Genomic DNA, 112,204 nt, shown 5'->3' on the forward strand with positions numbered 1-112,204 from the left:
GAAGACCATGATGGACTTTGAGGATTTCGGTGGCAGCGCCCTCTCTACGAAACCGTTGTCCAAGGCCGAAAAGGCCGCGGCAGTGCTCTTGGCTATGGGCAAGGGCGTCGCTGGCAAGCTTCTCAAGTATTTCACGCAGGCCGAGCTGCAGAATATCATCGCCTGTGCCCAGAGCCTGCGCGCCATCCCCCCGGACGAACTCCTCGAGCTCGTCAACGAGTTTGAGGACCTGTTCACCGAGGGCACGGGCCTCATGGACAATGCCGCAGCGATCGAGGGCATCCTCGAAGCGGGCCTGACGCCGGAGGAAGTCGACGGACTGCTCGGCCGCCGGGCCGCGTTCGACGACTACCAGGCCAATATCTGGGACCGCCTGCAGGATGCCGATCCGGCATTCGTGGGCAAATTCCTGTCGCGCGAACACCCTCAGACGGTCGCCTACATTCTTTCACAGATGCCGTCGATCTTCGGCGCCAAGGTCCTTCTCCAGCTTCCCGACAGCCGCCGCGCCGATATCATGAACCGCGCCGTCAACATGAAGGAGGTCAGCCCCAAGGCTGCGCAGATCATCGAGAACCGGGTGATGGAACTGATCGCGGCAATCGAAGCCGAACGCAACTCGAGCGGCTCGAACAAGGTTGCCGAGCTGATGAACGAGCTCGACAAGAGCCAGGTCGATACCCTGCTCTCGTCGCTCGAAACGATCAGCAAAGACTCCGTCAACAAGGTTCGCCCGAAGATCTTCCTCTTCGAAGACCTGCTCTACATGCCGCAACGCAGCCGCGTCATGCTGCTCAACGACGTCGCAGGGGACATTCTCACAATGGCGCTGCGCGGTGCGACCAACGAGATCAAGGAATGTGTTCTCGCGGCGATCAGCCCGCGCCAACGCCGCATGATCGAAAGCGATCTCGCGGTCCAGAACATGAACCTCAATCCGCGCGAAGTGGCGATCGCCCGCCGCGCGATCGCCCAGGAGGCGATCCGGCTCGCCAATTCGGGCCAGATCATGCTCAAGGAAGAAAAGAAGGAAAGCGACAAGCCGGCCGAAGCCGCCTGAACTGCCTATTGAGGCGCCACGAAGGAAGCGGAGCGGGAGACATCTCGCTCCGTTTTCGTTTCAGCCCGTCTTTCGCCGTTATTTTCTCGCCACCCACAGTCTTTTTGTTGACTCGATTAGCGGCTAGCAGGCGATGCGGTAACATCGCGGGCGGCGGCGGCCGATTCGTTTGAGCCACGTCCTCGCAACCGGAAGACCGATTGGTTCAAAGCCGTGTCCGACGACGATAAAGACAGTAAAACAGAAAACCCGACCGCCAAACGAATGTCGGAAGCGGCAGACAAGGGTAACGTCCCGGTCTCCCGAGAGGTGCCGCTTTTCGCCTCCATGCTGGCATTCTATGTCTTTCTCGTCTTCTTCCTGCCCTCGAACATCGCAAAAATGGCCGAGACGCTGAAGGACCTTTTCGAACAGCCGGACCAGTGGCGGCTCGAAAATTCGACGGACGTCGTCTCGCTGAGCGTCCATCTCGGCTGGGCGATCGCGGCGTTCCTCGTTCCGGTGATGCTGCTCTTCATCATTTTCGGGCTTGGCTCGTCGTTCGCGCAGAACATGCCGTCGCTGGTCCTCGAGCGTGTGCGGCCGCAGATTTCCCGCGTTTCACCCGCCAAAGGTTTCGGGCGGATTTACAGTGTTCCGGGTTTTGTCGAATTCGGAAAGTCGATCTTCAAGATCCTGATCGTGGCGGTGATCATGTATTTCGCCTTGCGCGGCGAATATCTTTCTTCCCTGGACGCGATGTTCTCCGATCCGCAGGTCATCCTCGTAAAACTGGACACAATCATCCGCCGAATGGTGGTCGTTGTCGTCCTGTCGGCGGGGATACTTGCCGTGGTCGACGTCCTGTGGACGCGCTATCACTGGTACAACGAACTCAAGATGACCAAGCAGGAGGTCAAGGACGAATACAAGCAGGCGCAGGGCGACCCGATCGTCAAGCAGCGCCAGAAATCGGTCGCCCGCGACCGTGCCCGCCGGCGGATGATCAACAACGTGCCCCGCGCCACGCTCGTGATCGCCAACCCGACTCACTTTGCAGTAGCGCTGCGTTACGTGCGCGAGGAGAACGACGCACCGGTCGTCGTCGCCAAGGGCCAGGACCTGATTGCCCTCAAGATTCGCGAAATCGCCGAGCAAAACGACATCCCCATTTTCGAAGATCCGCCCCTGGCGCGCTCCATGTTTGCGCAAGTCTCGGCGGATAGTGTCATTCCGCCAGTCTTCTACAAGGCTGTGGCAGAACTCGTGCACCGGGTCTACGCTTCCCGGTCGCTCAAAAAACGGACACGCTGAGCGTCATGAAGAAATGCACCTACTCCACCGAACGGGAAGAAATCGTTGCACAAGCAATCAGCCCGGTGGCTTCGGAACTTCGCCTGCTCGATGCCGGTGATCTCATCTCACTTCTACGTCTAGAGTGCCACAGCAGCCTTGCCGATCTCGTGTCTTCAGCAGCCGAGCTCTATTTTCATCCGGGGACCGTCAGTTTCGGCGCCGGCGGCGACTACAAGCTCGAATGGAACGGCAAGCCGGAAGTCGTCCTCGACCTCGAAATCAAACCGCGCGGCGTTTCGGTCTATGCGCGCCTGACGCTTGCCGACCAGCTGGCAGCCCTCGAGATCGACCACATTGCATTCCAGGCTCCCTTCGAGGATCCTCACGACAACACCGCCTTCCTGGCAAAAAGCCTCCAGGAAGCCAAGTTTGTGAAGACCAGCAACTCGCAGATGTGAGCCCGCCCGGCCCCAAGGCGAAAAGACGGTCTTCTTTCTCTGAACGGATCAGTGGATGTAACCGAGCCTAATCGCCTTGGCGATCGCCTGGATGCGGTTGACCGAATCTAGCTTGATGGTCGCCGAGCCGAGATAGGCGTTGACGGTGTGGACAGAGAGCCCGAGCTTTTCGGCAATCTCCTCGCTGATGCGGCCGTCGCCGGCCAGTTGAAGGCAGGCAATCTCGCGTTCGCTCAGCGATTCCGCCGGGACGCTGCGGCGTTCGTCAAGCGCCAGCAGGTCCATGACCACCTGGCAGCTCCTGACATGCTGGTCGATGATGACATCGCTCACCAAATCCATCGATGTCCCGAAGAAGGCGACGTAGCCGTTGCCGAGGGCGCCGAGGCGCACGGGAAAGGCGATCCCCGAAAAGGGAACGACGCCGGAATCCAGGCGATGCGTCAATGGCGAAAATTCCCCCGCATCGGCAAAGCTTGTATTCTCCGATCCGTTCCAGATCAGCGGCAGAAGCGACGTTTCGATATGGTCCAGCAGCGCCTCGCCATAAACACCGATGAGCTGGTTGCTGCTCTCGAGCGCGCCGGCTCCCCAGTTTTCGAGCTCGCATACCAGCTTGCGCTTGTTGGGCAGCCCGGCGCCGGCAATCCGGAAAACCGCAAAATTCCGCGCCTTCAGGTTCTTCTGCATGGCGACAAGTTTCGGAAAGATGTCCGACCTGCTCGATGCGCGCTGGAGGCGCAGATACTGGATGCTTCCAGGTCCGTCTGCCGTGCCGCTGCGCGAATAACCCATTGAAATTATTTTCCTAAACTAAGTTGTTGCGAACCGCGTAGGCAATTGCCTCGGAGCGAGTCTTGGTTGCCGTCTTGCGCATCACGCTGGTAATGTAGTTGTTGATCGTATTGCGGGATATGCCGAGGATTACGGCGATCTCGTCACTGGTTTTGCCCTCCGCAATCCAGAAGAGACATTCCAGCTCGCGTTCCGTCAGTTCGAAATCACGCTCCGTCCTGGCGTCGGTATTCTCTCCAAAGCTGGCGCCGTAGGCTGCGAACAGGCCCACCTCCCTCAATCGTTCCTGCGACAGGATGATGCCGTCCAGGAAAAGCAGCATCAGCGAAAACCGCGTCCTCCCGACGCAAAAGGTCAGCGCGCAGTACTGCCGGCTGATGTCATCCGGCGGCACGATGTCGTCAGGCAACAAGGCAAAGCTGGGAGTCAGCAGCGAGAGGCATTTTTCCAGTTCGGTGGAACGCGCGTAACCGCTTGCGAGCTCCGAGCCCAAGCGCCGTACGAGATCAAAGGGCCAGTTGGAGGTAACGATGAAATCGAGGCCCTGTTCCTGGATGAGGTCGTAGCGGGCCAGCAGAAAATGAGAAGCACCGACGTAATCCGCGAGCAGGCGCATGACCGCCTGAATGTTGTTGGAGCCCGCCAAAACCGAAAGACGGCGAACCAATTGCTCACGCGAGAGTCCTCTGGAGCCGGCAGACTCCGCATAGGAGCGCCCCTCCGTCATCATTTCTACCCCCGACAACTCCATTCGGTACCTGCTCCCCGCCACGTGGTGCATTCATCATGAATGCCCGCATCGCGGCATGTTGCGATTTCCATACAACCCCTCCAGCGCCGAAACGATCCCGGATTAAGCAAATACATCAAGAATATTGGCGGTAGCCGCTTTCCCTCGTCGTAGACACCGGGAGTTTCAGCAGTTCCACCTCTTTGGGACCTCTGGAAGTGATTGTACGAATCAAGGCCATTGTAGGAGACGCTTTACGAATTACCATCGCCTCGACACCGGATTTCCCCAGTTGCGCCATATTCATGTTGATTCGCCATATAGATAAATGAGCCAAGTGTGCGGCGGGGCTGAAAAGAAATGGGCCGGACAAGGTCCGGCCCATAGCGATCATATTTTCGTGATATCCTGTCAGGCTGCCTTTTCGAGTGCCCACTTGCGGAGAATCTTGGCGGCGCGCTCTTCGGAGATTTCGACCATACGGGCCAGGCGTTTTTCGGGCCCTTCCTTGACGCGGCGGTTGAAGCCTTCGTCGTCGCCACCGCCCAGCATGTCGTTCGAGCTGTCGAAACCGAAGTCGGAGCCGAAACCGTCCATGAGTGCCGGGCTGCCGGTCGTCGGCGAGAAGTCCGGAAGTTCGAGACCTGCACCGTCCGCTGCTTCGCCGGCGACGCTGGTACCGCTGACGGTGCGGATGAGCGGGCGAAGACCGAGCCAGACCACCAGGAAAGCAACCAGGACGAAGGCGAGCGAGTTGATGATGCCTGCGACATTCCGGCTGAGCATGTCCATCACGCCCGGGCCGCTGGAGGCTTCGCTGAGCAGTTGGTTTTCCAGGAAGTCCATGGCAGTCAACGTGACTATGTCGCCGCGGTTGGCATTGATGCCGGCTGCGGATGCCACGATCTTCTGCATCTCGGCGAGATAGGCATCGACCTTGGCCTGGTCGGCCGGCTCGCCGACCATTTTGGCAATCCGACCCTTGTTGACGACGACTGCGACCGAAACCTTCTCGATCTGGTAGCTGTTGCGCGTCGTGGCAACGGTCTTCTGGTTGATTTCGTAGTTGGTCTGCTCTTCCTTCTTGTCGGACTGATCAGACGATTTCGGACCATTCGCCCCACCTGGAGGCGGAGCGGCCTGCGGCACGTTCTGCTCGACGGTAGTGGCGTTGTCGTCCTGGGTCTGCTGCGATTTCGACGCTTCCTTGGTGGTGCGGACCGAGCGTTCGACGCGGGAGTTCGGATCGAACACCGTCTCGTTGATCTGCTGGCTGTCCGTGTTCAGGGCCGCCGTGACGCTGGAGCGGAAATTGTCCATGCCGAGGAAAGGCGCCAGCGCCTTGTCGATATTGTTTTCGATTTCCTGCTGAACGTTCTGGACGATGCTCAGCGACTTGTTCATTTCGCTGCCGCCGTATTCGTCGCCGGATGCGAGCAACTGACCGGCGGAATCCAGAATGGTCACGTCGTCCACGTCGAGGCCGGGGACTGCGGAGGCGACAAGGTGGCGAATGGACGAGGCAGCCTTGCGCCCCGTCGTCGAACTGGCCCGGATCATCACCGATGCCGTCGGTTTCTGCTCACCCCTACGGAAGTTGCCGACATCCGGCATGACGATATGAACGCGGGCGGCATTGACGCCGTTGATCTGCTGGATCGACCGGCCGATCTCGCCTTCAAGGGCGCGAACGCGGGTGACTTCCTGCATGAAGGAGGTCAGGCCGAGCGAACCAACGTTGTCGAAGAGCTCGTAACCGGCGTTGGTGCTGTTCGGCAGGCCCCGCTCGGCCAGCAGAAGCCGCGCCTTGCTCGTCGAGCCGGCAGGAACCTGAAGGCTCGAACCGTCCGTACCGATCTGGAAGGACATGTTGGCCTCGGCCAGCGCGATGCTTACCTGGTTGAGGTCGGCCGTATCCAGGCCGACATAGAGCGTCTCGTAGGCCGGCTTGTTAACGAAGAGGGCCGCAGCAATGACGATCGCAATTGAAACGACGCCGACAGCGCCTAAAGCAATAAGTCGCGTCTGGCCTAAACCGGCCAGATTTTTAAAGACTTGTGAAAATTGAGCCAACAGATTCATTCTGTTCCCACATCGCCAACTAGGTATTCGAGCCTATGCTCAATCGCACCTTAGGAAGCGAAGCTTGTGCGAGCGTTTCGCGGGCGCATGGTTTTGGCGACTGTGGATGGGATCGTGAGGCTGGCGAGCGCGCGGGCCGTCATGGCCGGAGCATGCATGTCAGGGCTGGCGATCAGAAAAAATCGAAATCGCCGGCTGCCTTACTCAAAGGCTGGGAATGGCCGTGGCGCATGCCGTTGGCGAGCGCCTTCTGCATGTCGGCGAGTTTGACGAGGTTGAGGGCGGTCGAGACATCGACCATCCATTCGTTCGGAATGCCGCCGGTGATCGTATCGATGAATTCCGCAAGGCCGCGCGTCTTCTGGACGGCAAGGTCTATGCCCTGCAAGACTTTCAAGCTGTCCGGCGACTGCAGGATCGTTTCGCCACCGAGCTCCAGAAGCTGCGGCTCGACCCGTTCGATCAGGTATGCGACGTCATGAAGCTCCGAGACCAGACGCATCAGGACTTCTGGAAGAGATTCCTCAAAGGGAGCGATTGGCGTCTTGACGGTGTCGTTCATGGCTTCTTTCGCCCCGAGAAATGACTTCTTTAAAAGAACTCGATTGAGCTCTCGACCGGCTTCGGCGGTGTGCGTACCGGACGCTCCTCCATCGCCACCGTCCGTTGAGTTTCGGCGCCGGTCAGCGGATACTGACGAGCCCGGCCGCTCACGGGCCAGAACTCCAGCTTGCGCCCATGTTCCCCGCCCGTTGAGGAGCCGACCACCGGAATGCCTTCGTCCTTTAGAAATTGCATCGCGAATGCGGCATTCTGTTCGCCGACATTCGAAAAGCTGGCAATCGTCTTGGCGCCGCCGAAAATCTTCGCTTCCAACCGGTCTCGCCGGGCCCCCTGCTTCAAAAGTCCGTTGATCAGCAGCTCCATCAGATGCACGCCATAACGCGTTGCATCACCGCCCGAGGTCATGGAACCGCCGGATCCCGGAAGCAGGAAGTGGTTCATGCCGCCGATACCGGCGACAGGATCGCGAAGACAAGCAGCCACGCATGAGCCCAGAATCGTCGAGAGAACAGCATTCGGGTCGTTCAGGACCTTAAACTCCCCCTGGATGATATGGACACGCCTGACTGCAGCGGCGTCATTCATTTCAATGCTCCAAACACCGCTTCAATAGCGGCCTTCATCTTTTCGATCGTAAACGGCTTGGCGAGAACGTTGTTGGCGCCGAGCTGAGCCGCCTTCTGAACCAGGGCGCGATCACCCTGAGCCGTCAGGATGATGAACGCGGCCTTCTTGGTGTTCGGATTGGCGCGAACGGCCTGAAGGAAACCGATCCCGTCCATTTTCGGCATGTTGAAATCCGAAATGACGAGATGGTGTGGCTGTTCGGCCATGATCTTCATACCCTGCTCGCCGTCGCCGGCAGACGTGATCTGTTTGAAGCCGAGCTGTGTCAGGGCGTCGCTGAGCAGCAGGCGGCTGGTGACCTGATCGTCAACGATCAGAACTTTGATTTTTTCAGCGATAGACATTTATTCGGTACCTTCTTTTCGGGCGGCAGTTAACTTCAACACTTCTTCTCCAATGGCGCTTAGCGGCAGTTGCTGCTCGACGGCTCCCATTTCATGGGCAACCCTCGGCATGCCGTAGACCACACACGTCTTTTCGTTCTGCCCGATCGTGCGTGCGCCCGCGCTACGCATTCTGAGCAAACCTGCAGCTCCGTCGCGGCCCATGCCCGTCAGGATGACCCCGACCGCATTGCGACCTGCCAGATCAGCGACCGAGTCGAAAAGGACGTCCACAGAGGGCCTGTGACCGTTTACCGGCTCCTTTTCGATCAGCCGGCAACATGGCGCCGACGGATTGACCACCTGCAAGTGCCGTTCGCCACCGGGCGCGAGGTAGATCTTGCCGATCTCCAGCCGCGCGCCGTCGGTGGCTTCCTGCACCACAGGAGCGCAGATACGATTAAGGCGTTCAGCAAAACTTTTGGTAAACGTGGAAGGCATATGTTGAGTAATTACGGTCGGCGGGCAGTTTTGCGGGAACTTTTGCAGCACCGCGATGAGAGCTTCAACGCCTCCGGTTGACGACCCTATGGCCACAACCTTCCTGCCGACGCGGTATTCTGCGGCGGGAGAGGCGGTGATGACCGGCGCCAGTCCATTCCGGCGTGGCCCCGACCGGGCAGCAGCCTTCACCTTTTCAGCAAGATCCATGAAAGGGCGGACGTCGCCGGGAGCCGGTTTGCCGACGCAATCGAAGGCGCCGATCTCGAGAGCGGCCAGCGTCGCATTGGCACCCTGATGGGTCATGGCCGAGACCATGATGACCGGCATCGGACGCAGGCGCATGATCTTTTCGAGGAATTCCAGCCCGTTCATATTGGGCATTTCGATATCGAGGGTAACGACATCGGGGTTGAGCTGCTTGATCGCGACGCGCGCTTCCAACGCGTCACCGGCCTGGCCGACGACATTCACTTCCGGATCGGAGTTCAGGATGGCCGTAATCAGGCCGCGCATGGTCGGGGAATCATCGACGACCAGGACCCGTGCTGGAGCGCTCATGCCTTCCTCCCTGCATTCTTGCCGGCATAACGATAGGTCGTGATGCCGATGTTATCGAACAGGTTTTTCGCATCGCCGGAGACGCGTTCGGAATGGCCGATATAAAGATGTCCGCCTTCAGGCAGGAGCGAGGCAAAGCGGGACCAGATTTTCATCTGCGTCGGCTCATCGAAATAGATGACGACGTTGCGGCAGAAGATGACGTCGAAATTGCCCTTGAAGGGCCATTGCGCCATCAGGTTCAGCTCGTTGAAGGTGATCAGCTTCTTGACGCGCTCATCGATCTGGAACCTGCGGCGTCCGCCGGCATCGACTTCCCGGAACCACTGCTTGCGCATGGCGGGCGCCATGGTTTCTAGCGCGTTCTCGTCGTAGATGCCGGCGCGGGCCGCGGCCAGGATCTTCGGGTCAATATCGGTCGCCAGGATGCGGAAATCGAGATCGGCCGCATTGGGAAGCAGCGACAGTACAGTCAGCGCGATAGAATACGGCTCCTGTCCGTCCGAACAGGCAGCCGACCAGATGCGAACACGACCGCCGCTCTTGGCGCGGTTGATGAGACCCGGCAGAACCTCGTCGCGCAGGTGTTCGAAGTGATGGTTCTCGCGGAAGAAACGGGTGAAGTTGGTTGTCAGATGCGACAGCATCTCGCGGCGGGCGGCGGCACCCTCGGGCGAGGCCACCAGAACGCAATAGTCCTTGAACCCGCGCAGCCCCAAAGCCCGGATATGCTTCGAAAGACGGGAATAAACGAGAGAGGCCTTGGAATCGTTGAGATAGATTCCGGCATCCGAGTAGATCATCGCCGAAATGTCGGTGAGGTCACGACGCGTCAGCGGATATTCTCCGCTTGCGAGGACCTCATCCGGTGACTGTCGGCTTTCAATGGCGCCCAGGGGCTTCATGCAACTTCGCTTTCCGTGTCGGGGAAGAGGGCGTCCAACTCGATCATGCAGATCATCCGCTTATCGATGGCGAGAATCCCCCGGGCGTATAGTCTCTCCAGATCGGAGGAGACTTCCGGTACTGGCTGGATATTCTCGTCGGTAATCGTAAGGATATCGGAAACGGCTTCGACGAGGAGACCAACAACCTTGGTCTTCATCTGCGCCACGATGATCACATGGCGCGCCGTCGGCTCGGCATCCTTCATGCCAAGCCGGGCCGAAAGGTCGATGATCGGCAGAACCGCACCGCGAAGATTGATGACACCCATGACGTAGGCGGGCGCATGCGGCAGCGGTGTCGCCTGGGTCCATCCGCGAATTTCACGGACGGACATGATGTTCACGCAAAATTCCTGATCGCTGATGCGAAAAGCGATCAGCTCCTTGCTTCCCTGGACCAGATTCTTCACGGCATACGACATATGAACTCAACCCGTGGCGGCTAACGACATTTCAGGTTTCATGGACTGCCCTCGCGACGCTGCGACGACCGCATCGACATCGAGGATGAGTGCGACGCGGCCATCACCGAGAATGGTGGCTGCGGCGATGCCGGGGACGTGGGTGTAGTTCGCCTCGAGCGACTTGATGACGACCTGGCGCTGGCCCTGGATTGCATCGACCATCAGAGCACGCTGTCCGCCACCTTCCGATTCCACCAGCAGCGCGACACCTTCGACCGGATTGGCCTGGGTGGCGCGGTAGTTGAGGACCCGACCCACGTCGACCAGCGGGCAGAACGAGTTGCGGATCGAGATCAGCCGCTGGTTGGCGCCGAAGGAGTGGATGGCGGCGGCCTCCGGCTGCAGCGTCTCGACGATCGCGGTGAGCGGCACCACCAGCGTCTGGCCGGCGACCGTGACCACCATACCGTCGAGGACGGCGAGCGTCAGCGGCAGGCTCATCGTGAAGGTCGAGCCGAAGCCCGGCCGCGACGAGATCGAGATACGACCGCCGAGCGCCTGGATCGACCGCTTGACCACGTCCATGCCGACGCCGCGACCGGAAATGTCGGAGATCTTGTCGGCGGTGGAGAAGCCCGCCATGAAGATCAGGTTGTCGATTTCGTCGTCCGACAGGTTGGCGTCGGCGGCGATGATGTCGTTGTCGATCGCCTTCTGGCGGACGCGCTCGCGGTTGATGCCAGCGCCATCGTCGGCAAGCTCGATCAGGATGCGGCCCGAACGGTGCTTCGCGGTCAGCTTGATCGTGCCTTCCGGGTCCTTGCCGGCGGCTTCGCGCTTTTCGGGCGATTCGATGCCGTGGTCGACGGCATTGCGGATCATGTGGGTCAGCGGCTCGGCGATCTTGTCGATGACCGTCTTGTCGACTTCGGTGTTTTCACCTTCGGTGACCAGGCGGATCGACTTGCCGACCATGTCGGCCACTTCGCGAACGATACGCGACATGCGCTGGAAGACCGGCTTCACCGGCTGCGCGCGGATCGCCATGACCGAGTCCTGGATCTCGCGGGTGAGCTGCTGCAGCTCTTCGAGGCCCATGTTGACGGCCGACGTACCGGTCGCGTCGTTCTCGACAACGCTCTGGGAGAGCATCGCCTGGTTGATGACGAGTTCGCCGACGAGGTTGATGAGGCGGTCGACGCGGTCGAGATCGACGCGGATCGTCTGGCCTGCGCCAGCAGCGGCGGCGGCGGCATTGTTCTGGGCGGCGGCAGTGGCGGCGGCCGACTCCTTCTTCTCGGCGACGCGCGCGGCCCTGGAAACGTTGCTCGCGGTCTCGGCAGCGGACAAGGCAGCGGCGACGGTTTCTTCCGAAACGCCGCGTTCGCTGGCCCTTTCCTCTTCTTCCCCGGACGAGGAGTCATCGAGGATCGAAAGATCGAACGGAACCGGGACCATCGGCAGTTCCTCGTTGGAAGATGCCTCTTCGGCAAACTTCACCTCGAGGTCGCAATCCCATTCCGCGAATTCGAACACGGCGCGGATATCGTCTTCGCTCCTGGTGGTCCGGATCGAGATCTTCCAGCTGAAGTAGGACGCTTCCGGGTCCATCTTGTCCAGCGCAGGCAGAGCGTCCGTATCGCAATTGATGCTCATCTCTCCCAGACGGGACAGGTCGCGCAGCAGGAGCGCCGCCTCGTTGCCCTTGGAATAGAGTTCGCGGCGCGGCTTGAAGGTCACCTCGTAGAGCGTACCTTCGATTGCCGGTTCTTCCTCCTCGCCGAAACCGTCGAACGAGAAGGGGATCGGCTGGAAACCGCTGTCGTCGCTCGGCTTGGGAAGCTCGGCTTTCGCCGCAGGAGCCGCGGCGGGAGCAGCTTTTGCGGCCGGTTTCGGGGCGTCGTGACCGGAGGAAGACGGCAGCTCGCCATGGGCAAGCGCCTCGAGTTCCTTGACGAGGCTGCGGCTTCTCGATTCGTCGACGCCGCCGCCATCACGCGATGCAGTGACGAGGTCGGCGAGCACGTCGGCCGATTTCAGCATGACCTTCAGGACGTCCTGCGTCGGCTCCAGCTTGTTGGAGCGCACGCAATCGAGCGTCGTCTCGAAGACGTGGGCAAAGGAAACCAGGTCGTCCAGACCGAAGGCACCAGCGCCCCCCTTGATGGAATGAACGGCACGGAAAACGGCGTTCACCGTTTCGGGGTCGCGATCCCCGTCGTTCAGCTTGAGAAGACCCGACTCCAGTTCAGCGAGCTGCTCTTCGCATTCCTGAAAGAAGATCTCTTTGATTTCGTTCATATCCATCGGGGGAATTCCTGGCTCAGGCGGTTACACGCTCGATCGCATCAATCAGTTTGGCAGGATCGAAAGGCTTGACGATCCAGCCCGTCGCGCCGGCCTGCCGGGCCCGGTTCTTCTTCTCGGCATCGCTTTCCGTCGTCAGGACGAGGATCGGGACGGCGCGAAATTTTTCGTTGCGGCGAACGCCTTCGATGAAACCGAAGCCATCGAGGCGCGGCATGTTGATATCCGTGACGATGACGTCCGGATTGCAGCCCTCGAGGACTTCGAGGCCTTCAACGCCGTCTTCCGCCTGAATTGTCTCAAAACCTGCGTTATTCAGGGTCACCAGAAGCATGTTCCGGATTGTCCGTGAGTCATCCACGGTCAGTACTTTTTTCTTCATTGCTAGATCTCCTTAGCAACCAAATTCTGGTTATCGATGCCGATGAGTTGCATCGTCTTCTGAAATGCATCCGAAGCCTTCTCGACGAGGAGGGACTTCTTGTCTTCTTCCCAAGCCTTGACGCCGGCGAGCAGAACCTGGGCGCACTGGACACCGACCCGCTCGACACCCGACGCATCGATCTTGAGATCGGTGCCGCGCATGGAGACCAGCTTGCCATGCAGGTTCGAGGCCTCGTTGAGGTCCAGCACCGCGGCCAGCTTCAAACTTCCAGGTCCAGCCTTCTTTGCTGCCATCAGCTTATTCCTTGTCGTTTCTGAAAGAGATATTCGCCGTCATCCGCACGCTCGGAGGCCGTCGGCGCGATCGGGACGAGAGTCGGCTGGGGTCTTGGCGCTGCCGGACGGCGCGCATCCGCATAACGGTTCTGTCGCTCGATCCGGAACTCGCGGACCGTCCGGCCGAGTTCCAGGATCACGGTATGGAGTTCGTCGGCACCCTCGCCCGCGCGGGACGCAAGGCTTGCATTCGAGGCGACGTTGTCGCTGACCGAACCGATCTCGACGGTCAACCGATCGAGACCGACGGCCTGCTCGCCGGTGTCGCGGGCAATGCCGGCGATCGCGTCGTTGATATCGGAAACCTGGCGGACGATGCCGCCGATCGCCTCCTGGGTGCGGTGAACCATCTCGACACCCGCATCCACCTGGGACTTGGTGCCGTTGACGAGCGTCTTGATCTCGCGCGCCGCATCGGCGGAGCGCTGGGCAAGCGCGCGCACTTCCTGGGCGACGACCGCAAATCCGCGGCCCGTCTCGCCGGCGCGGGCCGCCTCGATGCCGGCGTTCAGCGCCAGCAGATTGGTCTGAAACGCGATGTCGTCGATGACGCCGATGATCTCGCCGATCTTTTCGGCCGAGGATTCGATGTCCGCCATGGCGTTGATCGCCCGGCCGACGACCTCGCCGCTTGCCTCGACCGAACGGCGGGTCTCGGCGGCGGCTTTTTCGGCAGCGGCCGTCTCGGCAGCGCTTCCCTTGACCCTGGCGGTAACGTCGAGCAGCACGCGTGCCGCCTCCCTGAGGCGAGCCGACTGTTCCTCGGAAGCGGAAGCGAACGAGCGAGCGCCTTCGGCAAGCGACTGGGTGAGCGCACCGGCCTTCTGGCCGTGTCCATCGACGGTCTCGACCGAGGAGCGCATGCCGGCGACCGCCTGGTTGAGAAGATCGGCGAGCTCGCGATAGACATCCGGCACATCGGCCGACAAAGAGGCCGTCAAATCGCGGTCGGCAAGGGCCGCGATGACGTCCGTGAAGGTTTCGATCGCCTGCGCATGATCGGCTTCGCGCTGCTCGGCCAATGCGCGCTGGTGCTTCTGGCGCTGTTCGTTGAAACGGAGCGAGACGGCAATCTCGACATCGACCATCACCAGGCGGGTAATCGCGCCGACGAGGTCGAGCAATTCCTGCTCACGCTTGCGGCCGCCCGGCAGCAGCGATTTCGGAGCGAGATCGACAATCGCGCCGGCGATCAGATGTTCGAGCATCACGGCGTGACCGGCGACATGCCAGCGCGGATCGAGGCCCATGCGGCTCTCGGCGTCGGAGAGAACCTTCACCCGCTCGGCATAGAGCGCGTCGAAGCGGGCATCGGTCAGCACGCCCCAATGGGACGCCTGCAGGTCGTGCAGCCGTTCGATCTGCTGCTCGCTCTCGAAATTGCGGGCGGCTTCCGGAAAGGATTGAAAGCGGTGAAAAAGGTCGCGCAGGCCAGTCTTCAAGTGCCGGTCGAGCTGCGGGCGGCAGCGGCGCAGCAGATCGCGCAGTTCGCCGTCGAGGCCGGCAAATGCCAGTCTCTCGCCCAGGCTGCCTGCCTGGCCACGCCGCGCCTGATCCGATGGCATTTCCTGCACCAAAGCCGTCCCCAAATTAATCAAGCCAATCCCCGGAGAGGATCGGCGGCATGCGAGCTGCTGTCGCCAGCGCCTGAATGAACGGAGATGCTCGCCAAACCGGATCAATATCCGTCGGGCATGGGCAACGCGGTCACCACGGGCTTTGCTGGATTTTCATGAGCGGATACCGGATTGGACCGGTACGGCTTTGCGGCTTCATGCCTGGTGGGGGACCGCAGTCATCCCATTTCGCCGTGGTCTCTAATATGTATGGTTAATTCCTTGCCTGAAGGTTAATGGAAGGTGCAAGGATGCCTGTTTTGCTTCAACCGGGCGCACATTACCCGCTATCGGAGTATTCGCTTCAACATTGCGCGGCGGCTACGGTTTTCTCAATTCGCCGCTTGAAGGTCAGCCAACCCGCCGAAGACCGCCCTCCTCGCCCATATCGACAAGCGCCCTGGAAGATCGTCGCGCATCGACGGCGAGAGTCGCAACAGATAAGCTTTGGTTCAAGGCGCAAGACCGCCCTTGCCGGAGAATTTCCTACTGATATGGAGTGAGCCGGAAAGACCGAAACGCCAGGGCAGATCGACGGCCTGGGAGATGCCGATCCGCCGCCCGGTGACGATCAGGGCTGTTGTTTTCGGCAAAGTGAACTCGAACGGCGGCGCAAACAGCGGCAGGCCGTTGTGTTCGATGGTGATGCCGAGCGCCTGACAGAGGCGGCCCGGACCGGAGCAGAGGAGCAGCGGATCGGCAAGACCGCGCCTTTTCTCCATCGCCTCGATGCCCCTCACCGGATGCAGCGCCCTGATCAGCACGGCGCTGCCGGGCCGGCAGACGAAATTCAGGCACCAGTGAATGCCGTAGGAACGATAGACATACGCATGCCCGGGCGGGCCGAACATCACCGCATTCCTCTGCGTGGGTCCGCGAAAACTGTGGGAGGCCGGCTCGTCCGGTTCATAGGCTTCGGTCTCGACGATCACGCCGCCTGCGCCGCAGACATCGAGCTCGACGCCGATCAGGTCACGCGCCACCTCCACGGAGGTTCTATCGAAAAACTGCTGGTCCATGAGAAATGCCCGCGTCGCTGCCTGCCGGCAGCATCCATAGACGGCGAAGTACCGCTTGTCTTCACCGCCAACGACGCGATATCCTGAAAGACCTGAGGCGTTGCGCAGACGCTGTCGTGCGGGTGCGACAAGCCCTCACTTGCTGTTTGCCAAGTCTTCACTGATTTTGTGGACGCACATTTTTGTGCATTGCCATGAAAACGCTCCGGGTGTCGTATTACGGTTAGAAACATCTTGATTCTCAATAGATTGCCGCATCGTTTTCTATTTTTGCGGCAGTCGAGCAGTAGCGCAACCCTGACTGGAGATGCCTATGCCGAGTGAATCCTTGTTCGATGCCTTCACCAGGAACTACGAAGCCCGGCGCGAGACAGATATGTCTGTCGCCGAGTATCTGGCGCTTTGTAAGAAAGATCCGATGGCCTATGCCAACGCCGCCGAACGGCTGCTGGCGGCGATCGGCGAGCCGCAGATGGTCGACACGGCCAAGGATGCCAGGCTCGGCCGGATTTTCATGAACCGCACCATCCGGACCTATCCGGCTTTTACCGGTTTCTTCGGCATGGAAGAGACGATCGAAAGGATCGTTTCCTTCTTCCGGCACGCGGCGCAGGGTCTCGAGGAGCGAAAGCAGATCCTCTACCTGCTTGGACCGGTCGGCGGCGGCAAGTCTTCGCTTGCCGAGCGGCTGAAGCTGCTGATGGAGGCCAATCCGATCTATGTGCTCAAGGCCGGCGACGAAATCAGCCCGGTCTTCGAAAGCCCGCTTAATCTCTTTGACCCGGTCGCCATGGGGCCGATGCTGCTCGAGCAGTACGGCGTCCCGACCCGGCGCCTCAGCGGGCTGATGAGCCCGTGGTGCCTGAAGCGGCTCGATGAATTCGGAGGCGACATAACCCGCTTCCGGGTGGTGAGGCTGCAGCCCTCGCGGCTACGCCAGATCGGGATCGCCAAGACCGAGCCGGGCGACGAGAACAACCAGGACGTCTCGTCGCTGGTCGGCAAGGTCGATATCCGCAAGCTCGAAAACTATTCCCAGAACGACTCGGATGCCTACAGCTATTCCGGCGGGCTCAACCGGGCCAACCAGGGCGTGCTCGAATTCGTCGAGATGTTCAAGGCGCCGATCAAGATGCTGCATCCGCTTTTGACGGCGACGCAGGAAGGCAATTACATGGGCACCGAGAATATCGGCGCCATTCCCTTCTCCGGCATCATCCTTGCCCATTCGAACGAGGCGGAATGGCAGAGCTTCAAGGCGAACAAGAACAACGAGGCCTTCATCGACCGCATCTGCGTCATCAAGGTTCCCTATTGCCTGCGGGTGACCGAAGAACAGCATATCTATGAGAAGCTGATCGAAGGCTCGGAGCTTGCGGATGCTTCCTGCGCGCCGGCAACGCTTGAGATGCTGGCCCGGTTTTCCGTGCTCTCGCGGCTGCGCAAGCACGAAAACTCGACCTTCTTCTCCAAGATGCGCGCCTATGACGGCGAAAGCCTCAAGGAAACCGATCCGCGCGCCCGCAGTGTCCAGGAATATCGGGATGCGGCCGGCGTCGACGAGGGCATGGACGGAATATCGACACGTTTTGCCTTCAAGGTACTCGCCTCGACCTTCAACCACGACACGACGGATATCGGCGCGGACCCGGTCCACCTGATGTACGTGCTGGAACAGGCCATCCGCCGCGAACAGTTTCAGGAGGAAACCGAGAAACGGTATATCGAGTTCATCAAGGCAGACCTTGCTCCGCGGTATGCGGAATTCATCGGCAACGAGATCCAGAAGGCCTATCTGGAATCCTATTCGGATTACGGCCAGAACCTCTTCGATCGTTACGTCGATTATGCCGATGCCTGGATCGAGGACGTCGATTTCAAGGATCCGGACACCGGGCAGCTTCTCGATCGCGAACTCCTGAACCAGGAACTGACCAAGATCGAAAAGCCGGCGGGTATCGCCAATCCGAAGGACTTCCGCAACGAAATCGTCAAGTTCTGCCTCCGCTCGCGAGCCAATAACGGCGGCAAGAACCCGTCCTGGGCGAGCTATGAGAAGATTCGGGAGGTGATCGAGAAAAGGATGTTCTCCCAGGTAGAGGATCTTCTGCCGGTCATCTCCTTCGGATCGAAGAAGGACGGCGAAACAGAAAAGAAACACAGCGAGTTCGTGTCGCGCATGACGGCGCGCGGCTACACCGAGAGGCAGGTTCGCCGTCTGGTGGAGTGGTACATGCGGGTTAAGCAGGCAGGTTAGCGTCTGTACTCAATTAGGATTTGGAACGCACCATGCAAGAAAACCGTTCAGTTCCTTAAACACACAAAGGTGGATTTGATGTCCATCATTGTGTGTGACGACAGGACGTAGGATTGTGGCATACTGGGTCGTGCGGCGTCCGAAACCTAGTTGAGTACAGACCCTAATGCTCATGCAGGAGCCAACATGCACATCATCGACCGGCGGCTGAACCCGCGCGGTAAAAGTTTGGAAAATCGGCAGCGGTTTCTGCGGCGCGCAAAGGACGCCGTGCAACAAGCAGTCAGGCGATCCCTGCAAAGCCGCAGTATCCGTGATGTACTGGATGGCGGCGAAGTCAGCCTTCCGATCGGCGGCATGGGCGAGCCGAGTTTTCGCCGGGCCGAAGGCGGGATCACGGACCATGTCCTGCCCGGCAACCGGGCCTTCGTCGAAGGCGATATCATTCCCCGCCCCCCGGGCCAGGGTGCCGGCAGGCCCAAGGAGGCCGGCCAGGGCGATGGTGAAGACGGCTTCCGCTTCGTGCTGACGCGCGAGGAGTTCCTCTCGGTCTTTCTGGATGACCTCGAACTGCCTGAGCTCGCCAAGCGGCGGCTCAGCGAAACCGAGGAGATGAGCCCGGTTCGAGCCGGCTACTCCATTTCCGGTTCCCCTTCCAATCTCTCCATCGACCGGACGACGCGGCTCGCCATGATGCGGCGCATCGCTCTCAAGCGTCCCAAGCCTGCCGAAATCGAGGCGCTGCAACGCCAGATCGAGGAAAGCGAGGACGAAGAGACTCGGCTTGCGCTGACGGCGGAGCTCAAGTCGCTGACGGACAGGATCCGGCGCATCCCGTACGTCGATCCGCTCGACGTGCGTTATCGTCGTTTCGACAACGAACCGAAGCCGGTTGCGAAGGCGGTGATGTTCTGCCTGATGGACGTCTCCGGATCGATGTCGGAGCATATGAAGGATCTGGCCAAGCGCTTCTACCTGCTGCTCTATCTGTTTCTTTCGCAGCGTTACGAGAAGGTGGAAATCGTCTTCATCCGGCACACGGAAAAGGCCGAGGAAGTCGATGAGGAGACCTTCTTCTACGGCCAGGCAACCGGCGGTACGCTGGTATCGAGCGCGCTTGCGGCGATGCGCACCATCATCGCCGCACGCTTCGATCCCACGGAATGGAATATCTACGCTGCGCAGGCTTCGGATGGCGACAATTCCTACCGGGACGAAGCTCCGACCGGCCATCTGCTGAAACACGAGATTCTGCCGCTTTGCCAGTATTTCGCTTATATCGAAGTCGATGAGGAGGGCGGCGATTCCTTGGCCTCCAATTCGCCCCTCTGGCGTCTTTATGAGAGCATCCGGTCCAGCGCAGCAACTCTTGCGATGCGCAAGGTCTGCCGCAAGAACGAGATCTTCCCTGTCTTCCACGATCTCTTCCAGAAGCGTTCGACACAGACGAAGGCGGTGCCATGACCCAAGCGGCTATGCAGAAGGATCGATTGCTCTTCGAGGGCGCCGACTGGGATTTCACCACCCTGCAGCGCATCCACGATGCCTGCGAGAAGATCGCGATCGGCGAACTCGGGCTCGATGTCTACCCGAACCAGATCGAGGTGATCACCGCCGAGCAGATGCTGGACGCCTATTCATCGACGGGAATGCCGCTATTTTACCGGCACTGGTCCTTCGGCAAACATTTCGCCCATCATGAGGCCTTCTACCGCCGCGGCATGCGGGATCTCGCCTATGAGATCGTCATCAACTCGTCGCCCTGTATCTCCTATCTGATGGAGGAGAACACCGCGACAATGCAGACCCTGGTGATCGCCCATGCGGCCTTCGGCCATAACCATTTCTTCAAGAACAACTATCTCTTCAAGCTGTGGACCGATGCCGAGGGCATTCTCGACTACCTCGATTTCGCCAAAGGCTATATCGCCCGCTGCGAAGAACGTTACGGCGAAACGGCGGTCGAACGAACCCTCGATGCGGCCCATGCGCTGATGTCGCATGGCGTGCACCGTTATGCGGGCAAGACGCGCCTCGACCTGCGCCAGGAAGAAAAACGGCTGCAGGAACGGCGTGCCCACGAAGAACAGATGTTCAACGACCTCTGGCGCACGGTGCCGACAGGCCGCAAACGGAATGCGGCCGACGTCGATTTCGAAAGACGGCGTGCGGCGCTCGGCCTGCCGCAGGACAACCTGCTCTATTTCCTCGAAAAGTCGTCACCCCGGCTGCAGCCGTGGCAAAGGGAAATCCTGCGCATCGTCCGCCACGTGGCGCAATATTTCCACCCGCAGCGCCAGACCAAGGTGATGAACGAGGGGACCGCGACCTATGTCCACTACCAGATCATGGAAAGGCTGCACGACCGTGGGCAGATCAGTGACGGGAACTATTTCGAATTCCTGAAATCCCACACCAATGTCGTGTTCCAGCCGACCTATGACGACCGGCGCTTCTCCGGCTTCAACCCCTATGCGCTCGGTTTTGCGATGATGCAGGATATCGAGCGGATCGTGACGAAGCCGACCGATGAGGACCGTGAATGGTTCCCGGATATCGCGGGCCGCGGAGACCCGATGCAGGTTCTGCGCGGCATCTGGGCCGACTATCGCGATGAAAGCTTCATCAGCCAGTTCCTGAGCCCGCACCTGATCCGTAAGTGGCGCCTTTTCCAGCTCTACGACGATCCGCAGATAAGCGAAGGGATATTGGTTTCGGCGATCCACGACGAGCGGGGCTACAAACGCGTCCGCCGCCAGCTGGCGCGCGAATACGATATCGGCTGGACCGACCCGAGGATCGACATCGTCGATGTCGATCTCGCCGGCGACCGTCGCCTTCTGCTGCAGCACCGGGCGCCGAACGACTGGGTTCTTGAGGACAGCGAGACGAAGCAGGTCCTCCAGCATCTGGCCGATCTCTGGGGCTACGACGTCATGTTGCAGGAAATCGACGGCGCCGAGAAGGTGGTGAAGGAACATGCCGCTCATCCCCGCGAGATTCTTCATAAGGGTGATCTTTTCTCCTGACGAGGGCGCCGGCGCAGGTCTCCACCGATCGGGCGGCCCTGGGCTCATCAATTTTGATTAAGGAAAGGCCAGAGCTCATGCCGGTGCCCAATCGTGATTGGACATCAAAAGCGGTCTGGATCAAATTGCAGGTGGGCGACGGGCATCTATTTGTTCAAATAGGAGGCTGTAATGGAGCAACGTGCAGTCGATCAGCTCAGGACTATCGCCAGGATAAACCGCACCTATCCCGACTTCCGGATGTCAAGCAGCGAACGGCTCGAACGGTGGGCCGAGATTCTGGAGCTCAACCCCGACCGATCCCTTTCAACATTTCGGGAAACAGAATATCAGCCGGATGAAATAAGGGCCGCCATGCGCGGCGACGGGACCGCAATTGCCGTCGCCTTCGGCGATCCGGTTCTCCGCGCGGCGGGGATGCGAGACGACACCTATGGGGAAGCCAGACGGTTTTTTGAACTGTCCGACCGACAACTCCATAAACTGGTCTGCTTCTGCCACTTCGGAGCCCATGTGAGCGCAAGTACAGTCGCCCAACAGGTGCGTTCCATAGCCACCCGCAGATCCAGTGGCACCCTCGCCTACCTGGCTTCTTTCTTCAGAAGATAGCCGGAACCGGTTTGTGGAACACAATCGGCGTGTCCCTTGCCGGAGCAGTTGCCGATGTCTAGGCGTTGCCGCTTGCAATTGCGGGAACGGGCGATGAGTTGCGCCGCGCTCTGGAGGTCGAGGCGGTCGGGCGCCTCGTTCGTCGGAGCGCGCGTACCTTCGATTTCGGATAGTTCCGATCAAGCGTCTTTACCCGGGGTCACGCGACAGCATATCTCAACGCCGGTGGCGACCTTGCGGGCACTATGGTATCTGGACGACAGGATCTCTATACGGAGTTCCGGATTTTCCGGGGATATGCCGCGTGGCGAATTTTAGTGTGGATTTGTGTATAGTTGCCGGCAGAAGGCCGGGTTTGCTCGAGCAGACATTGGAAAGTTTCTCCAAGCGCAGCTTTGCTCGTTTTACCTTCTCGAATGTCCTCGTGAACATCGATCCGATCTTCGGCACGGAAGAGGATGAAGCTGAGTGCCTGCGCGTGGTCGGCAACTATCTGCCGTCAGCCTCCTTCTTCAGACCGAGCGAGCCGGGTTTTGGCGCCGCGGTCAAACGCCTCTGGGCCAATACGCGTTCCGACTATGTGTTCCACCTCGAGGATGACTGGATCGCGCTGACCGACCTCGGCGAGGAGATTTTTGCCCCGTTTGCAGACCCGGCCGTCATGCAGGTTTCCTTTCACACGGCCGATCAGAATTGGAATATCGCAAAGGACGGCCATCTTCACGAGAGAAACGAGTATGCGCGGTTCCTCGGCATAAAAATCCCGCTTTTCAAGACTTTTCCGAAATTTACCACGTCCCCTTCCATTCTTCGCGGATCGTTTGCCCGGCAGGCTTCAAGCCTGATGGATCCCTCCCGGGATCCGGAGAAACAGTTCTATTCCGGCGTCAACGCAGAGCTTGAACGGTTGGCGGCGCCGCACAGGAACTACATTTTCTCTCCGCAGCAGACACCGGTCATCCGCGACACCGGACGAGAATGGAGAGACAATCGCAAGATTAAAAAAGTCATCGAAAATACGACCTCCTACTGGGTCGAGGAATAGCCGGCCACGAAGAGTGGCCCGCGCCGGCCTGCTGACAAAGCGCACTTGCCGCCGAAAGCACTACCTCCGGTTTCAGCATTCGGTAACGCTCTGAATGTATATTAGGCGTCGATCAATTTGCGCGAGTACACCTGGACGCCTGCGAATGAACCACTGCTCCGCCATCGGACCTGATCTGCAAACATCTCACCGCGAGCTCCTGGAAGACCTGTTCGAGGGCGCGCCAGGACCGACGATCATCAAGGATGCCGAGTCGCGCTTCCTGTTCCTCAACAGCAAGGCATGCGAGATGTTCGATGTGAACCTCGATGACGTGCTTGGCCACACAGACCACGACTTCTTACCTGCGGACGAAGCCGACCGAATCCAAAAGATGGATGCGGGAGTGCTGGCAACCGGCGAGGAACGGCGATTCGAGGAGGAGGTCACCGGGCCGGATGGTTCGACCCGGACGCTTTTCACGCACAAGCGGCGGTCTTTCCTACCAGGGCCCGGCGGAAAGAAACCGGTCGTCGTTGTCGTCATTTCGGACATCACCAAACTTCGGCATGCCGAGCAAGTCCTGCGGGCAAGTGAGGAGCACTATCGCTCCCTCGTTGAACTACATCCCCAAACGCCGTGGTTGGCCGACGCACAGGGGAACGTCATCGAAGTCGGCCCAGGGTGGCAGAACGCGTCCGGACGGGAGGTCGGCGAAGCGCTGGGACGCGGGTGGGAGAAGACCTTGCACCCGGCGGACCTGCCTGAAGTGATTGCTAAATGGGAATCCGCGGTGAAGACTGGTGCGTCGTTCGACATGATCTACAGGATCGGGTCAGCGAAAGGGCGCTATCGGTGGTATCGGAACCGGGCGGCACCCCGGCTCGACGGTAACGGTGGGGTCGTCCGCTGGTATGGCTTGCTGGAGGATGTCCACGACCGCCAGCTTGCCCTCAAGGCCCTCCAGTCCAGCGAGCGCAGACTGCGCCAGCATCGGGACGAGCTCGAAAAGATCGTGCTGGCGAGGACCGCGGAAGTGCAGGAAAAGAACGTCGAGCTGGATCGCCTTCTCCAGCATGAGCGGGGCATCAATGCGCTGCAGCGCCGTTTCGTCGGAATGATCTCGCACGAATTCAGGACGCCTCTGGCCGTGATCGACGGAGCGGCTCAGCGGCTTACGCGCACGAAGGCGGCTGCGACTCCGCAGTTCCTGGAGGGCAAGGCTCTGCAGATCAAGGGCGCAGTTGCCCGCATGGTCGAGCTGATGGAAAGTATCCTCGCTGCCGGGCGGCTGGAGACCGGGACCATTGCGATCAACAAGAAAGCCGGTTCGCTCAGCGCGATTCTTCGCCAATGCATCGCAAGCCGAGCGGAGATCAGCAAGAGCCACACGATCAGCCATGATCTCGAGGCGCTTCCAGCTCTGCAGATGATCGACGAGGGCGCAATAGAGCGGGTCTTTTCCAATCTGTTGTCAAACGCGGTGAAGTATTCGCCCGCCGGCTCCAAAATCCGCGTCAGCGGATGGAAGGACGGTCGGCGGGTTCTGGTCAGCGTCAGCGATTCCGGCATCGGCATGGATGCTGACGACCTGCCGAAGCTGTTCGAGCCCTACTTCCGCGCCCGTAGCGCAACCGGCATCGCGGGAACGGGGATCGGTCTCAATATCGTCAAGGAAATCGTGGAGTTGCATGGCGGCTCGATCTCGGTCCAGAGCCTTCTGGGAAAGGGTACGACCTTCACGGTCGAGCTGCCGTTCGACGAGATCAGACAACAGCATTCGGCTTAGGCCGGCGCTGTCACAAGAAGAACCCTCACGCGGCGATCGATGAAGCGAGCCAGGATACAAGCTCGTCTCGTCCCATGGGTCTGCCCACCAGGTAGCCCTGCAGCTGATCGCAACCGGCAACTCGAAGCGCGTCCGCTTGATCGGCGGACTCGATGCCTTCGGCGGTAACCGGAATCCCGAGGGCCTGAGCCAACGAGATCGTGGCCGTCAGGACGTTCCGGCCGGTACTGCCGTCATTTATGGCTTGAACCAGGGAGCGATCGATCTTCATCCGGTCGAAGCCGAACTCACGAAGCGTGCCGATACTGGCATAACCGGCACCAAAATCATCAAGGGCAAAACGGATGCCTGCCGATTTCAGGGCGGTGATGGAGCGTCGTGCCTGCTCAGGGTTCGACATCAGCACCGCTTCGGTGATCTCCAGTGTCAGTCGCGAAGGATCAAACCCTTCCTCTTTCAGAACAGCGAGCACATCCCCGGCGAAGTTGGGGTTGCACAGCTGGATCGGAGAAACATTGACCGACAAGGAGAGCGGAGACCATGCCCGGGACGCCACGATGGACTTGCGAAGCATCTGGAGGCCCAGGATATCGATCAATCCACATTTTTCCGCCAGAGGTATGAACGCATCCGGGCCGATCGCTCCTTCGGTGCGTCTCCATCTTGCCAGCGCCTCCACGCCTGTGATGTCGCCCGAGGCCGCCGAAGCCAGAGGCTGGAAGACCGGCTGGATCTCGTCATTCTGGAGGGCGCGCCGAAGGTCGCTTTCCAAAGCCGCAATCTTCTCGCGCTGGCGGTCAAGATCCGGATGATAGGTGACCGCGCATCCCCTGCCCATTTCCTTCGCTTCATAAAGGGCCATATCCGCGCGGCGAAGAAGTTCATGCGCATTCCCTGCGTCGTCACGGGAGGCAACGCCAATGCTTGCGCCAATCTCGATCGTGCGGCCTTCGATGAGAAACGGCCTTTTGAGACGTTCAACAACTTGATTGTCAAATTCGGCGAGGTTTGCGGAACCGCGTTGAACCAGAGCGAATTCATCACCACCCAACCGGGCGACACCGAACACGTCGCCATGGATGTCGCGCAAGGCTTCCGCCACCAGCCTGATCAGCTGATCCCCAATCGCATGCCCCCAAGCATCGTTGACTGCCTTGAAACCGTCGAGATCGATAAGGTGCAAAACCAGCACCTGGTTCTTGTCGACCTGCATCAACCGGTCCAGTCTTTCGATCAGGCCGAGCCTGTTCAAGAGACCGCTGAGGCTGTCGTGCGTGGCTTCATGTTGGGCGCGATCCGCCAAGCTCCTCAAGCGACGCATTTCCGACCAGCCTGCAAACAGGACACCAACCAGATAAACCCCAAGGATAGCGACTGCCGCGGCAATAAAGGGGCGCGCCTCCTCAAAAATCGTGTTTCCTGGAGCGGCACTTGGCCAAGCCAGACGCGCGACTTCGATTCCATCGACATCCATGAGTGGAGAATTCAGAAGATCGCCCACCGCGCGGTCGGTTATGTGGAGTTCCGGGAGCTGATGTTCCTTGGCCATCTGGGCCACGACCTCAGACGTCAGAGTCTTGAAGAAGCTGAGGACATAGTAGGTTTGATCATCTACCTGTGCCCCAAACGGCTGGACCGCTTCCGACGCCACCGCAATGATATCGTCGCCGTTTCTGAAAAAATTGACGATCGGGTCGATGCCAGGCCGAGCGGCGGCTTCCGTTTGCCCAGGAAATTTTGTCCCGAGATATTCGGTCGGGTCTATCATATCAGCTTTGAGATAGGCGATGCTCTTGCCGCCTGCTGGCGCCGTCAGCACTATCCCGTCATAGAGCGCGTAGTCCGCGCTGGTCTTGCCCCAATTCTCATAAACCCAACCCTCGCGGTCCCCTTGCGTTATCGCCTTGTAGGCGTCATCCCAAACGGCATTGTCCCGCACGGTTGCGGCAAGTTTTTCCTTGAACGAGGAGACCGCCGCCTCTGCTGCCATGATAGCTCTGTTGTCGTCGAGCGCGTTCGCGGAATTGCGCATGCGGTCAACCACATGAGCACCTATCCCACCCAGGATCATGGCGACGAGAAGGAGCAATGAGGTGGCAATGAAAACGGAGTAGCCTTCACGGCTCTCCTTCGGTCGGCGTGCGAGCATGACAGATCCCAGCTTTTTTTATTGATTTTGCCCAAGGCTGCAGAAGACGTCATGTCCGCATTGCGCTGCACGCATCTGCTAGCATATGCGAATATTAAAAATCACTAAAGCATGTAGTCAACGACTCGTTAATATGTTGGCAGGGACCTCCAAACCCGGAGCAGCGAAATGGTGCAGGGCCGTGCGGAGTGCGTTATTTCGCAGCGTTAAACCGGGCTTTTAGCCCGGAAACAGGACAGGCGATGTTTCCGCCGAGCGGGCCGGCTTTCTAGAGACCTCGCAGGAATTCTTCGGTGGTTGCGAGGTGGAGCTGAACCGAGAAGCGGTCTCCCAGAAGTTCGAGCGACGCGTCATGTGTGTCATCGGCTCCGCTGCAGACGGCATCCCTCAGCACGATCACATGGTATCCAAGATCGATGGCGCCAAGCGCCGTGGAGAGGACGCAAACGTCCGTCTCGCCACCGGTGAGGACCACGGTTCCAATGCCCTCCTTCAAGAGCATTCCATGCAGCCCTCCGCTCACCCAGGGAGAATAAGTCATCTTGTCGAATAAGCGGGCAGGCGGGACAAGCGCTTTCAATGAAGGGATCAGATCGACAAGGCCTGGATCAAGATGCTCGCGCGTCATCATCCGCCACTTTTCATAATAAACTCGCCACATCCCCTCCATCGCTTCGGGCCGAGACGGCGTGACGAACCTCGTAAAGATCGTCTTCTCGGGATGGCGACCGGAGAGCTCCTCGATCGATGGCGATACCTCGCGCATCCAGGGGACGTGCCAAGGAGTGTCTTCCGCGAAGATCCGCTGCATGTCGATGCAAAGATGAATCCAATTGCCAGCCATTTCATGCTCCACGCTCCCCCTGAACGCCTCATCGGGGACGTGGTTCCGGCCGAGACCGACAGGTGGCGGATGCATCCGACATGCGGCCACGCCCGTCGATCGAACACAACGACAGCGTTACGCTTTCACGATTGGTTGGACGCCTTGACGAAATCGATGAAGGCCCGCAGGGGCGCTGGTACGAGCCGCCGGCCGGGATAATAGAGAAATGGACCGGAAAATTGCTGCCACCACGGCTCGAGCACAGGTTCGAGAGAGCCATTGTCAAGATGGGGCCGCAACCAGTCCTCGAACAGCAACATGATGCCGGTGCCGGCAATCGCTGCATCGACAGCAAGATCGGTTGCCGCACCTACCTGTACGATCAGCGGCCCCGTCGGATCGATCCGCACCACCTCGCCTTCCCGTTCGAATTCCCAGAGCATCATGGCGCCGCTTGTAAAACGCCCGCGAATACAGGCGTGGCCAAGCAGGTCGCGCGGGTGATCGGGACGGCCATAGCGATCGAGGTATGCGGGGGATGCCGCGGCCGCGAAACGCTGCAGGCGCGGACCGATCGGGACCGCAATCATGTCCTGCTCCAATCGCTCGTCATAGCGGATCCCGGCATCGCATCCCGCCGCCAGCACGTCGACGAAGCTGTCATCGGCGACGATTTCGAGCCGGATGTCGGGATAGGCCGCGAGAAAGCGCGGGACGACCGCCGGGAGCACCAGCCGCGCGGCGCTGACCGGTACATTGAGACGGAGAACGCCCGCAGGTTTGTCGCGAAACCTGTTAACCACGTCGAGTGCCGCGTCGACCTCGGTGAGCGCAGGGGTCAACCGGGCCAACAGGCCGGCGCCGGCTTCCGTCGGCACCACGCTGCGTGTCGTGCGATTGAGAAGCCTGACCCCGAGTTGCGCCTCGACACGCCGCACCGCCTCGCTCAATCCTGATGCGCTGCTGCCTGTTGTCCGCGCACCCTCCCGGAAGCCGCCGGCGCGCGCCACTGCCACAAAAGCATTCAGATCACTCAGGTCGATCTTCATTGTTCGAAATTCCGCACAGCCTGTGCCGACTGTACCCAATTTTCGTGCGGCCTCTCAAGGTCTATATCCGCGTCAACTTGAAAAGGAGAGATCCCATGTCGAATATCGACCAGGCAGGTACATACGTCCTCGGCGACCGCAACGTGAAACGGCTCGGCTATGGGGCCATGCAGCTTGCGGGCAAGGGTGTCTTCGGCCCGCCGAAGGACCGCGATGCGGCAATCGCGGTACTGCGCGAGGCGGTCGAGGCTGGTGTCAATCACATCGACACCAGCGACTTTTACGGCCCGCACGTGACCAACCAGATCATTCGCGAAGCACTTTATCCGTACCCCGACGATCTGATGATCGTGACCAAGATCGGTGCCATGCGCGGGGCCGACGGTTCATGGAACCCGGCATTCTCCGCCGAGCAGCTGACACAGGCTGTGCACGACAACCTGCGTAACCTTGGCCTCGACGCCATGGACGTCGTCAATCTGCGTGTCATGCTGGATGTCCACGGTCCGGCCGAAGGCTCGATCGAAGAGCACCTGACGGTTCTCGCCGAGCTGCAGCGCAAGGGCCTGGTCCGCCATATCGGGCTCAGCAACGTCACGCCGACACAGGTTGCCGAGGGTCAGGGCATCGCCAAGATCGTCTGCGTCCAGAACCAGTATAATCTCGCTCACCGGCAAGACGATGCCATGATCGACGATCTCGCCCGCGATGGCATCGCCTATGTGCCGTTCTTCCCGCTCGGCGGCTTCAGCCCGCTGCAGTCATCGACCCTGTCGGACGTTTCCCAGCGCCTCGACGCGACGCCGATGCAGGTCGCACTTGCCTGGCTGCTGCGTCGCGCACCGAATATTCTGCTCATCCCGGGAACCTCGTCCGTGGGACACCTGCGTGAAAACCTCGCCGCGGCGGAACTGCGGCTGTCGGACGCCGTGATGGCCGAACTGGAGGATGTCGCCGGCATCCGCCCCGCCTGAGCACTCCGAACATGGTCCCCACCGTGCGTCGAAAAATCGACGCACGGCATTTGCCTTTACGCGCGCTTTCGCTAAAAGTGAAAGAAAAGCGAACGGAGGGTGAGGTGTTCATCACGGACCGCCAGGCGAAGATTGTCGAACTTGCGAAGTCGGCGGGGCGAGTGCTCGTCGACGACCTGGCGGCCAAGTTCTCGGTAACCTCGCAAACGATCCGCAAAGATCTGAATGACCTGTGTGACAAGCAAATTCTCACGCGGATCCATGGCGGTGCCACTCTTCCCCGCAGCAACGAAAATGTCCGATATGACGCACGCCGGCAGATCGCCGCCGCGGAAAAACAGGCGATCGGCGTCGCTGCTGCCAACCTCATTCCGGACAACGCCTCGCTTCTCATCAACATCGGCACTACCACCGAAGCTGTCAGCGAGGCGCTGGTCAATCACCGCGAACTCATGGTGATTACCAATAATATCAACGTCGCCAACAGGTTGCGCCTTCTCGACGAAATCGAGGTGGTCATTGCCGGTGGCGTCGTTCGTCAGTCGGACGGTGGGATTGTCGGTGAAGCCGCGGTCGACTTCATCCGCCAGTTCAAGGTCGACTACGCGATCATCGGCGTTTCGGCGATCGACCCGGATGGGGCTCTTCTCGATTATGATTTTCGCGAAGTGAAAGTTGCCCAGGCGATCATCGCCAATGCCAGACACGTGATCCTGGTTGCCGACTCGACAAAATTCGAGCGCACCGCCCCCGTGCGTATCGGCCAGATCTCCCAGGTTCAGACCTTTATCACCGACCACTGCACGTCTCCTTCGATCCGGGAAATCTGTCTGCAGAACGGCGTTGCGCTCGTGGAAACTTCGAAGACGAATGCTGAAGTTCATTAGCCTCTTAGTTTCGTTTGACATTCGGAATATTTTCGATTTAATCCATTTTAAGTTCACAATGCCTAGGAGCTTGCTGCCGTTCCGGATCAGCGAGGGAAATGATGGGTCAAAAAATCCACGATATCTTCGTGATCGGCGGCGGCATCAACGGCTGCGGCATCGCACGTGATGCAGCCGGACGGGGTTACTCGGTCGCACTCGCGGAGATGGACGATTTTGCCTCGGGCACTTCCTCCGGCGCCACGAAACTCATCCACGGCGGCCTGCGCTATCTTGAGCATTACGAATTCAGGCTCGTGCGGGAATCGCTGATGGAGCGCGAAACCCTCTGGGCCATGGCACCGCACATCATCTGGCCGATGCGTTTCGTCCTGCCCTACCACAAGGGCGGGGTTCGCCCGGCATGGCTGATCCGCCTCGGCCTGTTTCTCTACGATCATCTCGGTGGCCGAAAGCTGCTGCCGCCGACCGCGGTGCTCGACATGCGCACCGACCCGGCCGGAAAGCCCCTGAAGCCGCTTTTTACCAAGGCATTCGAATATTCCGACGGCTGGGTCGACGACGCCCGCATGGTCGTGCTGAACGCTCGGGATGCCGCCGATCGCGGCGCCTTGATCCTGCCGCGCACCCGGGTGGTCGCCGCGCGCCAGGAAGGCGGTCTCTGGACAATCGAGACCGTCGGCACCCGCACCGGCAGGACCGAGACCTATCAGGCCCGCATGCTGGTGAATGCCGCTGGCCCCTGGGTGGATCAGGTGATCCGCGAGGCGCTCGGCAACAATGACGCCCGCCATGTGCGCCTTGTCCAGGGCAGCCATATCGTCGTGAAGAAGAAATTCGAAGGATCCCGCGCCTATTTCTTTCAGAACCGGGACAATCGCATTATTTTCGCGATCCCTTACGAGAACGATTTCACCCTTATCGGCACGACGGACCGGGATTATTCCGGCAATCCAAAGGATGTGAAAATCTCCGACGAGGAGACGACGTATCTCTGCAATGCGGCGAGTGAGTATTTTCGGGAACCGGTGCGACCGGCTGATATCGTCTGGACCTATTCCGCCGTTCGGCCGCTTTTTGACGACGGTGCTTCAAAGGCGCAGGAAGCAACGCGTGACTATGTGCTGAAGGTCGACGTCACTGAGGGCGCGCCTCTGCTCAACGTCTTCGGCGGCAAGCTGACCACCTATCGCCGTCTTTCGGAACATGCGCTGGAGAAAATCGGCGAAGCGATCGGAGCAAAGGGGCATTCCTGGACCGCGAAAAGCCATCTGCCCGGCGGCGATTTTGCCGCCCAGGGTTACGAGGAAGAAGTGGTAAAGCTGAAAGCCCGCTATCCGTTTCTGGAAGCAAGGCATGCGCGGCGCCTGGTGCGCCGGTACGGAACCCGCGCTGCGATGATTCTCGGCAGCGCGGCTAGGATGCAGGACCTTGGTCACCATTTCGGTGGCGACCTCTACGAGGCTGAAGTGAAATATCTTGCCGACCGTGAATGGGCCATGAGCGCGGAGGATGTGCTGTGGCGGAGAACCAAAGACGGCCTACGGCTGACTGAGACGGAAAAACAATATCTGGAGGAGTACATGGCCGCTATACCGGCAAAAATGGCCGGATAAGCGGCATGTGTTCCCAGTGTGAGGAGGCACGGGAACCCGAATGCTGGAAATGCGCAACGTCGCCAAGATGGTGGGGGGTGAATACCATATTCATCCGACCAATCTTGCACTGGATCGCGGCACGCTGAATGTATTGTTGGGCCCGACGCTCTCGGGCAAGACTTCGCTCATGCGATTGATGGCCGGGCTCGACCGTCCCACCAGCGGCTCGGTATACTTCGACGGTGCCGACGTCACCGGCGTCGCGGTGCAAAAACGCAACGTCGCGATGGTCTACCAGCAGTTCATCAATTATCCGGCCCTGACCGTCTACGAAAACATCGCCTCGCCGATGCGGATCGCCGGCAAGGACACCGCAACAATCGACCGGGAAGTCCGCAAGGCTGCGGAATTGCTGCGGTTGACGCCCTATCTCGATCGCACGCCGCTCAACCTTTCCGGGGGGCAGCAGCAGCGTACGGCGCTCGCCCGCGCACTCGTCAAGAATGCGAGCCTGGTGCTGATGGACGAGCCGCTGGCCAATCTCGACTACAAGCTTCGCGAGGAACTGCGCGAGGAACTGCCGAAGATCTTCGCGCAATCCGGTGCCATCTTCGTTTATGCGACGACCGAACCGTCCGAAGCCCTACTGCTCGGCGGCAACACGGCAACGCTCTCGGAAGGACGGATCACGCAATTCGGGCCGACGATCGAGGTCTACCGCCGCCCGGCGGACCTGGTGACGGCCAAGACATTTGCCGACCCGCCGCTCAACTTCATCGATGTGGTCAAGTCCGGTGGATCGTTCCGATATCAGGAAGCAGACAGTCTCGCGGTGCCACCGCATCTGTCCGGGGTGCCGGACGGTCCGGTGACGATCGCCTTTCATCCCCATCACCTGGGGCTCGCGGCACAGACCGGGAACGCAGCAAGGCTCAAGGCCCAGACGCAAATTTCGGAGATCACCGGCTCGGAAAGCTTCGTGCATATGCACTACAATGGCGTGCGCTGGGTCATGCTGGCACCCGGCATCCACGAAATCGATCCGGATACGGAAATCGAGCTCTTCCTCGATACCCGTCATCTGATGGCTTTCGGAACAGACGGCCGCGCCATCGCGGCGGCGGCTTGAGGAGGCGAACATGGCACGCATCACGCTCGATCACATCCGCCACGCCTACGGTCCCAACCCGAAATCCGACGCGGCCTATGCGCTGCGTGAGGTGGACCACGAATGGGCCGATGGCGGCGCCTATGCCCTGCTCGGCCCCTCCGGCTGCGGCAAGACCACCCTCTTGAATATCATTTCCGGCCTGCTGCAGCCGTCCCACGGACGTATCCTCTTCGATGGAAACGACGTCACCAATCTTTCCACGCAGGAACGCAACATTGCCCAGGTTTTCCAGTTCCCGGTCATCTACGACACGATGACGGTTTACGACAACCTGGCATTCCCCCTGCGCAACAGAGGCATCGCCGAACCGGATGTCGATCGTCGCGTCCGCGAGATGCTTGACATCATCGACCTCTCCGACTGGTCGAACCGCAAGGCCCAGCGGCTGACGGCCGACCAGAAGCAGAAGATCTCGCTCGGGCGAGGTCTCGTCCGCAACGACGTCAACGCTATCCTGTTCGATGAACCTCTGACGGTCATCGATCCGCATATGAAATGGGTGCTGCGCTCCCAGCTGAAGCGCTTCCACAAGCAATTCGGCTTCACCATGGTTTATGTGACCCATGACCAGACGGAGGCGCTCACCTTCGCCGACAAGGTGGTCGTCATGTATGACGGGCAGATCGTTCAGATCGGAACGCCGGCCGAACTCTTCGAAAGGCCGAGCCATACATTCGTCGGTTATTTTATCGGCTCTCCCGGCATGAACGTGATGCCCGCCGAGGTCCATGGCAGCACGATCACGCTCGGGAGCGAAACGATCGCCCTCGACCATGCACCAAAGATTGCCGCCGGAGACAGGGTCGAGCTCGGCATTCGCCCGGAATTCATCCGCATCGGCCGCGAAGGCATGCCGGTGACGGTGACGCGTGTCGAGGATATCGGCCGGCGGAAGATCGTTCGCGCCAACCTTGCGGGGCAGTCAATCGCGATCGTCGCTTCCGAGGATATCGAATTCCCGGCGGACCCCCGCGTCACGTTCGATCCCGGCGCGCTGAATATCTATGCCAATTCGTGGCGCGTCGGCAGGGAGGCCTGAACCATGGAAAAGACGTGGAACAACAAGGCCTGGTTTCTGGTGCTTCCCGTGCTCCTGCTCGTCGCCTTCTCGGCGGCCATTCCGTTGATGACCGTGGTGAACTATTCGGTCCAGGATACGTTCGGCAACAACGCGTTCTTCTGGGCCGGCACCGACTGGTTCGACGATATCCTGCATTCCGCCCGTTTCTGGGAAGCCCTGCAGCGCAATCTGCTTTTCTCCTTCATCATCCTTGCGCTCGAGATTCCACTCGGCATCTTCATCGCGCTGAACATGCCGAAGAAGGGCCTGGGCGTGCCTGTCTGCCTGGTGCTGATGGCCCTTCCGCTTCTCATCCCGTGGAATGTCGTCGGCACAATCTGGCAGGTCTTCGGGCGGGTCGATATCGGCCTCCTCGGACACACGCTGGCGGCACTCGGCATCGACTACAACTATGTGCGCGATCCGCTGGATGCCTGGATTACCGTCGTCGTCATGGATGTCTGGCACTGGACGAGCCTCGTCGTGCTCTTGTGCTATGCCGGTCTCGTCTCCATTCCGGATGCCTATTATCAGGCGGCCAAGATCGATGGCGCTTCGCGGTGGTCGGTGTTCCGCTACATCCAGCTGCCGAAGATGAAGCGGGTGCTGCTGATCGCAGTGCTGCTGCGTTTCATGGACAGTTTCATGATCTATACCGAGCCTTTCGTGGTCACGGGCGGGGGGCCTGGAAACTCCACGACCTTCCTGTCGATCGATCTCGTCAAGACGGCCGTCGGCCAGTTCGACCTCGGTCCGGCCGCCGCCATGTCGATCGTCTACTTCCTGATCATCCTGCTGCTGTCATGGATCTTCTACACCGTGATGACCAGCAGCGATGCAGACAATTGAAGGGGGGAGGAAAACCATGGCGAAGACAATCAAATACAAGCCTGCAGGCAATTTCTCCTGGCTGGTCTCGACGATCTACATCATCTTCCTGCTCCTGCCGATCTACTGGCTCGTCAACATGAGCTTCAAGGAAAATTCCGAGATCACCGGTGCGTTCTCGCTCTGGCCGCAGAACCCAACGATCAGGAACTACATGGTGATCTTCACGGACCCTTCCTGGTACAACGGCTACATCAATTCCATCATCTATGTGGTGCTGAACACCTTGATCTCGGTGCTGGCGGCATTGCCTGCTGCCTATGCCTTTTCGCGCTATCGGTTCCTCGGCGACAAACATCTGTTCTTCTGGCTGCTGACCAACCGGATGGCGCCACCCGCCGTCTTCGCCCTGCCCTTCTTCCAGCTCTATTCCGCCTTCGGTCTCATCGACACGCATATCGCGGTCGCCCTCGCCCACTGCCTGTTCAACGTGCCGCTTGCGGTGTGGATCCTGGAGGGCTTCATGTCGGGCGTGCCGAAGGAAATCGACGAGACCGCCTATATCGACGGCTATTCGTTCCCGCGGTTCTTCGTGAAGATCTTCATGCCGCTGATCGCCTCGGGCATCGGGGTCGCGGCCTTCTTCTGCTTCATGTTTTCCTGGGTCGAGCTTCTGCTCGCCCGCACGCTGACAACGACGGCCGCCAAGCCCATTTCCGCCATCATGACGCGCACCGTTTCGGCGTCGGGCATGGACTGGGGCGTCTTGGCAGCCGCAGGTGTACTGACCATCGTGCCTGGCGCGCTCGTGATCTATTTCGTCCGAAACTACATTGCCAAGGGCTTTGCCCTCGGCCGGGTCTGACAAGGAGGAACCACACATGGACTTTTCATGGATGGCCTGGACACTGCCGACGGCCCTGTTCTTTCTGACGATCCTCGCTCTGCTCATCGGCATGAGCATCTGGGAATATTTTGCGCCGGGCGGTTCGCCCAGGGTCGGCATCCTGCGTTTCGAGACGACACGGGGGGACCGGCTCTTCATCTCGCTGCTCGGCGCGGCATTCATTCATCTCGCATGGCTGGGGCTTATCGGCCCCAACCTGTGGTGGGCTCTTGCCCTGGCAGTGGTCTACGCGATCGGCGTCTTCCGCTTCGTCTGAAAGGCAAGCTGAAAAGGTGGCGGGAGGACCGCCACCCGGTACGAAATTGCAATCGCAAAACTCTGGGAGGATAAAATGCGACGGCATCTTATGACAACGACGGCAGCGGTGCTGCTGGCTCTGACCGGCTCCGCCTATGCCGGTATGGATGAGGCAAAGCAATTCCTCGACAAGGAAGTCGGCGAACTCTCGACGCTTTCCCGCGCCGAGCAGGAAAAGGAGATGCAATGGTTCATCGATGCGGCAAAGCCGCTTGCCGGCCTGGATATCAAGGTCGTCTCCGAAACGATCACCACGCATGAATACGAATCGAAGGTGCTGGCTCCGGCCTTCACCGCAATCACCGGCATCAAGGTCAGCCATGACCTGATCGGCGAAGGCGACGTGGTTGAAAAACTGCAGACCCAGATGCAATCCGGCGAGAACATCTATGACGGTTACGTCAACGATTCCGACCTGATTGGCACGCATTGGCGTTACCAGCAGGCACGCTCGCTCACCGACTGGATGGCGGGCGAAGGCAAGGACGTCACCAACCCCGGCCTCGATCTCCAGGACTTCATCGGCCTGAAGTTCACGACCGCACCGGACAAGAAGCTCTACCAGCTGCCGGACCAGCAGTTCGCCAACCTCTACTGGTTCCGCTACGACTGGTTCAACGACGCGAAGAACAAGGCCGACTTCAAGGCCAAGTATGGCTACGAGCTCGGCGTGCCCGTCAACTGGTCGGCCTATGAGGATATTGCCGAATTCTTCACCGGTCGCGACGTGGGCGGCAAGAAGGTCTATGGTCACATGGACTATGGCAAGAAGGATCCTTCGCTCGGCTGGCGCTTCACCGACGCGTGGCTGTCCATGGCCGGCAACGGCGACAAGGGCCTTCCGAACGGCCTGCCGGTCGACGAATGGGGCATCAAGGTCAACGAAAAGTCGCAGCCGGTCGGCTCCTGCGTCGCGCGCGGCGGGGACACCAACGGCCCGGCAGCCGTCTACTCGATCCAGAAATACCTCGACTGGATGAAGGCCTATGCGCCGGCCGCCGCCCAGGGCATGACCTTCTCGGAATCCGGACCCGTGCCGGCCCAGGGCGAGATCGCCCAGCAGATGTTCATGTACACGGCCTTCACCGCCGACATGGTGAAGCCCGGCCTGCCCGTCATGAACCAGGACGGTACGCCGAAATGGCGTTTCGCGCCGTCTCCGCATGGCGTCTATTGGAAGGACGGCATGAAGCTCGGCTATCAGGACGTCGGCTCCTGGACGCTGATGAAATCGACGCCCACCAACCGCGCCAAGGCGGCCTGGCTCTATGCCCAGTTCGTCACCTCGAAGACGGTGGACGTCAAGAAGAGCCATGTCGGCCTGACCTTGATCCGCGAAAGCACCATCCGGCACAAGAGCTTCACGGACCGCGCACCGAAGCTCGGCGGCCTGATCGAGTTCTATCGTTCCCCGGCCCGCGTCCAGTGGTCGCCGACCGGCACGAACGTGCCTGACTATCCGAAGCTGGCGCAGCTCTGGTGGCAGGCGATCGGCGATGCGTCCTCGGGCGCCAAGACCGCCCAGGCGGCGATGGACTCGCTTTGCTCAGAGCAGGAAAAGGTCCTGCAGCGCCTGGAACGCGCCAAAGTCCAGGGCGACATGGGTCCGAAGCTCGCCGAGGAACACGATCTTGCATACTGGAACAAGGACGCGGTCGCCAAGGGCAACCTCGCTCCCCAGCTCAAGGTCGCCAACGAGAAGGAAAAGCCCGTCACCGTCAACTATGACGAGCTCGTAAAGAGCTGGGCTGACGCCAAGAAGTGAAGCCGGCTCGCCGGGCGCTCATCGCGCCCGGCGGCCACCGACTGCAAGGTCTCTGTCGCCGGCGCCTCTTGAGCCCGAATAGACTGCCTGCCGCAACTCAGCTGGCCAACCGTTCCTTCCGGAACGCTGCCGATACCGTCTCCGCGGCCAGCATGGCCGTGTTCGCGTCAGTGCGGTAGTTGCTGACGGAGATGCGCATAACATCGATCCCTCTCCACTTGGCTCCAGTCACGAAGATCGTTCCCTCGCGCTGCAACCGCGCAATGGTTCTTCTCGTCACCTCGTCGGCATCGGTGGTCGAGAGATCCGAGCCGAAGCGGCAGATCACCTGATTCAGGTCGACGTCGTTCAGGATCTCGATCCCTGGTTCGCGCGACAGATGTTCGGCAATGATCCGCGCCGAGGAGCAGCAACCTTCGACGAGACGGGCGATGCCGTTTCGGCCGAGATGCTTCATCATTGCCCAGGTCGCAAAACCGCGTGCTCGTCTTGAAAGCTCCGGCACGTAGTGTGACGGATCCCGCTCCCCTTCCGCCGCGATGGGGAGGTAGCTGGCAGCGATCGTCATGGCGTGCCGGTGAGCGACCTCGTCCCTTACAATCGCATAACCGCTGTCATAGGGGGTCTGAAGCCACTTGTGGCCGTCGGTGGCCCAGCTATCCGCCAACTCCACTCCAGGACAAAGATGCCGGGTCGAAGGAGAAGCTTTGGCCCATAGGCCAAATGCACCATCCACATGTATCCAGGCATCCCTGCTCCTGGCGATCGGGATGAGCTCAGCGAAAGGATCGAAAGCTCCCGTGTTGATCTGTCCGGCCTGAAGGATGGCGATCATTGGACCAGCCGCTTTGTCGACCGCTTCCTCGAAATGCCGGGCAACAATACGCCCCTGCCGGTCTGTGACTATCCTGACGACGCGGTCATGCCCAAGTCCAAGGAACTGCAAGGCTGAGAAAACCGTCGTGTGGGCATCGTCACCCATGATGACGGTGATCGGCGGTGCGCCGAATAGCCCGTCCGCATCGACGTTCCAGCCGGCCCGGCGAAGCACCTCGCCTCTTGCCGCGGCCAGACAGCTGAAGTTGGCTACAGTCGCCCCTGTCACAAAGCCCACGGAAGATTGCGCAGGCAGGCCGAGAACGTCCAGGAGCCATGTGGCTGCCACCTTCTCGAAAGACGCGGCGGCAGGGGACGCGGTGTGATTACCTGCATTCTGCCCCCAGGCGCTGGTGAGGAAGTCTGCCGCCACGCCCATCGGATGCGAGCCGCCGATTACCCAGCCGAAGAAACTCGGCCCCGTCGTTCGGTGCAGCCCCGGCTCTGCCTTTTCCACGAGATGCAGGAGGACCTCCTCCATTGCGAGAGTTTCCTCCTGGAGATCTTCGGCGAGCGTCGCCAGGCATTCCTTGTACTGCAATTGCGGGCGGTGGAGCCGAGGCTCGGCCTGGCGGAAGCCGGCGGCCAGGCGTGCCGCCTCTGCGAAAAGCGTGTCTATGCCCTCAGCCATGGACGGTGCCTCCCTATCATCGCGACTGCGATGGCGGCTCGTGGTGCATGCTGGTTCTAGTTATCGGAACTCTGTGCGGCAGCTTACCATAATATGGGCAGTTCCCTAACCCCACGCTCCATCATCAAATGATGGAGGCGATGACTGTCGCGTTCAGGCAGACGGGATAGCTGGAGCGGGTGAAGGGAATCGAACCCTCGTATTCAGCTTGGGAAGCTGCTGCTCTACCATTGAGCTACACCCGCGTCGGCTCGCAGATTTCCAACAGACGGCTTCGCCTGTCAAGCCGCAGGTGGCGTCAGGCGCGAAAATGCTTCGACAGCTTCAGTCCCTGGGCCTGGTAGTTGGAACCGAGACCTGCGCCGTACATGCCTTCGGGTCTTTCCAGCATGTGTTCGTAGACGAGGCGGCCGACGATCTGGCCGTCTTCGAGGATGAAGGGTACTTCGTGGCTGCGCACTTCGAGCACCGCGCGGCTGCCGCGCCCGCCCGCGGCCTCGTGGCCGAAGCCCGGATCGAAGAAGCCGGCATAATGGACGCGGAATTCGCCGACCAGCGGATCGAAGGGCGTCATCTCGGCCGCATAGAGCGGCGGCACGTGCACCGCCTCGCGCGATACGAGGATGTAGAACTCGTCGGGATCAAGGATCAGTTCGTTGCGGCCGCGGCTGTAAAGCGGTTCCCAGAAATCGAAGATGTCGTGCTGGGCCTTTTTGTCCACATCGACTACGGCCGTGTGGTGCTTGCCGCGATAGCCGATCAGGCCGGCGCTGTCGCCGGAAAGATCGATGGACAAAGCGATGCCGCCGCCGGAGACATTCGGCTTGGCGGATGCAACGAGGGTTTCGCCGTTGTGGAGCTGCAGGAGGTCCGGCTCGCCAAGCAGCGCGTTGCCGACGCGAAAACGGATCTGCGACAGGCGCGAACCGCGGCGCACCACGATCGGGAAAGTACGCGGCGAGATTTCAAGATAGAGAGGCCCGGAGTACCCGGCGGGGATCTTGTCGAATTCCTGGGCATAATCGGTGATGACGCGGGTAAAAATGTCGAGCCGGCCGGTGGAGCTCTTCGGATTGGCGGAAGCGGACATATTGGCCGGCAGGTCGAGCCGTTCCATCAGCGGCACGATGTAGACGCAGCCGGTTTCGAGCACGGCGGCTTCCGAGAGGTCGATCACGTGCAGTTTGAGGCGATCGAGCTTGTCGGAGACGAGGCTCGTCGGGCCCGGCATGAAGCTCGCGCGGACGCGAAAAGCCTTGGCGCCCAGGCGCAGGTCGAGGCTTGCAGGCTGGATCTGGTCCAGATCGAGCTCGCGCTCGGAGATCAGCCGTCCACTGTCGAAAAGCGCCGCGATTGCGCGGTCCGCCAAAATTCCTGTTTCGCGAGCCATCATGTCTCTCTTAAAGTTTTCGAGGCGACAAAACCAAATGCGAGCCATTGACGCAAGCGGGGCGTGGCGCTATGCCACTCTTATCCCGTGGTGATTTGGCCGGTCGGCTTGCAGCCACGTTAAATAAGTGGCTAAAAAGACCGGGTGCGAAACCGGTCTGCTTATGCGACCGGTTTTTTTGTTCTGAATGGGGAACACGCATGACTAACAAATGGCGCCCGGCAACCCAGCTCGTACACGGCGGCACGTTGCGTTCGCAATATGGCGAAACCTCGGAAGCGATCTTCCTCACCCAGGGTTTTGTCTATGACACCTCGGAAGCGGCCGAAGCCCGTTTCAAGGGCGAGACCGACGGTTTCATCTACGCCCGCTACGGCAGCCCGACCAATGACATGTTCGAAAAGCGCATGTGCATGCTGGAAGGCGCCGAAGACGCCCGCGCCACCGCCTCGGGCATGGCTGCCGTCACCGCCGCGATCCTCTGCCAGCTGAAGGCCGGCGACCACATCGTCGCGGCCCGCGCCCTGTTCGGCTCCTGCCGCTGGGTAGTCGAGACGCTCGCTCCGAAATACGGCATCGAATGCACGCTGGTCGATGGCCGCTTCCTGGAAAACTGGGAAAAGGCGATCACCCCGAAGACCAAGGTGTTCTTCCTGGAAAGCCCGACCAACCCGACGCTCGAAGTGGTCGATATCGCCGGCGTCGCCAGGCTCGCCAACCAGGTCGGCGCCAAGGTCGTCGTCGACAACGTGTTTGCGACCCCGCTCTTCCAGAAGCCGCTGGAACTCGGTGCGCATATCGTCGTCTATTCGGCGACTAAGCATATCGACGGCCAGGGCCGTTGCCTTGGTGGTGTCGTGCTGTCCGACAAGGAATGGATCGACGAGAACCTGCACGACTATTTCCGCCATACCGGCCCGGCGATGTCGCCGTTCAACGCCTGGACGCTGCTGAAAGGCATCGAGACCCTGCCACTGCGCGTCAAGCAGCAGACGGAAAGCGCCTCGAAGATCGCCGACTTCCTCGCCGACCAGAAACAGGTCGCGAAGGTCATCTATCCGGGCCGCAAGGACCATCCGCAGGCCGATATCGTCGCCCGGCAGATGAAGGCGGGTTCGACGCTGGTCTGCTTTGAGCTGAAGGGCGGCAAGGACGCGGCCTTCAGGCTTCAGAACGCGCTCGAAATCGTGCGGATCTCCAACAATCTCGGCGACGCCAAGAGCCTGATCACTCATCCGGCGACGACGACGCACAAGAACCTGACCGACGAGGCCCGTGCCGAACTCGGCATCTCGCCCGGCACCGTGCGCCTGTCGGCCGGTATCGAGGACACCGACGACCTGATCGAGGATTTTGCTCAGGCGCTTTCCAAGGCGGGCATGTAAGCGTTCGCTTTTCGAGATAGTGGCCGGGGTGGTGTATGGCATCGGAAATTCACCATCCCGGTTATCCTTAACTTCAACAAATCCTCACACTCGGTTGTTCAAACCGCGAGAATTCTTGACGTTGCGGTCCCTCTGTACAATATCGAAGCAGTGAGAATTGTTGAGGTGTCGCATGTATCGCGCCCGGACAAGAGATATCGATGTCGCCGTCGAACCCTACTATCTGGAGGAGCAATCCAATCCGGAAGAGAGCCGCTATGTCTGGGGATATCGCATCGTCATCGAGAATCATTCGACGCTTACCGTGCAGCTCGTGCATCGCTACTGGCATATTACCGACCAGAACGGCATTGTCGACGAGGTGGACGGGCCGGGGGTCGTGGGCGAGCAGCCGCGGCTGAAGCCGGGCGACAGTTATGAATATTCCTCGGGCTGTCCGCTCGACACACCATCGGGGCTGATGTTCGGCCACTACGACATGCAGACAGATGAAGGCGAGACCTTCGAGGTGACGATCCCGGCCTTTTCGCTGGATTCGCCCGGCCTGATGCGCGTTCTCAACTAGACCGCGCCACCGACGACGACCTTCAGCTTATGGGTTGCGTCGGTTTTTCTATTTGTTGCCCCCTCCCTCCTGCGGCATCCTGTCGTCGTCAAACGGTCTTTGGGAGGAGAACTTGACAACAAGACCCATTCTGCTGGTGGCCTGCGCCTTGCTGGCGCTTGCGACCTTCGCTCCGGCACACGCACAAAACAAAAGCAGTTTCATCGACCAGAAGGACAGGTCGGATTTCGCATCCGCCACCGTCTCGCCGCAGATCGCCTGCGGCATGCTGAACAGCCAGTCATTTGCGGACGTCACGACGCTGAAGGCCAAGCATGTGGCAGGCGTCGGGAACGTGCCGGGCCATTGCCAGGTCACCGGCTATATCCGCCCGCAGGTTCGCTTCGAAATCACCCTGCCGGACAACTGGAACCGGCGGCTCTACATGTTCGGCAATGGCGGCTATGCCGGCGAGGACCTCGCCGCGCCCTCCAGGATAGCGACCCGCAATGCGGCGCTTTCGAAAGGTTTTCTCACCGTCCAGCAGAATACCGGCCATGACGCGGTGACCTACAAGCTTGGAGACTTCGCGGAAGATCTCGGCCTGCTGATCGACTACGGCTCACGCGCGGTGCATGTGACGGTCGATACGGCCAAGGCGATTGCCGCGCGCTATTACGACCGGCACCCCTCCTTCTCCTACTGGGATGGCTGCTCGACCGGCGGACGCCAGGGCCTGATGGCGGCACAGCGTTATCCGGGCGATTTCGACGGCATTCTCGCCGGGGCTCCGGTTCTCGATCTCACCAATACGCAGATCTGGGGCGTCTGGAATGCGCGGGCTCTGCTCAAGGCGCCGATCAGCCGGGCTCAGCTTCCGGTGCTCGCCAAGGCGGTGATGGACAAGTGCGACGCCATCGACAGTGCCAAGGACGGCATGATCGCCGATCCTCGCCAATGCAATTTCGATCCGGCCAAGGACCTGAAGATCTGCGAGGCGGGAGGTTCCGACTGCTTTACGCCGGCGCAGGTGGAGACGCTAAGGACTCTCGCCGGCGGGGTGAAGATCAAGGGGGAAACGATTTTCCCCGGGGTGCAGTACGGCACAGAGGGTATCGATCCGACCGGAGTGAGCGGCTGGGACATGTGGATGGTATCCGACCAGGGGCCGAGCCGGCAGCTGGCCTATGGCGAGACCTTCGTCAAGAACATGGCGATGCTGCCCGCCTCCGGAAAAGCGATCGACTGGAAGACATTCGACTTCGATAGCGAATATCCGAAGATAGGCGCGATCCGCGAGATCGTCGACGCCACCAACCCGGATCTCAGCGAATTCCAAAAACGTGGCGGGCGGATGATCACCTATTTCGGCTGGTCCGATCCGGCGCTCAACCCGATGATGGGCGTCAACTACTACGAGACCGTCCGCAAACAGATGGGCGCCGAGCGGACTGCGGAGTTCTACCGCCTGTTCATGGTGCCCGGCATGTTCCACTGCACCGCGGGTTACGGCACGGATGTCTTCGACGCCTTCACGCCACTGATGGACTGGGTGGAAAACGGCAAGGCACCCGAGATGATCCGGGCGAGCCAAATCAAGGAAGGCAAGCCGGTGATGACGCGGCCGCTTTGCCCTTATCCTCAATCGGCCAGATATTCCGGCAGCGGCGATCTGAAGGATGGCACGAACTTCGAATGCAAGATGCCTTGAAGTGAAAACGGCGGGAAGAAACTCCCGCCGTTCGACAATCAGGCTGCAGCGAATTCGTCCACCTTGTAGCGATAGGTGGTCGAACAGAACTCGCAGGTGACGGCGATCTCGCCGTCTTCCTCGCTCGCCTCGATCTCCTCGGCGGAGAACCCTGAGAGAACGCCCTTGATCTTGTCGCGCGAGCAGCTGCAGCGGTCGAACACCGGGTGCGGCGCATAGACCCGCACGCCGCGCTCATGGAACAGACGAAACAGCAGCCGTTCGATTGCGACCCGCGGGTCTGTCAGCTCATCGGTATCGATGGTTTCCACCAGCGTGCGGGCTTCGGCCCAGGAATCGTCATGGGCAAATTCGAAGTCGCGCTCATCGCCGTCGCCGCCATGCAGGTCCGGCTGCCGCATGCGCTCGGGCGCCTGCGGCAGGAACTGCGCGACAAGCCCGCCTGCCCGCCAATTGTGACGCGGCTTGCCATCGGCATCGCGGTCGAACAGTTCGGCGACGCCCAGACGGACCTTGGTCGGGATCTGCTCCGACTGACGGAAATAGACGCCGGCGATCTCCTCGAGTGATGAGCCGTCCATCGGCACGATGCCTTGATACGGCTGCATGCCGCGGCCCTGGTCGATGGTGAAGGCAAGAACGCCGCGTCCCAAAAGGTCGGGCGGTGAGGTTCGGCCTTCCTTGATCGCTTCAGCCAGCGCTTCCTCGTCATAACGGGCATAGGCACGAAGACTGTCGGGCGTCGAGAAATCCGCGACCAGCAGATCGACCGGGCCGTCGCCCTTGGTCTGCACCGTGAACTTGCCATCGAATTTCAGCGAGGTGCCGAGCAGGGCCGTCAGCACGATCGCCTCGGCAAGCAGCCGCGCGACCGGGCCGGGATATTCGTGACGGCTGAGGATGGAGTTGAGCAGCGGCCCGAGCTGGACCGCACGGCCGCGCACGTCGAGCCCCTCCACCTGGAAGGGAACGACCCGGTCGTCGCCGGCAAAGTCGAGTTCGTTGAGTTCCACAGTCGCTTCCGCCATGACTTCGCTCCTTCGCGCCGACCCAAAAACCTTTACACAAGCGCCAGCCCGAGCGGAACCGCTGGCCGGAGGAAAAGACGTCGACGATGTGTGTTGAAACGCCAGTCCAGAAGACGGCGTATTGTTGAAAGCCGACAGATGGGGGATTGCGGGGCGGAAATCAAGGTTCTATCGCCGCCGCCCTCCGCTTCCGCCCCGTCCGGGACGCTGAACTCAGACGGCGCCGAAGCACCAGGCGAGAATGGACTTCTGCGCGTGCAGGCGGTTTTCAGCCTCGTCGAAGACGACCGACTGCGGACCGTCGATCACCTCGTCGGTGACTTCCTCGCCGCGGTGAGCCGGCAGGCAGTGCATGAACAATGCATCCTTGTCGGCACGCTTCATCAGGTCGGCATTGACCTGGAACGGCTGGAAGACGTTGTGGCCGCGCGCCTTGTGCTCCTGGTTCATCGACACCCACGTGTCGGTGACGATGCAATCGGCGCCGGCAACCGCCTTTTCGGCATCATGGCAAAGCATGATGTTGCCGCCGTTGTTGCGCGCCCAGTTGAGGAACTTGTCAGCGGGTTCCGAGCCCATCGGCACCGCCATGTTCATGCGATAGCCGAAACGGGCGGCACCTTCGACGAAGGAATGCAGCACGTTGTTGCCGTCGCCGGTCCAGGCGATCGTCTTGCCCGCGACCGGTCCGCGATGTTCCTCGAAGGTCATGATATCGGCCATGATCTGGCATGGATGCGTGTCGTCGGTCAGGGCGTTGATGACCGGCACGGTCGCGTGTTCGGCGAGTTCCAGCATGCGGGCGTGATCCGTGGTACGGATCATGATCGCATCGACATAACGCGACAGGACCTTGGCCGTATCGCCGATCGTCTCGGCGCGGCCGAGCTGCATTTCGGTACCCGACAGAAACAGCGTTTCGCCGCCGAGTTGGCGCATGCCGACATCGAAGGAGACGCGGGTGCGCGTGGAGGGCTTTTCGAAGATCATCGCCAGCATCTTGCCGGCGAGCGGCTTTTCCGCCGTGCCGGCCTTGGTCGCCTGCTTGCGGGCCTTCGCGTCCTCGAGGATGGCCCTGAGATCAGCCGCGGAAACAGCGGAAAGATCGAGAAAATGCTTGGGAGATGCCATTTGATGTTCCCTGTGAAGCGGGAAACCTACGACGGCGTCCCGCTTTTGCCCGCTCAGGCCGATTTCTTCATCTGGGAAGCGGAAAGCTTTTCCGCCGCCCTCTCGATGCGGGCAAGCCCCTCGCGGGCTTCCTCCGCTGTGACTGTGAGCGGTGGCAGGAGACGCACCACGTTGTCGCCGGCCGGAATGGCCAGCATGTGTTCGCCGCGTATGGCGGCAACCAGATCACCCGCGGGCACCTTCGCCTTCACGCCGAGCAGCAGGCCTTCACCACGAATGTCCTCGATGACATCGGGGAAGCGGTCCTTCAGGCTCGCGAGCCCCTGGCGCAAGACCAAGGCGACATCCCGGACGTTTTCCAGGAAGCCGTCGCCGAGGATCACGTCGAGTACGGCGTTGCCGACCGCCGTGGCCAGCGGATTGCCGCCGTAAGTCGTGCCATGGGTGCCGGCGGTCATGCCGGAGGCGGCTTCCGCCGTGGCAAGGCAGGCGCCGAGCGGGAAGCCGCCACCGATGCCCTTGGCAAGCGCCATGATGTCGGGCGTCACGCCCGCCCATTCATAGGCGAACAGCCTGCCGGAACGGCCGACGCCGGTCTGGACTTCGTCGAAGATCAGCAGCAGACCGTTGTCGTCACAGACCTGGCGCAACGCCTGGAGGAATTCCTTCGGAACCGGCCGGACGCCTCCCTCTCCCTGGATCGGCTCGATCAGAATAGCCGCGGTCGCATCGGTGATCGCGGCCTTCAGGGCGTCGATGTCGCCGAACGGCACCTGATCGAAGCCTTCGACCTTCGGGCCGAAGCCTTCGAGATATTTCGCCTGGCCGCCGGCAGCGATGGTCGCCAGCGTACGGCCGTGGAAGGCACCTTCGAAGGTAATGATATGGAAGCGCTCCGGATGCCCCTTCACGAACTGATAGCGGCGCGCCGTCTTGATGGCACATTCCAGGGCCTCGGCGCCGGAATTGGTGAAGAACACCTTGTCCGCGAAAGAGTTGTCGGCGAGACGACGCGCCAGCTTCTCCTGGCCGGGCTGCTCGAAGAGGTTGGACGTGTGCCACACCTTGTCGGCCTGCGCCTTCAGCGCACCAACGAGATGCGGATGTCCGTGGCCGAGCGAATTGACCGCGACGCCGGAACCGAAATCGAGATATCGCTCCCCACTTTCCGTCACAAGCCATACGCCCTCGCCGCGCTCGAAACGCAGCGGAGCCCGGGCAAACGTGTCGAAAAGCGCGGCTTCAGCCATGGCGACATCACTCCTCTAGGCAGTCCAAAAAGGCCCATGGAACGGGCCGAAAAAACCAAAAATGCCGCCCACTGGGCGGCGGGGGCACTATCGGGGTTTAGGCCATCAATGTCAACAAAGCTCGGCGTTTTGGGCGGATCCGGGCCGGAAGGCGAAAGGCGCCGGCCAATGTGACAAAAATGACTCTCCCGGACAGCAAGTTGGGGAAAACCACGAAATCGATTCCCGCAGATTCTCCCGACTCTTGCCACGGAGTCAGCCTCACACTAGGTTAAAGATCAATTACTAGACTGCATGCGGCGGAACTAGTCACCTCAAGCATAGATATAGTGGGTGCTGCGAAATGAATTTCGCAGCAAAGGTGGAAGGATTCTGCATGCCAGCAACGTTCAAAGGCGGAGAACGGGCATGAACTGGACAGACGAGCGTGTCGAGAAGCTCAAAAGATTATGGTCGGAGGGCCTCAGCGCCAGCCAGATCGCAGCGCAACTTGGAGGCGTAAGCCGAAATGCCGTGATCGGCAAGGTGCATCGTCTGAGCCTGCCGGGTCGGGCGAAAGCCGGCGGCACGGTAGCGACGGGCCGTTCATCTGCGGCCAAGCGCACGACGTCGGCGCCGCGAGCCCCGAACTATGCATCGCGCGTCGCGACCCGGACCGTTACCCGCGCCGTTGGTGCGACGATGGTCAAGGAAGAGGTCGAAATCGAGCCCTATCAGGAGATGGAATATCGTCCCGCCTCCAACGTGGTGGTGCCGATCTCCCGTCGCCTTGCATTGACCGAACTCACCGAGCGCACCTGCAAATGGCCGGTCGGCGATCCGCTCAAGGACGACTTCCACTTCTGCGGCTGCGAATCCCCGGATGCTTCGCCCTATTGCAGCTATCACGCAAAGCTCGCCTACCAGCCGGTCAACGAGCGGCGCAAGGTTGCTGCTCGGGTCTGAGCGGCAAGGCGACACGAGGGCTAGATCGGAAGCGGGCTTGAGGTCCGCTTTTTTGTTGCTGCATGGCAGATATGCCAGGCCCAAGCCTTGCTGCCGGGCGGCATTGCGCCTATTTCCAAAACAGCGAGGACGACCTCCCCCATTCGGGCAGAAACTCCGGGACGACCCGGAACAGAACCCAGGAGGTCATCATGCGCTCGACACGCGACCGTATCCGCCATGCCATCAGCTTCGAACTGATCGGGCTCGCTCTCATCACGCCGCTCGGCGCTATCGCCTTCGGCATGCCGGCTGCCGATATCGGCGTGGTCGGCATCGGCAGCGCGACGATCGCCACCGGCTGGAACTATCTTTACAATCTCGGCTTCGACCATCTGATGCAGCGCTTCACCGGCACCACACAGAAAAGCACCGCGATACGCGTGGCGCATGCGGTGTTGTTCGAACTTGGTCTGCTGATCGCGCTTTTGCCGCTGATCGCCTGGTATCTCGGCGTCAGCATCCTCCATGCTCTGATGATGGATGTGTCTTTCGCGGTCTTCTACGTGGTCTATGCCTTCGTCTTCAACTGGGCCTATGACCGGATCTTTCCGCTGCCGGAATGGCAGCGGCAGACCGAGGCGGCTTGAGTCGGCTCGTTAAGATTCCATCGAGTAACCCGCGCCGCGGACGGTGCGGATGACATCCTGCATGTTGGAGAAGTTGAGCGCTTTTCTCAGGCGCCCGACATGCACGTCTACGGTACGCTCATCGACATAGATGTCGTGGCCCCAGACGCCATCCAGAAGCTGCGACCGTGAGAACACACGGCCGGGCGAGGCCATCAGGAATTCCAGAAGGCGGAATTCGGTCGGGCCGAGGCGCACTTCACGGCTCTTGCGGTGAACGCGATGGGTTTCCCGATCGAGTTCGATATCGCCGCAACGGAGCACGCTGGAGAGCACTTCGGGACGGGCGCGGCGCAGCATCGCCTTGACGCGGGCCATCAGCTCCGGGGTCGAGAAGGGTTTTACCACATAGTCGTCAGCGCCGGTGGCGAGGCCGCGAACACGTTCGCTCTCCTCGCCGCGGGCCGTCAGCATGATGATCGGCAGGCGTTCCGTTTCCGAACGCGTGCGCAGACGGCGGCAGAGTTCGATGCCGGAAACGCCGGGTAGCATCCAGTCGAGTATCAGAAGATCCGGCGTACGCTCCTGAAGCCGGATTTCGGCTTCATCCCCCCGCAGGATCGTCTCGACCTCATAACCTTCCGCTTCGAGATTGTAGCGAAGAAGCACGCTGAGTGCTTCTTCATCCTCCACCACAGCGATTTTAGGCAGCATTTCAGCTCTGCTCCGTCAGCATTCCATCATTTATTCGGTGATCGCGCCGAGTGTGTTCGACGAGTCGTCCTTCGGGCGATCGCCCTCCGGCTGGGCGCCGGTCGTCATGTAGTAGATGGTCTCGGCGATGTTGGTGGCGTGGTCGCCGATACGCTCGATGTTCTTGGCGCAGAACAGCAGGTGCGTGCAGGTGGTGATGTTGCGCGGATCCTCCATCATGTAGGTGAGGAGTTCGCGGAACAGCGAGGTGTACATCGCGTCGATTTCCTCGTCGCGGATGCGGATCGCCTCGGCCTTCTCCGCCGAACGTGTCGCGTAGACGTCGAGGACGTCCTTGAGCTGCACGAGGGCGAGATCGGAGAGATGTTCCAGACCGCGGGCGAGCTTGCGCGGAACGCCTGTGCCCTGAACCGCGATAACGCGCTTGGCGGTGTTCTTGCCAAGGTCGCCGACGCGCTCCAGATCGGAGGCGATGCGCAACGAACCGACAATCTCGCGAAGGTCGGCCGCAACCGGCTGGCGGCGGGCGATCGTGATGATCGCCTTGTCGCCGATCTCGCGCTCGGCGTGATCGAGGATCACGTCGTCGGAGATGACCTTCTGCGCGAGTGCGGCGTCGGAATTGACCAGCGCACGCACGGCGTCCGAGCACATCTGCTCGGCGAGGCCACCCATTTCGGAGATGCGGCGGCTCAGGTATTTCAGTTCGTCGTCATATGCCGACAGGATATGGGTCGATGCCATCTTCTAGTCCTCAAAATTGATTTTCAGGCGGCACAATCGGCTGGATCAGCCGAAACGGCCCATGATGTAATCCTGGGTGCGCTGATCGTCGGGATTGGTGAACATCTTGTCGGTGTCGTTCTCCTCGACGAGTTGGCCGAGATGGAACATGGCGGTGCGCTGCGACACGCGGGCAGCCTGCTGCATCGAGTGCGTCACGATGACGATCGTGTAGTTGGCACGCAGTTCATGGATGAGTTCTTCAACCTTGGCGGTCGCGATCGGGTCGAGAGCCGAGCAGGGTTCGTCCATCAGGATGACTTCCGGCGACACGGCGATCGCACGGGCGATGCACAGACGCTGCTGCTGACCGCCGGAGAGGCCGGTGCCGGATTCGTGCAGGCGATCCTTGACTTCGCCCCAGAGGCCAGCGCGCTGCAGGCTCGCCTCGACGATCTGGTCCATATCGGCCTTGCTCTTGGACAGGCCGTGGATGCGCGGACCGTAGGAGACGTTCTCGTAGATGGTCTTCGGGAACGGGTTCGGTTTCTGGAAAACCATGCCGACACGGGCGCGAAGTTCCACGACGTCGATGTTCTGGTCGTAGATATCGTCCGCATCGAGGGTGATCTTGCCGGTGACGCGGCAATTCTCGATCGTGTCGTTCATGCGGTTGAGGCAGCGCAGGAAGGTGGACTTGCCGCAGCCGGAAGGACCGATGAGAGCCGTCACAGTGTTTTCGCGGACGTTGAGGTTCACGTCGAAAAGCGCACGCTTTTCGCCGTAATACACCGAAACGTCCTTACCGATCATCTTGTGGGGAGCATCGCTCATCTTTTGGTCCAGCGCCTTTTCTACTGCCGATTCTGACATCATATTCATTGTCATACTCCTTCTACCAGCGCCGCTCGAAGCGACGCCGCAAGAGAATTGCGCCAACATTCATTAGGATGAGGAACAGGAGCAGGATGATGATTGCTCCCGAGGTACGCTCGACGAACGCGCGCTCCGCTTCGTTCGCCCACATGTAGATCTGTACCGGCAGCGCCGTCGACGGGTCGAGCGGCGTGGTCGGATAGTTGGCGACGAAGGCCACCATACCGATCAAGAGCAGCGGAGCGGTTTCGCCGAGTGCGTGGGCGAGACCGATGATCGTACCGGTCAGGATGCCGGGCATCGCGAGCGGCAGGACATGGTGAAAGATCGTCTGCATCTTGGATGCGCCGAGGCCGAGGGCCGCCGCGCGGATAGAGGGCGGCACAGCCTTCAGGGCCGCGCGGGTCGCGATGATGATCGTCGGCAGCGTCATGAGGGTGAGCACCAGGCCGCCGACCAAGGAGGCGGAACGGGGCAGGCCCATGAAGTTGACGAAGACCGCCAAGCCGAGCAGACCGTAGACGATCGAGGGAACGGCCGCGAGATTGTTGATGTTCACCTCGATCAGGTCGGTGAACTTGTTCTTCGGGGCGAATTCCTCGAGATAGATCGAGGCGGCGACGCCGATCGGCAGCGCCAGAATGAGCACGATCAGCATCATGTAGAACGAGCCGATCAGGGCAACGCCGACGCCGGCTGCTTCCGGACGGCTCGATGCGCCGTTGACGAAAATGCCGCTGTTGAAGTGCTTGGCAAGCGCGCCGCTATCGGACAGCTGCTTCATCCAGCCGAGCTGCTGGTCGTTGATCTTGCGGTTCTCCTGGCTGACGTCGAGGTCGATCTGGCCCTTGTAGGCCGAGTCGATATCGCCGGAGGCAAGCAGCGTTACCGTCTGCGTCGTGCCGATGATCGCCGGATTGGCGACCACCAGATCGCGCAACTGGACGCGGACACCATCCGACAGCATCTGGCCGATCGCGCGGGCCGCGACACGGTCGTCAACGCTGACGTTGAGCAGCTTGGCGAGAGCGTTGCGGGCGACGATCGGGTAGTTCGCCGTCATCAGCTTCTGCGGATTGGCGGCGCGTTCGTTCTGCGGATCGATGATCTGCTGCGAAAACTCGACCGGCATGGTGATCATGGTCTGCTGGAAGGCGGTGTATCCCTTGGAGACCACCGACCACAGCAGAAGCATCAGGAAGATGATGCCGAAGGAAAGCGCGGCGATGCCATAGGCACGGAAGCGACGCTCGGCGGCGTAGCGGCGCTTGATGCCGATATCGCGACGGACGGACCTGGCCTTGGGGATGCCGGCGGCGGGAGAAACCACATCGGTCATTCGTACTGCTCCCGGTATTTGCGCACGATATAAAGCGCATAGATGTTGAGGCAAAGCGTGATGGCGAAAAGCGTGATGCCCAGCGCGAAGGCAACCAGGGTCTGCGGCGAGGTGAACTCAAGGTCGCCCGTCAGCTGGTTGACGATCTTGACGGTCACGGTCGTCATCGGCTCGAAGGGGTTGATCTGCAGGCGGGCGGCGACACCGGCCGCAAGCACGACGATCATGGTTTCACCGACGGCGCGCGATGCAGTCATCAGAAGTGCGCCGACGATGCCCGGAAGAGCGGCCGGCAGGACGACCTTCTTGATGGTTTCCGAACGGGTGGCGCCGAGGCCCAGCGAACCGTCACGCAGGGCACGCGGCACTGCAGTGATGATATCGTCCGACAGCGAGGATACGTAGGGGATCAGCATGATGCCCATGACGAAACCGGCCGTCAAAACGCTCTGTGCCTGGATGAAGTTGGCATAGTCGCCAGTGACGAGGCCGTTCAGCTGCGAAGAAATGTCGCGAAGGAACGGGCCGACGGTGGTCAATGCGAAGAAGCCGTAGACGATGGTCGGAATGCCGGCGAGCACTTCGAGGAGCGGCTTGGCAACCGAGCGGACCTTCGGCGATGCGTATTCGGACATGTAGATTGCCGAAAAGAGGCCGATCGGAACCGCGAAGAGCATCGCGACGAAACCGATATAGAGCGTGCCGAGCAGCAGCGGAATGAGGCCAAACTGACCTTCGGAGCCACCCGAACCGGCAGCCGCAAAACGAGGATCCCATACCGTGCCGAAGAAGAATTCCCAGGCGGGAATGGCGGTGAAGAAGTGGGCGGCTTCCGTCAGCATCGACGCGACGATGCCGACCGTGGTCAGAATAGCGATCGAAGACGCGAGGACGAGGCTGCCGAGAACCACTTTTTCCACCCGATTGCGGGCGCGGAAGCGCGGCGCGATCTGGCGATAAGCGAAGAGGGCGCCGCCGATGGAGGCCCCCAGAACGACGATCGTCATGAGGATGCGGCTGACGAACGTCATCCTGTTCAGATCGGCAGCGGCCTTGACCATGAAGGGCTGCGGATCACCCGCAAGCGGGACACCCTTGGCGCCAAGCGCCGTACGAAGCTCCACCGGATTGTTTTCGATGCGAGCGATCTCGTCGCCGGTCAGCGCATTCATGCCGCGGGCGATCGAGGTAATCATCCCGTAGCTGAGACCCTGTTCGGCCTGCGACTGGGTTTTCACCTCTTCGGGAAACGCACCGCGTACCGAGGAGCTGATATACATGGGGCTGGCGACCAGCCAGACAAAGAGAATGACGACGGCCGGCAGGATCGCCCAGACAGCGACAAAAGAACCGTAATATCCGGGCCGCGAATGAAGTTTGGAGGAAATCCCTCCGACCAGTGCCATTGAATACCGGGCACCGGCGACGTAACCAGCTATGCCGATTATTGCCAAAATCAATAATATTAGTGATGTGTTCATCATAATCCCCCGGCGTACCGCCTTTGGCGGCAACCCATCACCGCCCAGCTCCGTTCATCGGAACCGATCGCATTCGCCGTCGCGCCTTGGGCAACACCATCGCCGCAAAGCCGACGATCCACGCCGATGCAAGAGCCTTCGGCGGGAAGAGAAAACGGCGCCGCCAAAAGCGGCGCCGGTCTTTCGATTACATCGTCTTGCCAGCGGAGAAGTCCTTGCGGGCCTGCACGCGCTGCGCTTCGGGAGCAGCAACGAGGCCGTACTCGACGAGCGGCGAGTCAGGACCGATCATGTCGTCGGACATGAAGAACTCGACGTATTCCTTAAGGCCGGGAACGACGCCCAGATGAGCCTTCTTCACGTAGAAGAACAGCGGGCGGGAGACGGGGTAGGTACCGTCAGCAATCACAGCCGCGGTCGGCTTGATGCCGTTGACGGTGGCGACTTTCAGCTTGTCGGCATTGTTTTCATAGAAGGCGAGGCCGAATACGCCGACGCCGGTCTTGTTGGCGGCGATGCGAGCGAGCGTCTCGGTATAGTCGCCGTCGATGTCGACAGCAACGCCGTCCTTGCGAACAGCAATGCACTTGGCGGCCGCCTGCTTGGCGTCCGGAACGAGCGTCTTGATGGCATCCGCGGCACCGGTTGCCTTGCAGCCTTCTGCCAATACCTTCTCTTCGAAGACTTCGCGCGTGCCGTGCTTCGTGCCCGGAATATAGGCAGCGATCGGGCCCTTCGGCAGAGTCGGGTTGATCTCCGACCAGTTCTTGTAGGGGTTGGCGACGAGCTTTCCGTCAACAACCACTTCAGCGGCAAGAGCCTTGTAGAAGTCCTTCGGCTCGATCTTCATTTCGCCGTTGCTGCTGGCGGTCGCGAAGACGATACCGTCGTAACCGATGCGAATTTCCTGGACGTCAGTCACGCCGGCTGCCTTGCAGGCTTCCAGTTCGCTCTTGTTGATCGGACGCGAAGAATTAGCAATGTCGATAGTGGCTTCGCCGACGCCCTTGCAGAATTCCTTGAGGCCCGCGCCCGAGCCGCCCGACTCGACGATCGGCGTCTTGAACTTCGGGAAGGCTTCGCCGAAAGATTCAGCAACGATCTTCGCATAGGGAAGAACCGTGGACGAACCGGCAACCTGGACCTGGTCGCGTGCGGCGGCGGCGCCGGCAAACGCAACGGAGGCCACCAAGGCAGCTGCAGAGAGTTTAAGGATGTTCATGAGGAATCTCCCGTCATGGGCTTGTGTGAATGCGGACGGCGCTGGCTCTCGCTCTCGCCAACGCTCGGCCCGCTTGTCTTAGCCGCTGTAGCCTCTCTCTTTTATGTCAGTTCGGTGAAACATTTATGACATATCAAGCAATTGATATTTCAACATAAAATTAATGCACGGCTTTGCAGTGAGAAGGTTTTATGTCAGAACCTGACGGTGAACTGGCTTCCCTTGCCAACTTCCGACTTCACGATCAGGCGCGCTCTGTGGCGGGTTAGGATGTGCTTGACAATTGCAAGGCCGAGGCCCGTCCCTTTCTTGGAGCGGCTGTCGGCCACGCTGACCCGGTAGAAGCGCTCGGTCAGCCTCGGAACGTGCTCGGCCGGAATGCCCGGCCCCTGGTCGACGACGGTCACTTCCACCGGATCGGAGGCGCCGTTGCGCAGATAGACGTCCACGAACTTGCCTTCCTGGCCGTATTTGCAGGCGTTCTCGATCAGGTTTTCGAAAACCTGGACGAGTTCGTCGCGATCACCGAGGACCTCCACCTTGCCTTCCGGCAGATGCGTGCGGATCTCGACCCCGAGGTCGTCGGCGAGCGGGACCAGCGCATCCCGCACATGACTGATCAGCGGCTTCAGGTCGATCGTCTGGTCGGGTGCGATATGGGATTTGAGCTCCAGGCGTGACAGCGACATGAGGTCATCGACAAGACGGCTCATACGCGTCGCCTGGTCGAACATGATGGCGAGGAACCGCTCATGCGCGGCGGGATCGGAGCGCGCCGGCCCCTGCAGGGTTTCGATGAAGCCTCGCAGCGAGGCAAGCGGTGTACGCAGCTCATGGCTGGCATTGGCGACGAAATCCGAGCGCATCCGATCGATACGGCGCAATTCCGAAATATCCCTGAAAGAGAGCAGATAGAGCTTCTGCGCCACTCCTTCGGAGCTTTGCTGCATCGGCTTGCCGAGATCGATGGGCGCGATACGCAGGGTATAGACGCGCTCGGAGGGCAGCCGCTCGGAATGCTCGATCTGGTTGGGCTCGTCGGTGGCAATGGTTTCCCGCACCATGTCGAGAATGCCCGGGGACCGTAGCCGTGCCGAAAGATGCGAACCGGGAGAAAGAATTCCAAAAGCCCTTTCGGCAGCCTTGTTCTGATAAAGGACCGTGACGTCCTCGCCGAGTACGAAAGCCGGAATATCCAAGGCACTCAGCGTTGCCGCCACCTGAGGTAATGGCTGAAAGCCCGGCTGTTCTTTCTCGACGACCTCGATCACCGGCGGAGGAGGGGCGGCAGGCTTGCGGCCAACGACGACCAGCACCAGGAGCAGCCAGCCCACGAGGACGCCCACCCAGTCCATACCGATCAGAAAGGCGATCGTCGCCAGAAGAGTTAGAAGCAGCAACAGAGGTCGTTCCTGGCGAGCCCTCGCAACGAGCGTGCCCCGACCCCGACGCCATTTCTCCAATACCGACTCCACAGATAGACTCGCAGCTTTCACAGGTTGAACACGCGCTCATATATCCCTTGCATGACAGATATACATCGCTTCCCGTGGGATATCGGAAAAATGGCGCTATCGGGACGGTAGCAGAATTTCGAACTTGCGTTACATATCGGCTACCGCCCCGTACGGGGATCGATCGGAGGAAGCAGTATCATGGCGGATGAAACCGGAAGCCGGGCAGTCAACATCGACATCAACGGCAAGCTCAAGCGGTTCGATATCGATGACCCGGTACTGCCGGCCTGGATCGAGGAACATGCCCTCGGCTCCGGTGGATATCCTCATGACGACAAGCTGGACAAGGACAAATACGCAAAGCAGCTCGAAAAGCTGCAGGTCGAACTCGTCAAGGTGCAGTTCTGGCTGAAGGCGACCGGCAAGCGGATGATGGCGCTGTTCGAGGGCCGTGATGCCGCCGGCAAGGGCGGCACGATCTTTTCAATCAATGCCTATCTCAATCCACGTTCGGCCCGTGTGGTAGCGCTCACCAAACCGACGGAGACCGAGGCCGGCCAGTGGTATTTCCAGCGCTACATCTCGCATTTCCCGACCTCGGGGGAGATCGTGCTGTTCGACCGCTCCTGGTACAACCGAGCCGGGGTCGAGCCGGTGATGGGCTTCTGCACGCCGGAACAATACAAGGATTTCATGAAGGCGGTTCCGCGCTTCGAGGACACGATTTCCGACGAAGGCATCATCTTCTTCAAGTTCTGGCTCGATATCGGCCGCGAGATGCAGCTCAAGCGTTTTCATGACCGGCGGCACGATCCGCTCAAGATCTGGAAACTGTCGCCGATGGATATCGCCGCGTTCAACAAGTGGGACGATTACACCGAGAAACGCGACGCGATGCTCGAAAAGACCCATAACAAGGAAACACCATGGGCGGTCGTGCGAGCCAACGACAAGCGCCGCGCCCGCCTCAACGTCATCCGCCATATGCTGCTGTCGCTGGACTACGAGGGTAAGGACAAGGACGCCATCGGCGAAATCGACGACAAGACCTTCGGTTTCGGCCCGAAGTTCCTCATATAGAGATCATTGGCCGGGCAGGATGCGTACCGAATAGAGCAGCACCGCCCGGTCGGCGCCGTCGATACCGCTGTTGAAGACCAGGCGGCCGGGCCGGTTGGGGGCGAGCGAGCGTTCGAAGGTCACCCGGAAGAGTGCCTCCAGCTTCTCCTGCGTTGCCGTGAAGCGATGGCGGCTGCAGCTGCCGAGACTTCCGAAATCGCAGCGCACCGACAGCTGCGCGGAACTGTTCTGCCCCGACTGCAGGGTCAGCGCCACCGTCGAGCTCTTGCCGGCCATTTCGCGCAGCACTTCCGGCGGCACTTCGACCGAGACATCGCCGCCCTCGCCTGACGTCGCCGATACGATGCGGACAGCCTGCCCTTCCGAGGCGGAGACCGCCTCGACTTTCGCCTGGCCGCCGGCTTTCATTTCCGCCGACTTGGAGGGCGCGAAGATCTCGACCCATTCATCCGAGAAACCACGGCGCGGATCGAAGGCGACCGGGCCTCCCGATCCCTGACCGGCGACCGAGCGGTCGGCCGACTTCATCGCTTCCTCGATGATCGACTGCACCAGCCCGGATTGGTAAAACCACCAGCAGGCACCGCCGACCACGCCAAGAGTGATGATCCAGGTCAGGAGATGCGACAGGAAACCACGACGCTTTCGGGGTTTCGCGGCCCGTTCCGGGGGGACATCCAGTCCGCCATCGGATGACGGGCGGGCGCCCTTGTTCGTTTTGTTCGTCTTGCCCGGCTTTGCCGCCTTCGTCTGAGGCGCCGGTTCGAATCGCTCGGCTTCGATCCGCTCACCGCGCGCGGGGCTGACGCCGCCGAGATCCCCGGAGGACATCGCCGCAGCAGCTGGAGCGGGGGAGCGCGTCTCGCCTGAAACGGTATCGATGGGCGGCGCTACAGGCGGTGGTGCCACAGACCGTTGCGGCGCTTCCGGCCGTGGGCGAGCCTCCATGGCCGGAGACTCTACCGCCATGGATTCCGCAGCATATGGCAGTTCCGGATCGAGCTCGACAATGGATTCAGCCGCCGGTTCGGCCAAGCGCTGCACCTCAGCCATCTCGATCTCGTGGATCTTGCGCTCCAGCAGTTCATGCTGCTGCATGATGATCAACCGGTCGGTAACGCCCTGCTTGCGAAGGCCGGCGTCCAGCGCCTGGCGCGCCGACTGATAAATACGTGCCCTGATCTCCCGGTCCGCCCGGTTCGAGCGATCCAGTGCGTTCCTGATGGCCGTTTCCAAACCGCTCACTGCCGGTCCTTCTTCATATTCATTCCCACTGCGCGGGAGTTTACGTTTCGGTAACCTCTCCGCCGCGGAACTGCAAGCACCGCCTTCGACTGCACCATGGCCAAAAATAAGGAGAGGATATGTCGGGACCATCTACCGGGGCGTCGCGAAGTTCCGCTCCAAAAATCTTTCCACCGGCTTTTCGCATTGCCTGCGATCTGGTAGACGGATTTACGTTTGCGTAAAGGTCAATCGGGAGGTTTTTGATCCATGCTTCCAGCAATCCTCAAGGACAGGCTCCGCCTGCCCGTGGTCGCGTCGCCATTGTTCATCATTTCCCATCCGGAATTGACGCTGGCGCAATGCAAGGCCGGCGTCGTCGGCGCCTTCCCGGCGCTCAATGCGCGGCCGGAAAGCCAGCTCGACGAGTGGCTGGCCATGATCACCGAGGATCTCGCCACCTATGACGCCGCCAACCCGCAGAGGCCTGCCGCACCCTTTGCCGTCAACCAGATCGTTCATACCTCCAACAAACGGCTGGAGCACGACCTGATGATGTGCGTGAAATACAAGGTGCCGATCGTCATCTCCTCGCTCGGGGCGGTGCCGGAGGTGAACGCCGCCGTGCATTCCTATGGCGGCATCGTGCTGCACGACATCATCAACAACCGCCACGCCAATTCGGCGATCCGCAAGGGCGCCGACGGGCTGATCGCGGTCGCCGCCGGCGCCGGCGGGCATGCCGGCACGCTTTCGCCTTTCGCGCTGGTGCAGGAAATCCGGGAATGGTTCGACGGGCCGCTGCTGCTCGCCGGCGCGATCGGCACCGGTGGCGGCATTCTTGCGGCGCAGGCCATGGGCGCCGACATGGCCTATATCGGCTCGCCCTTCATCGCCACGAAGGAGGCACGCGCCGTCGAGGGCTACAAGCAGATGATCGTCGATTCGAACGCTGCCGACGTCGTCTATTCCAACTATTTCACCGGCATACACGGCAACTACCTGAAGGGTTCGATCACCGCCACCGGCATGGATCCGGACGCGCTTCCGGTCGCCGATCCGTCCAAGATGGATTTCGACCAGGCCGTCAGCGGACCGAAGGCCTGGAAGGAGATCTGGGGCGCCGGTCAGGGGGTCGGCGCGGTCAAGGCGGTGGTCCCGGTCGCCGAACTCGTCGACCGGCTGGAAGACGAATACCGGGCGGCGCGCGAGCGCCTCGCAGTTTGAACCAACGGCTGGATAAGAACCGTCTTTTCAGGAAAATCGTCGAGAAGCCAAAAACCCGGCTTGAAATCGCAGGTCATTGCCTGTATCAGCCGCATCACTCGCAGCCCCGGCAAAACCGGTCGCTGCCCGTGCCGCTTTAGCTCAGGTGGTAGAGCACATCATTCGTAATGATGGGGTCGCAGGTTCGAGTCCTGCAAGCGGCACCACTTGTTTTCCAATTCTTCCACAGCGCCTGCGTCGCCGATATCGGTCGGCGCGAAGGCCGGCGGGCGTCACCCCGCCACGACGCTCGTTTCGTCGTCGAGGCAATCGCTTTGGAGCTGCATCTGGACAGCGTGCATGAACAGGCCGGCCTGGCGGGAAATTTCCTCGTCTGCCACGCCCTGGGCTCTGAGGGCTGCCGCAAAACCAGCCATTTCCGATCGCCAGAAACGGTTCGCCTGTTCGCCGTGAAGCCGCAGAAGCGCCTCGGCGCAGCGTTTTACGTCCGCGGTGCGCCGATCGGCGGGGAATTGCAGCAGTGTCATGCCATCTCCATATTGTCGGGCGAATCGCCCAGGGGATCGCAGCACATTGGCCGCCAGTCCTTCACAAAGGCTGAACGACTGGAGGTATCTGGTGCGGGAAGGTGGATGTCGAGGCCATCGCCGCGAAGATGCGGCCTGACGACAGCTGTTTCTCAGTTTCCCAACTGGCAAAATTACCCGAGTTGACGCTCGGCCGCCCTTGCCGTCCGGACTTTGCCCGCCTAACTAGAGTTCACACTGCGAATGCCGCAAGGCTTCGCACGTAAGCGTTAACGTCACTCAACGCGCTGATCGACCGGGCATTGCCGGTTTCGGTCTGCGCGGCTGTGTCCCGCAGGTCGATATCGACATCCCGTGAAAGGATTTAGATGAACGACCTTACGACCCAGGACCAGACGTCCTCCGCCCCCAAGATCCAGCGCATTCGTCACGAACTCAAGCGTCGTGTGCTGACGGTCGAAACCGTCGAGCGCATCACGCCGCAGATGCTGCGCATTACGCTCAGCGGCGAGGATCTTTCGGATTTCGTCAGCGCTGCACCGGACGACCACGTCAAGATATTCCTGCCAACCGATGCCGCAGAACCGGAGCGCCGCGACTACACACCCCGGCGGTACGATCAGAACGCTCGATCCCTGGTGCTCGATTTCGCCGTCCATGATGCCGGTCCCGCCACGCGATGGGCGCTGGATGCCGAGCCGGGCAGCACGTTGTCGATCGGCGGCCCGCGAGGTTCGGCCGTCATCGCCGGCGTGAAACGCTGGCTACTTATTGGCGACGAGACCGGCCTTCCGGCGATAGGCCGCCGCATTGAAGAGGCCGATGGAAACGCCGTGATCATGAGTATCGGGCTGGTCGCGGGGCCCGAAGAGGAACAGGTCTTCGAGACGCAGGCGTCGCTCGATACGCGCTGGGTGCACCGCCCTCTTTCCCGCGCCACGGATGCCTCCGGGCTGATCTCCGTACTCGAGACGATCGCGCTTCAGCCCGAGACCTTCGTCTGGGTCGCCGCCGAGGCCTCGGTCGCCCGTGCCGCTCGCGCCTATTTGGTCGAGAAGCGCGGATATCCGCTCGCCTGGATCAAGGCCGCCGGATATTGGGCCGAGGGCAAGGCGGATGCCCATGAGACGATCGGGGACTGAGCCAAATGACAAAGGCCGCGCCATCCTGGCCTGATGGCGCGGCCTTTTAATGCCCCAAATAGATCAGCCGTGCTTTCGCAGGGTCATCGGGTCGCTGATCCGAGCCGCCTGGAACGTGTCCGGCAGTTGCGTCAGCTCGATCACCGAAACGATCCCGGCGCGATTGAAGGGATCGCCTTGCGCAAAAGCCTGCGCCTCTTCAAGGCTTGCGGCCCCCAGGATGCCGAAATTGCCGATCGACGAACCGCCCTCGTCGACGAGGGCGGAGCCGATCAGGACCGCGGTAAGCCCCTCTCCGCCCGACTGGACCCAGGCCCGGTGCGACGGGCGGTGGGTATCGCGGGCGGCGTCCTGGCCTTTGTGGTGCAGGCAGCGCATCAGGAAGAACATCGGATCAGGCCGCATTTTCCAAGACGACCATGCCGGCGCCGGTCATCGAAGCCGGGGCGTGGTAGTGTTTGTGGATAAGGTTGACGTCGCTGTTCATCGCAGCGCGCATGACGAGCCACATGATCAGCTCGGCACCTTCGGAGCCGAACTGTTCGACATAATCCTCGCGGCTCATGGCACGATAGGGTTCCGGATTGCTGGCGATGCCCTCGAGCCAGGCGCGGTCGGCCGTCTGGTTGATGAAGCCGGCGCGGGCGCCCTGCAGCTGATGCGACAGGCCGCCGGTGCCGAGAATGACAACGCGTTCATCGCCTGGCCAGCTTTCAATCGCTTCACGCAGGACCTTGCCCATTTCCCAGCAGCGCTGCGGGGTGGGGATCGGATACTGAATGGTGTTGACCCAGATCGGCAGAACCTTCACCGGCCAGGCGTCCGGCCGGCCGAAGAACAGCTCCATCGGCACCTGCAGGCCGTGATCCACCTCAATCTCGCGGCAGACCATCGGGTCGAAATGGCGCTCGACCAGCTTGTCGACGAAATGCCAGGAGAAATCCACGGCTCCCTCGAATGCCGGGATGGCGCGCGGACCCCAGCCTTCGTCGACCGGATTGTAGGTCTCGGCGACGCCGACTGCGAAGGTCGGAACGCGGTCGAGGAAGAAGGTATTGCCGTGATCGTTGAAGACGACGACGGCGATATCGGGCTTGGCGTCCCGCATCCACTGCTTGCCGACTTCGTAGCCGTCGAAGAACGGCTTCCAGTCCGGCGTGTCGCGCAGCCCCTTGTCGAGTGCCGCACCAATCGAGGGAACGTGGCTCGTTCCAAGCCCACCGATGATCTTAGCCATTGCGCTTTTTTCCCAGTCTCAGATGCAGGAAGTCTTCGTGTTCCATGCTGGCCTGGGCTGCGCCGATCCGGGTGATCGGGGTCGGATCGACCGCCGAGATCTTCAGGATGAAGAAAAGGTTGCCGCCGAGGCGAACCATCTCATGCCAGTCACGGGCCATGACCGCCGACTTTTCATGAGCGCTCAGCCCAAAACTGTCGAGATAGGCTTCTTCGTCAGCCTTGAAGGCTGCACGGTTGGCGGGCTGGCCGAGCGCCATCGCCATCTTGTTGATCCGATAGCCGCGGATCGAGCCCGCCCGGTCGAAGAGCGGGGTATCCGGTATCGTGGCTGCTGCTTCACTCATTGAGATTCTCCAAATCTGCGCGCCAGCCATTCGGTGATGGCAGCGGCGGTTTCCACGGGCCGTTCGACGGGAGCGAAATGCCCGGCATTTTCAATGATGACGAGCTCGGCATCCGGCGCTGCGTCGGCGATTTCCTGGTGCTGTGCGATCGGGCTCCAACCATCCTGGCGAGCGGCGACAAGCAGGATGGGACAACGAAGATCGGCGATATAGGCGCTGGCGTCCGGGCGGCCGATGAGGGCGCGAATATGGCGCTCATGGACCTGCGAACCTGCCCTGAGGACCATGGCGTGGAGGCGTCCGATCAGTTGCCTGTCACCAACCCGAGCCGGATCGAGCATCGGCGGCAGCCATTGCTGCGCCAGTTCATCGATGCTGCGGTTGCCGAGATCGATCATCTGCTGCCGCTTGATTTCTTCGCCTTCGCGCTTCGGATGATGTCCGGTGTTCGCCAGCACCAAGCCGCGGACCCGGTCCGGCGCCATGTGAGCCATTTCCAGGGCGACGCGGCCTCCCATCGAATGGCCGACAGCAACGATGTCGCCAGCCGTCTCATCGAGAAGCGTTCGAGCCATACCGGTGATCGATGTGCCGCCGAAGAGATCCGCGTGATGAACCGGCATGAAGCCGGAAGCCGCTTCCGCCAAGGGCGCCCAGACGATCGCGTCCGATACAAGCCCGGGTATGAGAACAAGGGTCGTCATGATCTTCCTATCGAGGAGTTCATCGGCCCATCCCGCCTGAAAATCCTCCACACAATGTATACATCAGTTTTAATTAGGATACAATAGGTGTTCTTTTAAGCGTATAATCGCACTATTTTGTCAATTTGGGATCCAAATTTATAAGTCACGTGTACGTGAATACCGAAAGTCAAAAAACAAAAGGGCGATTGCCGCGGCAATCGCCCTTTTGTCCGGGAACTCGAATGGGAAATCAGACGGCTTCGCCAAACTCCCGGCGCATGATCTTGGCGCCCTCGACCATGGCCTTCATCTTGCCAAAGGCCACCTCGCGGGGCAGGTATTTCATGCCGCAATCCGGTGCGACGATGATGTTCTTGGCCTCGACGTAAGGCAGCGCCCGGCGGATCCGGTTGGCGACGGTTTCCGGGCTCTCGACATTCATGTCCGACAGGTCGATGACGCCGAGCATCAGGGTCTTGCCGGAAAGGCCGGTTAGCGTCGAGCAATCGAGGTTCGATTGCGCGGTTTCGAGCGACACCTGGTGACAGGAGCAGCCGGAAAGCTGGGTCAGGAAGGAATAACCTGACGGCCGCTCGTGGATGATGGCCGCATAACCGAAGCAGATGTGCACGGCGGTCGTACCCTTGACGCCGTCCAGCGCGCGGTTGAGCGCAGCCAGGCCGTATTGCTCGGCCTTCTGCGGGCGAGCCTGCATGTAAGGCTCGTCGATCTGCACCACGTCAGCGCCGGCTGCGAACAGATCACGGATTTCGGCGTTGACCGCATCAGCATAGTCGTAGGCGGCTTCTTCCTCCGACTTGTAGAAATCGTTCTGGGCCTGCTGCGACATGGTGAAGGGGCCAGGAACGGTGATCTTGATCTTGCGGTCCGTGTGGCTGCGCAGGAATTTCACGTCCTCGGCCTCCACCGCGTGCTTGCGGCGGATCTTGCCGGTAATGCGCGGAACGGGGTTCGGATGGCCGGAACGATCGAGCGCCGATCCCGGATTGTCGAGATCGACGCCTTCGAGCGCAGTCGCAAAGCGGTTCGAATAGCTCTCGCGGCGGATTTCGCCATCGGTGATGATGTCGAGGCCAGCTTCCTCCTGCGCCTTGATCGCCATGATCGTCGCGTCATTCTGCGCTTCGGCGAGGTATTCCTGGGGGATGCGCCAGAGCTCCCTGGCGCGGACGCGGGGCGGGAAACGGCCCGCGAGCTTGGCCCGGTCGATCAGCCATTCCGGCTGCGGATAACTGCCGACGAGTGTCGTTGGAAAAAGCACTGTCTCATCCTCCCATGTGTCAGTGTTGAAAGACGTTATACCTCGACAGACGGCCATCATGTCAATGACGACAGGGGCGTTAGTTCCTTGACGAACGAGAAGTCGCGACCGAATATCGCCCGCCGCCTGCGAAGGCGGCATTCAAGATTCCCAAGGAGAATTCATGCCGCTGGACCCCAAGATCATCGAGACGCTGAAGGGCGTCTCCACCGCCACGCTGACCACGGTGCTTTTGAAGAAGGGCCTGCGCAATGTCTGGATGCGCGGCACGAAGCCGCTGAAGCCGGGCCAGGGCCGCGTCGTGGGGCCGGCCTTCACGCTGCGTTTCGTGCCCGCCCGCGAGGATCTCGCGACGCCGGAAAGCTGGGCTTCGCCGATTTCCACCCGCGCGGCGATCGAGGCGATGCCGGAGGGCTGCGTCGCGGTCGCGGATGCGCTCGGCGTCACCGATGCCGGCATTTTCGGCGACATTCTCTGCTCGCGGATGGCGAAGCGCGGCGTGGCGGCGCTTGTCACCGACGGCGTGATGCGTGATGCGGAAGGCGTGCTCGGCAGCGGCATGAAGGTCTGGTGCGACGGTATCGCCGCCCCGCCTTCCGTCGCCGGCCTGACTTTCGTCGGCTGGCAGGAGCCGATCTCCTGCGGCGGTGTCGCGGTTTTCCCGGATGATATCGTCGTCGTGGACGAGGATGGCGCGGTGCTGATCCCCGCAAAACTGCTCGACGCGGTCGTCGCCGAAGCACCTGAGCAGGAACGCATGGAAGGCTGGATCATGACCGAGGTGGACCGCGGCGTGCCGCTGCCGGGCCTCTACCCGATGAATGCGGAAACGAAAGCCCGCTATCAGGCCTGGAAGGACGCGCAATAATGACTTTCGGGATTGAGTCCAAGGGCGTCTACGCCATCGCCACAACGCCGTTCTTCGAGGACGGATCGATCGATTTCAATTCGATCGATCGGCTGACGGATTTTTATGAGCAGAGCGGCTGCACCGGCATCACCATTCTCGGCATCATGGGCGAAGCGCCGAAGATGGAGCCGGACGAAAGCCGGGCGATCATCAAAAGGGTCGTTTCTCGCGCCAAAGTGCCGATCATCGTCGGCGTCTCGGCGCCCGGCTTTGCCGGCATGCGCTCGCTCGCGCGCGATGCGATGGACATGGGCGCTTCCGGCGTGATGATCGCGCCGACGCCGGCGCTGCGCACCGACGACCAGATCGTCAACTATTTCGCCGGCGCCGTCGAAGCGGTCGGCGAGGATGTGCCGTGGGTGCTGCAGGATTATCCGCTGACGCTCACTGTCGTCATGTCGCCGGGCGTGATCGCCAGGATCATCACCAACCATCCCTCCTGCCTGATGCTGAAGCACGAGGACTGGCCGGGGCTTGAAAAGGTCTCGAAGCTGCGCGCCATGCAGAAGGCGGGAGAGCTCCGTCCCTTCTCGATCCTCTGCGGCAATGGCGGCCTCTTCCTCGATTTCGAACCGGAGCGCGGCGCCGACGGCGCGATGACGGGCTACGGTTTCCCGGACATGCTGACGGAACTGGTCAATCTCTTCGCCGCTGGCAAGCGCGACGAGGCGCATGACCTGTTCGACGCGCATCTGCCGCTGATGCGCTACGAGCAGCAGGCCGGCATCGGTCTCGCGATCCGCAAACACGTGCTGAAACGGCGCGGCGTCATCACGTCGGATGCGCAGCGCAAGCCGGCCCAGATGCTGAGCCCCGTTGCAAAGGCGGAAGTTGACTATCTGCTCACTCGTCTCGCGAAGAAGGACAAGCGCGCGGCGTTTTGAGACGATGTCATTGGCGACGGCGAGTGCCCCCCTCATCCGACCCTTCGGGCCACCTTCTCCCCGCTGGGGAGAAGAGGGAATTTGCCGCAACGTCTCCGCTCCTCCTCTCCCCTTGGGGAGAGGGTGCCGAGCGAAGCGGCGGCAGGGTGAGGGGGCAACCTGCTCTGAGCGTTATGAAACAAGCCGCCGAACACTCTCCGCGATCGCCAAGGATGAAGTCAGCCCCGGACTTTCGATGCCGTAAAGCGCGGCATAGGCCGGGTGGCCGGTCGTTTCGGGCCCCTGAATAACGAAGTCACCACCCCCTCCCCCATTCGGACCGACGACTTTCGGCCGCATGCCCGAATAGGCCGGCTGCAGGGCGCCGTCCGGCAGATTTGGCCAATAGCGGCGGATCGCTCCATAGAACTTGTCGGCGCGGCTTGGGTCGACGTCGTAATCAATCGTCTCCACCCATTCGACATCCGGGCCGAAACGAGCCTGGCCGGCGAGATCGAGTGTCAGGTGGACGCCAAGCCCGCCGGGCTCCGGCACCGGGTAGATCAGCCGCTCTGCCGGCGCGCGGCCGGCCAGGGAAAAATAGCAGCCTTTTGCGTAATGGCGCTCGGGAATTGCGTGGCGATCGAGGCCGGCGATACTCTCGGAGACCGCCCAGGCATTCAGCCCGGCTGAATTCACCACCAGTTTCGCCTCGATCTCCACAGGATCGCGGCCGCCGACCGAAAGCCGCAGGGCATCGGCCAGAAACTCGCCGCCAAGGACGGGCGAGTTCAGCACGATGCTGCCGCCATGCGCTTCGATGTCGGCGATATAGGCCTCCATCAGGCTGTGGCTGTCGATGATACCTGTTGACGGCGAGACGAGCGCGGCAAAGCCGGTGATGTGAGGCTCGAGGCAGGCGAGTTCCGCGCCGTCGATCAGCCGGCAATCGTCGACGCCGTTGGCTTGCGCCTGCTTCAGCAATTTTTCGAGATAAGCGACTTCGGCCTCGTTCGAGGCGACGACCAGCTTGCCGCATCGCTTGTGCGGGATGTGGCGGTTGCGGCAATAGTCGTAGAGCTTCTGTTTGCCGGCGACGCAGAGTTCGGCCTTCAGGCTTCCGGTCGGGTAGTAGAGCCCGGCGTGGATGACCTCGCTGTTGCGGGAAGACGTGACGCTGCCGGTCAGCGATTCGGCTTCCAGGAGCACCACGTCGCGGTCGGCCATCGCCAGTTCCCTGGCCACCGCCAGCCCCACCACGCCGCCGCCGATGACGACGCAATCGAGGCTCAACACTTCACCCATGACATTCTCCGCACTTTGGCCTTCCGGATGACAGGCGGGATGATATACGAGAAACCCATCGTGGCCAGCGCTTCGGCCACCGTGGATTCGATTGGGAGGAGTTTCAAATCATGCAGGAATTTTCGCGATGAAGGTCGTATTTCTGGACCGCGACACGATCGGCCCTTCGGTGACGATCACCCGGCCCGCCTTTGCGCATGAATGGGTCGAATACGGCAAGACGGCACCGGAGGATGTGGCCGCCCGTATCGCCGACGCGGATATCGTCATCACCAACAAGGCACCGGTGCGCGAGCAGTCGATCGCCAATGCCCCTAAGCTGAAGATGATCGCGGTCGCCGCGACCGGCTACGACGTGATCGACCTCGCCTTTGCCAAGGAGCGCGGCATTGTCGTCTCCAACGTGCGCGGTTATGCGGTCAACACCGTGCCGGAGCATGCGTTCGGCCTGATCTTTGCCCTCCGCCGCTCGATCGTCGGCTTCCGTCAGGACGTGATCGCCGGCGAATGGCAGCGCGCCAACCAGTTCTGCTTCTTCAACCACCCGATCAAGGATCTGGCCGGTTCGACGCTCGGCATTTTCGGGCGCGGCACGCTCGGCAAGTCGGTGGCGAAGATCGCCGAAGCCTTCGGCATGAAGGTCATTTTCGCGGCCCGCAAGGATGCCGAAAAGGTCGAGGCCGGGTACACCGCCTTCGACGAGGTGCTGGAAACCGCCGATATCATCACCTTCCACATGCCGCTGACGCCGGCGACCCGCAACCTCATCGGCCTTGCCGAGTTCAAAAAGATGAAGCGGCATCCGCTGATCATCAACACCGCCCGCGGCGGGCTGGTGAACGAGGCGGATCTGGTGACCGCGCTCAACGAAGGCCTGATCGGCGGCGCCGGTTTCGACGTGCTGACCAAGGAACCGCCGGCGCCGGACAACCCGCTGTTGACGATCCTGGAGCGGCCGAACTTCATCCTCACCCCGCATGTGGCCTGGGCGAGCGACGAGGCGATGCAGTCACTGTGGGCGCAGGTCATCACCCATGTCGAGAATTTCGAAGAAGGCTCGCCGTCCAACGTGCTCTGAAGCCGCAACCGTGGGAGAGAGGTCATGACATCCGCCGTTTCCCATCGCCGCCTCTCGGAATGCAGCCTGGAAGATGCGGCCGAAGGTTTTGCCACCGGCTTTTCGGGCTATGTGGTGCCGATGAATGTGACGGTCCCATCGCTGCAGTTACGCATCGAGCGCGATCACGTCGATCTCGATGAGAGCTTCGTCTATTTCGACGGCGAGAAGCCGGCGGGCATTTTGCTGATCGGCCGGCGGGGTGATCTTTCACGGATCGGCGCGATCGGCATCGGCCCGACGATCCGCGGTCGCGGGTTCGGGCGTAGCGTCATGCTGGATGCCCTCAAGGCGGCGAAGGCGCGCGGCGACCGCAAGCTCATCCTCGAAGTGATCAACACCAACGAGCGGGCGCGCGATCTTTATCTATCGCTCGGCTTTGTGATTTCCCGCAAACTTGTAGGCTTCGGCCGCAGCCGCAAGCTTGCCGCGCCGGATGTGGCGCCGGCCGAGGAATGCGAACTCGGGACGGCTGCCGGGATGCTCGCGAGGTTCGCGGACGCCGATCTCACCTGGCAGACGGATCCCCGCAGTTTCCAGAAAGCCGGGCCGCCGCTGAAAGGGTTCGCGCTCGACGGCAAGGCTGCCGTGCTTCTGGATGATACGGGTAAGGACATCCGGCTCTTCGGTCTCGCAGTCGATCCCGCCCATCGCCGGCAGGGGTTTGGCCGGTCGCTGACCGATGCCCTCGCCGCCCGTTATCCAGGCCGCAGGCTGTTTATCATCGAAAACGTGCCGGAGGGCCTGCTCGACCGGTTCATGCGGCGGATCGGCTGGCAGAAAAGTACGCTGACCCAGTCCGAAATGGCGATCGATCTGGCCTAGTCGGCGAGTTCGATCCAGGCCGGCGCATGGTCGCTGGCATGTTCGAGGCCGCGGACATGGCGATCGACGCCAGCCGCCTCCAGCCGGTGCGCGATCGAGGGGCTGAGCAACAGGTGGTCGAGCCGCAGGCCCGCATCGCGGCCCCAGGCATTCCGGAAATAATCCCAGAAGGTATAAATGCGCTCGCCCGGGTGCAGCTTGCGGATTGCGTCTACCCAGCCTCGGCCCTGCAACCGGGAAAAGGCCTCACGTACTTCCGGCCGGAACAGCGCGTCGTCCCGCCAGCGTTCCGGCTTGTAGACATCGAGATCGGTCGGCATCACGTTGTAGTCGCCGGCAAGCACGACGGGCGCGCCGGTATCCAGCAATGCCTGAGCATGCACCAGGAAGCGCTCGTACCAGGCAAGCTTATAGGCGAACTTTGGCCCTGGGGCGGGATTGCCGTTCGGGGCATAGAGGCAGGCGATGAGCACGCCCTGCACGGCGGCTTCGATATAGCGGCTGTGAAGGTCTTCCAGATCGCCCGGCAGGCCCCGGCGCGTTTCGATCGGATCGGCGTCGCGGGCAAGAATGGCGACGCCATTCCAGCTTTTCTGGCCGTGCCAGACTGCACCATATCCCGCTCTTTCGATTGCGCCGGCTGGAAACTTCTCCTGCGGTGCTTTCAACTCCTGCAGACAGACCACGTCCGGCCTGGCCTCCTCGAGCCATTCGAGGAGCAAATCAAGGCGACCGTTGACGCCGTTCACATTGAAGGTCGCGATCTTCATGGAAGCACCAACGCCGGTGCCGGCATTTGGATGCGGTTAAGCTTGTGAACAAAAGCCATTTAGAAATTAGCAAAACATTCAGGGATAGTCTGGAAGATGCCCTTTCAATCGACCGCGCCGCATCCGCGCGGCAAAAACTGTTTGTGGAGAGGGCCGTCGATGGCGGAAGCAATCGAAAATAGCGTGCGCGAATTCATTGCGGAGAATTTTCTTTTCCGGGCCGACGCGCAGGTTTCCAACAACCAGTCGCTGCTCGAAAGCGGCGTGATCGATTCCACCGGCGTGCTCGAACTGATCGCCTTCCTGGAGCAGACCTACGGCATCACCGTTGCCGACGAGGAAATCGTTCCGGAAAACCTGGACAGCATCGACAACATGACGAGCTACCTGTCGACCAAGCTGGCAGCGGCCTGAGGCTGCGCCGATGCGCATAGAGGCCAGGCTCCGCGACAGCGCCAGACGTTTCGGCGACAAATGCGCGCTCATTGCGGGCGACACCCGGCTGACCTATGCGGAACTCGACGCCTCGTCCGACCGGCTCGCCGCAAGCATCGCCCGCAGAGGCATCAAGCCCGGCGACCGGGTGCTGATGGTGCTGGATAACGGCCATGAAGCGGTCGTCAGTTTCTTTGGCCTCTGGAAGGCGGGCGCCGTGCCCTGCCCGCTTTATCCGTCGATCAAGGCGGAAAAGCTCTCTGTGATTCTAACCAGCACCCAGGCTTCCGCAGTAGTCACCCATGCCCGTCAGCGGGCAACCGTGGATATGGCTGTCGCCATGACGAAGATGCAGCCGCTGACGATCGTTGCGCAGGCGGATGCCGGCGAAGATCTCGGTCATGGATTGCGGTTCGAAGATCTGGTCAGCGGTGAGGTTTCCGTTCCGCGCAGGGACTTCGAAGACACCGAAGCGCTAGCGCTGCTGTTGCATACCTCCGGTTCAACCGGCCAACCGAAGGGCGTGATGCTCACCCACGCCAACGTTGGCGCCGCCTGCGAGGCGATCGTCACCTATCTCGGCAATACGGCCGAGGACGTCGTGCTCAGCGTCCTGCCACTGTCCTTCGGCTACGGCATCACGCAGGTGGTGACGATGGTGATGGCTGGCGGCACGCTGGTTCTCGAAAAGAGCTTCGCCTTTCCGCGGAAGATCCTCGAACGGCTGGCGGAGGTAAAGGCGACAGGTTTCCCGCTCGTGCCGCCGATGGCCGCCCTGATTACCGGCATGAAGGACCTGGAGCCGGGTTTCCTGCCGCATCTGCGTACTATCACCAGCGCCGCCGCAGCCATGCCGCCGGCTCTTGCCGAGCGGTTGCAGCAGCTTTTCCCTAATATTCGGCTTTTCCTGATGTACGGCCAGACGGAATGCCTGCGTGCGACCTATCTGCCGCCTGAAGAGGTTTCCCGCCGGCCGCTTTCGGTCGGCCGCGCCATTCCCGGAACCAGTGCTTTCGTGATCGATGAGGACGGCCGTCCCGCTCTTCCGGGCACGATCGGTGAACTTGTGGTCGAAGGGCCGCATGTGATGTCCGGTTACTGGGGCAACGGCCTGACCTCGGTACGGGCACTTTCGCCGGTTGCGGGCGGCAGGCGCCTGCACACCGGAGATCTCTTCCGGGCGGATGCGGACGGCTTTCTCTATTTCGTCAGCCGGCGCGACGACATCATCAAGACACGCGGCGAAAAGGTCAGTCCACAGGAGGTCGAGCGCGCGCTCTATGCCTTGCCCGGCATCAGGGAAGCGGCGGTTGGCGGCATCGACGACCCGATATTCGGCCAGGTCGTCCGCGCCTATGTGGTGGTGGAGGACGGCGTGACGCTTACCGAGCGGGAAATCATCCGCCACTGCGCCCGGTTGCTTGAAGATTACATGGTGCCGAAAAGCGTCGAGTTCCGCGACGCGCTGCCGCGCACGACGACCGGCAAGATCCGGCTCGGCGCGGACGAAACAAACACAGTCACACGGGGGAATGTCGCATGATCCAGAGCCTGAAGCAGGCCCAAGGGGCGGGAAAATTCTCGGCCGAGAAGCTGAAGCTCGATGCGGAGGCCGAGATCGAGCGCATCTGCGGCTGGCTGCGGCAGACGGTGCTGAAGGACTTGCGCAAGCGTGGCGCGGTGCTGGGCTTATCCGGCGGCATCGATTCCAGCGTCACCGCCGCCCTTTGCGCCCGCGCGCTCGGGTCGGGCAAGGTGACGGGCATCTTCATGCCGGAACATGATTCCGATCCGGACAGCCTGAAGCTCGGCAAGGCGCTGGCACAAGCGGTCGGAGTCGAAACAGTTCTCGAAGACATCGGCCCGGCGCTAGCCGCCGCCGGCTGCTATACCCGCCGCGACGGCTTTATCCGCCAGATCGTCCCGGAATTTTCGGAGGGCTGGGGCTGCAAGGTGGTGCTGGAAAATGCGCTGACCGGCCGCGGCTACAACATTTCCTGGCTGGTGGTCGCCAATCCGGCCGGCGAGCAGAGCCGCCACCGCATGCCGCTCGAGGTCTATCTCGGCATGATCGCGGCCGCCAACATGAAACAGCGTACCCGCAAGCAGATCGAATATTACCACGCCGACCGGCTGAACTTTGCCGTCGCCGGCACGCCGAACCGGCTCGAATACGACCAGGGCTTCTTCGTGAAGAACGGCGATGGCGCCGCGGACTTCAAGCCGATCGCGCATCTCTACAAGAGCCAGGTCTATCAGCTAGCCGAAGCGCTCGGCGTGCCCGCCGATATTCGCCGGCGCCCGCCGACGACCGACACATGGTCGCTGCCGCAGGGCCAGGACGAATATTATTTCTCGCTTCCCTATGATCGCATGGACCTCTGCCTCTACGGGCTCGACAATGGGATTGCGCGGGAAGAGGTCGGCGACGCCGCCGGGCTGACGCCGGACGAGGTGGACGCCGTCTGGCGCAATATCGCCTCAAAGCGCAAGGTGGCGGAATATCTGCATGCCGAACCGGTGACTATGCTCGGTTAAGTGGGCTCGGTTAAGTGGGCTCGGCTGAGAAGTCTCAGTCGAACCAGTCGCCGATCAGGCGCGTCCAGCTTTCTCCGGCAAGTCCGCAGATCAGCGCCTGACCGGACCTGATAGGCTCCAGCAGGCTCTTGTCGCGCGCCTGCGCAACAAAGAACGAGCGGCCGTAGAAAATCGTCTTGCGGCTCATCAGCGTCGGGATCAGCCATGGATGCGCGCCGCCGCGTATACCGGAGCATCCCATTTCGTAAGCGTGGGCAAACAGGTCGTCGACCATTTCCGCAGCCGCGTTCGGCGCCGACAGTGCCTGCAGGAGCCAGCCGATCTCACCGGGACTGGCGAAATAGACGTAGGCCGCAACCGGCCGCCCGTCGGGAGCAAAGCCGACGCGCCATTCCGGATAGCCGAAATTCCGTTTGTTTTCCGCTTGCTCCAGGAACCACCCCAACGAACGATCATCCCAGCGGGGGTGAAGGGGATAGTTCGCGACAAGCGTCAGAACCGCCGTGCCGAATTCCTCGCGGGTGACATCGCGGAACGTGATCTTCGAGGCGCTGCGTTCGGCCGGCCGAAGAGGCGTCATACGGACGAGAGCCGCGCCCCGGTCGGCGATCCGGCCGAAGGGGCGCAGGAGGGTGGCGGGACGCAACCGCCTAGCCAGGACCTCGACCGCCGCGGAAGCCGGACGCAGGATGCGCAGCCAGTTCATGCTGTAGCCGGGATCGAGCGGGTGTCCGGCCTTCTGCCACATGCCGAGCGCCGTGGAATTGGCGGTCTCCGTCAGTGAGATATCTTGCGGGCCGGCGAGGAAGGAGCGCAGCAGCCGTGCACCGGCGAGTGGATTTTCCTTCGGGTTCTGGACCATCATCGAACCGGCGAAGGCGGCACGAAGCGGCCGGCCATCAAGTTCCAGCCGCGACGGAAAGACGCCGATGAAACCGGAGACCCTTCCGCCAGCGCCCGCAAAGACCTTGGAACGGATATCGGGCTCCGCCCAGGGATGATCGAAAAAGGCTTCTTCCAGATAGGCGATCAAAGAGGGCGACGGCGCATTCGTTTTGCGGAACGTCTCCTGGAAAAGCTGCGCTACAGCCTCGATATCCCCGCGCTCGAAATCGCGGACCGTGCCCGCTTCCGTCTTTCCCGTCATCGCCATCCCCTTGTCGCGAGGACCTTGCATCACGAGAATTAAATAAACGAAAAGAGGCCCCGCAACGCGGAGCCTCCGGAGTTCCGTTGGCGGGACGCTTACATCCAGTACGGCGGAATGCCGTAATAGTCGTAGATCGTCCGGCCCTTGTCGTTGTACCAGGTATCGTCATCCAGATCGCGGTAACGCGGGGCGCCGGTGATCTGCTCCTTGGTCAGGTCGATGCGGTAGCCGTCGAGCTGTTCGTCATAACGGAGCTTTTCCCAGGGCAGCGGATAATAGTCGTCGCCGATACCCAGAAAGCCGCCGAAGCTGAGGACCGCATAACCAACGCGGCCGCCGCGCTTTTCGAGAAGCACCCGGACGATGGAGCCGATATGCTTGCCGTCGGCACCATAAACCTTTGTCCCTTCGACCTTGTCGCTGGCGATCAACGATGGGCTGTCCTTGACATAGGGGTCCTGCCCGGCTCGTGGTTCTTGATGCAACATTGCGCACCTCCTTTTCGTGATTCCTCGTGCATTTTGCACCGCATGGAAAACGCCCGAATGTTTGGGATGTTCCCTCGCCGGTTTAACTACACCTAGATACGAACGCCAGGATACGAACGCCAGACTCTAATTGACGTTTACGTCAAAGGTAGATAGCTGTTTAAATCTGTGCGGATGGCTTGATGCTGTCGCGGCATGGCATAATCTGTTGTTCGCGGGAAGGTGGAGGACCTGACCTGCACGCGCCGGGAAAGCGCGAGACAACAACAAGAACGATAGAGGAGGTCGGCATGAACGAAGTCACCGCACGCACCGGTGCCAATCCACCCAAGATCTGGCTCGCCTCCTATCCGCCGACGGTGCCGGCCGAGATCCCGCCGCTGCAGCATCATTCACTCGGAGACCTCTTCGAGGACAGCTGTGTTCGGTATGCGGACCGCCCGGCCTTTTCGAGCATGGGTAAGTCGCTGACCTACCGTCAGCTCGAAGCGGAAAGCCGCAAGATCGGTGCCTGGCTGCAGGCCCAGGGCCTCGTCAAGGGCGACCGCGTGGCGGTGATGTTGCCCAACATTCTCCAGAACCCGGTGATCGTCTACGGCATCCTTCGCGTCGGCATGGTCGTCGTCAACATCAACCCGCTCTATACGCCGCGCGAACTGGCCTATCAGCTCAAGGATGCCGGTGCCAAGGCGATCTTCGTACTCGAAAACTTTGGCCATACCGTGCAGCAGGCTTTGCCCCAGACGGAGATCAAGCACGTGGTCGTCGCCACGATGGGCGACATGCTGGGCCTGAAGGGCCATATCGTCAATCTGGTCGTTCGCAAGGTGAAGAAGCTGGTGCCGGAATGGTCGCTGCCGTCGGCCCGAAGCTTCAAGCAGGTAATTGCCGAGGGCGCCCGGCAGACGATGAATGCGGTCGAAGTCTCGTCTCGGGATATCGCCTTCCTGCAATATACCGGCGGCACGACCGGCATTTCCAAGGGGGCCATCCTCACCCATGCCAACCTGCTCGCCAACAAGGAGCAGATGGGGCTGTGGCTGGAAACCGCCTTCCTCAACAAGCCGCGACCGGACCAGCTTCAGTTCCTCTGCGCCCTGCCGCTCTATCATATCTTTGCGCTGACGGTGAATTCGCTGATGGGGGTTGCGACCGGCAGCCATAACATCCTGATCGCAAATCCCCGCGATATCCCGGCCTTCGTCAAGGAATTGCAAAAATACAAGGTCCACATCTTCCCCGGGCTCAACACGCTGTTCAACGCGCTGATGAACAACCCGGATTTCCAGAAGCTCGACTTCTCCTCGCTGTTGCTCGTTTTCGGCGGCGGCATGTCGGTGCAGCGGCCGGTCGCCGAACGCTGGCTGAAGATGACCCATTGCCAGATCACCGAGGGTTACGGCCTGTCGGAAACCTCGCCGGTCGCCACCGCCAACCGGCTCGACGCCACCGAGTTCAGCGGCATGATCGGGCTTCCCATCTCGTCCACGGAAATCGCGATCCGTAACGACGACGATTCCGAAGTGGAACTCGGCGATGTCGGTGAGATCTGCATCCGCGGCCCGCAGGTGATGGCCGGTTACTGGAACCGCCCGGACGAAACCGCCAAGGTCATGACGGCGGACGGTTATTTCCGGACCGGCGACATGGGCTACATGGACCGCCAAGGCTATACGAAGATCGTCGACCGAAAGAAGGACATGATCCTCGTCTCCGGCTTCAACGTCTATCCGAACGAAGTCGAAGAGGTCGTCGCAACCCATCCCGGCGTGCTGGAATGTGCGGCGATCGGCGTGCCGGACGAACATTCCGGCGAGGCGGTGAAGCTCTTCGTGGTCAAGAAGGATCCGAACCTGACGGAAGCGGATCTCAAGGCCCATTGCGTGACCAGCCTGACCGGCTACAAGCGCCCGCGTTTCATCGAATTCCGCACCGAGCTGCCGAAATCCAATGTCGGCAAGATCCTGCGACGGGAGCTGCGCGGCTAACCTACCGTTGCAACGCTGCGACAGACGACGACTAAGCGTGTGTCGTAAAGCCGAAATCCTTCCGTTAGCGGTGGACGATGCGGCAGTCCTTGATTAGCCCTCTCTGCGGGGGCTGGGCAAAGCATGTTGGAGTTCGCTTGGAGAGCCGCGCCGGATTTTCGTTTCGTGTAATCGCCGTCGCCACGGTGTTGAGCGTCCTTGCAGGCTGTGCGGGGCGTCCCGAAGGTGTGCTCATTCCGACCAATAGCCAGGCAGCCGGAACCTCGAAGGTCGACGTGCTGGTGGCAACCACTCGCCGGTCTTCCCAAACGCCGGGCGTCCTCTTCTCCGGCGAGCGTGGCAAGGAACCCGTCGTTACCGAGATTGCGGTCTCCATCCCGCCGGACAAGGCTCGCGAGGTCGGGCAGGTGCAGTGGCCATCGAAGCTGCCTGCCAATCCCGCGAAGGAGTTCGCTACCGTTTCCGTGACGCCGCTCGCCACCCCGGCGGCTCAATCCTGGCTGAAGGGCCACCTGGGCAAAAGCCGGCGCGTGCTGGTCTTCGTGCATGGTTTCAACAACCGCTACGAGGACGCGGTCTACCGCTTCGCCCAGATCGTCCACGACTCCAATGCTGACGTCGCTCCGGTGCTGTTCACCTGGCCGTCGCGCGGCAGCGTCTTCGCCTATAACTACGACAAGGAAAGCACCAACTATTCCCGCGATGCGCTGGAGGAGATGCTGCGCCGGCTGGCGAAAGAGCCGAACGTCGGGGAAATCACCGTCATGGCCCATTCGATGGGATCGTGGCTGACCGTCGAGGCGCTCCGCCAGATGGCAATTCGGGACGGCCGCGTGGCGCCGAAGATCCAGAACGTCATCCTCGCCTCCCCCGACCTCGATGTCGACGTGTTCGGCCAGCAACTTGCCGAGATCGGCGAGAAGCGGCCGCATTTCACGCTGTTCGTTTCCCGCGACGACCGGGCGCTCAGCCTGTCGCGACGGATTTCCGGCAATATCGACCGGCTCGGCCAGGTGGATCCGACCGTCGAGCCCTATCGCAGCGAATTCGAGAAAGCGGGAATCGCGGTTCTGGACCTCACCGCGCTCAAGACCGGCGACCGGCTGAACCACGGCAAGTTCGCGGAAAGCCCGGAAGTGGTGAAGCTGATCGGCAACCGGCTGATCGAAGGCCAGACGGTGACCGATTCGGACGTCGGGCTCGGCGAGACGCTCGGTGCTGTGGCCCTCGGGACGGCTCAAACCGTGGGCAGCGCAGCGAGCGTGGCCGTCAGCACACCAATAGCCATCTTCGATCCGACCACGCGGCGGAACTACAAGGACCAGGTCGACCGCTTCGGCAACTCGATCGGCAACGCCGTCGGGACCGCGGTTGGACAATAAACGCATCATCGGTGCGGCCGTGCTTGATTTGACATGGAAACCGAATAGGTTCCCGATCATCCCATTCCGAGTGCCGAGGAGCCCCCCATGCAGGCCATCGTCCAAGACCTGAAATCCACCGTCGCGAAAACCAATGCCACGGATATCCGCGCCGCCTTTGCCGCCGATTCCGGCCGGTTTGCCAAGTTCAGCGCCGTTTTCGATGATCTCCTGATGGACTATTCCAAGACGGCCGTGAACGACGAGATCATGGTCCTGCTCGAAAAGCTGGCGGATGCCGGCGGCGTCGCCAGGAAGCGTGAGGAGATGTTCTCGGGCGTCGCGATCAACTTCACCGAAGGCCGCGCCGTTCTGCACACGGCGCTACGCAACCGTGCCAACACGCCGGTCATGGTCGACGGCAAGGATGTGATGCCGGATGTCAACGGCGTGCTCGCCGCCATGGGCAAGTTCGCCGACGGCATCCGCTCGGGGGCGCTGAAGGGCGCGACGGGCAAAAAGATCACCGATATCGTCAATATCGGCATCGGCGGCTCCGATCTCGGCCCGGTCATGGTCACCCTGGCGCTGGCGCCCTTCCATGACGGTCCGCGGGCGCATTTCGTCTCCAACGTCGATGGCGCGCATATCGCCGACACGCTGAAGCTGCTCGATGCGGAAACGACGCTGTTCATCGTCGCTTCCAAGACGTTCACGACCATCGAGACGATGACCAATGCGGCCTCGGCGCGCGCCTTCATTGCCGACAAGCTTGGGGAAGCAGCCGTCGGGCATCACTTCTGCGCCGTGTCCACCGCGCTCGACAAGGTCGCCGCCTTCGGCATCGACAGCGACCGCATCTTCGGGTTCTGGGACTGGGTCGGCGGACGTTATTCGATCTGGTCGGCGATCGGCCTGCCGCTGATGATCGCCGTCGGGCGTGAGAATTTCGGCAAGTTCCTGGACGGCGCGCATGCGATGGACACCCATTTCCGCACCGCGCCGGTGCGCCAGAACCTGCCGATGCTGCTCGGCCTGATCGGCTTCTATCACCGCAACGTTCTCGGTTATCCGTCCCGCGCCATCCTGCCCTATGACCAGCGGCTGCTGCGCTTCCCGGCCTATCTGCAGCAGCTCGACATGGAATCGAACGGCAAGGGCGTGACAATCGACGGCACCCCGGTCGAGGGCAATTCCGGCCCGGTCGTGTGGGGCGAACCCGGCACCAACGGCCAGCACGCCTTCTACCAGCTCATTCACCAGGGCACGACCGTCATCCCGGCCGAGTTCATGATCGCCGCCAACAGTTTCGAGCCGCATCTGCGCCATCAGCACGAGCTGCTGATCGCCAACTGCCTGGCGCAGTCGGAAGCGCTGATGAAGGGCCGCACCGTGGCGGAAGCCAAGGCGCAGCTGACCTCGAAGGGCATGGACGACAAACAGGCCGATTTCATCGCGCCGCACCGCGTCTTCACCGGCAACCGCCCCTCGATCACCTTCGTCTACGACAAGCTGACGCCGTTCGCGCTCGGCCGGCTGATCGCGCTCTACGAACACCGCGTCTTCGTCGAGGGCGTGCTGTTCCGCATCAATTCCTTCGACCAGTGGGGCGTCGAGCTCGGCAAGGAGCTGGCGACCGGCCTGCTGCCCGTCGTGGAAGGCAAGGAGAGCGCCGGCAGCCACGACGCCTCGACGCAGGGGCTGGTAAAGGCATTGCTCGCCGCCCGGAAATAACGTTTCGGCCCTTCCTCAAGAGCCGACTTATTTTCGCTTGCAGAAGGAGGATCGGACCTCAGAGTCCGATCTCGTGGGCGAACGGCGGGTTGGCGCCGGCCCGCGATACCGTGACGGCAGCGGCCTTTGCGCCGAGCGCCAGCGCCTTGGCTATCTGGTCTTCGCTGAGGTTCGCAACCTGCGCCTTAGTCAGCAGGTCCTGCATCTTCAGCGAGGCGAGAATGCCTGCATCGAACGTATCGCCGGCGCCGACCGTGTCGACCACGGTGACGCGCTCGCTCGGTACCGAAACCTTGAAGCTGTTGGTATAGCCGGTCGCGCCATCTGCGCCGCGGGTCAGCACAACCAGCTTGGCGCCCTGATCCAGCCAATGCGCCGCGAGCGTATCGTGGTCACCCTGCATGCCGAACCAGTCAAGGTCCTCATCGGAAAACTTGATGATGTCCGACATGGAGGCCATCCGGCGGACGCGGTCCATGTGCTTCGGCTTGTCCTTGATGAAGCCCGGGCGGATATTCGGATCGAAGGAGATGACCCGCTTCTGATATTCGCGGGCCATCAACGCCTCGTAGGTGGCGCCGCAGGGCTCGGGGATCAGGCTGATCGCGCCGAAATGCATGGCCTCGCAGTCATCGCCGAGCACCGGCAGGTCTGCCTCGGTGATCATCCGGCCGGCAGTGCCTTCGTCGTAGAAGGCATAGGTCGCCTGGCCGTTGACGAGTTTCACAAAAGCGATCGTCGTCGGTCGCGAGGAAACCGCGGCGAGACTGTAATCCACGCCGCTCTTTGCCAACGTGTCCCGCAGGACGTCTCCCATCAGGTCGTCGGAAATGCCGGTGAAAAACGCAACCGGCTGGCCAAGCCGGCCGAGCGCGATCGCTGTGTTGAAGATCGCGCCGCCGGCGTAAGGCGCAAAGCCTTTTTCACCGAGCGTGGTGTCACGCGGAAGCATATCGATCAGGGCTTCGCCGCAGCACAAAATCATAAAAATCCTCCCGCGCGCTTTCTCAGTCACTTTTTTCAATCGATTAAGCGAGCTTTTGCCAAAAGGCCAGAGCAAAAAATCAGAGCGCTATCTCGCTGACGCCGCCATTGCGCCCCGACCAGGCCAGCGGCGCGTCGAGAAAGGCCTCGACTTCCGACAGCGTGTTGTCATCGAAAAGCTTGCCCTCCCTGGCTGCCGCCAGCACATTGCGCCAGGTGGCGATGTGATGAAGCTTCACCTGGCCGTTCGAGAAACGCTCGTAGGCTTCCGGGAAGATATCATAGAAGAAGAGCGCGATGCCGTGATCGACAGTGGCGCCGGTTGCGCGGATCGCATCGATGAATTTGAACATGCTGCCGCCGGCAGTCGTCAGGTCCTCGATGACCAGCACGCGCGCACCCTCCGGCAGATGGCCCTCGATCTGTGCATTGCGCCCGTGGCCCTTCGGCGCCTTACGGACATAGATCATCGGCAGGCCCAAACGCTCGGCAAGGAAAGCCGCAAAGGGAATGCCCGCCGTCTCGCCGCCGGCAACGCAGTCGAATTTCTCGAAACCGGCGTCGCGCATGACGGTCGCGGCCGCGAAATCCATGATCGCCGAGCGGATGCGTGGATAGGAAATCAGCTTGCGGCAGTCGATATAGACCGGGCTCATCAGCCCCGAGGCGAATTTGTAGGGCTTGTCGGCGCTGAAATGGACCGCTCCGATCTCCCAGAGCATCTTCGCCATCAGTTCGGCCATTACGCCGCGGTCCGGAAATGTGGTTTGAATCATGCGCCCGCTCCTTTTGTCAAAACCACGCGCCGCAATAGCAGCATGCGGCCGAGTATGCCAGACGATGCGAAAAATAAGGATGGAGTCAGGCGGTAGTGCGTGTTTCGCTCGTATCCACGGGGCGCAGATAGCCTGCGACATGCACGCGGTCGCGGCCGGCCCGTTTTGCTTCGTAGAGCGCGTTGTCGGCCAGACCGAGCACGGTTTCGAAAGGCTGGCCGGTCGGGGCACCGGCCGCGACACCGGCGCTGACCGTGCACTTGAGCACCGCGTCGCCGATGATGATCTCGCGGGCGGCGAAGCGGCGGGAAATGTCGTTGGCGATGCGTTCGGCCCGTCCGGGAAGGACGTTGACGAGGATCATCACGAACTCCTCGCCTCCAAGCCGCGCCACGGTGTTGCGAATTTTGGTGCCGCTTCTGAGATCCTCGGCAAAAAGCCTCAGCACTTCGTCGCCGGCGGCATGGCCGTGCTGGTCGTTGATGGCCTTGAACCGATCGATATCGAAAACGACGACGGCGGTCGACGGACCGAGCGTGCGATGGCCATGCTGCTCGAAGAGAGCACGGCGGTTGAGAAGCCCCGTCAGCGCATCGGTGATCGCCTCGTGGCGATGGTGGGCTGCCATGCGCCACTGATGCAGCGCCAGCGACAGTGCGCCGATGCCGGTCATGCCGGCGATGCAGACAGCGATATTGAGGTTTTCGGCCCAGTTGTCGGGCGCGTGGCCCAGCACCCATTGTTGCCCGTCGATCAGGACGACAGCACATAGGGCGAAAGACACCGCGGTGGCGGCGTAGAGCACCGCCATTCCGATGAGCGGTCCCGGCGCCTCCCGGCGTGCGCGCCAATATTGCCTGGCGGTTTCGAGGAGCAGCCCGGCCGTGGCAAGGTTCATGACGATGAACCCGAGGCCGTCGAGGCCGGCAATCATCAATGGCAGTCCGAAAGTGACGGAAGCGGCGGTAATGGCACCGGCCATTACCCAGGGCCGGGTCCCGTTGCGGAACTGCACCGATGCCGCATAGATCGTGCCGAACCCCGCCATCAGGAACGTGTAGGCGATCGATGCACCCACAACGTCGGCCTCGACCGTATAGGAACTATAGGCGAAAATGCCCGAAACCGTGAGGCAGAGCGCGATGACAAGGGTGAGAAGGAAGGAATCGGTGCGGCGCGAATACCATGTCCCGAACAGCGTCACCATCAGGCACGCCGCCGAGACGCCCAGCGCGAGCAGAAGAGAATGGTAGTCGAGCATCATGCCTAGCTTTCTCTTCGGGTACATCCCCGCCGGAAAATCCTGGGCGTCAAGCTAAGCCCGGATTCTATCCAAAAGGTTACCGGATCGATCCAGATACCGTCAGCCCCCCAAACATTAGCATTTACTTATCAAACACTTGCCAATGAAGCGGGAACATTGGATCAAAGACTGTGATCGGCCCGGCGCCACTCTCGCGTTTGTCGGGAAACCTTACCGGCTCGTCGCGTTTTTCGAGCGTGATCGTTTCTTCGTTCGGCTTCAGCCCATACCAGGCCGGGCCGTTCAGCGAGGTGAACGCCTCCAGCTTGTCGAGCGCGTTGTCGGCCTCGAACACATGCGCAAGGCAGCTCATGGTGTTGATGGACGTATAGATGCCGGCACAACCGCAGCCGCATTCCTTGAGCGGATCGACATGGGGGGCGGAATCTGTGCCGAGGAAGAACCGCGGATCACCGGATGTCGCCGCAGCCCTGAGCGCCAGGCGGTGGTTCTCGCGCTTGGCGACCGGCAGGCAGTAATAATGGGGGCGGATGCCGCCGACCAGGATGGCGTTACGATTGATGATCAGGTGGTGGGTAGTGATCGAGCCTGCGAGATTGCCTTTCGACGACTTGATGTAGTCGATGCCGTCGGCGGTCGTCACGTGCTCCATCGTGACTTTCAGTTCCGGCAGGCGTTTGCGCAGCGGATCGAGCACGGTCTCGATGAAGACTGCCTCGCGGTCGAAGATATCGACCTCCGGCGTGGTCACCTCGCCATGCACGCAGAGCGGCAGGCCGATCTTCGCCATGCGTTCCAGAACCGGCATCGCCTTGTTGAAATCGCGCACGCCGCCATGGGAATTGGTCGTGGCCCCGGCGGGATAGAGCTTCACGGCCGAGATCAGGCCGCTCCTCTTGCCCTCTTCCACATCGTCCGGGTCAGTATTCTCCGTCAGGTAGAGCGTCATCAGCGGCTCGAAGCGATCGCCTGCCGGAAGGGCGGCGAGAATGCGCTCGCGATAGGCCCTGGCATCCGAGGTCGTCACCACCGGCGGCACCAGATTGGGCATGATGATTGCGCGTGCGAAATGCCGGCTCGTATCGCCGATCACCGCTCGCAGGACGTCGCCGTCGCGCAGGTGCAGGTGCCAGTCGTCAGGGCGGCGGATCTTGAGCGTCTTCATGGGAGAACTTCCGGACGTGGTCGATCCATCCGCCATAACATCAATGGTTCGGGCAAAACAATCCGATGATGCGAGGAACCTGCAATCCAGCAGGCCAGATGTAGGTTATTTCTCACGCAGATGTGCGGGATCCAAGGGCTTTTCGCGCGCGAAACATGAAAGGCACACGGAACCGGTGCCTGCTTCCGGCGTTCGTTAAGCAATCTGAAGAGTAAGTTAAATCGGAGCGCAAAATGAAATCCCGCCTCTCGAAAGTCAACAGGGGTTTTGCAATTGCCACAGGTACCGCCGCCGCGCTCTGCGCCCTGACGGTTTCCCTTGGCGCGGAGGAACGCGCCAACCTGCAGCTCACCTCTGCCATGCAGACGGAATGTGACCGCCTCGCCGGCAGCCCCTACGATCAGCAGCGCAATGGAGAGTTTGCCCCTGTCGGCATTTCGGATATCGACGGCACCGCGGTAGACGCATGCCGCATGGCCTATGACGCGACCGGCAATCCGCGTTTCGCCTATCAGCTCGGCCGGGCTCTGAACAAGACCCAGCAGGCCGACCAGGCGATGAACGCCTACGATGTTGCAGTCCAGGCGGGATATGCTGCCGCCAAGGTGAACTTCGGCATGCTGATGGGTCGGCTCGGCGACGAGCGGTCGGAATTCCAACTCTATACCGAGGCTGCCAATGGCGGCAACGTGCTCGCAGCCTACAATCTCGGCGTCGCCTATCGCGATGGCCTCGGCACCCAACCGGATGTCCAGCGGGCATTGATCTGGTTCGAAAAGGCGGCGGCGGAAGGCGACGATACCGCCGCTTTCAATATCGGCGCGATCTATGATGAAGGCCAACTCGTGGCGCAGGACGACCAGACGGCGATCGCCTGGTACGACCTTGCGGCTGAGCGTGGCAATGCCGATGCGATGATCAATCTCGGGCTGATGTACGAAGCGGGCGAAGGCATCGAAGCGAACGCCCTCAAGGCTGCCGAAATGTACGGCAAAGCTGCCGAGAAAGGCGATGTCTTCGGGGCCTACAAGTTCCTGCAGATGCAGGAACTGGGTATTGTCCCAGGGCCAAGCGACCCGGCGACGACCGAAGGCGTCAATTCGCTGGTCCTGAAGCCGGGCGACATGGAACAGTCGGCAGGCAACGGCAAGGAAATCTAAATCAGATTTCCCCGGCCGATGGCCCCCAGACGTCGGTCATTGCAAATCCGTCGGACAGCGGGTCGAACGGATCAAGGGCTATCTGATGCAGACCGAAGGTAAAGCCACGGCCGGTGATCGTCGGGATGATTGCCGGCTTTCCCGCGACCTCCGTCTCGGACGCCAGCCCTACCTCGAACTGAGAGCCGATGATCGAGCGCGACTTGAAGACATCCCCCACCCTCACCTTGCCGCGCGCATGGAGCGCTGCCAGATTGGCGGAATTGCCGGTGCCGCAGGGTGAACGGTCCGCCCGGCCGGGCCACATCGTGGTGCAGGTCCGCACCGTGCCGTCGGCTTCCGTATCCCGGAACATCACGTAAGCGACGCCGGAGATCGCCGGAATTTCGGGGTGCATGACCTCGATCTGCCTGTTGATGAGGTCCTTCAGAACCATGCCTGCCTGGACGAGTGCTGCCGCATTGCCCTTCTCGATGGTCAGGCCGATCTGGCCGACATCCACCAGCCCGTAAAAGATCCCGCCGTAACAAAGGTCGAGCGTGATCTCGCCCCATGACGGGGTCTGAACCTTGACGTCAAGCTGATGCACGAAAGACGGCACCATGGTGAGCTTCACTTTTTCGCAACGTCCGTCGCGGCAGGTGGCGGTCGCACGAACGAGGCCGGCGGCGGTCTCAAGTGTCACGACGGTTTCAGGCTCCTGCATTTCGACAATGCCGGATTCCAGAAGCGCTGTCGTGACGCAGATCGAGTTCGAGCCGGAACTCGCATGCGCCTGGTCCGGCTGCAGGATGATGAAGGCGGCGTCCGCATCGGGATGTTTCGGCGGCAGCAACAGGTTGACCGAGCCTATCGGCGCACCGCGCGGCTCAAGGCAGAGGAAACGGCGAAGCTCGTTGCCCTTCGGATCGGTGTTCAGCCAGTGAAGCTGGGCGGCAACCGTTTCGCCCGGGATTTTCGGCACGCCGCCGATCGCGACCTTGCCGATCTCGCCCTCGCAATGAACGTCCAGCAACTGGATCGTGCGCTTCCATCTCATCTCGAATACTCCGATCAGACGTGACGGGTGGCGCCGCCATCGACGCGGATGTTCTGGCCGGTGATATAGCCCGCGCCGTCCGACAGGAGGAAAGAGGCGGTCTTTGCGATTTCTTCTACCTGGCCGACACGCTTCATCGGCACCTTTTCCGCCGTCCCCGGCTTGTGGTCGAGACTGTCGATGAACCCCGGGAGGATGCAGTTCATGCGGATGTTGTCGGCTGCATAACGATCCGAATAGAGTTTTGTGAAGGCACCTGCAGCGGCACGGTAGGTGCAGGAAACCGGGAAGACGAGCGAGGGCTCGTAGGCGGCGAAGGTGGTGATGTTGACGAAGGCGCCCTTGCCCTGTTTCAGCATGACCGGCGTCACCAGCCGCGCCATGCGCACCAGCGACAGGATCATCATGTCCGAGCCGAGCGTCCAGTCCTCGTCGCTGATGTCGAGCAGGTCGCCCTTCGGCGGATGGCCGGTATGATTGACCACCGCATCGATGCGGCCGTAGGTCTTCATGGCGAGGTCGAAGATCGCCTGGATGTCCTCGGCCTTTTCCGCGACGCCGCGGGAGGCAACGCCGCCGAGTTCTGCCGCCAGCCTCTCGCAGCTTTCGGAGGGCGACATCAGCGCGAGCTTGTAACCCTCGGCGTGCAGTTCGCGGGCAATCGCCTCACCCATGCCACGTCCGCCGCCGGTAATCAGCGCGACCTTTTCCGTCTCAGCCATCGGAATCTCCTTGGGTCTTTATCCGCCTGCGAGCAGGCTTTCCCGAACAGATATATCAGCCTCGCGGGTTTGCCTACCGTCTTCAGCGAAGCCAGAGATAACCGAGGTTGAGCTGCATTTTTCCGTCGCCGTAATAATAGGGCCGCAAGAGGGATTTTGCAGGCGACGGGGTCAATCCGAGCCTATCGACGGAGGAAAGATCGATCGGCGGCGAGCCTGATGCGCGCCCGCTATCGGCCCAGATTGCCAGAACCGGCCCCTTCATGGCGTCTGCAGCCGGGAAACCGGCAATCGGCTGTTCGGAATTGATGACCGGCACATCGGGAAACTGCAATCGCATATTGCCAGCCAGGTTCATGCCGGCTGCAACGATCACCGCCGGCCGGCCGTCGGCTTTAAGAAATTCTGCGACGGAGGTGAAGGGGTAGTTGATCCGGGTGTAGCCGCCGGTAAGCCCGCCCGTCAGCGTCTTGCCAGCCAGCGGGACCAGCGTCACGAACATGATGACGACGAAGACGGGGACGAAGCGCCTGAGATGGGAGGCTGTATCGATGCCGGCTCGTTCCAGCTTCAGAAGCAGATAGAGCGGCAAAGGCAGAAGATAGGGATCGAGCCAACGCTCCGTAATCTTGGTCGTGCCGGTGAAAAGGATCACGAGTACGACACCAACAAGGCCGATCGCCATCATCAGCCCCAGAAGGCGTGTCCAGCGGTCGCCTGCCTTCAGCGAGCGCGTGAACTCCCTTTTGAAGGCTACCGCGAAGATGGCGACTGTCAGCGCGCCGAACGCGATGCAGGCAAGCATCAGCGAGCCGAGTGCGCGCGCAATACGGACAATGCCATGCGGAGCGTTGGCCTCAACCATCTTGCCGATCGTGCCCGATGTCGCAAGGTCGAGATTGCCGCGAAGCCAGAGAGCATGCGGGAGGACGATTACAAGGCCAACGATCGCGGTCAGCAGGATGCGCGGATCAAGAAGACGAGCGCGCCACTCCCTGTCGCAGAACACCGCAATGAGGGCAGAGGCCGGCAGCAGCCCGAAATTGTATTTCGAGATCATCCCGATGCCGACCGCGACCCCGACGATCAGGTAGCCCTGCCAATCCGCCCGGACAAGGGTTCGAAAGAGCCCGTAAAGAAACAGCGACGTCGCCATTAGCACCGCGACCGTGTGGGTCAGATCCTGCTGTGGCATGTAGGAGAGCTGCGGCAGCGTGAGCAGGCTCAGCATCGCCATCACCGCAAAGCCGGGTCGGGCATCGACCTCGCGTGCCGCCATGCCGAAGAATACGTAGCACAACAGCAGCATCAGGAATTTCGGCAAGGTCAGCGAAAAGAGCGAGATGCCGATCACGCTGACGAAGGCATTCTGTACCCAGTTGTAAAAAGGCGGCTGCGGCCCGTAGCCGGCAAGCCAATGTTGCGAAAACAGCGCCTGCTCGGCCTCGTCCAGCGTCAGCCCGTTGGGCAACATCAGACGGACGGCGATGCTCAGCAGGAAATAAGCACCCAGAAACAGCGCCGCGGGCCAAAGACCGCCAGCCAGAAACCCGGCTAGCCCACCGGGTTTGTTCAACTCTTCGGAACGCACCGCGCCCACGCTCTCGCGATTCATTTTCGCCTTATAAGAAAGTTATCATACGAAGCGGATGGCACAGCCTGCGACGCGGATCAATAGAAACCGCGCTCGCTGATTTGATAACTCGCCCGAAATTGAACGCATGCGGACTTCCTTCCGACGCCCCTTACCGGTCAAAAACCGAGAGCGCTGAGGCTTGGATGATCGTCGGGCCTGCGTCCGAGCGGCCAATGGAAACGCCGCTCCGCCTCGCGGATGGGCGCGTCGTTGATGGAAGCGAGCCGTCGGCGCATCAGGCCATGTTCGTCGAACTCCCAATTCTCGTTGCCGTAGGAACGGAACCAGTTGCCGCTATCGTCGTGCCACTCATAGGCGAAGCGGACCGCTATGCGGTTCTCCCGGAAACTCCACAGCTCCTTGACGAGACGGTAATCCAGCTCGCGCTGCCATTTGCGGGTGAGGAAGCCGATGATCGCCTCGCGCCCCTCGACGAATTCGGCGCGGTTGCGCCAGTAACTATCGACCGTGTAGGCGAGCGCCACACGCGCCGGGTCCCGGCCGTTCCAGCCATCCTCCGCAAGGCGGACTTTCTCGACCGCCGTTTCCGGGGTGAACGGCGGCAGGGGTGGACGTTGATCGCTCATTGGGTATCTCCATGGATGGCAAGGCGGGCGCGCAGTTCGGCGTTTTCGGTCTCGAGCTCGGCTAGGCGGTTCCGAAGGGGACCGACCGCCTCGGCGACTTGTCCCTCGGTGAAGCGGGGAGTGATGTGCTGCGGACAGTTCCAGTCGAAGCTCTCGAGGCGCAGCCGGAAAATGCGCTCGAGCTTCGCCCGGTAGTCCTGGTCGACGACAAGCGCGGCCAGGGCAGGATCCGCATCGAGCGCCACCTGCTCGACATGCGCATAGATTTTCAGCCGGGCACGACGGGGATAGTCCATCAGGAAGAGGCATGTCCTGTCGTTTGCCGCAACATTGCCGGTGCTGATATACTGGCGATTGCCGCGATAATCCGCAAAGGCCAACGTCCGGTCGTCGATCACCTTCAGGAAGCCGCGCGGGCCGCCCCGGTGCTGGACATAGGGCCAACCCGTCTCCGACACCGTCGCCATGTAGAAGCTGTCCCGGTCGGCGATGAAGGCCGCCTCATTTTCCGTCAGGCGATCGAAGTCACGATCGCCGGCAAAATTCTGCCAGATGTGGTCGGCGCCCATAGCCTTCTGTGCGGCCCGAACGCTGGGTGTGATGGCGATGTCGAGAAAGCCATAGGACATGAAGAAGCTCCTTCCCGGCAGAGCCGCTATCGGCGCCGGTGAAAGGGATGCATAGCTCTTTCCATAATCCAGCATAATATAGTATTGCTGGAACTCATCTTGTCGATAAATGGAAAGATGGATGGATCGCTTCGAAGCCATGTCGATGCTGCTGGAGGTGGTGGACAAGGGTAGTCTGTCTGCCGCAGGTCGGGCGCTCCAGGTGCCCGTTCCGACGCTCAGCCGGAAAATCTCGGAGCTCGAGGCATCGCTCGGCACGCGTCTGCTGATCCGCACGACCCGCAAACTCACCTTGACCGATGTCGGCGCCACTTATGTAGCGGCGGCGCGACGTATACTCGAACAGGTCGAGGATGCGGAACGGGAGGCCGCCGGTGAGTTCACAACGCCAAAGGGCGAATTGGTCATCACGGCGCCGATCATGTTCGGCCGGCTCCATGTCCTGCCCATCGTCATCGATTTCCTGGCCCTGTTTCCCGAAATCAATATCCGCTTGCAGTTGGCCGACCGCAACGTTCATCTCGTCGACGATCATGTCGATATGGCAGTCCGGATCGGCCAATTGCCGGACAGCACGATGGTTGCGACACGGGTCGGATCGATGCGGATGGTGACCTGCGCCAGCCCGGCCCTGCTCGCGGCTCATGGCGTTCCGCAGAGACCGGAGGATCTTCGAAAAATGCCGTGGGTGACATTCGAAGGGCCGGCGCCATCGTCAATCCGGCACATGCTGCCGACAGGATTGAGCGCCACCGCTCCCCCATCGCGCCTTTCCGTCTCGACCGCCGAGGCCGCTGCGGAGGCCGCGATACGCAACGTCGGGGTCACGCGGCTGCTCCATTATCAGGCGGCGGAAGCAATCAAAGCCGGAGCGCTGCGGATCATCCTGGAATCCTTCGAGCCGGAGCCCGCACCCATCCATCTCGCTCACGCCGCGCGCGGTCAGATGCCGCTCAAGATGCGCAGCTTTCTGGATTTTGCCGCACCGAGACTGAGGCAGGCGCTCGGCAGGCTCGGCTCCGCCGCATGACATCGCCGCGGCACGCCGGACGAGATGAACCTGGAAACTGCTTGTTATTGTGCCATCCACCCTATCTTAGAATGGATGTTCGGCCGCAGCACATTTGCACGGGAGCTTCGAAATGACAGTTATTCAGGAAGAACCTCCGACCGCAATCCCCTCGCATCCTGAGGAAATCAAGTCCACTTTTGATCTGCGCGTGGGGAAGAGCATTACCTTGCGAGGCAGCGCCAGAATAACGCCTGTGGGCGTGATCAGCACCGGAATCGCGGTTGCCGCAATGACGTTTGCACTGGGGTATCTCATATCATCAATGCGGCGTCGCGGGAGTTAGGCGGGCGCGCGTTGCCACCGGCAGCCGATCAACTCGCGACAATGTTCAAAGATGAATGGAGGAAATGGCGCACCCGAAGAGATTCGAACTCCTGACCCCCAGATTCGTAGTCTGGTGCTCTATCCAGCTGAGCTACGGGTGCGTCTGCAAGCAGTGCGTCACCGCTTGCGTGGCGATCCTCTAAAACGTCCGCATTCCGATTGCAAGCGATTTTACCGAAGGCAACGTCATTTTGCTGTCACTTCTCGCTCAAACCGTTGAGAAGCAACATTTATTTTCGTCAAGCCCGAACCCGGTAGTCCTCCAGAGAGACCGGACGGTCGGGAATTTCTATCCTAAACTGCGTGCCGGGGCCTGGTTTCTCCACAAGTGCGATGGTGCCGCCATGGGCCAGGACAAGCTCACGGGCGATGACCAGGCCGAGGCCGGTGCCGCCCGACCGCGCCGAGCCACGGAAAGCGGAGAACAGGTTCTCGCGGGCCTTTCGCGGCATGCCGGGGCCGGTGTCGTCGATGGTGATGCTGACGACGCTGCCCACCCGGTGCGCGGAAACCGTTACCCGGCGAACGATGGACGTATCCTGCGGATCGAAGTTCAGCAGCGCCTGCACGGCATTCCGGCAGAGATTGTGGATGACACGGAAAATCTGCTCGCTGTCGCAATCCACTTCGAGATCGGCGGCGATCTGATCCAGGAATTCGATGCCGATCTCCGGATCGATCGCCAGCATGTCGCGCACCTCCTGGGCGAGCGCTGCAAAGCGGATACGGCGACGGCGGGGTGCTGCCTCGGAGGCCTGGCCGTAAGCCAGCACCTCGTTCGTGTAACCTACCGCCCGGTCGATCGTGCGCAACAGTTTCGGCGCGAAACTCCTCACCATCGGATCGTCGACATCCGTCAGGCGGTCCGACATCAACTGCGCCGATGCCAGGATGTTGCGCATGTCGTGGTTGATCTTCGAAACGGCGAGGCCAAGATCGACCAGGTTCTTCTGCTGCTTCAGCGTTCGCTGCAATTGCGCCTGCATGGCTGTGAGGTGCCGGCCGGCGACTGCAAGTTCGCCCCGGGAACGATCGGCGCTAAAGACGCGGCCGGGATCGTCCGGCTGCTCCGAGAAAAACTGCATGCTTTGGGTGAGCCGCCGGATCGGCATGATCATCATCCGGTTGATGGCGAGGAAAATCAGCACGGCGGTAATCAGGGAGATCAGCAGCGACAGGAGAAACATCGTCTTCGAATATTTCAGCATGTCCTTGCGCAACGCGTCGTCGGTCATGACCAGTTCGATGACCATGTCGCTGTCGCCGATCGGGCCATAAACGCGCATGACGCGGCCGCCGCCAAACACGAGAGTGTCGAGCGCGTCGCGCATCGAGGACGCTACCGGGACATTGGCGAGATCGAATACCTGATCGATCTGCGGCTGTGTGTCCGTTGCGGCCAGCAGCCGCGAGGTGCCGTCCTTGCGCAGCGCGATCAACTTGGTGCCCGTCGCAAGCAGGGTATCGTCCTGCACCGCACGGGGAAGCTCGGCGGGCTGCAGTCCGTCGATGACGATGCCGGCGGCGGCGGCGGTATCCAAGCGGTCGCGCAGCCAGTTCATTCGCATGGTGGCGACGGAAGGGACGAAGATGAGGACTTCGGCCATCATCACGAAAATGACGGTGAGCCAGAGAAGCCTGCCGGAAAGGCCGCGGAAAAGGCGCGGCATGGGTTCCGGGCCTACGCCTTCCGGCGAGGACCCCGAGCGCCCCGAGGTATGAACCTCGTCGTCCATGCGGATCTCCATTTCCGAATACCCGGCTCGCCGGGTTGGTGCGAGCCTACGGATGATCGCCCATTTTAGAGGTTCGGCATTTTTTTACCAGTCCCCTTTGCCGCAGTGCAAAAGAGAAAGCGGAGAGGGCTGCCCCTCTCCGCTTCCTTATTCGATCGATATACGAACCTGGATCAGAATTCTTCCCATTCTCCGGCCACCGCTGCCGTTGCGACGGCCGCTCCGCCGAAAGCCCGGGAGAGCGCGCCGGTCATCGCCTTGACCGGAGAGGCCCGTGGCCGATGAATGGCGGCCGCGGCAACCGGCCGCGCGGTCCGGACCGGCTCGGCGACCTGCTTGGCGACCTGCTCGCCCTCCTGGCCGATGTCGAAATTGGAGACAAGGGCAAAAAGGCTGTCGGCCTCCGAGGACAATGTCTGCGTCGCCGCGGACGTCTCCTCGACCATGGCGGCATTCTGCTGCGTCACCTGGTCCATCTGGTTGACGGCGGTATTGACCTCGGCGAGCCCCGTCGACTGCTCGCGGGAAGCGACGGCGATCGAGTGGATATGGTCGTTTATGCGCAACACGCGGGTTTCGATTTCCGACAATGCCTCGCCGGTCTTCTGGACCAGCATCACGCCCCCGGCCACTTCCTCGCCGGACTTGCTGATCAAGGCCTTGATGCCCTTTGCGGCACTTGCCGAGCGTTGGGCGAGTTCGCGGACCTCCTGAGCGACGACCGCAAAACCCTTGCCGGCTTCGCCCGCACGGGCGGCCTCGACGCCGGCATTCAGAGCCAGGAGATTGGTCTGGAAGGCGATCTCGTCGATGACATTGGTGATCTGCGCGATCTCGCGGGAGGCCTGCTCGATCCTGCCCATCGCATCGACGGCGCTCCGCACCACCTCGCCCGACTGGACCGCACTCTGCTTGGCCTCGCCGACCATCACCGTTGCCTCATGAGCCCGTTCGGTCGACGTCTTGACGACGGCGGTGATCTCTTCGAGCGCGGCCGACGTTTCTTCCAGCGCCGCTGCCTGCTGTTCGGTACGGCGGGACAGGTCGTTGGTCGCCCGGCTCAGCTCGGCGGCGCTGCCGTTGATGGAGCCGGTGGCGGTGCGGACATTCCGCATCGTGCCCCGCAGCGTGTCCATGGTACCGTTGACATTGTGCTGCAGCTCGGCGAAGGCGCCCTTGAAATTGCCCCGCATGCTGTCGGTGAGGTCGCCCTCGGCAAGGCTTTTTATGACGCGCCTGGTTTCCGACACTCCGGCATCGACGCTGCCGACGAGCATGTCGACGTCACGAGCGAAGCGGTCGAGGCTCTCCTCGCCCCATTGCTTGTCGATGCGGCGGGTAAAATCCCCCTCCGCGGCGGCGGCGACGACGGCGGCCATGCGCGCCTGCAGGTCGTCGTTCTTGCCACGCATGGTCGCTTCGGAAGCATTCATGCGGGCGACTTCGATGCCGTTCTTGCGGAAGATTTCGATTGCGGCGGCCATGTCGCCGATTTCGTCGGCCCGATCAGCCCCATAGACGACCGTATCGAATTCGCCGTCGGCGATATGTTTCATCGCTCCCGTCAGATCGGTGATCGGTTGGCTGAGCTGGCGACGCCCCAGATAGAGGCCGAAACCGGCACCGGCGGCAACGCCTGCCAGGGTAACTGCGGAAACGAGTATGAAAAGGGTTCGCGTGAAGCTGCTGAGTTCTTCATTCACCGCAGCGAGGACGGCCTTGTCGGTGCCGACGATGGCATCGATCTCGGTCTGGTATGCCTTGCGGTTGCTGCGGTTGGCGTCGTTGTTGCCCTGCTCGTTGGCGGCCGCCGGGCTCACCTCGCGACCCAGACGAGCGGTCTCGGTCCGGAAGCCGTTGAACTCCCTGGAACGGGCAAGCAGCTTATCGAATACGGCACGCTCGTCGGCCGGGACGATCTTGTCCCATTCCTTGAGAAGCTTGCCCATCTCATCGAGATACACGAGGATGCCGTCGGCGAATTTTGCGGCCTCCTTGGTATCCTTCGACATGTAGACGCCGCGGGATTCCATCACGACGGCGGTGACGAGCCGGTTCAGGTGTTCGCCCTTGTGCGCCCGGTCTGCGGCCAGTTCATATTGAACCATCATCTGGCGATATTCGGCCATGGCAAACAGCGCCATGCCGCCGATAAAGCAGGCCACAAGGCTCATGAGGCCGACGAGGAGGTTGATTTTCCCTCGAATTTTCATTTCTTTCCCTTCCAGACGGAACTTCTCATGCGAGGAAGGCGGGCCCGCAACCCGGTTTCTCTTCCATTCGGTGCTAAAATTAGCCATTAGAAATTAAAGAAAAGCTTAGAGAAAAACGGGGCTTGCAGCCTCGGCGGGCGCGCCTTTTTCAACTGCCAGCCTCGGTTGAGATATTTTGACGTTTGACAAGGGGATAAGCCGCCCGCCTACTATTTCTCACCCCTCAATTCATGGGGGATATATCGATATGACCGCGTCTGCAGGCGTCGCCGGAAGGCGGCATCGATCAAGATTGGCCGGCTCTCGGCCGACAGCCCAAAAATCCCGGTAGCGATTGACTTTTGCGGCGGAGTCCTCTTATAAGCCGCCCACGTTCAGCTCCGGCGGGCTTGCACGCATGCAGCCGCTTGCGCAGATCGTTTTTCCGAAGCGCTCTTGCCGTCGTGATGACGGCAAACTCCAAGAAGGGCCGCACACCGCGGTATTAAAATAAATGAAGCGTACCTATCAACCGTCCAAGCTTGTTCGCAAGCGCCGCCACGGATTCCGTACCCGCATGGCCACCAAAGGTGGTCGCCTGGTTCTCTCCGCTCGCCGCGCCCGTGGCCGCAAGCGTCTCTCGGCCTAAGGCCTGAGATGCCCGAGACGACCGGGCGATGACGACTGAGACAAAGAACGAGAAAACTGTCGGGCGGCTTAAAAGCCGGCCGCAGTTCCTTGCCGTCCGCGAGGGCGAGGCCCGCCGGGGCCGGAACTTCCTTCTGGAAGTCCTCGATCGAAACCAGCCGGACGAAGCGCCGCGCGTCGGTTTCACTGTTACCAAAAAACATGGCAACGCGGTCGAACGCAACCGCATGCGCCGCCGCCTCCGCGAGGCGGTGAGGCAATCTGCCGGATTTGCAATGAAGAACGGACACGACTATGTGATTGTCGCGCGGCGGGAGGTGCTTACAGCTCCCTTTGCGGCTATGACGGCCCAGCTTGTCGAGCGTATCGAAAGCAAGCCGAGACCAAAGCGGTCCGAGGAGACCCGTTCCAGGAAAGCATGATGGAAAAGAACCGCAATTACTTCATCGCGATCGCGCTCTCGGTGCTGATCGTTCTTGCCTGGCAGTTCCTCTATATGAACCCGAGGATGGAAGCCCAGCGGCGCGCCGAAGAAGCCAGCCGTGCGCTCCAGGGCGAAAGCGCCCAGCCTGTTTCCCCCGAGAGCCCCGGCGCTCAGAGTGGTTCCGGCGTATTGGGCAACCTGCCCGGCGCCAACCCGGCAGCTGCCGCGCTCTCCCGCGACCAGGCGCTGGCACGGTCGCAGCGCGTCCAGATCGAGACCCCGGCAGTGATCGGCTCCATCAACCTGACCGGCGCCCGTTTCGACGACCTCAAGCTGCGCGAATATCACGAGACCGTCGACGACAAGAGCCCGATCATCACGCTGTTTTCGCCGTCCGATACGACCGACGGCTATTTCACGGAAATCGGCTATATCCCGAATGAATCGATCGGCACCGCCCCCGGCACGGGCACGCAGTGGACGCTCGCAAGCGGCGACAAGCTGACCCAGCAGACGCCGGTGACGCTGACCTTCACCAACGAGAAGGGCGTGACCTTCACGCGCACGATTTCGATCGACGACCACTATATGCTGACCGTCGCCGACAAGATCGACAACAAGACGGCCGCGCCGGTGACGCTGACGCCCTATGGCCGCGTGCTGCGCAACAACAAGCCGGCTACGCCGTCCGTCTGGGTCATCCACGAAGGCTTTATCGGCGTGATGGGCGAGAGCGGCAGCCTCGACGAGCACACGTACTCCAATATTGAAAAAGAGCAGTTCACCAACGAGAAGGCCAAGACCGGCTGGCTGGGCATCACCGACAAGTACTGGGCTGCCACCATCGTGCCGCCCCAGACGCTGCCCTATGTCGCACGTTTCTCGCATTTCGCCGGTGCTCAGGCGAGCTATCAGGCGGACTACAAGGGCGACGACCTGACGGTTCAGCCGGGTCAATCCACCGAACTCAAGAACCTCGTCTTCGCCGGCGCCAAGGAAGTGCCCTTGATCTCGCGCTACGAGACGGAGTTCGGCGTTCCGCAGTTCAACCGCCTGATCGACTGGGGATGGTTCTACTTCATCACCAAGCCGATGTTCCAGCTGATGGACTTCTTCTTCCGTCACGTGGGCAATTTTGGCGTGGCGATCCTGCTCACCACCATCGTCGTCAAGGCCCTGTTCTTCCCGCTCGCCAGCAAGCAATACGCTTCCATGGCCAACATGAAGCGCATGCAGCCGAAGATGGAAGAGCTGAAGGCCAAGTTCGGCGACGACCGGATGGGCCTGCAGCAGGCAATGATGGCGCTCTACAAGGAAGAGAAGATCAATCCGATTGCCGGCTGCTGGCCGGTGCTGTTGCAAATCCCGGTCTTCTTCGCGCTCTACAAGGTCATCTACGTCACCATCGAAATGCGGCACGCGCCGTTCTTCGGCTGGATCCAGGACCTGTCTGCTCCCGATCCGACGTCGCTTTTCAACCTCTTCGGCCTGCTGCCCTTCGACGTGCCGCACGCGCTGATGATCGGCGTATGGCCGCTTGTCATGGGCGTTACCATGTTCGTGCAGATGCGCATGAACCCGACGCCGCCGGATCCGACCCAGGCGATGATCTTCACCTGGATGCCGCTGGTGTTCACCTTCATGCTGGCGTCCTTCCCGGCCGGTCTCGTCATCTACTGGGCCTGGAACAACACCCTGTCGGTGACACAGCAGGCGATCATCATGAAGCGCCATGGCGCCAAGATCGAACTCTTCGACAATCTGAAGGGCTTCTTCCGACGAAAAGAGGCCCCGACAAAATAACGTCCGCCAAGACATCGACGAGGAACCCCGGCTGGTCCGGGGTTTTTCTTTTGGAACAAGGCTTGAAAGCCGGAAAGCTTGACATTGTTCGCCAAAACCTTGAAGCCGTGCCCTTCGACAGAACAGGACGACCAGAACCGATGCCCGCAGACATGAGCACGGACGACAAGCCGCTTTTCGGCCACCCCTGGATTTTTATCCGCGGCGTGCCCTCGATGAAGTTCCTGCCACCGGAAGGCCCGCTCGAAGTCGCCTTTGCCGGCCGCTCGAACGTCGGCAAGTCGTCGCTGATCAACGCGCTCGTCGGCCAGAAGGCCTTGGCGCGAACTTCCAATACGCCTGGCCGTACTCAGGAACTCAACTATTTCGTGCCGGACGGCTATTCGGGCGCAGGCACCGACCTGCCGCCGATGGCGCTGGTCGATATGCCGGGCTACGGTTATGCCAAGGCACCGAAGGAAACCGTCGATGCCTGGACCAAGCTCGTCTTCGACTATCTGCGCGGCCGGGCGACACTGAAACGCGTCTATGTGCTGATCGACAGCCGCCACGGCATCAAGAAGAATGACGAGGAAGTACTCGACCTGCTCGACAAGGCCGCGGTCTCCTATCAGATCGTGCTGACCAAGACCGACAAGATCAAGGAACCGGCCGTCGTGAAGCTGCTGGCCGAGACGCAGGAAAAGATCCGCAAGCATCCCGCCGCCTTCCCGTTCGTGCTGTCCACCTCGTCCGAAAAAGGCAAGGGGATCGAGGAACTGCGCCAGGCAATCGCGGAAACCGTCGGCCGGCCGGTCTGACGCTGCCCTATTAGAAACGGCAGATCCGGCCGCCCCGAGAGGCGACCGGAATTTGATGTAAAAACCCAAGGGAATCCGACCGGCTTTTACATTTTCGGCAGCAGAACCTTGTCGACAACGTGGATGACGCCATTCGACTGCTTGACGTCGGCGATCGTGACAGTGGCCGCGCCGCCCGTCTCGTCGGTGAGCGTGATCTTGCCCATGCTTTCCTTTGCCTTCAGGATGCAGCCGCCGACGGTCTTCACGTCATGGGTGCCCTTGTCGTCCTTGATCATCTTCTCGATGGCGGTGGACATGGCGCTGACCGCGACCACATGGCAGGTCAGCACCTTGGTGAGCTGGGCCTTGTTTTCCGGCTTCAGCAGCGTTTCCACCGTGCCCTTGGGCAGAGCGGCGAAGGCTTCATTGGTCGGCGCAAAGACCGTGAACGGACCCTTGCCCTGGAGCGTCTCCACCAGGCCGGCAGCCTTGACGGCAGCGACGAGCGTCGTGTGATCCTTGGAGTTCACGGCATTTTCGACGATGTTCTTGTCTTCGTACATCGCCGCGCCGCCGACCTTCGGATTGGCGGCAAAGGCGGTCACGGCGGTGGCGGACAGAACGGTCGCGATAGCGAGCGTGCGGAATGTGGTGTTGAACATGATGGCTTCCTCTCAACGAAACAAATTGCCCCGGCGCGGATGCGCGCCTCCCAAGGCATGGCGTCCCGACATCGGCGGAGACATCACAAGAGACGGAAGGCGGAGAAGAAGAGTTTCAACGCTGACGCCAAAACCGCCGCTAAACTTTCAAGTTGCTGTTTTCATTTGCCTATATCTATCGGGTCGTTTGCCGACTGCAATGTCTGGGGCTTGCCGCGAGGGGTATTTGCCGGAATACGGCCACCATTTATCCGGTGCCGGCAGGTCGATTGGGCGACAATCTCGCGGACTGATTATTTCCTCTGTCAGAAACATGCGCTAAAAGGCCCCACTTATCATTCAGGGGTATCCGATGACGGCTTCCGAAAGCGAACTTCAGGCCAAGCTTCTGGCGCAGGCGCTGCCCTATATGCAGCGTTACGAAAACAAGACGATCGTCGTGAAATACGGCGGCCACGCCATGGGCGATACGGAACTCGGCAAGGCATTCGCGGCGGATATCGCGCTGTTGAAGCAGTCCGGCGTCAACCCGATCGTCGTGCATGGCGGTGGTCCGCAGATCGGCGCGATGCTGACGAAGATGGGCATCGAATCCAAGTTCGAAGCCGGCCTGCGTGTCACCGACCAGAAGACGGTCGAGATCGTCGAAATGGTTCTCGCCGGCTCGATCAACAAGGAGATCGTCGCGCTGATCAACCAGACCGGCGAATGGGCGATCGGCCTTTGCGGCAAGGACGGCAACATGGTTTTTGCCGAAAAGGCGAAGAAGATCATCGTTGATCCGGACAGCAATATCGAGCGGGTCCTCGATCTCGGCTTCGTCGGCGAAGTGGTGGAGGTCGATCGCACGCTGCTCGACCTGCTCGCCAAGTCGGAAATGATCCCCGTCATCGCCCCGGTCGCTCCGGGGCGCGACGGTGCGACCTATAATATCAATGCCGACACGTTCGCGGGCGCCATCGCCGGGGCGCTCAGCGCCACCCGCCTGCTCTTCCTCACCGACGTTCCGGGCGTGCTCGACAAGGACAAGCAGCTGATCAAGGAACTGACTGTCGCGCAGGCCCAGGCCCTCATCAAGGACGGCACGATCTCCGGCGGCATGATCCCGAAGGTCGAGACCTGCATCGAGGCGATCAAGGCCGGCGTGCAGGGCGTCGTCATCCTGAACGGCAAGACGGCCCACTCGGTGCTGCTGGAAATCTTCACCGAGCACGGCGCGGGCACGCTGATCGTTCCCTGATTGGGGGGGGCGGCTTCAAGACTCAGCCGGCGGCGGTGAAAACCGCCACGGCGTCTTCCTTCAGCTTCGCCATCATCGCCCGATAAGGCCCCGGTCCGTAACTGACCCGGGCAACCCCGAGTTCGCCGAGGCGTTTCGGCGACGGAACGCCGCTGAACATCATGATGTTGACCGGAAGCGGCGAGGCCTCGCACAGCGTCTCGATCAATCCTTCATCTGCCAGGCCCGGCGCGAAGAAGCCGTTGCCGCCGGCCTCAGCATAAGCATTGGCGCGGCGGATCGCTTCATCGAGAAGTGCCGCATGTTTGCCCTCATCACTTTCCTGCAGGAAGAGATCGGTACGGGCGTTGATGAAGAGCGGCATGTCACGAGCGTCCGCCGCTGCTCGGATGGCACGAATGCGCCCGGCCTGCTGCTCCACCGGATAGATGCCGCTACCGCCGACCACCTGATCTTCGAAATTGATACCGATCGCACCGGTGTCCATGACCTTACCAACATTCGCCGTGAGCTGGTCGGAATCCTCGGCATAACCACCTTCAAAATCGACGGTGAGCGGCAGATCAACGGCGGTCGCAATCGACTTTGCCGTGGCAAGCAGTGCTTCGAGCGGCAGGTTCTCGCCGTCGGCATAGCCTTGTGCAGCCGCGACCGACCAGCTTCCGGTGCCGAGCGCCTTGGCGCCCGCATCGGCGACCGCCTTGGCGGTCCCGGCGTCCCAGATATTGTAGATGATGAGCGGATTGCCCTTCCGGTGAAGTACGGCGAACGCGGCCGCCTTGTCGCTCTGAGACATCGATGTTCCTCCTGTTGATCGGACTAACCTAACTGGATTCGATGACGGATGCCGCCGCAAATCGGGCGCCGATCAGGAAAAGAGCAACCCGAGGATGCCGCCGACGATCAAGAGGCAGCCGAGCACTTCCATGCGGTTCACCCGTTCATGGAAAAGGAAATAGGACGCCATGAATGTGAAGACGAGTTCGATCTGGCCGAGCGCGCGGACATAGGCCACCTGCTGCAGGGTCATCGCGGTGAACCAGCCGGCCGAGCCGACGACGCCAGCCAGGCCCACCAGAGAGGACGAACGCCACGAAAGAATGACCTGAACGATCTCTCGCTTGTCCTTCCAGAACATCCAGACCAGCATGAAGGCCGTCTGGAAAGTCGTGACGCAGGCGAGTGTCACCGCTGCCTCCATGATCGGTCCGGGACCGTCGAGCGACAGCGAAGCGCTGCGGTAGGAGACCGCCGAGATGCCGAAGACGGCGCCCGAGGCGATGCCGATCAGGGCGGTGCGGCTGGTCAGCGCGACCAGCATGTTGCGCCAGGAAAGCGGCATGCGCGCCATCGAGATGGTCATCACGCCAACGACGCCGACGATGATCGCCGCGACCGAGCCAAGCGTCAGCTTTTCGCCGAGCAAGACGAAGCCGAATATGGCGGCCTGGACCGGCTCGGTCTTGGAATAGGCCGTCCCGACCGCAAAATTCCTGAGCGAAAAGAGATGCACCAGCATCATGGTCGCAAAGATCTGCGCCAGCCCGCCGATCACCGCCCATAGGGCGAAGGTCCAGTTCAATGCCGGGAACGGATAGCCGACCAAATAATGCAGGCACAGGACATAGAGGATCGCGATCGGAAAGCCGTAGCCGAAGCGCACGAAGCTCGCTCCGCGCGTACCAAGCGACCCCTGCAGGTGCTTCTGCAGGGCAGACCGCAAATTCTGCAGAAAGGCGGCGGCGATGGTGATGGGGATCCAGAGTTCCATATGCTGGCGGTATCACGCGTTCCGGCGGATCGCCAAGGCCGGCTCCGACCGAAAGCGTTCGTCTTTTTCGTTTTCTTTGCCGCCGAGCCGGTGCATAAAGCGGCCATGGAAAAAAAGCCGCAGACCTTGCCCGACCCCACTGATTTTGCCCATGTCCGCGACTGGGTGTTCGATCTCGACAACACGCTTTATCCGCATCACATCAATCTGTTCGCGCAGATCGACAAGAACATGACGGCCTATGTGCAGGAGCTGCTCCAGCTGGAGCCGGCGGAAGCCAAAGCGCTGCAGAAGCGCTATTACCATGAACACGGCACGACGCTGCAGGGCCTGATGCTGAACCACGGCATCGATCCGGACGGGTTTCTCGAACAGGCGCATGCGATCGACTATTCGGCGCTGTTGCCGCATCCGGAACTCGGCGAGGCGATCAAGGCGCTTCCCGGCCGCAAGTTCATCTTCACGAACGGCAGCGTTCCGCATGCGGAGGCAGCCGCCCGGGCACTCGGCATTCTCGAACATTTCGACGACATATTCGACATCGTTGCGGCCGACTATGTGCCAAAGCCCGCAGGCGCGACTTACGACAAGTTCGCCAGCCTGCACCGGGTCGATACGAAAAAGGCCGCGATGTTCGAGGACCTGCCGCGCAATCTGCAGGTGCCGAAGGCGCTCGGCATGCGCACGATCCTCCTTGTGCCCCGCAACCTCGATGCGGTGCTGATGGAGCGTTGGGAGAAACTTACTGATGAGGACGATCACATCGACTATGTGACCGACGACCTGACGGGTTTCCTCACCGGCCTCAACGTCGCCTAAGGTTTTATCCGCATTACTAAAAGTTCATCCACATTACGGATGTTTAAGTGGTTTTGACCGCTGCCGGCTCTATCTTCAGGCTATCGAAACAACCTGAAGGACCACCCCCATGACCGCGAAGAAGATCGCTCTGGCGACCCTTGGAGCAGTGCTGATCGCCGGCGCAGCCATTCCTGCCTTTGCAGCCCCAGGGCGCGATGGTCCCGGCCGCCATGATGGCCCCGGCCGTGCCATGATGCAGGACGTGATGTTCGTGCGCCTCCTGAAGAATGCCGATGCCGACAAGGACGGCAAGATCTCCAAGGACGAGATGGCGGCATTTCAAGACAAGCTCTTCACGGCGGTCGACGCGAACAAGGATGGCTCACTGACCCGCGGCGAGATGTTCGACTATCGTCAGGCGAAGATGGAAGAGCTCCGCAAGAACAACCAGCCGGAAGTCGCCAATACTGCGGAGCAGAAGGACGACCAATCCGACCATGACATGGCGGACCGGCGCGGCGACCATCGCCGAGACCGCGATCATTCCGCATGGAACCATGATGGCCAGGGTCGGCATGGCGGGCGTCGCGAAGATGCTCGCTGGGAACGCCCGCAGGGCCATCAGATGATGGGTCGGGGCATGTTCCGCATGGTCGATGAAGACAAGGACGGCAAGATCACCAAGACGGAAGCCACCGCCGCGTCCGACAAGCTGTTCGCCCGCATGGATACCAACAAGGATGGAACCGTTTCCATCGACGACCTGCCGGACCGCCCCCTCTAGTTCTCCGCCCCCTTGGAACTAGTTCCGACAGTCGTCCAAAGGACCCGCCCCTTCCCCCAAGGGGCGGGTTCTTTTATGGTTCAGTGCTCGTAAAAATCCGAGATGATCTTCCATGCCTCTTCCGCAGTCTCCACAAAATTGATGAGGCTCAGGTCATCCGGCGCGATCGTCCCGAATTCCGCGAGCGCGCCAAAATTGATGATACCGCGCCAGAAAGATTCGCTGAACAGAATGAGCGGTATGCGCTCCATGCGCTTGGTCTGGATGAGGGTGAGCGCCTCGAACATTTCGTCCAGCGTACCGAACCCACCGGGGAAAACGACGACTGCCTTCGCCCGCATCATGAAATGCATCTTGCGGATGGCGAAATAGTGGAAGTTGAAGCTGAGCTCCGGCGTCACGAAGCGGTTGGGAGCCTGCTCATGCGGCAGCATGATATTGAGCCCGATGCTCGGGGCGCCGGCTTCAGCCGCACCGCGATTGCCGGCCTCCATGACGCCGGGACCGCCGCCGGTCACCACCACGTATTCCTCATGATTGTAGCCCGCGGAGTGTTGTCCGCAGAGGGCCGCGAACTTGCGCGCCTCGTCGTAAAAAACCGAAGCTGCTTCGAGGTTCTGGCGCTGGGTGTCGTTGCGGGCGGCCCAGGCGCTCTGGCCGGGAGCCGGGATGCGCGCGCCGCCGAACAGCACAACGGTCGATCTTATGCCCCGCTCGGCCAATGCCATTTCCGTCTTCATCAGCTCAAGCTGAAGCCGGACGGGACGAAGCTCTTCACGGCTCAGGAATTCGTCATCCGCAAAGGCGAGGCGATAGGAACGCGATTCCGTCTGCGGCGTCCTGGGCTGGCCGGCAGCGGCGCTCTTGTCCGCCTTGTTGTCCTTCAGCGGATCCCAGACCCCGCCCTTGCGCCGCGGCCCGTCCTTTTTCGCCTTTGCCATTCGCACGATCCTTCCGGCGTCAAATGCATTGACGCCAATTCACATTGACGCTTGAGTGACGGTCGCTTAGATCAAATGACACCAAATGGCCACCTCTCCCACCATCACGATACAGAGTGACGTTTAAGGATTTCCCATGAGCAGCCCGGACTTCTCTTCTCTCGAAAAGACTATCGAGACGGCATTCGACAACCGCGACACCGTAACGGTTTCGACCAAAGGAGAGATCCGCGACGCGGTCGAGGAGGCGCTCAACCTTTTGGACAGCGGGAAGGCACGGGTTGCAAGCCGGGGCGAAGACGGAACCTGGACGGTCCATCAGTGGCTGAAGAAGGCGGTTCTGCTCTCCTTCCGGCTCAACGACATGGAAGTGGTCAGACACGGTCCCGGCGCCTCGACCTGGTGGGACAAGGTGCCCTCCAAGTTCGAGAACTGGGGGGAAAGCGAGTTCCGTGCGGCCGGATTCCGCGCTGTGCCGAACGCGGTGGCACGTCGCTCGGCCTATATCGCCAAAAACGTTGTCCTGATGCCCTCCTTCGTCAACCTCGGCGCCTACGTCGATGAGGGCACGATGGTCGATACCTGGGCGACGGTCGGTTCCTGCGCCCAGATCGGCAAGCACGTGCATCTTTCCGGCGGCGTCGGCATCGGCGGGGTGCTGGAGCCGATGCAGGCGGGCCCGACCATCATCGAGGACAATTGCTTCATCGGCGCCCGCTCGGAAGTGGTCGAAGGCTGCATCGTCCGTGAGGGTTCAGTGCTCGGCATGGGCGTGTTCATCGGCAAGTCGACCAAGATCGTCGACCGCGCCACCGGCGAGATCAGCTATGGCGAAGTGCCGCCCTATTCCGTCGTCGTAGCCGGCACGCTGCCGGGCAAACCGTTCCCGAACGGCGAGCCAGGCCCCGGCCTCTATTGCGCCGTGATCGTCAAGCGCGTCGATGAAAAGACCCGTTCCAAAACCGGTATCAACGAACTGCTGCGCGACTGACCCGTCAGATGTCCAGTGCCGATCCCATCGCCACTCTCCAGACGCTTATCCGCTGCCCTTCGGTGACACCCGCCGAAGGCGGCGCGCTGGCAGCGCTGGAGGCCATGCTGCTTCCGCTCGGTTTCAAGGTCGAGCGGATGGTGGCGACGGAACCCGGCATGCCGGACATCGAGAACCTCTATGCCCGGCTCGGCACCGAAGGCCCGCACCTGATGTTTGCAGGGCATACGGACGTGGTGCCGCCGGGAGATGAAACCTCGTGGAGCCGACCGCCCTTTGCTGGCGAGATTGTCGGCGATGAGCTGTTCGGCCGCGGCGCGGTCGACATGAAAGGCGGCATCGCCTGTTTCGTCGCCGCCGTAGCCCGCCATATCGAGCAGCATGGCGCGCCAAAAGGTTCGATCTCCTTTCTGATTACCGGCGACGAGGAAGGCCCAGCCGTCAATGGAACCGAGAAGCTGCTGAAATGGGCGGCCGGACGGGGCGAGACCTGGGATGCCTGCCTGGTCGGCGAGCCGACCAACCCGGACATACTCGGCGACATGATCAAGATCGGCCGGCGCGGTTCGGTCTCCGGCAAGATTACCGTCTTCGGCGTCCAGGGCCACGCGGCCTATCCGCATCTGGCCGACAATCCGGTGCGCGGACTCCTGCCGCTTGCATCTGCGCTGATGGACCCGCCCTTCGACGGCGGCACCCCGGAGTTCCCGGCCTCCAATCTGGAAGTGACATCCATCGATGTCGGCAATCCGGCGACCAACGTCATTCCGGCAAAAGCCACCTTCGCTTTCAACATCCGTTTCAACGACACCTGGACCGCCGATACCGTCAAGGCCGAGATCATCAGGCGACTCGACGCGGCAGCAGTCGGCAGCCCGCTTCGCCCAGGCCGCGATCCGGCGCGCTACGACATCACCTGGGCCGAGCGACCGAGCCACGTGTTCCTCACCCGCAACAACGCCCTGATCGCTTCGCTTTCCGGCGCCGTTGAAAGTGTGACCGGCAAGGTGCCGAAACTCTCCACAACCGGCGGCACATCGGATGCCCGGTTCATCAAGGATTATTGCCCCGTTGTCGAATTCGGCCTGGTCGGCCAGACCATGCACATGATCGACGAGCGCGTGGCCCTTGCCGATCTGGAGACGCTTACCCAAATCTATGGGACCTTCATCTCCCGCTGGTTCGATAATGCCCTCCTATCATGACGTCAGGCTCTACCTCGGCGGCCTCTGGCTGCTGATCCGCGGCGATGCGCGCGGTTTGCGGCCATTCGATATTTCGGACGAAGGCGTGTTGCGTTCGTTCTGGGCAGTCGCCTGGTGTGCGCCGGCATTAATTATCGGCTGGATCTTTCGGCGAATGGAATACCTTCGCCATTTCCCTCAACGAGAGGACTATTCCTTCATCTTCTTCCTGAAGATGCTGGTTCTCGAAGCGGCCCAATGGATGGTGCCGACTGTCGCGCTCGTCGCCCTCGGCCTCATTTTGCGCTTCATGCCGCTCGTGCGGATTCTGATCGTGCTGCGCAACTGGTTTGCCGTCCCGCTCGCCTATGCGGCCTATGTCATCCTAGCGCCTCTCTCCTTCCTTTCAGATCAACATGGCGCCCTTGCAAGCCTTGCCGGCTACGGCTCGATGGCGCTGGCGGCATCCCTTCTGATCGCGGCGCTTTTTCTCATGTGGTGCATTCTGAGAACGGTCATGGGCGGCCCGGTGATGATACGAGTTGCGACCCTGGGGCTCGTGGTTCTGGCCGAAATTATCGTTGCGCGCAGACTGGAGAATCTCATGGGGGTTTCGTTAACCTGATGCGTGATTTCGCCGTTTTGCGGGGAGGCCGCCTTGCCCTCCTATCCTGAAGTCAGACTATATCTGAGCGGTCTCTGGCTGCTGATCCGGGGCGATGCGCAGGGTTTCCGCCTGCTCGACATTTCCGATCGCGGCATGATGCGCTCGTTCTGGGCATTCCTCTGGTGCCTGCCGGGAGCTTTCATATCCTGGCTGTGGTGGCGCGACTATCTGCTGGACAGCATGCCGCCCGGCGCCCGGATCGGCGGGATGTTCTTCGTTCGCATGGCGATGCTGGAAATCTTCAACTGGCTGGTGCCATTGATCCTTGCCGGCGTACTCTGCTCTCTTCTCGGCATTGCCCGAAAGTTTCCGGCGGTCGTCGTCACCGTCAACTGGCTCTCGGTTCCGTTTTCCTATCTCTACGGCCTGCTGAGCCTGCGCTTCCTGTTGCCGTCCAGCCTCGATACCGCGCTGGCGCTTGTCCATTTCGCCCTGCTGATCGTCATGATCATCGCGGTCTCACGGGTGATGCGGATGATCTGCGGGCCGCAGCCGCTGATGATCACCACGCTGGTGCTGGTGCTGATCGTGCCGGGCATGCTGCTGACCGAAGCGCTGCAGCGTTTCCTCGGCATCTATCCGCTCTGATGAAGCAGGCGCTTCAGGGCTCTACGGGGTCGCCCGGATAATCGACGCGCATGAAATAAAGCCCCTCCGGCGGCGCCACCGGGCCGCAGGCCTTGCGATCGCGCGCATCCAGCGCTGCGCGGACGTCTGCCGGCGTCATGCGGCCTTCGCCGGCGAGTTTCAGCGTACCGGCGAGCGAACGTATCTGATTGTGCAGGAAACTCTGCGCCGTGGCGCGAATTTCGATCAGATCGCCGCTACGCGTTACGTCCAGCAGATCCAATGTGCGGACGGGGCTTTTCGCCTGGCAATGAACCGAACGAAATGTCGTGAAGTCATGCTTTCCGACCAGTGTCTGGGCGGCGGCGTGCATGACTTCGTGGTCCAGATCCCGGGTCACCCACCAGGCGCGCTTTGCCTCCAGCGCCAATGGTGCGGCGCGCGAAATGATACGGTAGAGATAATGCCGACGCACGGCCGAAAAGCGGGCATCAAATGCGTCATCGACAGCCCGCACATCAATGACCGCCACCTTCTCGTGAGCCATTCCCAGATAGGCGTTCAGCGCATTGCGCAGCTTGTGCGGCTCCCATGGCCGCGAGAGATCCACGTGCACGACCTGTCCGCGCGCGTGAACGCCGGAATCCGTGCGCCCGGCACCCTTGACCAGCACCGTTTCCTTGGTCAGCGCCAGGATGGCTTTTTCAAGTGCCGACTGGACCGAATGGCCGTTTTCCTGCTTCTGCCAGCCGACATAAGGCGTGCCGTCATATTCGACGGTCATGCGGAATCGTGGCATCAGGAGAGCCTCGTGCCAGGCCCAAGCGGCGTGCCCCGCAGGAACTCAGCCGCCGCCAGGGGCTTAGCCCCCGCCTTCTGCAATTTCAGGAGCCGCACGGCCCCTTCGCCGCAGGCAACGGTCAACGTGTCGTCCAAAACCGTTCCGGGCTCGCCCTGCCCTTCGCCGACCTCCGACCCGAGAACCTTTACCCGCTCCGGCTTTCCGTTGATCTCGGCCTCGAACCACGCGCCGGGAAACGGTGACAGGCCGCGGATATGGTTATGCAGATCGCGCGCGGGCTTCGAAAAATCGATGCGGGTCTCGCCCTTGTCGATCTTGGCGGCATAAAGCACGCCTTCCGGCGATTGCGGCGTCAGCGGCAGGTCTCCGGCTTCGAGTTTCCCCATCGCCTCGACCATGGCACGGGCTCCGACCAGCATCAGCTTGTCGTGCAGTTCGCCGGCGGTCATGTTGTCGCCGATTTCCACTTCGCTCGTCAGCGCGACGGGGCCGGTATCTAGGCCCTTTTCCATCTGCATGACCATCATGCCGGTTTTCCTGTCACCCGCCATGATCGCCCGCTGGATCGGCGCTGCGCCGCGCCACCGCGGCAGGAGCGAAGCGTGGCCGTTGTAGCAACCGAGCCTGGTACCCGTCAGGATCGCTTCCGGAAGCAGCAGGCCATAAGCGACGACGACGGCAACATCCGCATCGAACGCACGGAATTTCTCACGCTCTTCGGAATCCTTGAAATTCACCGGCGTGGAGACGGGGATGCCGAGCAGTTCCGCGGCCTGATGCACCGGCGACTTCACCAGATCGAGCCCACGCCGGCCGGCCGGGCGCGGCGGCTGGGTATAGACCGCGACGATCTCGTGGCCCGCATGCTTGAGGCTCTGCAGGGTCGGCACGGAAAATTCCGGGGTTCCCATGAAGATGATGCGAAGAGACATGGACGTTCCGCGTCTCAAGAGACCGCGCCTTCTTAACTCGGATCGCCCGAGCGACGGTTCAGACCGCCTTGGACTTGGCAGCCTTGGTGAATTTCTTGATCACCATCTCGCGCTTCAGGCGGGAGATATGGTCGATGAAAAGCACGCCATTCAGGTGATCGATCT

At 61.2% G+C, this 112,204-nt stretch carries 107 protein-coding genes, 3 tRNA genes and 1 riboswitch (1 of these 111 running past the window's edge); of the genes, 50 read left to right on the forward strand and 60 right to left on the reverse strand.

Features of this window, described 5'->3' with window-relative positions; genetic code table 11:
• The first annotated feature begins 7 nt into the window (after positions 1 to 7).
• The 3 genes from fliG to ABCW43_RS08520 all read left to right on the forward strand — a co-directional run bounded on the left by fliG (position 8) and on the right by ABCW43_RS08520 (position 2,793).
• Entirely contained in the window at positions 8 to 1,060 is a 1,053-nt protein-coding gene (gene fliG / locus ABCW43_RS08510) for a flagellar motor switch protein FliG (protein ID WP_345923013.1), read from the forward strand.
• Between the two features lie 213 nt (positions 1,061 to 1,273).
• Entirely contained in the window at positions 1,274 to 2,353 is a 1,080-nt protein-coding gene (flhB, locus tag ABCW43_RS08515; RefSeq protein WP_345923015.1) for a flagellar biosynthesis protein FlhB, read from the forward strand.
• 5 nt (positions 2,354 to 2,358) lie between these two features.
• Positions 2,359 to 2,793 (forward strand): BspJ family T4SS effector nucleomodulin, encoded by a 435-nt coding sequence (locus ABCW43_RS08520; RefSeq protein ID WP_345923017.1) that lies wholly within the window; start codon positions 2,359 to 2,361, stop codon positions 2,791 to 2,793.
• A 48-nt stretch (positions 2,794 to 2,841) separates the two neighbouring features.
• Here ABCW43_RS08520 and visR read toward each other — a convergent pair whose 3' ends face one another.
• The 14 genes from visR to ABCW43_RS08590 form a co-directional block, all read right to left on the reverse strand.
• The gene (visR, locus tag ABCW43_RS08525; RefSeq protein WP_046603227.1) at positions 2,842 to 3,588 is read right to left on the reverse strand and encodes a transcriptional regulator VisR; all 747 of its coding nucleotides are present in this window, start codon (positions 3,586 to 3,588) and stop codon (positions 2,842 to 2,844) included.
• 13 nt (positions 3,589 to 3,601) lie between these two features.
• On the reverse strand, positions 3,602 to 4,318 hold the full coding sequence (gene visN / locus ABCW43_RS08530; protein WP_345923020.1) for a transcriptional regulator VisN: 717 nt from the start codon (positions 4,316 to 4,318) through the stop codon (positions 3,602 to 3,604).
• A 411-nt stretch (positions 4,319 to 4,729) separates the two neighbouring features.
• Positions 4,730 to 6,400 (reverse strand): flagellar basal-body MS-ring/collar protein FliF, encoded by a 1,671-nt coding sequence (gene fliF / locus ABCW43_RS08535; protein WP_345923022.1) that lies wholly within the window; start codon positions 6,398 to 6,400, stop codon positions 4,730 to 4,732.
• A gap of 172 nt (positions 6,401 to 6,572) precedes the next feature.
• Positions 6,573 to 6,962, reverse strand: coding sequence for a chemotaxis protein CheT (cheT, locus tag ABCW43_RS08540; protein WP_345923024.1), 390 nt, complete (start codon positions 6,960 to 6,962; stop codon positions 6,573 to 6,575).
• A gap of 29 nt (positions 6,963 to 6,991) precedes the next feature.
• A complete protein-coding gene (gene cheD / locus ABCW43_RS08545) occupies positions 6,992 to 7,549 on the reverse strand; it encodes a chemoreceptor glutamine deamidase CheD (protein WP_046603224.1) in 558 nt (185 codons plus the stop codon).
• Positions 7,546 to 7,935 carry a response regulator gene (locus tag ABCW43_RS08550; RefSeq protein ID WP_046630657.1) on the reverse strand — a complete coding sequence of 130 codons (390 nt, stop codon included), beginning with the start codon at positions 7,933 to 7,935 and terminating at the stop codon, positions 7,546 to 7,548. The genes cheD and ABCW43_RS08550 overlap by 4 nt, the downstream gene beginning before the upstream one ends.
• The gene (gene cheB, locus ABCW43_RS08555; protein WP_345923028.1) at positions 7,936 to 8,976 is read right to left on the reverse strand and encodes a protein-glutamate O-methylesterase CheB; all 1,041 of its coding nucleotides are present in this window, start codon (positions 8,974 to 8,976) and stop codon (positions 7,936 to 7,938) included.
• Positions 8,973 to 9,881, reverse strand: a complete 909-nt coding sequence (gene cheR, locus ABCW43_RS08560; protein ID WP_345923030.1) for a protein-glutamate O-methyltransferase CheR — start codon at positions 9,879 to 9,881, stop codon at positions 8,973 to 8,975. Before cheR ends, cheB begins: the two co-directional genes overlap by 4 nt.
• Positions 9,878 to 10,345 carry a chemotaxis protein CheW gene (locus ABCW43_RS08565; protein ID WP_345923032.1) on the reverse strand — a complete coding sequence of 156 codons (468 nt, stop codon included), beginning with the start codon at positions 10,343 to 10,345 and terminating at the stop codon, positions 9,878 to 9,880. The genes cheR and ABCW43_RS08565 overlap by 4 nt, the downstream gene beginning before the upstream one ends.
• A gap of 6 nt (positions 10,346 to 10,351) precedes the next feature.
• A complete protein-coding gene (locus ABCW43_RS08570; RefSeq protein ID WP_345923034.1) occupies positions 10,352 to 12,634 on the reverse strand; it encodes a chemotaxis protein CheA in 2,283 nt (760 codons plus the stop codon).
• A 16-nt stretch (positions 12,635 to 12,650) separates the two neighbouring features.
• A complete protein-coding gene (gene cheY1, locus ABCW43_RS08575; RefSeq protein ID WP_037087114.1) occupies positions 12,651 to 13,016 on the reverse strand; it encodes a chemotaxis response regulator CheY1 in 366 nt (121 codons plus the stop codon).
• 2 nt (positions 13,017 to 13,018) lie between these two features.
• Positions 13,019 to 13,312 (reverse strand): STAS domain-containing protein, encoded by a 294-nt coding sequence (locus ABCW43_RS08580; RefSeq protein WP_345923037.1) that lies wholly within the window; start codon positions 13,310 to 13,312, stop codon positions 13,019 to 13,021.
• A complete protein-coding gene (locus tag ABCW43_RS08585) occupies positions 13,312 to 14,919 on the reverse strand; it encodes a globin-coupled sensor protein (RefSeq protein ID WP_345923039.1) in 1,608 nt (535 codons plus the stop codon). The genes ABCW43_RS08580 and ABCW43_RS08585 overlap by 1 nt, the downstream gene beginning before the upstream one ends.
• A gap of 503 nt (positions 14,920 to 15,422) precedes the next feature.
• Positions 15,423 to 15,989 carry a DNA-3-methyladenine glycosylase gene (locus tag ABCW43_RS08590; RefSeq protein WP_345923041.1) on the reverse strand — a complete coding sequence of 189 codons (567 nt, stop codon included), beginning with the start codon at positions 15,987 to 15,989 and terminating at the stop codon, positions 15,423 to 15,425.
• A 313-nt stretch (positions 15,990 to 16,302) separates the two neighbouring features.
• Here ABCW43_RS08590 and ABCW43_RS08595 point away from each other — a divergent pair, with 313 nt between their 5' ends.
• From ABCW43_RS08595 to ABCW43_RS08620, 6 genes are all read left to right on the forward strand, one after another.
• Positions 16,303 to 18,246 (forward strand): PrkA family serine protein kinase, encoded by a 1,944-nt coding sequence (locus ABCW43_RS08595; protein WP_345923043.1) that lies wholly within the window; start codon positions 16,303 to 16,305, stop codon positions 18,244 to 18,246.
• Positions 18,247 to 18,432: 186 nt separating this feature from the next.
• Entirely contained in the window at positions 18,433 to 19,710 is a 1,278-nt protein-coding gene (locus tag ABCW43_RS08600; RefSeq protein WP_345923045.1) for a YeaH/YhbH family protein, read from the forward strand.
• Entirely contained in the window at positions 19,707 to 21,275 is a 1,569-nt protein-coding gene (locus tag ABCW43_RS08605; protein ID WP_345923047.1) for a SpoVR family protein, read from the forward strand. The genes ABCW43_RS08600 and ABCW43_RS08605 overlap by 4 nt, the downstream gene beginning before the upstream one ends.
• Positions 21,276 to 21,446: 171 nt before the next feature.
• On the forward strand, positions 21,447 to 21,884 hold the full coding sequence (locus tag ABCW43_RS08610; protein ID WP_345923049.1) for a hypothetical protein: 438 nt from the start codon (positions 21,447 to 21,449) through the stop codon (positions 21,882 to 21,884).
• A 304-nt stretch (positions 21,885 to 22,188) separates the two neighbouring features.
• On the forward strand, positions 22,189 to 22,929 hold the full coding sequence (locus tag ABCW43_RS08615) for a glycosyltransferase family 2 protein (RefSeq protein ID WP_345923051.1): 741 nt from the start codon (positions 22,189 to 22,191) through the stop codon (positions 22,927 to 22,929).
• A 145-nt stretch (positions 22,930 to 23,074) separates the two neighbouring features.
• Positions 23,075 to 24,697, forward strand: coding sequence for a sensor histidine kinase (locus tag ABCW43_RS08620; protein ID WP_345923053.1), 1,623 nt, complete (start codon positions 23,075 to 23,077; stop codon positions 24,695 to 24,697).
• 25 nt (positions 24,698 to 24,722) lie between these two features.
• Here ABCW43_RS08620 and ABCW43_RS08625 read toward each other — a convergent pair whose 3' ends face one another.
• From ABCW43_RS08625 to ABCW43_RS08635, 3 genes are all read right to left on the reverse strand, one after another.
• Complete coding sequence (locus tag ABCW43_RS08625) at positions 24,723 to 26,846, reverse strand: bifunctional diguanylate cyclase/phosphodiesterase (RefSeq protein WP_345923055.1); 2,124 nt, start codon at positions 26,844 to 26,846, stop codon at positions 24,723 to 24,725.
• A 268-nt stretch (positions 26,847 to 27,114) separates the two neighbouring features.
• A complete protein-coding gene (locus ABCW43_RS08630; RefSeq protein WP_345923415.1) occupies positions 27,115 to 27,690 on the reverse strand; it encodes a cysteine hydrolase family protein in 576 nt (191 codons plus the stop codon).
• 125 nt (positions 27,691 to 27,815) lie between these two features.
• Complete coding sequence (locus tag ABCW43_RS08635; protein ID WP_345923057.1) at positions 27,816 to 28,721, reverse strand: LysR family transcriptional regulator; 906 nt, start codon at positions 28,719 to 28,721, stop codon at positions 27,816 to 27,818.
• A gap of 95 nt (positions 28,722 to 28,816) precedes the next feature.
• Between ABCW43_RS08635 and ABCW43_RS08640 the strand changes: the two genes are divergently transcribed.
• The 9 genes from ABCW43_RS08640 to ABCW43_RS08680 all read left to right on the forward strand — a co-directional run bounded on the left by ABCW43_RS08640 (position 28,817) and on the right by ABCW43_RS08680 (position 38,208).
• A complete protein-coding gene (locus ABCW43_RS08640) occupies positions 28,817 to 29,695 on the forward strand; it encodes an aldo/keto reductase family oxidoreductase (protein WP_345923059.1) in 879 nt (292 codons plus the stop codon).
• Between the two features lie 104 nt (positions 29,696 to 29,799).
• The gene (locus ABCW43_RS08645; protein ID WP_345923417.1) at positions 29,800 to 30,582 is read left to right on the forward strand and encodes a DeoR/GlpR family DNA-binding transcription regulator; all 783 of its coding nucleotides are present in this window, start codon (positions 29,800 to 29,802) and stop codon (positions 30,580 to 30,582) included.
• A gap of 101 nt (positions 30,583 to 30,683) precedes the next feature.
• Complete coding sequence (gene glpD, locus ABCW43_RS08650) at positions 30,684 to 32,198, forward strand: glycerol-3-phosphate dehydrogenase (RefSeq protein ID WP_345923419.1); 1,515 nt, start codon at positions 30,684 to 30,686, stop codon at positions 32,196 to 32,198.
• A 40-nt stretch (positions 32,199 to 32,238) separates the two neighbouring features.
• Positions 32,239 to 33,309: an ABC transporter ATP-binding protein gene (locus tag ABCW43_RS08655; RefSeq protein ID WP_345923061.1), complete on the forward strand. Its 1,071-nt coding sequence runs from the start codon at positions 32,239 to 32,241 to the stop codon at positions 33,307 to 33,309.
• 10 nt (positions 33,310 to 33,319) lie between these two features.
• Positions 33,320 to 34,390, forward strand: coding sequence for an ABC transporter ATP-binding protein (locus tag ABCW43_RS08660; protein ID WP_345923063.1), 1,071 nt, complete (start codon positions 33,320 to 33,322; stop codon positions 34,388 to 34,390).
• Positions 34,391 to 34,393: 3 nt separating this feature from the next.
• Positions 34,394 to 35,260, forward strand: coding sequence for a carbohydrate ABC transporter permease (locus ABCW43_RS08665; protein WP_046628119.1), 867 nt, complete (start codon positions 34,394 to 34,396; stop codon positions 35,258 to 35,260).
• 16 nt (positions 35,261 to 35,276) lie between these two features.
• Entirely contained in the window at positions 35,277 to 36,104 is an 828-nt protein-coding gene (locus ABCW43_RS08670; protein ID WP_345923067.1) for a carbohydrate ABC transporter permease, read from the forward strand.
• Positions 36,105 to 36,120: 16 nt separating this feature from the next.
• The gene (locus ABCW43_RS08675; RefSeq protein WP_345923069.1) at positions 36,121 to 36,402 is read left to right on the forward strand and encodes a DUF2160 domain-containing protein; all 282 of its coding nucleotides are present in this window, start codon (positions 36,121 to 36,123) and stop codon (positions 36,400 to 36,402) included.
• A 75-nt stretch (positions 36,403 to 36,477) separates the two neighbouring features.
• Positions 36,478 to 38,208 carry an ABC transporter substrate-binding protein gene (locus ABCW43_RS08680; RefSeq protein WP_345923071.1) on the forward strand — a complete coding sequence of 577 codons (1,731 nt, stop codon included), beginning with the start codon at positions 36,478 to 36,480 and terminating at the stop codon, positions 38,206 to 38,208.
• A 97-nt stretch (positions 38,209 to 38,305) separates the two neighbouring features.
• Here ABCW43_RS08680 and ABCW43_RS08685 read toward each other — a convergent pair whose 3' ends face one another.
• The 3 genes from ABCW43_RS08685 to ABCW43_RS08695 all read right to left on the reverse strand — a co-directional run bounded on the left by ABCW43_RS08685 (position 38,306) and on the right by ABCW43_RS08695 (position 41,108).
• Entirely contained in the window at positions 38,306 to 39,715 is a 1,410-nt protein-coding gene (locus ABCW43_RS08685) for a pyridoxal phosphate-dependent decarboxylase family protein (protein ID WP_345923073.1), read from the reverse strand.
• 171 nt (positions 39,716 to 39,886) lie between these two features.
• Positions 39,887 to 39,960, reverse strand: a tRNA-Gly gene (locus tag ABCW43_RS08690).
• Between the two features lie 53 nt (positions 39,961 to 40,013).
• Positions 40,014 to 41,108, reverse strand: coding sequence for a 2'-deoxycytidine 5'-triphosphate deaminase (locus ABCW43_RS08695; RefSeq protein WP_345923075.1), 1,095 nt, complete (start codon positions 41,106 to 41,108; stop codon positions 40,014 to 40,016).
• Positions 41,109 to 41,182: 74 nt separating this feature from the next.
• Positions 41,183 to 41,261: riboswitch (SAM riboswitch) on the forward strand.
• Between the two features lie 44 nt (positions 41,262 to 41,305).
• On the opposite strand from ABCW43_RS08695, the gene ABCW43_RS08700 reads away from it, so the two are divergent.
• The 3 genes from ABCW43_RS08700 (at position 41,306) to ABCW43_RS08710 (ending at position 44,745) form a co-directional block, all read left to right on the forward strand.
• The gene (locus ABCW43_RS08700) at positions 41,306 to 42,490 is read left to right on the forward strand and encodes an O-succinylhomoserine sulfhydrylase (protein ID WP_345923077.1); all 1,185 of its coding nucleotides are present in this window, start codon (positions 41,306 to 41,308) and stop codon (positions 42,488 to 42,490) included.
• A gap of 172 nt (positions 42,491 to 42,662) precedes the next feature.
• Entirely contained in the window at positions 42,663 to 43,055 is a 393-nt protein-coding gene (apaG, locus tag ABCW43_RS08705) for a Co2+/Mg2+ efflux facilitator ApaG/CorD (protein ID WP_046603197.1), read from the forward strand.
• Positions 43,056 to 43,167: 112 nt separating this feature from the next.
• Positions 43,168 to 44,745, forward strand: coding sequence for a tannase/feruloyl esterase family alpha/beta hydrolase (locus tag ABCW43_RS08710; protein ID WP_345923082.1), 1,578 nt, complete (start codon positions 43,168 to 43,170; stop codon positions 44,743 to 44,745).
• A gap of 38 nt (positions 44,746 to 44,783) precedes the next feature.
• Here the strand turns inward: ABCW43_RS08710 and ABCW43_RS08715 are convergent, their stop codons facing one another.
• From ABCW43_RS08715 to ABCW43_RS08725, 3 genes are all read right to left on the reverse strand, one after another.
• A complete protein-coding gene (locus ABCW43_RS08715) occupies positions 44,784 to 45,773 on the reverse strand; it encodes an Hsp33 family molecular chaperone (protein WP_345923084.1) in 990 nt (329 codons plus the stop codon).
• A gap of 213 nt (positions 45,774 to 45,986) precedes the next feature.
• On the reverse strand, positions 45,987 to 46,904 hold the full coding sequence (gene argF, locus ABCW43_RS08720; RefSeq protein ID WP_345923086.1) for an ornithine carbamoyltransferase: 918 nt from the start codon (positions 46,902 to 46,904) through the stop codon (positions 45,987 to 45,989).
• Between the two features lie 53 nt (positions 46,905 to 46,957).
• Complete coding sequence (locus ABCW43_RS08725) at positions 46,958 to 48,154, reverse strand: aspartate aminotransferase family protein (protein ID WP_345923088.1); 1,197 nt, start codon at positions 48,152 to 48,154, stop codon at positions 46,958 to 46,960.
• A 408-nt stretch (positions 48,155 to 48,562) separates the two neighbouring features.
• Between ABCW43_RS08725 and ABCW43_RS08730 the strand changes: the two genes are divergently transcribed.
• Positions 48,563 to 49,099, forward strand: coding sequence for a GcrA family cell cycle regulator (locus ABCW43_RS08730; protein ID WP_345923090.1), 537 nt, complete (start codon positions 48,563 to 48,565; stop codon positions 49,097 to 49,099).
• Positions 49,100 to 49,290: 191 nt separating this feature from the next.
• The gene (locus ABCW43_RS08735) at positions 49,291 to 49,728 is read left to right on the forward strand and encodes a PACE efflux transporter (protein ID WP_345923092.1); all 438 of its coding nucleotides are present in this window, start codon (positions 49,291 to 49,293) and stop codon (positions 49,726 to 49,728) included.
• A 9-nt stretch (positions 49,729 to 49,737) separates the two neighbouring features.
• Here the strand turns inward: ABCW43_RS08735 and phoB are convergent, their stop codons facing one another.
• The 7 genes from phoB to phoR all read right to left on the reverse strand — a co-directional run bounded on the left by phoB (position 49,738) and on the right by phoR (position 57,537).
• Complete coding sequence (gene phoB, locus ABCW43_RS08740) at positions 49,738 to 50,421, reverse strand: phosphate regulon transcriptional regulator PhoB (protein ID WP_345923094.1); 684 nt, start codon at positions 50,419 to 50,421, stop codon at positions 49,738 to 49,740.
• Between the two features lie 30 nt (positions 50,422 to 50,451).
• On the reverse strand, positions 50,452 to 51,165 hold the full coding sequence (phoU, locus tag ABCW43_RS08745; RefSeq protein WP_007764324.1) for a phosphate signaling complex protein PhoU: 714 nt from the start codon (positions 51,163 to 51,165) through the stop codon (positions 50,452 to 50,454).
• Between the two features lie 45 nt (positions 51,166 to 51,210).
• A complete protein-coding gene (gene pstB / locus ABCW43_RS08750) occupies positions 51,211 to 52,026 on the reverse strand; it encodes a phosphate ABC transporter ATP-binding protein PstB (RefSeq protein ID WP_345923097.1) in 816 nt (271 codons plus the stop codon).
• A gap of 13 nt (positions 52,027 to 52,039) precedes the next feature.
• The gene (pstA, locus tag ABCW43_RS08755) at positions 52,040 to 53,359 is read right to left on the reverse strand and encodes a phosphate ABC transporter permease PstA (RefSeq protein ID WP_345923099.1); all 1,320 of its coding nucleotides are present in this window, start codon (positions 53,357 to 53,359) and stop codon (positions 52,040 to 52,042) included.
• On the reverse strand, positions 53,356 to 54,840 hold the full coding sequence (gene pstC / locus ABCW43_RS08760) for a phosphate ABC transporter permease subunit PstC (protein WP_345923101.1): 1,485 nt from the start codon (positions 54,838 to 54,840) through the stop codon (positions 53,356 to 53,358). Before pstC ends, pstA begins: the two co-directional genes overlap by 4 nt.
• Before the next feature lie 187 nt (positions 54,841 to 55,027).
• Positions 55,028 to 56,062, reverse strand: a complete 1,035-nt coding sequence (locus ABCW43_RS08765; protein WP_345923103.1) for a substrate-binding domain-containing protein — start codon at positions 56,060 to 56,062, stop codon at positions 55,028 to 55,030.
• Between the two features lie 194 nt (positions 56,063 to 56,256).
• The gene (gene phoR / locus ABCW43_RS08770; RefSeq protein WP_445738908.1) at positions 56,257 to 57,537 is read right to left on the reverse strand and encodes a phosphate regulon sensor histidine kinase PhoR; all 1,281 of its coding nucleotides are present in this window, start codon (positions 57,535 to 57,537) and stop codon (positions 56,257 to 56,259) included.
• Positions 57,538 to 57,717: 180 nt separating this feature from the next.
• Here phoR and ppk2 point away from each other — a divergent pair, with 180 nt between their 5' ends.
• Complete coding sequence (gene ppk2 / locus ABCW43_RS08775; RefSeq protein ID WP_345923107.1) at positions 57,718 to 58,599, forward strand: polyphosphate kinase 2; 882 nt, start codon at positions 57,718 to 57,720, stop codon at positions 58,597 to 58,599.
• 3 nt (positions 58,600 to 58,602) lie between these two features.
• Here ppk2 and ABCW43_RS08780 read toward each other — a convergent pair whose 3' ends face one another.
• On the reverse strand, positions 58,603 to 59,844 hold the full coding sequence (locus tag ABCW43_RS08780; protein WP_345923109.1) for a hypothetical protein: 1,242 nt from the start codon (positions 59,842 to 59,844) through the stop codon (positions 58,603 to 58,605).
• A gap of 249 nt (positions 59,845 to 60,093) precedes the next feature.
• On the opposite strand from ABCW43_RS08780, the gene ABCW43_RS08785 reads away from it, so the two are divergent.
• On the forward strand, positions 60,094 to 61,050 hold the full coding sequence (locus tag ABCW43_RS08785) for an NAD(P)H-dependent flavin oxidoreductase (RefSeq protein WP_345923111.1): 957 nt from the start codon (positions 60,094 to 60,096) through the stop codon (positions 61,048 to 61,050).
• A 130-nt stretch (positions 61,051 to 61,180) separates the two neighbouring features.
• A tRNA-Thr gene (locus ABCW43_RS08790) sits at positions 61,181 to 61,256 on the forward strand.
• Positions 61,257 to 61,322: 66 nt separating this feature from the next.
• On the opposite strand, the gene ABCW43_RS08795 is transcribed toward ABCW43_RS08790, so the two are convergent.
• A complete protein-coding gene (locus ABCW43_RS08795; RefSeq protein ID WP_345923113.1) occupies positions 61,323 to 61,577 on the reverse strand; it encodes a DUF6074 family protein in 255 nt (84 codons plus the stop codon).
• Between the two features lie 368 nt (positions 61,578 to 61,945).
• Here ABCW43_RS08795 and ABCW43_RS08800 point away from each other — a divergent pair, with 368 nt between their 5' ends.
• Positions 61,946 to 62,719: a siderophore-interacting protein gene (locus ABCW43_RS08800; protein WP_345923115.1), complete on the forward strand. Its 774-nt coding sequence runs from the start codon at positions 61,946 to 61,948 to the stop codon at positions 62,717 to 62,719.
• Between the two features lie 63 nt (positions 62,720 to 62,782).
• Here the strand turns inward: ABCW43_RS08800 and ABCW43_RS08805 are convergent, their stop codons facing one another.
• The 5 genes from ABCW43_RS08805 to ABCW43_RS08825 form a co-directional block, all read right to left on the reverse strand.
• Entirely contained in the window at positions 62,783 to 63,124 is a 342-nt protein-coding gene (locus ABCW43_RS08805) for a YciI family protein (RefSeq protein WP_345923117.1), read from the reverse strand.
• Positions 63,114 to 63,956: a class III extradiol dioxygenase family protein gene (locus ABCW43_RS08810; protein WP_345923118.1), complete on the reverse strand. Its 843-nt coding sequence runs from the start codon at positions 63,954 to 63,956 to the stop codon at positions 63,114 to 63,116. The genes ABCW43_RS08805 and ABCW43_RS08810 overlap by 11 nt, the downstream gene beginning before the upstream one ends.
• On the reverse strand, positions 63,949 to 64,302 hold the full coding sequence (locus ABCW43_RS08815) for an extradiol ring-cleavage dioxygenase (protein ID WP_046628082.1): 354 nt from the start codon (positions 64,300 to 64,302) through the stop codon (positions 63,949 to 63,951). Before ABCW43_RS08815 ends, ABCW43_RS08810 begins: the two co-directional genes overlap by 8 nt.
• Entirely contained in the window at positions 64,299 to 65,006 is a 708-nt protein-coding gene (locus tag ABCW43_RS08820) for an alpha/beta fold hydrolase (protein ID WP_345923120.1), read from the reverse strand. Before ABCW43_RS08820 ends, ABCW43_RS08815 begins: the two co-directional genes overlap by 4 nt.
• A gap of 232 nt (positions 65,007 to 65,238) precedes the next feature.
• The gene (locus ABCW43_RS08825) at positions 65,239 to 66,270 is read right to left on the reverse strand and encodes a uroporphyrinogen decarboxylase family protein (RefSeq protein ID WP_345923122.1); all 1,032 of its coding nucleotides are present in this window, start codon (positions 66,268 to 66,270) and stop codon (positions 65,239 to 65,241) included.
• A 163-nt stretch (positions 66,271 to 66,433) separates the two neighbouring features.
• On the opposite strand from ABCW43_RS08825, the gene ABCW43_RS08830 reads away from it, so the two are divergent.
• Both ABCW43_RS08830 and ABCW43_RS08835 read left to right on the forward strand, forming a co-directional pair.
• On the forward strand, positions 66,434 to 67,138 hold the full coding sequence (locus tag ABCW43_RS08830) for a ribonuclease activity regulator RraA (protein ID WP_345923124.1): 705 nt from the start codon (positions 66,434 to 66,436) through the stop codon (positions 67,136 to 67,138).
• The gene (locus tag ABCW43_RS08835; protein ID WP_345923125.1) at positions 67,138 to 68,064 is read left to right on the forward strand and encodes a dihydrodipicolinate synthase family protein; all 927 of its coding nucleotides are present in this window, start codon (positions 67,138 to 67,140) and stop codon (positions 68,062 to 68,064) included. The genes ABCW43_RS08830 and ABCW43_RS08835 overlap by 1 nt, the downstream gene beginning before the upstream one ends.
• Positions 68,065 to 68,235: 171 nt before the next feature.
• On the opposite strand, the gene ABCW43_RS08840 is transcribed toward ABCW43_RS08835, so the two are convergent.
• On the reverse strand, positions 68,236 to 69,348 hold the full coding sequence (locus tag ABCW43_RS08840; protein ID WP_345923126.1) for an NAD(P)/FAD-dependent oxidoreductase: 1,113 nt from the start codon (positions 69,346 to 69,348) through the stop codon (positions 68,236 to 68,238).
• Between the two features lie 127 nt (positions 69,349 to 69,475).
• On the opposite strand from ABCW43_RS08840, the gene ABCW43_RS08845 reads away from it, so the two are divergent.
• Both ABCW43_RS08845 and ABCW43_RS08850 read left to right on the forward strand, forming a co-directional pair.
• A complete protein-coding gene (locus ABCW43_RS08845) occupies positions 69,476 to 70,426 on the forward strand; it encodes a D-2-hydroxyacid dehydrogenase (RefSeq protein ID WP_345923129.1) in 951 nt (316 codons plus the stop codon).
• A gap of 24 nt (positions 70,427 to 70,450) precedes the next feature.
• Positions 70,451 to 71,290: a GNAT family N-acetyltransferase gene (locus ABCW43_RS08850; RefSeq protein WP_345923131.1), complete on the forward strand. Its 840-nt coding sequence runs from the start codon at positions 70,451 to 70,453 to the stop codon at positions 71,288 to 71,290.
• Here ABCW43_RS08850 and xth read toward each other — a convergent pair.
• Positions 71,287 to 72,060, reverse strand: a complete 774-nt coding sequence (gene xth / locus ABCW43_RS08855; protein WP_345923133.1) for an exodeoxyribonuclease III — start codon at positions 72,058 to 72,060, stop codon at positions 71,287 to 71,289. The genes ABCW43_RS08850 and xth overlap by 4 nt on opposite strands.
• Before the next feature lie 159 nt (positions 72,061 to 72,219).
• Here xth and ABCW43_RS08860 point away from each other — a divergent pair, with 159 nt between their 5' ends.
• From ABCW43_RS08860 to nadE, 3 genes are read left to right on the forward strand one after another with little or no spacing between them, the layout of a single operon-like run.
• Positions 72,220 to 72,474, forward strand: a complete 255-nt coding sequence (locus tag ABCW43_RS08860; protein WP_046628063.1) for an acyl carrier protein — start codon at positions 72,220 to 72,222, stop codon at positions 72,472 to 72,474.
• A 10-nt stretch (positions 72,475 to 72,484) separates the two neighbouring features.
• Positions 72,485 to 74,038, forward strand: coding sequence for a class I adenylate-forming enzyme family protein (locus tag ABCW43_RS08865; RefSeq protein ID WP_345923137.1), 1,554 nt, complete (start codon positions 72,485 to 72,487; stop codon positions 74,036 to 74,038).
• Entirely contained in the window at positions 74,035 to 75,033 is a 999-nt protein-coding gene (gene nadE, locus ABCW43_RS08870) for an NAD(+) synthase (RefSeq protein ID WP_345923139.1), read from the forward strand. The genes ABCW43_RS08865 and nadE overlap by 4 nt, the downstream gene beginning before the upstream one ends.
• Before the next feature lie 34 nt (positions 75,034 to 75,067).
• Here nadE and ABCW43_RS08875 read toward each other — a convergent pair whose 3' ends face one another.
• Together ABCW43_RS08875 and ABCW43_RS08880 are read right to left on the reverse strand one after the other, a co-directional pair.
• On the reverse strand, positions 75,068 to 76,180 hold the full coding sequence (locus tag ABCW43_RS08875; protein ID WP_345923141.1) for a hypothetical protein: 1,113 nt from the start codon (positions 76,178 to 76,180) through the stop codon (positions 75,068 to 75,070).
• 98 nt (positions 76,181 to 76,278) lie between these two features.
• The gene (locus ABCW43_RS08880; RefSeq protein WP_105404153.1) at positions 76,279 to 76,671 is read right to left on the reverse strand and encodes a PRC-barrel domain-containing protein; all 393 of its coding nucleotides are present in this window, start codon (positions 76,669 to 76,671) and stop codon (positions 76,279 to 76,281) included.
• A 290-nt stretch (positions 76,672 to 76,961) separates the two neighbouring features.
• Between ABCW43_RS08880 and ABCW43_RS08885 the strand changes: the two genes are divergently transcribed.
• The 3 genes from ABCW43_RS08885 (at position 76,962) to pgi (ending at position 81,754) form a co-directional block, all read left to right on the forward strand.
• On the forward strand, positions 76,962 to 78,659 hold the full coding sequence (locus ABCW43_RS08885) for a long-chain fatty acid--CoA ligase (RefSeq protein ID WP_345923145.1): 1,698 nt from the start codon (positions 76,962 to 76,964) through the stop codon (positions 78,657 to 78,659).
• 137 nt (positions 78,660 to 78,796) lie between these two features.
• Entirely contained in the window at positions 78,797 to 80,041 is a 1,245-nt protein-coding gene (locus ABCW43_RS08890) for an alpha/beta hydrolase (RefSeq protein ID WP_345923146.1), read from the forward strand.
• Positions 80,042 to 80,128: 87 nt separating this feature from the next.
• Positions 80,129 to 81,754 carry a glucose-6-phosphate isomerase gene (gene pgi, locus ABCW43_RS08895; protein ID WP_345923148.1) on the forward strand — a complete coding sequence of 542 codons (1,626 nt, stop codon included), beginning with the start codon at positions 80,129 to 80,131 and terminating at the stop codon, positions 81,752 to 81,754.
• Between the two features lie 58 nt (positions 81,755 to 81,812).
• On the opposite strand, the gene ABCW43_RS08900 is transcribed toward pgi, so the two are convergent.
• The 4 genes from ABCW43_RS08900 to pyrC all read right to left on the reverse strand — a co-directional run bounded on the left by ABCW43_RS08900 (position 81,813) and on the right by pyrC (position 85,943).
• On the reverse strand, positions 81,813 to 82,739 hold the full coding sequence (locus ABCW43_RS08900) for a carbohydrate kinase family protein (RefSeq protein WP_345923150.1): 927 nt from the start codon (positions 82,737 to 82,739) through the stop codon (positions 81,813 to 81,815).
• 79 nt (positions 82,740 to 82,818) lie between these two features.
• Positions 82,819 to 83,514: an orotate phosphoribosyltransferase gene (locus ABCW43_RS08905; RefSeq protein WP_345923152.1), complete on the reverse strand. Its 696-nt coding sequence runs from the start codon at positions 83,512 to 83,514 to the stop codon at positions 82,819 to 82,821.
• Between the two features lie 85 nt (positions 83,515 to 83,599).
• A complete protein-coding gene (locus ABCW43_RS08910) occupies positions 83,600 to 84,778 on the reverse strand; it encodes a GGDEF domain-containing protein (protein ID WP_345923153.1) in 1,179 nt (392 codons plus the stop codon).
• Positions 84,779 to 84,899: 121 nt separating this feature from the next.
• Entirely contained in the window at positions 84,900 to 85,943 is a 1,044-nt protein-coding gene (gene pyrC, locus ABCW43_RS08915; RefSeq protein WP_345923156.1) for a dihydroorotase, read from the reverse strand.
• 233 nt (positions 85,944 to 86,176) lie between these two features.
• On the opposite strand from pyrC, the gene ABCW43_RS08920 reads away from it, so the two are divergent.
• Positions 86,177 to 87,103 (forward strand): tetratricopeptide repeat protein, encoded by a 927-nt coding sequence (locus ABCW43_RS08920; RefSeq protein WP_345923158.1) that lies wholly within the window; start codon positions 86,177 to 86,179, stop codon positions 87,101 to 87,103.
• A 1-nt stretch (position 87,104) separates the two neighbouring features.
• On the opposite strand, the gene ABCW43_RS08925 is transcribed toward ABCW43_RS08920, so the two are convergent.
• From ABCW43_RS08925 to ABCW43_RS08945, 5 genes are all read right to left on the reverse strand, one after another.
• The gene (locus tag ABCW43_RS08925) at positions 87,105 to 88,142 is read right to left on the reverse strand and encodes a 4-hydroxyproline epimerase (protein WP_345923161.1); all 1,038 of its coding nucleotides are present in this window, start codon (positions 88,140 to 88,142) and stop codon (positions 87,105 to 87,107) included.
• Positions 88,143 to 88,156: 14 nt separating this feature from the next.
• Entirely contained in the window at positions 88,157 to 88,864 is a 708-nt protein-coding gene (locus tag ABCW43_RS08930; RefSeq protein ID WP_345923162.1) for an SDR family oxidoreductase, read from the reverse strand.
• An 82-nt stretch (positions 88,865 to 88,946) separates the two neighbouring features.
• Complete coding sequence (locus ABCW43_RS08935; protein ID WP_345923164.1) at positions 88,947 to 90,479, reverse strand: glycosyltransferase family 39 protein; 1,533 nt, start codon at positions 90,477 to 90,479, stop codon at positions 88,947 to 88,949.
• A gap of 137 nt (positions 90,480 to 90,616) precedes the next feature.
• Complete coding sequence (locus tag ABCW43_RS08940) at positions 90,617 to 91,087, reverse strand: nuclear transport factor 2 family protein (RefSeq protein ID WP_345923166.1); 471 nt, start codon at positions 91,085 to 91,087, stop codon at positions 90,617 to 90,619.
• On the reverse strand, positions 91,084 to 91,716 hold the full coding sequence (locus ABCW43_RS08945) for a pyridoxamine 5'-phosphate oxidase family protein (RefSeq protein WP_345923169.1): 633 nt from the start codon (positions 91,714 to 91,716) through the stop codon (positions 91,084 to 91,086). The genes ABCW43_RS08940 and ABCW43_RS08945 overlap by 4 nt, the downstream gene beginning before the upstream one ends.
• A gap of 121 nt (positions 91,717 to 91,837) precedes the next feature.
• Here ABCW43_RS08945 and ABCW43_RS08950 point away from each other — a divergent pair, with 121 nt between their 5' ends.
• A complete protein-coding gene (locus ABCW43_RS08950) occupies positions 91,838 to 92,746 on the forward strand; it encodes a LysR family transcriptional regulator (protein WP_345923171.1) in 909 nt (302 codons plus the stop codon).
• Between the two features lie 390 nt (positions 92,747 to 93,136).
• Here ABCW43_RS08950 and ABCW43_RS08955 read toward each other — a convergent pair.
• The 3 genes from ABCW43_RS08955 to ABCW43_RS08965 form a co-directional block, all read right to left on the reverse strand.
• Positions 93,137 to 93,213 (reverse strand) — tRNA-Arg (locus ABCW43_RS08955).
• Positions 93,214 to 93,351: 138 nt separating this feature from the next.
• Positions 93,352 to 94,848, reverse strand: a complete 1,497-nt coding sequence (locus ABCW43_RS08960) for a sensor histidine kinase (RefSeq protein WP_445738909.1) — start codon at positions 94,846 to 94,848, stop codon at positions 93,352 to 93,354.
• Positions 94,849 to 95,021: 173 nt separating this feature from the next.
• The gene (locus ABCW43_RS08965; RefSeq protein ID WP_345923173.1) at positions 95,022 to 97,061 is read right to left on the reverse strand and encodes a HAMP domain-containing methyl-accepting chemotaxis protein; all 2,040 of its coding nucleotides are present in this window, start codon (positions 97,059 to 97,061) and stop codon (positions 95,022 to 95,024) included.
• 493 nt (positions 97,062 to 97,554) lie between these two features.
• On the opposite strand from ABCW43_RS08965, the gene rpmH reads away from it, so the two are divergent.
• The 4 genes from rpmH to yihA all read left to right on the forward strand — a co-directional run bounded on the left by rpmH (position 97,555) and on the right by yihA (position 100,715).
• Positions 97,555 to 97,689 (forward strand): 50S ribosomal protein L34, encoded by a 135-nt coding sequence (gene rpmH, locus ABCW43_RS08970; protein ID WP_080719113.1) that lies wholly within the window; start codon positions 97,555 to 97,557, stop codon positions 97,687 to 97,689.
• 28 nt (positions 97,690 to 97,717) lie between these two features.
• The gene (gene rnpA / locus ABCW43_RS08975; RefSeq protein WP_345923181.1) at positions 97,718 to 98,110 is read left to right on the forward strand and encodes a ribonuclease P protein component; all 393 of its coding nucleotides are present in this window, start codon (positions 97,718 to 97,720) and stop codon (positions 98,108 to 98,110) included.
• Positions 98,110 to 99,915 carry a membrane protein insertase YidC gene (gene yidC, locus ABCW43_RS08980; RefSeq protein ID WP_345923423.1) on the forward strand — a complete coding sequence of 602 codons (1,806 nt, stop codon included), beginning with the start codon at positions 98,110 to 98,112 and terminating at the stop codon, positions 99,913 to 99,915. The genes rnpA and yidC overlap by 1 nt, the downstream gene beginning before the upstream one ends.
• A gap of 152 nt (positions 99,916 to 100,067) precedes the next feature.
• Positions 100,068 to 100,715 (forward strand): ribosome biogenesis GTP-binding protein YihA/YsxC, encoded by a 648-nt coding sequence (gene yihA, locus ABCW43_RS08985; RefSeq protein ID WP_345923425.1) that lies wholly within the window; start codon positions 100,068 to 100,070, stop codon positions 100,713 to 100,715.
• A gap of 86 nt (positions 100,716 to 100,801) precedes the next feature.
• On the opposite strand, the gene ABCW43_RS08990 is transcribed toward yihA, so the two are convergent.
• The gene (locus ABCW43_RS08990; protein WP_345923183.1) at positions 100,802 to 101,359 is read right to left on the reverse strand and encodes a fasciclin domain-containing protein; all 558 of its coding nucleotides are present in this window, start codon (positions 101,357 to 101,359) and stop codon (positions 100,802 to 100,804) included.
• A 352-nt stretch (positions 101,360 to 101,711) separates the two neighbouring features.
• On the opposite strand from ABCW43_RS08990, the gene argB reads away from it, so the two are divergent.
• A complete protein-coding gene (argB, locus tag ABCW43_RS08995; RefSeq protein WP_210010549.1) occupies positions 101,712 to 102,599 on the forward strand; it encodes an acetylglutamate kinase in 888 nt (295 codons plus the stop codon).
• A 22-nt stretch (positions 102,600 to 102,621) separates the two neighbouring features.
• On the opposite strand, the gene ABCW43_RS09000 is transcribed toward argB, so the two are convergent.
• Positions 102,622 to 103,395, reverse strand: coding sequence for an isocitrate lyase/PEP mutase family protein (locus tag ABCW43_RS09000; protein WP_345923186.1), 774 nt, complete (start codon positions 103,393 to 103,395; stop codon positions 102,622 to 102,624).
• A 72-nt stretch (positions 103,396 to 103,467) separates the two neighbouring features.
• The gene (locus ABCW43_RS09005) at positions 103,468 to 104,370 is read right to left on the reverse strand and encodes a DMT family transporter (RefSeq protein ID WP_345923188.1); all 903 of its coding nucleotides are present in this window, start codon (positions 104,368 to 104,370) and stop codon (positions 103,468 to 103,470) included.
• A 105-nt stretch (positions 104,371 to 104,475) separates the two neighbouring features.
• Between ABCW43_RS09005 and ABCW43_RS09010 the strand changes: the two genes are divergently transcribed.
• Together ABCW43_RS09010 and ABCW43_RS09015 are read left to right on the forward strand one after the other, a co-directional pair.
• Entirely contained in the window at positions 104,476 to 105,189 is a 714-nt protein-coding gene (locus tag ABCW43_RS09010; protein ID WP_345923191.1) for a pyrimidine 5'-nucleotidase, read from the forward strand.
• A 109-nt stretch (positions 105,190 to 105,298) separates the two neighbouring features.
• Positions 105,299 to 105,955 (forward strand): calcium-binding protein, encoded by a 657-nt coding sequence (locus ABCW43_RS09015; protein ID WP_345923193.1) that lies wholly within the window; start codon positions 105,299 to 105,301, stop codon positions 105,953 to 105,955.
• 80 nt (positions 105,956 to 106,035) lie between these two features.
• Here ABCW43_RS09015 and ABCW43_RS09020 read toward each other — a convergent pair whose 3' ends face one another.
• Positions 106,036 to 106,896 (reverse strand): LOG family protein, encoded by an 861-nt coding sequence (locus ABCW43_RS09020; protein ID WP_345923195.1) that lies wholly within the window; start codon positions 106,894 to 106,896, stop codon positions 106,036 to 106,038.
• Positions 106,897 to 107,032: 136 nt separating this feature from the next.
• Here ABCW43_RS09020 and dapD point away from each other — a divergent pair, with 136 nt between their 5' ends.
• The 4 genes from dapD to ABCW43_RS09040 are packed head-to-tail and all read left to right on the forward strand — an operon-like array spanning position 107,033 to position 110,326.
• The gene (dapD, locus tag ABCW43_RS09025) at positions 107,033 to 107,887 is read left to right on the forward strand and encodes a 2,3,4,5-tetrahydropyridine-2,6-dicarboxylate N-succinyltransferase (protein ID WP_345923197.1); all 855 of its coding nucleotides are present in this window, start codon (positions 107,033 to 107,035) and stop codon (positions 107,885 to 107,887) included.
• Between the two features lie 8 nt (positions 107,888 to 107,895).
• Positions 107,896 to 109,092, forward strand: a complete 1,197-nt coding sequence (dapE, locus tag ABCW43_RS09030; protein ID WP_345923199.1) for a succinyl-diaminopimelate desuccinylase — start codon at positions 107,896 to 107,898, stop codon at positions 109,090 to 109,092.
• Positions 109,076 to 109,696 carry a hypothetical protein gene (locus ABCW43_RS09035; RefSeq protein WP_345923201.1) on the forward strand — a complete coding sequence of 207 codons (621 nt, stop codon included), beginning with the start codon at positions 109,076 to 109,078 and terminating at the stop codon, positions 109,694 to 109,696. Before dapE ends, ABCW43_RS09035 begins: the two co-directional genes overlap by 17 nt.
• Before the next feature lie 33 nt (positions 109,697 to 109,729).
• The gene (locus ABCW43_RS09040) at positions 109,730 to 110,326 is read left to right on the forward strand and encodes a hypothetical protein (RefSeq protein WP_345923203.1); all 597 of its coding nucleotides are present in this window, start codon (positions 109,730 to 109,732) and stop codon (positions 110,324 to 110,326) included.
• A gap of 13 nt (positions 110,327 to 110,339) precedes the next feature.
• Here the strand turns inward: ABCW43_RS09040 and truA are convergent, their stop codons facing one another.
• The 3 genes in view from truA to def are tightly spaced (at most 58 nt apart) and all read right to left on the reverse strand, a layout consistent with a single transcriptional unit that may run on beyond the window.
• A complete protein-coding gene (gene truA, locus ABCW43_RS09045) occupies positions 110,340 to 111,104 on the reverse strand; it encodes a tRNA pseudouridine(38-40) synthase TruA (RefSeq protein WP_345923205.1) in 765 nt (254 codons plus the stop codon).
• Positions 111,104 to 112,039: a methionyl-tRNA formyltransferase gene (gene fmt, locus ABCW43_RS09050; RefSeq protein WP_345923208.1), complete on the reverse strand. Its 936-nt coding sequence runs from the start codon at positions 112,037 to 112,039 to the stop codon at positions 111,104 to 111,106. The genes truA and fmt overlap by 1 nt, the downstream gene beginning before the upstream one ends.
• Before the next feature lie 58 nt (positions 112,040 to 112,097).
• Positions 112,098 to 112,204, reverse strand: partial view of a peptide deformylase gene (gene def, locus ABCW43_RS09055; protein WP_345923210.1) — the 3' portion only. 409 nt of this gene lie beyond the right edge of the window; 107 of the gene's 516 nt are visible here — the last part of the coding sequence; its start codon lies beyond the right edge, outside the window; it ends in the stop codon at positions 112,098 to 112,100.

It is taken from the genome of Neorhizobium tunisiense (genome assembly GCF_039631515.1).
GTDB lineage: Bacteria > Pseudomonadota > Alphaproteobacteria > Rhizobiales > Rhizobiaceae > Neorhizobium.

Coding starts and splice junctions, on each gene's coding strand:
- fliG (WP_345923013.1), top strand. CDS start 8: ATGATGGACTTTGAGGATTTCGGTGGCAGCGCCCTCTCTACGAAACCG.
- ABCW43_RS08520 (WP_345923017.1), top strand. CDS start 2,359: ATGAAGAAATGCACCTACTCCACCGAACGGGAAGAAATCGTTGCACAA.
- visR (WP_046603227.1), bottom strand. CDS start 3,588: ATGGGTTATTCGCGCAGCGGCACGGCAGACGGACCTGGAAGCATCCAG.
- visN (WP_345923020.1), bottom strand. CDS start 4,318: ATGATGACGGAGGGGCGCTCCTATGCGGAGTCTGCCGGCTCCAGAGGA.
- fliF (WP_345923022.1), bottom strand. CDS start 6,400: ATGAATCTGTTGGCTCAATTTTCACAAGTCTTTAAAAATCTGGCCGGT.
- cheT (WP_345923024.1), bottom strand. CDS start 6,962: ATGAACGACACCGTCAAGACGCCAATCGCTCCCTTTGAGGAATCTCTT.
- cheD (WP_046603224.1), bottom strand. CDS start 7,549: ATGAATGACGCCGCTGCAGTCAGGCGTGTCCATATCATCCAGGGGGAG.
- ABCW43_RS08550 (WP_046630657.1), bottom strand. CDS start 7,935: ATGTCTATCGCTGAAAAAATCAAAGTTCTGATCGTTGACGATCAGGTC.
- cheB (WP_345923028.1), bottom strand. CDS start 8,976: ATGAGCGCTCCAGCACGGGTCCTGGTCGTCGATGATTCCCCGACCATG.
- cheR (WP_345923030.1), bottom strand. CDS start 9,881: ATGAAGCCCCTGGGCGCCATTGAAAGCCGACAGTCACCGGATGAGGTC.
- ABCW43_RS08565 (WP_345923032.1), bottom strand. CDS start 10,345: ATGTCGTATGCCGTGAAGAATCTGGTCCAGGGAAGCAAGGAGCTGATC.
- ABCW43_RS08570 (WP_345923034.1), bottom strand. CDS start 12,634: ATGGATATGAACGAAATCAAAGAGATCTTCTTTCAGGAATGCGAAGAG.
- cheY1 (WP_037087114.1), bottom strand. CDS start 13,016: ATGAAGAAAAAAGTACTGACCGTGGATGACTCACGGACAATCCGGAAC.
- ABCW43_RS08580 (WP_345923037.1), bottom strand. CDS start 13,312: ATGGCAGCAAAGAAGGCTGGACCTGGAAGTTTGAAGCTGGCCGCGGTG.
- ABCW43_RS08585 (WP_345923039.1), bottom strand. CDS start 14,919: ATGCCATCGGATCAGGCGCGGCGTGGCCAGGCAGGCAGCCTGGGCGAG.
- ABCW43_RS08590 (WP_345923041.1), bottom strand. CDS start 15,989: ATGGACCAGCAGTTTTTCGATAGAACCTCCGTGGAGGTGGCGCGTGAC.
- ABCW43_RS08595 (WP_345923043.1), top strand. CDS start 16,303: ATGCCGAGTGAATCCTTGTTCGATGCCTTCACCAGGAACTACGAAGCC.
- ABCW43_RS08600 (WP_345923045.1), top strand. CDS start 18,433: ATGCACATCATCGACCGGCGGCTGAACCCGCGCGGTAAAAGTTTGGAA.
- ABCW43_RS08605 (WP_345923047.1), top strand. CDS start 19,707: ATGACCCAAGCGGCTATGCAGAAGGATCGATTGCTCTTCGAGGGCGCC.
- ABCW43_RS08610 (WP_345923049.1), top strand. CDS start 21,447: ATGGAGCAACGTGCAGTCGATCAGCTCAGGACTATCGCCAGGATAAAC.
- ABCW43_RS08620 (WP_345923053.1), top strand. CDS start 23,075: ATGAACCACTGCTCCGCCATCGGACCTGATCTGCAAACATCTCACCGC.
- ABCW43_RS08625 (WP_345923055.1), bottom strand. CDS start 26,846: ATGCTCGCACGCCGACCGAAGGAGAGCCGTGAAGGCTACTCCGTTTTC.
- ABCW43_RS08630 (WP_345923415.1), bottom strand. CDS start 27,690: ATGGCTGGCAATTGGATTCATCTTTGCATCGACATGCAGCGGATCTTC.
- ABCW43_RS08635 (WP_345923057.1), bottom strand. CDS start 28,721: ATGAAGATCGACCTGAGTGATCTGAATGCTTTTGTGGCAGTGGCGCGC.
- ABCW43_RS08640 (WP_345923059.1), top strand. CDS start 28,817: ATGTCGAATATCGACCAGGCAGGTACATACGTCCTCGGCGACCGCAAC.
- glpD (WP_345923419.1), top strand. CDS start 30,684: ATGGGTCAAAAAATCCACGATATCTTCGTGATCGGCGGCGGCATCAAC.
- ABCW43_RS08655 (WP_345923061.1), top strand. CDS start 32,239: ATGCTGGAAATGCGCAACGTCGCCAAGATGGTGGGGGGTGAATACCAT.
- ABCW43_RS08660 (WP_345923063.1), top strand. CDS start 33,320: ATGGCACGCATCACGCTCGATCACATCCGCCACGCCTACGGTCCCAAC.
- ABCW43_RS08665 (WP_046628119.1), top strand. CDS start 34,394: ATGGAAAAGACGTGGAACAACAAGGCCTGGTTTCTGGTGCTTCCCGTG.
- ABCW43_RS08670 (WP_345923067.1), top strand. CDS start 35,277: ATGGCGAAGACAATCAAATACAAGCCTGCAGGCAATTTCTCCTGGCTG.
- ABCW43_RS08675 (WP_345923069.1), top strand. CDS start 36,121: ATGGACTTTTCATGGATGGCCTGGACACTGCCGACGGCCCTGTTCTTT.
- ABCW43_RS08680 (WP_345923071.1), top strand. CDS start 36,478: ATGCGACGGCATCTTATGACAACGACGGCAGCGGTGCTGCTGGCTCTG.
- ABCW43_RS08685 (WP_345923073.1), bottom strand. CDS start 39,715: ATGGCTGAGGGCATAGACACGCTTTTCGCAGAGGCGGCACGCCTGGCC.
- ABCW43_RS08695 (WP_345923075.1), bottom strand. CDS start 41,108: ATGATGGCTCGCGAAACAGGAATTTTGGCGGACCGCGCAATCGCGGCG.
- ABCW43_RS08700 (WP_345923077.1), top strand. CDS start 41,306: ATGACTAACAAATGGCGCCCGGCAACCCAGCTCGTACACGGCGGCACG.
- apaG (WP_046603197.1), top strand. CDS start 42,663: ATGTATCGCGCCCGGACAAGAGATATCGATGTCGCCGTCGAACCCTAC.
- ABCW43_RS08715 (WP_345923084.1), bottom strand. CDS start 45,773: ATGGCGGAAGCGACTGTGGAACTCAACGAACTCGACTTTGCCGGCGAC.
- argF (WP_345923086.1), bottom strand. CDS start 46,904: ATGGCATCTCCCAAGCATTTTCTCGATCTTTCCGCTGTTTCCGCGGCT.
- ABCW43_RS08725 (WP_345923088.1), bottom strand. CDS start 48,154: ATGGCTGAAGCCGCGCTTTTCGACACGTTTGCCCGGGCTCCGCTGCGT.
- ABCW43_RS08730 (WP_345923090.1), top strand. CDS start 48,563: ATGAACTGGACAGACGAGCGTGTCGAGAAGCTCAAAAGATTATGGTCG.
- ABCW43_RS08735 (WP_345923092.1), top strand. CDS start 49,291: ATGCGCTCGACACGCGACCGTATCCGCCATGCCATCAGCTTCGAACTG.
- phoB (WP_345923094.1), bottom strand. CDS start 50,421: ATGCTGCCTAAAATCGCTGTGGTGGAGGATGAAGAAGCACTCAGCGTG.
- phoU (WP_007764324.1), bottom strand. CDS start 51,165: ATGGCATCGACCCATATCCTGTCGGCATATGACGACGAACTGAAATAC.
- pstB (WP_345923097.1), bottom strand. CDS start 52,026: ATGAATATGATGTCAGAATCGGCAGTAGAAAAGGCGCTGGACCAAAAG.
- pstA (WP_345923099.1), bottom strand. CDS start 53,359: ATGACCGATGTGGTTTCTCCCGCCGCCGGCATCCCCAAGGCCAGGTCC.
- pstC (WP_345923101.1), bottom strand. CDS start 54,840: ATGAACACATCACTAATATTATTGATTTTGGCAATAATCGGCATAGCT.
- ABCW43_RS08765 (WP_345923103.1), bottom strand. CDS start 56,062: ATGAACATCCTTAAACTCTCTGCAGCTGCCTTGGTGGCCTCCGTTGCG.
- ppk2 (WP_345923107.1), top strand. CDS start 57,718: ATGGCGGATGAAACCGGAAGCCGGGCAGTCAACATCGACATCAACGGC.
- ABCW43_RS08785 (WP_345923111.1), top strand. CDS start 60,094: ATGCTTCCAGCAATCCTCAAGGACAGGCTCCGCCTGCCCGTGGTCGCG.
- ABCW43_RS08795 (WP_345923113.1), bottom strand. CDS start 61,577: ATGACACTGCTGCAATTCCCCGCCGATCGGCGCACCGCGGACGTAAAA.
- ABCW43_RS08800 (WP_345923115.1), top strand. CDS start 61,946: ATGAACGACCTTACGACCCAGGACCAGACGTCCTCCGCCCCCAAGATC.
- ABCW43_RS08805 (WP_345923117.1), bottom strand. CDS start 63,124: ATGCGGCCTGATCCGATGTTCTTCCTGATGCGCTGCCTGCACCACAAA.
- ABCW43_RS08810 (WP_345923118.1), bottom strand. CDS start 63,956: ATGGCTAAGATCATCGGTGGGCTTGGAACGAGCCACGTTCCCTCGATT.
- ABCW43_RS08815 (WP_046628082.1), bottom strand. CDS start 64,302: ATGAGTGAAGCAGCAGCCACGATACCGGATACCCCGCTCTTCGACCGG.
- ABCW43_RS08820 (WP_345923120.1), bottom strand. CDS start 65,006: ATGACGACCCTTGTTCTCATACCCGGGCTTGTATCGGACGCGATCGTC.
- ABCW43_RS08830 (WP_345923124.1), top strand. CDS start 66,434: ATGCCGCTGGACCCCAAGATCATCGAGACGCTGAAGGGCGTCTCCACC.
- ABCW43_RS08835 (WP_345923125.1), top strand. CDS start 67,138: ATGACTTTCGGGATTGAGTCCAAGGGCGTCTACGCCATCGCCACAACG.
- ABCW43_RS08840 (WP_345923126.1), bottom strand. CDS start 69,348: ATGGGTGAAGTGTTGAGCCTCGATTGCGTCGTCATCGGCGGCGGCGTG.
- ABCW43_RS08845 (WP_345923129.1), top strand. CDS start 69,476: ATGAAGGTCGTATTTCTGGACCGCGACACGATCGGCCCTTCGGTGACG.
- ABCW43_RS08850 (WP_345923131.1), top strand. CDS start 70,451: ATGACATCCGCCGTTTCCCATCGCCGCCTCTCGGAATGCAGCCTGGAA.
- xth (WP_345923133.1), bottom strand. CDS start 72,060: ATGAAGATCGCGACCTTCAATGTGAACGGCGTCAACGGTCGCCTTGAT.
- ABCW43_RS08860 (WP_046628063.1), top strand. CDS start 72,220: ATGGCGGAAGCAATCGAAAATAGCGTGCGCGAATTCATTGCGGAGAAT.
- ABCW43_RS08865 (WP_345923137.1), top strand. CDS start 72,485: ATGCGCATAGAGGCCAGGCTCCGCGACAGCGCCAGACGTTTCGGCGAC.
- nadE (WP_345923139.1), top strand. CDS start 74,035: ATGATCCAGAGCCTGAAGCAGGCCCAAGGGGCGGGAAAATTCTCGGCC.
- ABCW43_RS08875 (WP_345923141.1), bottom strand. CDS start 76,180: ATGACGGGAAAGACGGAAGCGGGCACGGTCCGCGATTTCGAGCGCGGG.
- ABCW43_RS08880 (WP_105404153.1), bottom strand. CDS start 76,671: ATGTTGCATCAAGAACCACGAGCCGGGCAGGACCCCTATGTCAAGGAC.
- ABCW43_RS08885 (WP_345923145.1), top strand. CDS start 76,962: ATGAACGAAGTCACCGCACGCACCGGTGCCAATCCACCCAAGATCTGG.
- pgi (WP_345923148.1), top strand. CDS start 80,129: ATGCAGGCCATCGTCCAAGACCTGAAATCCACCGTCGCGAAAACCAAT.
- ABCW43_RS08900 (WP_345923150.1), bottom strand. CDS start 82,739: ATGATTTTGTGCTGCGGCGAAGCCCTGATCGATATGCTTCCGCGTGAC.
- ABCW43_RS08905 (WP_345923152.1), bottom strand. CDS start 83,514: ATGATTCAAACCACATTTCCGGACCGCGGCGTAATGGCCGAACTGATG.
- ABCW43_RS08910 (WP_345923153.1), bottom strand. CDS start 84,778: ATGATGCTCGACTACCATTCTCTTCTGCTCGCGCTGGGCGTCTCGGCG.
- pyrC (WP_345923156.1), bottom strand. CDS start 85,943: ATGAAGACGCTCAAGATCCGCCGCCCTGACGACTGGCACCTGCACCTG.
- ABCW43_RS08920 (WP_345923158.1), top strand. CDS start 86,177: ATGAAATCCCGCCTCTCGAAAGTCAACAGGGGTTTTGCAATTGCCACA.
- ABCW43_RS08925 (WP_345923161.1), bottom strand. CDS start 88,142: ATGAGATGGAAGCGCACGATCCAGTTGCTGGACGTTCATTGCGAGGGC.
- ABCW43_RS08930 (WP_345923162.1), bottom strand. CDS start 88,864: ATGGCTGAGACGGAAAAGGTCGCGCTGATTACCGGCGGCGGACGTGGC.
- ABCW43_RS08935 (WP_345923164.1), bottom strand. CDS start 90,479: ATGAATCGCGAGAGCGTGGGCGCGGTGCGTTCCGAAGAGTTGAACAAA.
- ABCW43_RS08940 (WP_345923166.1), bottom strand. CDS start 91,087: ATGAGCGATCAACGTCCACCCCTGCCGCCGTTCACCCCGGAAACGGCG.
- ABCW43_RS08945 (WP_345923169.1), bottom strand. CDS start 91,716: ATGTCCTATGGCTTTCTCGACATCGCCATCACACCCAGCGTTCGGGCC.
- ABCW43_RS08950 (WP_345923171.1), top strand. CDS start 91,838: ATGGATCGCTTCGAAGCCATGTCGATGCTGCTGGAGGTGGTGGACAAG.
- ABCW43_RS08960 (WP_445738909.1), bottom strand. CDS start 94,848: ATGGACGACGAGGTTCATACCTCGGGGCGCTCGGGGTCCTCGCCGGAA.
- ABCW43_RS08965 (WP_345923173.1), bottom strand. CDS start 97,061: ATGAAAATTCGAGGGAAAATCAACCTCCTCGTCGGCCTCATGAGCCTT.
- rpmH (WP_080719113.1), top strand. CDS start 97,555: ATGAAGCGTACCTATCAACCGTCCAAGCTTGTTCGCAAGCGCCGCCAC.
- rnpA (WP_345923181.1), top strand. CDS start 97,718: ATGACGACTGAGACAAAGAACGAGAAAACTGTCGGGCGGCTTAAAAGC.
- yidC (WP_345923423.1), top strand. CDS start 98,110: ATGGAAAAGAACCGCAATTACTTCATCGCGATCGCGCTCTCGGTGCTG.
- yihA (WP_345923425.1), top strand. CDS start 100,068: ATGAGCACGGACGACAAGCCGCTTTTCGGCCACCCCTGGATTTTTATC.
- ABCW43_RS08990 (WP_345923183.1), bottom strand. CDS start 101,359: ATGTTCAACACCACATTCCGCACGCTCGCTATCGCGACCGTTCTGTCC.
- argB (WP_210010549.1), top strand. CDS start 101,712: ATGACGGCTTCCGAAAGCGAACTTCAGGCCAAGCTTCTGGCGCAGGCG.
- ABCW43_RS09000 (WP_345923186.1), bottom strand. CDS start 103,395: ATGTCTCAGAGCGACAAGGCGGCCGCGTTCGCCGTACTTCACCGGAAG.
- ABCW43_RS09005 (WP_345923188.1), bottom strand. CDS start 104,370: ATGGAACTCTGGATCCCCATCACCATCGCCGCCGCCTTTCTGCAGAAT.
- ABCW43_RS09010 (WP_345923191.1), top strand. CDS start 104,476: ATGGAAAAAAAGCCGCAGACCTTGCCCGACCCCACTGATTTTGCCCAT.
- ABCW43_RS09015 (WP_345923193.1), top strand. CDS start 105,299: ATGACCGCGAAGAAGATCGCTCTGGCGACCCTTGGAGCAGTGCTGATC.
- ABCW43_RS09020 (WP_345923195.1), bottom strand. CDS start 106,896: ATGGCAAAGGCGAAAAAGGACGGGCCGCGGCGCAAGGGCGGGGTCTGG.
- dapD (WP_345923197.1), top strand. CDS start 107,033: ATGAGCAGCCCGGACTTCTCTTCTCTCGAAAAGACTATCGAGACGGCA.
- dapE (WP_345923199.1), top strand. CDS start 107,896: ATGTCCAGTGCCGATCCCATCGCCACTCTCCAGACGCTTATCCGCTGC.
- ABCW43_RS09035 (WP_345923201.1), top strand. CDS start 109,076: ATGCCCTCCTATCATGACGTCAGGCTCTACCTCGGCGGCCTCTGGCTG.
- truA (WP_345923205.1), bottom strand. CDS start 111,104: ATGCCACGATTCCGCATGACCGTCGAATATGACGGCACGCCTTATGTC.
- fmt (WP_345923208.1), bottom strand. CDS start 112,039: ATGTCTCTTCGCATCATCTTCATGGGAACCCCGGAATTTTCCGTGCCG.